We start from the raw sequence: 114852 nt of genomic DNA on the forward strand, positions 1-114852 counted from the left end.
ACCACCCACGAACCCCGCCAACCGAGCAGCCTGACCCCGCAACCCAGCAACCGACCGACCCGACACCACCCACGGCACCACCCCACCCACCAAAGCCGAACCCGCATCCCGAACGGGCTCATCCGGAGCCTGCTCGACGATCACGTGAGCGTTGGTGCCACTCACCCCGAACGCCGACACCCCCGCCCGACGCGGCCCCTCACGCTCCGGCCACTCCCGCGCACCGACCAACAACTCCACCGCTCCCGCCGACCAGTCCACGTGCGGCGACGGCTCGTCCACGTGCAACGTCCCCGGCAACACCCCGTGCCGGATCGCCTGCACCACCTTGATCACCCCGGCCACCCCCGCAGCCGCCTGCGCATGACCGATGTTCGACTTCAGCGACCCCAGCCACAACGGCCGACCAACCGACCGCCCCTGCCCGTACGTCGCCAGCAACGCCTGCGCCTCGATCGGATCACCCAGCGTCGTCCCCGTACCGTGCGCCTCGACCAGGTCCACCTCCGACCCCGACAACCCCGCGCCCGCCAGCGCCTGCCGGATCACCCGCTGCTGCGACGGGCCGTTCGGAGCGGTGAGCTGGCTGCTGCGGCCGTCCTGGTTCACCGCGCTGCCGCGTAACACGGCCAGGACCTCGTGGCCGTTGCGGCGGGCGTCGGAAAGTCGTTCGAGTGCCAGCATCCCGACGCCTTCGGCCCACGCGGTACCGTCTGCGGCCTGGGCGAACGCCTTGATCCGGCCGTCCGGGGCCAGTCCGCGCTGGCGGGAGAACTCGATGAACATCCCGGGGGCGGCGAGGACCGTGGCGCCTCCGGCGAGGGCGAAGGAGCACTCGCCCAGCCGGAGTGCCTGGGCGGCGAGGTGCAGTGCCACGAGCGACGACGAGCACGCCGTGTCGACCGTGACCGCCGGACCCTCGAACCCGAACGAGTACGCGATACGGCCCGACGCCACGCTGGTGGTGTTGCCGGTGAGTACGTAGCCGTCGGTGTTGCGCGCCGGACGGTGATGGAGGCTGGGCCCGTACTCCTGGGCGATGGCGCCGACGAACACGCCCGTGTCGCTGCCGCGCAGGGTGAGCGGGTCGACGGCGACGTCCTCCAGCGTCTCCCAGGCGGTCTCCAGCAGCAGCCGCTGCTGCGGGTCGGTCGCCAGCGCCTCACGCGGCGAGATCCCGAAGAACTCCGCGTCGAAGTCGGCGGCGTCGTACAGGAACCCGCCCTCGCGCACGTAGGAGTTACCGCTGCGGTCCGGGTCGGGATGGTAGAGGCCGTCGAGATCCCAGCCCCGGTCGGCGGGGAAGGGACCGATCACGTCCCGCCCCTCGGTCACCAGCCGCCACAGGTCCTCCGGCGAGGCGACCCCGCCGGGGAACCTGCAGGCCATCCCCACGATCGCGATCGGTTCCCTGACCGCGGACTCGACCTCGTGGAGACGCCGCCGGGTCTGCTGGAGCTGCAGGGTCACCCTGTTGAGGTAGGTACGGAGCTTCTCTTCGTCAGCCATGGGGGAGGTGCCCTTCACGAGAGGCGCAGTTCGTTGTCGATCAGCTCGAAGATCTCGTCGTTCGTGGCCGCGCCGATGCGCCCGAGATCGTCTTCCGGGGTGGGCCTCGGGCCGCCCCACCTGGTCAGGAGGCCGTTCAGCCGGGCCAGGACACGTTCGCGCGTACCGGGGTCGAGGGCCTCGCCGGTGAGGGCGGCCTCGACCCGGTCCAGTTCGGCCTCCGGCTCGGGGGTCCTGGCCGGGACGAGCCGGGTCCGCAGGTACGCGGCGAGCGCGAGCGGGGTGGGATGGTCGAAGACGAGGGTGGTGGGCAGTCGCAGCCCGGTGACCCGGTCGAGCCGGTTGCGGAGCTCGACGCTGCTGAGGGAGTCGAACTCGCCGTCGAGGAATCCCCGGTCGGGGTCGATGGCGTCGGGGGCCGGGTGGCCGAGCACGGTGGCCGCGGTGGACCGTACGACCGTGAGGAGCCTGCGCAGCTGGTCGGCCTCCGGCCGGTCGGCCAGTTCGTCGGCGAGGGAGGTCGCGGGAGAGGCCGTTCCCGCCACCGGTACGGCGATCCTGCGGGGCCGTCCGTGGGCCGCCAGCCCCCGCAGCAGCGGGGAGACGACCGCTTCGGCGTCGGACCGGTCAAGCGGGTCGAGCCTGGCCGTCACCACGACCGGGTCCGGCGCGTCCAGCGCGGCGTCGAGCAGGCCGAGCGCGTACTCGGTCGGCATGGCGGGCAGGCCGGAGCGGGCCAGCCTGGCCACGTCCGTCCGGGTGAGGTCGCGGGTCATGCCGCTGGTCTGCGCCCAGTGTCCCCAGGCGAGCGACGTGGCGGGCAGGCCGTGCGCGCGGCGGTGGTGGGCGAGGGCGTCGAGGAAGGCGTTCGCGGCGGCGTAGCCCGCCTGGCCCGCGTTGCCCAGGATGCCCGCCGCGGAGGAGAACAGCAGAAACGCCGACAGGTCGAGGTCGCGGGTCAGCTCGTGCAGGTGCCAGGCGGCGTCGGCCTTGGGACGGAACGTGCCGCGTACCTGTTCGGCGGTGAGCGAGCCGAGGACCCCGTCGTCGAGCGTCCCGGCGGCGTGCACGACGGCCGTCAGCGGGTGCCCTGCCGGTACGGAGGCGATCAGCGCGGACAGCGCGGCGCGGTCGGCGACGTCGGCCGCGGCGACGCGTACCTCGGCGCCCAGCGCGGTGAGTTCCGCGCTCAGTTCCGCGGCGCCCGGCGCGTCCGGGCCGTTCCGACCGGCGAGCAGCAGGTGGCGGACCCCGTGCCGGGTGACCAGGTGGCGTGCGGTGAGGGCGCCCAGCGTGCCGGTTCCGCCGGTGACGAGGACGGTTCCGGCCGGGTCGAGGCGGGCGGGCAGGGTGACGGCCAGCTTGCCGGTGTGCCGCGCCTGGCTGAGGTGACGCAGAGCGTGGTGGGCGTGCCGGGCGTCCCAGGCGGTGACCGGCAGCGGCAGGATCGCGCCCTCGTCGAACAGGACGGCGAGCGCGTCGAGGATCTCGGCGATCCGGTCGGGGTCCACCTCGAACAGGTCGAATGCCTCGTACGTGACACCGGGGTGGGCTGCGGTCACGTCGGCGGGGTGGCGTTTGTCGGTCTTGCCCAGCTCGACGAACCTGCCTCCGTCCGCCAGCGAGCGCAGGGACGCGTCGGTGAACTCGCGGGCGAGGGAGTTGAGGACGACGTCGACGGCGGGGAACCTCGCTTCGAAGTCGAGGGTGCGGGTGGAGGCGATGTGGTCGTCGTCGAGCCCCTGCCCGCGCAGGGTGTCCCACTTGGCCGGTGAGGCGGTGCCGTACACCTCGGCCCGCCAGTGCCGGGCGAGCTGGACGGCCGCCATGCCGACGCCGCCGGTGGCGGCGTGGACCAGCAGCCGCTCGCCGGGGCGGATGCCCGCCAGGTCGGCGAGGCCGTGGTAGGCGGTGAGGAAGGCCACCGGCACGGTGGCTGCCTGCGCGAACGACCATCCGGCCGGGACGCGCGTCAGGTAGCGCCGGTCGGTGACCGCGAGCGGGCCGACGGTCCCGTGGATCAGGCCCATGACGCGGTCGCCGGGTGCCAGGCCGGTCACGCCCGGCCCGGTCTCCACGACGACGCCCGCGCCCTCGGCGCCGATTCTGGCGCCTCCGGGGTACATGCCGAGGGCGATGAGCACGTCCCGGAAGTTCAGCCCGGCCGCCCTGAGCGCGACCCGGACCTCCCCCTCGGCCAGCGGGCGCTCCGTCTCGGGAGCGGGCAGCGCGGCGAGGTTCGCCAGCGTGCCCGGGGCGGTGACGTCCAGCCGCCAGGTCTCGTTCGGGAGGTCCAGGACGTCTCCGGCCGCCGGTCGGGCGAGCCGGGGTACGAGGATCTCGCCTCGGCGTATCGCGAGCTGGCTCTCGCCCGTGGCCAGCGCCGCCGCGACGGCCACCCGCGACTCCGGGTACGGGTCGAGGTCGAGCAGGACGACGCGGCCGGGGAACTCGGTCTGTGCTGTACGGCCCAGGCCCCAGATTCCCGCGTGCGCGAGGTCCTCGACGTCCTCTCCTGGATGGGTGGCGACGGCGCGACGGGTGACGAGGGCCAGCCGGGTCGCCGCGAACCGCTCGTCCAGCAGTGCTTCGCGCAGTAGCTCCAGCGCCGTGACCGTCCCGGCGTGCAGCGCCTCCGGCAGCGCCGTGTCGTGTTCCGTGTCGTGTCCCTTGTCCCGTCCCGTGTCCTGTCCTGCGTCGTGCCCTCTGTTAGGCGCTGTGTCCGGTGCCTTGTCGGGTGCCTTGCCGGGTACGGCGTCCGGTGCCGTGTCCCGCCGCGTGTCCCCGGCGGTCGCCGGGATGAGCAGGAGGTCCGGAACGGCCGCCCCCGCTGCCCCCAGATCAGGAAATATCGGTACATCGGGTAGATCGAGACCGGCTCCGACCACCGCCCAGCGAGCCAGCACCGACGACGGGACGGCAGGCACGGGCACGGACCCGGAGGTGAGCCCGCCCTCGCCCCGTGCCCCTGACGTGGGCGCGAACTCGGCCCTGCTCCCGACACCGGCCCCGGCCCCGGACGTGGACGTGGACGTGGACGTGAACCCGGGTACGGGTGCCCAGTCCAGCCGGTACGGTGCCGCGAGCCCCCGCGTACGGGAGGCGCCGAGCCGTTCCGGCGCGACGGGCCGGAACGTGAGGGACTCGACGGAGACGACGGGCGCGCCCGTGGCGTCGGCGGCGGTGATCCTGACCGTGCCGGGGCCGGTCGGCGTGATCCGCACGCGCAACGCGGTCGCGCCCGACGCCTCCAGTGACACCCCGTTCCATGAGAACGGCAGGTGGATGCCCTGCACGCGGTCGCCGGAGAAGGTGATCCCGACGACCGCGTGCAGGGCGGCGTCGAGGAGGGCCGGGTGCACGCCGTACCCGGCGGCCTCGGCGAGGTGCTCGTCCGGCAGCCGTACCTCGGCCAGGGTGTCGTCGCCCAGCCGCCACGCCGCCACCAGCCCCTGGAAGGCGGGACCGTACTCGTACCCCCGGCCGGAGAGCCGCTCGTACAGGCCGGTCAGGTCGACGGGGACCGCTCCCGGCGGTGGCCAGGCCCCGGCCGCCTCCTCGGACACCGGGACGGCGGCGGTCAGGGCGCCGGTGGCGTGGCGGGTCCAGCCGTCCGACGGGCCGGTCCGGGAGTGGACCGCGATCGGGCGGCGGCCTGAGCCGTCGTCGGCGCCGGTGAACAGCTGCACCTGTACCTCACCCCGCTCCGGGATGACCAGGGGGACCTCCAGCGCCAGCTCGTCGAGGCGCAGCCCGCCGTGCCGGTCGGCGGCGTGCAGGGCGAGCTCGACGAACGCCGTACCGGGAAGCAACGCGCCACCGGAGACCACGTGGTCGGCGAGCCAGGGCCGGGTGCGGGACGAGAGCCGTCCGGTCAGGAGCGAGCCCTCACCGCCCGCCAGGTCGGCCGCCGCGCCGAGCAGCGGGTGGCCCGCCGCCTCCAGCCCCGCGGCGGCGGGGCCGGAGACGGCGGAGGAGGTGTCCAGCCAGAACCGGCGTCGCTGGAAGGCGTAGGTGGGCAGGTCGACCAGCCGCGCGTCGCGGCCGCCCGGGGCCGCCCGCCAGTCGACACCCACACCGTGGACGTGCAGGCGGGCGAGCGCCGAGGTGAACGCCCGGACCTCCGTACGCCCAAAGTGGCCGGGACGGCCCTGACCTCCGGGACGATCGGGGCCGTCGGAGCGGCCGGGATGACCGGAGCGACCAGAACGATCAGGGCGATCGGCGCGGTCGGGGTGACCGGAGCGGTCGGAGCGGGACGCGGCGACGAGGGTGCGCGGCGGGGAGTCCGCGAGGCAGTCGTGGGCGAGGGCGGTCAGGACCGCGTCGGGACCGAGTTCGAGGTAGTCGGTCACGCCGAGGTCGCGCAGGGCCGCGATCCCGTCGCGGAACCGGACGGCCCGCCGGATGTGATCGACCCAGTAGCCGGGATCGCGTAGTTCGTCCGCACCGGCCGGGCGGCCGGTGACGTTGGAGATCACCGGGATGCGCGGCGCGGCGAAGTCGAGGCCCGCCGCGACGCGCCGGAAGTCGTCGAGCACCGCGTCCATGTGCGGCGAGTGGAAGGCGTGGCTGACCCGCAGCCGCCTGGCCCCGCGCCCCTCCCCCCGCCAGCGCGCCACGATCTCCGCCACCACGGTCTCGGTCCCGGAGACGACCACGGAGTCGGGGCCGTTCACGGCCGCGATGTCGACCTCGCCGCGATGACCGGCCAGGATCGCCTGGACCTCCCGTTCCGTCCCCCGCAGGGCGGCCATCGCGCCGGTGGCCGGTACCGCCTGCATGAGCCTGCCCCGGGCGGCGACGAGGGTGGCGGCGTCGGGCAGTGACAGTACGCCCGCGACGTGGGCGGCGGCGAGTTCACCGACGGAGTGGCCGATGAGGTGGTCGGGGCGCAGGCCGAAGGACTCGGCCAGCCGGTGGAGGGCGACCTCGAAGGCGAAGAGCGCGGGCTGGGTGTACGCGGTCGTGTCCAGCAGCGCGGCGTCGGCGGTGTCCGGTCCGGCGAACATGACGTCGAGGATCGGGCGGTCGAGATGGTCGTCCAGGTGCGCGACGACGGCGCCGAGCGCGTCGGCGAACACCGGGAAGGCCGAGGCGAGATCCCGTCCCATGCCGGGACGCTGGCTGCCCTGGCCGGTGAACATGAACGCGAGCCCGCCCGGCCCGGTGGCGGCGCCTCGGACGACGTCCGGGGTGGACCTCCCTTCTACGAGGGAGTCCAGCCCCTCCAGGAACCCCGTACGGCCCCCGGCGAGCACGACGGCGCGGTGGTCCAGGGCGGCGCGGGCCGTGGACAGGGTGAACCCGACGTCGGCCACGTCGAGCGCGGGGTCGGCGGCCACCCGTGCCCGCAGCCGCGCGGCCTGCTCACGAAGCGCCTCCTCGGTTCTCGCCGAGAGAAACCACGGAATGACACCGGACTCGCGGGGCTCCCCGGATCCATCGTGAACGGCCACTCCGACTAGACCACGGGGTTCACCGGGAACGGCGACCCCGACCAGGCTGCGGGACTCACCGGATCCACCGGAATCGGCGACCGCGATCAGGCCACGGGATTCACCGGATTCCCCCGATTCACCGGGAACGGCGACCCCGACCAGGCTGCGGGACTCACCGGATTCCCCCGATTCATCGGGAACGGCGATCCCGACAAGACCACGGGACTCACCGGAATCGGCCTCGGCGATCCCGACCAGACCGCCGGACTCGCCGGGAACGGCGACCGCGACCGGACCACGGGACTCATCGGAAGTGCCCGGCTGTTCGTGTGGTTCGTTTTCCTCGGGGGCCTGCTCCAGGACGAGGTGGGCGTTGGTGCCGCTGATGCCGAAGGAGGAGACGGCGGCCCGGCGGGGGCGACCTGTCTCCGGCCACGGGGTGGCCTCGGTCAGGAGCGAGACGGCGCCCGCCGTCCAGTCGACGTGCGGTGACGGCCGGTCGATGTGCAGGGTCGGCGGCAGGGTCGCGTGCCGGAGTGCCTGGACCATCGCGATGACGCCGGTGACGCCCGCGGCGGCCTGGGTGTGGCCGAGGTGTGACTTCGACGAGCCGAGCAGCAGCGGGTTTCCCTCGTGGCGGTCGCGGCCGTAGGTCGCCAGCAGTGCCCGCGCCTCGATCGGGTCGCCCAGCGCGGTCCCCGTCCCGTGCGCCTCGACGGCGTCGACGTCGGCGGGCGACAGCCCGGCACCGGCGAGGGCCTCCCGGATGACCCGCTCCTGCGAGGGGCCGTTGGGAGCGGTGAGCCCGTTGCTGGCGCCGTCCTGGTTCACCGCGCTGCCCCGGACGACGGCGAGTACCGGGTGACCGTGGCGCCGGGCGGCCGACAGCGGTTCCAGCAGGACCAGCCCGGCCGCCTCCGACCACGCGGTGCCGTCGGCGGCGGCGGCGAACGGCTTGCACCTGCCGTCGGGCGCGAGCCCGCCCTGGCGGCTGAACTCGGTGAACATGCCCGGCGCGGACATCACCGTGACGCCGCCCGCGACGGCCAGCTCGCACTCGCCCGCGCGGAGCGCCTGGACCGCCAGGTGCATGGCCACCAGAGAGGACGAGCAGGCGGTGTCGACGGTGATCGCGGGGCCTTCCAGCCCCAGCGTGTAGGCCAGCCTGCCGGAGGCGACGCTGGTCAGGGTGCCGGTGAGGGCGTGGCCTTCGTAGCCCTCCGACGTCTCGTGCAGGCGGGGGCCGTACTCCTGCGGGATCACGCCGACGAACACGCCCGTACGGCTGCCGCGCTGGCCCGAGGGGTCGATCCCGGCCCGCTCGTAGAGTTCCCACGACGATTCGAGCAGCAGCCGCTGCTGCGGGTCCATCGCCGTGGCCTCGCGCGGGCTCAGCCCGAAGAAGGCGGCGTCGAACCGGTCGGCGTCGTGCAGGAAGCCGCCCTCCCGGGTGGCGGACGTGCCGGGCCCGTCCGGGGCGAGGAGCCGGTCCACGTCCCAGCCCCTGTTGTCGGGAAAGCCGCCGATCACGTCCCGGCCGGACAGCAGCAGCCGCCACAGTTCCTCGGGCGATCCGGCGCCGCCGGGCCAGCGGCCGCTCATCGCGACGATCGCGATCGGCTCCCCTGTCGCGAGTGCCGTCCGCGCGGGCCCCTCCGGTTCCGGCGCGGTGCCGGTGACCTCGGCGTTCAGGTAGGCGGCGACGGCTCGGGGCGTCGGGCGGTCGTAGACGAGCGAGGCGGGCAGGCGCAGGCCGGTCGCCTCGGCCAGCCGGTCGCGGAACTCGACCCCCGCCGCCGAGTCGAAGCCGAGGTCCTTGAACGTGAGGTCCCCGTCGACCGCGCTCCCCGCCGCGTGGCCGAGCACGATCGCCGCGCTCGCCCGGACCAGGTCGAGGGCCGTACGCTCCCGCTCGCCGAGCCCCTCGACCCGTACGGCGAGTTCGGCGGTCTTCCCGGGAACGTCCTCGGAGGTCTCCGCCGCTGGAGCCGTGTCGATCCACATGCGGCGGCGCTGGAAGGCGTAGGTGGGCAGGTCGACCAGACCGGCCCCGGTGCCGATGACGTCCGGCCAGCGTACGGCCCCGCCGTGGGTGTGCACCCTGGCGAGCGCGGTGAGGAACTGGCGCGGGCCGCCGTGGTCGCGCCGGAGCGTGCCGGTCGCGAGCACGTCACCGGCGCTCTCCCCGATGCCCTCGGTGAGAATCGGATGCGGGCTGCTCTCGACGAAAACGCGGTGCCCGTCGGCGACGGCGGCCAGGACCGCCCGTTCGAGCTCCACGGTCTGGCGCAGGTTGCGGTACCAGTAGTCGGCCGTGAGTTCGGCGGTGTCGAGCCTGCCGCCGGTGACGGTGGAGTAGAAGGCGACGTCCGACGCCCCCGGCCGGATCCCGGCCAGCTCGTCGAGGAGACGCTGCCGCACCGGCTCCACATGGGGCGAGTGGGACGCGTAGTCGACGGGGACGTTCCGTACCCGAACGCCTTCCCGCCCGTATTCGCCGAGGAGCTCCGCGAGCGCCTCGGCGTCGCCGGAGACCACGGTGGACGCGGGGCCGTTGACGGCCGCGACACCGAGCCGCCCGTCCCAGCGGGCCAGCCGTTCGCGTACCGGCCCCACGGGAAGCAGGACGGAGGCCATCCCCCCTGTGCCCGCGATGGCGGCGATGGCCCTGCTGCGCAGGGCGACGATCGCGGCGGCGTCGTCGAGTGACAGGGCACCGGCGATGTGGGCGGCGGCGATCTCCCCCTGCGAGTGGCCGATGACGGCGTCGGGATGGACGCCCGCCGCCCCCCACAGCCGCGCGAGCGAGACCATCACCGCGAAGAGCACCGGCTGCACAACGTCCACGCGGTCCCGTGGAGGCGTACCGGGACGTCCGGTGAGCAGGTCGACCAGCGACCAGCCGACGTGCGGCGCGAGGGCGTCCGCGCACTCCCGGACGTGCCGGGCGAACACCGGTGAGGTACGCAGCAGGTCGGCGGCCATGCCCTCCCACTGGGATCCCTGCCCGGGGAAGACGAACACGGTGCCGCCGCCGGGCCTGGCCGTGCCCCGTACGAGGGAGGCCGCCTGGTCTCCCCCGGCCAGTGCCCGCAGGCCGTCGAGGAGCTCGGCGCGGTCGCCCACGAGCACCGCCCGGTGTCTGAACGCCGTCCGGGTCGCGGCGAGCGACAGCGCCACGTCCGCCGGGCCGAAGGAGTCGCGCGCGGTGAGGGAGGCGTGCAGCCGGGCGGCCTGGTCGCGCAACGCGGCCTCGCTCGCCCCCGACAGCACCCACGGGACCACCCCGGCCGCACCCGTTCCCGGCTCCACCCGCGAGAACACCCCGACCTCCGGCGCCACCGCCGAGACCGCCTCGGCCCCGCCGACCTCCGGTCTCCCCCTCGGAGCCGTCCCGGTCTCGCCGGTTCCCGGGGGCCTTTCCGGGACCACACCGCTCTCGGGAGCCGGTGGTTCGGCGAGCACGACGTGGCAGTTGGTGCCGCCCATGCCGAACGAGCTGACCCCGGCGACGAGTGGCCGGTCCTGCCTCGGCCAGGGGCCGGTGCCCGACTGCACGCGCAGGTTGAGCCGGTCGAAGGGGATGTCCGGGTTCGGTGTCTCGAAGTTGAGGCTGGCCGGGATCCGCCGGTGCGCGATGCTCAGCGCCACCTTGAGCAGGCCGACGATGCCCGAGGCGCCCTCCAGGTGCCCGACGTTCGTCTTGGCCGATCCGACCGCGAGCGCGTCGGCGGAGGTCCGGCCCGCGCCCAGCGCGGCGCCGAGCGCCTCGGCCTCGATCGGGTCGCCGACCCTCGTCCCGGTGCCGTGGAGTTCGACGTACTGGACGGCGCCGGGTGCCACGCCCGCGCGTTCGGCGGCGAGCCGGATCACCTCGGCCTGCGCGTCCGGGTTCGGCACGGTGAGACCCCCGCCCCTGCCGCCGTTCCCGCTGGTTCCCGCGCCCGGGTCGCCGTCGTTGTTGACGGCGCTGCCCCGGATGACGCAGTGGATCCGGTCGCCGTCGGCGACGGCCCTGGCCAGCGGCTTGAGGACGACGACGCCGCCTCCCTCGCCGCGTACGTAGCCGTTCGCGCGGGCGTCGAAGGTGAAGCAGCGCCCGTCCGGCGAGAGCCCGCCGAACCTCTCGGCGGCGACGGTGGCGTCGACGACGATGTTCAGGTTCACCCCGGCCGCGATCGCGAGGGTGGACTCGCCCCCGCGCAGGCTCTCGGCGGCGAGATGGACGGCCACCAGGGACGAGGACTGGGCGGAGTCGACCGTGAGGCTCGGCCCGCGAAGCCCCAGCGCGTAGGAGACCCGGTTGGCGATGAGGCCGCGGTTGAGCCCGGTCATCGTGTGGCGGGTGATGGCGTCCGTCCCCTGCCGGTGCAGGAGGGCGGCGTAGTCGGCCGCGATGGCGCCGACGAAGACGCCGGTGGGGGTGGCCGCCAGGTCGGCGGGCAGGATCCTGGCGTCCTCGAGCGCCTCCCAGGCCAGTTCCAGGACGAGGCGCTGCTGCGGGTCCATCGCCGCCGCCTCACGCGGGGAGATCGCGAAGAACTCGGGGTCGAACCGGTCGACGTCGTCGAGGAACCCTCCGAACCGGGGGACCGGCACTCCCCCGCCCCAGCGACCGGCGGGCACCTCCGTGATCGCGGAGCGTTCCTCGCGCAGCAGGTTCCAGAACGCGCCGGGGTCGGGGGCGTGCGGCAACCGGCATGCCATTCCGACGACGGCGATCGCGTCGGCCGGCCCGCTTCCCCAATCCTTCGACGTCGAATGGCCGATACTCATCTTTGCTCCATATCGTGAACCGGCGCGAAAAGCTGGCACAATTCTCGCCATTCACATCCGAATGGAGCACCCCTAGCAACCCCTAGGGGTGGTTAATCAAGGAAAGCGGGGAGATCGACCCGCCGGGAAACGCCGAGCTTCCGGTAAATATGCGTCAGATGCTGCTCGACCGTGCTCACCGTGATGTAAAGCTTTCCGGAGATCTGCCGGTTCGTATATCCCTGGGAGGCCAGGGTGGCGACCCTGCGTTCGGCGTCGCTGAGGTCCACGTCACCGGGGCCCGCGGGGGCGGGGGTCTCGGCAGGGCCCGGCAGGCTCCGTGAGAGCGCGTCGGTCAGCGACTCGGCGCCGCAGGAGTTCGCGATGTGGCGGGCCCTGCGCTGGACGGTCCTGGCCCGGTGGGACTCACCCAGACGGGAGTGGGCACAGCCGAGCTCCGCGAGCGCGAGGGCCAGCTCGAACTGGTCCTGGGAGGTCTGCAGGATCTCCACGGCCTCCTCCAGGACGGCCGGGCGCGCCTCGACGGCGAGCGTCGCCGCCCGCAGGCGTGTCGCGATGCCCCTGGTACGGGTCCTGGCGGGGCCCAGGGTGGCCAGCTGGCCGTTGATGAGCGTCCTCGCCTCCTTGGTCCGGCCCAGGTCCAGGCACGCCCGTGCGGCGCCGAGACGCCAGGCGACGATTCCCGGCAGGTCGACGCCCCAGCGTTCCATGAGGTCGCCGCAGGTCCGGAAGTCGGCGAGGGCGGCCTCCGGGGCGCCGGACGCCAGCCGGTAGCCGCCGCGCGCGAACAGGTAGTGCAGCCCGACGGGCGTCTCGAACGTGGCCTCGGGAACAGGCACGGCCAGGTAGCGGGCGGCGTCCTCGTACTTGCCCATGCCGACCTTCGCGGTCACCATGGCGGCGAGGGGGAAGCCGAGGGCCACGCCCCACGCGGCCATCGGCATGTGGGTGAGCGCCGCGTGGGCGCACCGCTCCGCCTCCTGGAGCCGTCCCTGGCGAACCGCGGTCTCGGCCCGGATCGCCGCGAACATTCCCTGCCAGTTCGGGGCACAGTGGGTCGTGGTCTGTTCGAGCAGCGGCTCGCACCACCGCCGGGCCAGGTCCGCGCGGTCGGCGTAGACCAGGGTGACGAGCGCGGCGGTGAGCGAGTCCAGCGCCGCCTCCCCCATGGGGCACAGCCGCAGGACCTGCTCGGCGCGGGTGACGGCCTTCCGGCCCTCGTGCCCGGCCAGGTAGGCGGACAGCACCCGTACCCCCTCCAGGCCGGTGGCCACCTCGACCTCGACGGCCCGGCCCGCGCCCTGGTCCGTCTCGTCCAGGCGGGCCCGCAGGCCCGGATACCAGCAGGAGACCCAGTCGATCACGTCGTGGAACGGTCCCGCGGCCTCCGTGCCGGGACCGGCGGGGCCGCCAGGTTCCCGCAGCTCCCGCAGCGTCCGCACGGCCTGGTCCACGCGGCCCCGCCAGAGCAGCCGCCGCACCGACCCCGGCGTTCCGGCCTCCTCGGTAGCGGACCTTTCCCGAAGCCACTGCCCGAACAGATCCGCGACCCGCGCCGATGTCCTCTCGTCGAGTCCCGCGTCTCCGAAGACCTCCCTGAGCAATTCCAGGGAGGAGACGAGCGGGGCGGCGGAAAGGCGCGAAAACTCATGGACCGCGATTCCTCTCCGGTGCGGCGCGTCCGCCGGTCGGTCGATTTCAACCTGAGAACCCATCAATTCCATACGACTCTCCGCCGGGAAAAGAAGCAGCGGTCATCGATGCGATTTTCGCATCCCCCACCGGCCGCAAAGAATCAACGCCTGCTGTTCGGCTCAGCCGTCACCGTCGTCCGCGAGCCGAGCCCGTGACCGCGCCTCCACGCCCCGGACCCCTATTGTCTACATTTCCTACTAAGTAACCATAAAATACCCTGAGACGTCAAGCGGGCACGGAACGATGGCCGCGAGCGCCCGTGGCGTCGAGGGTAACGGACCGCTCCCGGCCTCGACACCGCCAACACGTGTGGCGGCGGGCCCGTTCCAGGTGGGGCCCCTCACGAACGGCCCGCTCCCCACGCGAAGCCGGAAGTACGGGCCGAGGCGGCCCAGGCGCGGTTTGACGAATCGCCGCGACGATGATGGAGTCCCTGCCAGCGTCGCGGTGTACCCGGCAAAGAGATCGCCGAGGACATGGAGGCGCGCGACAGCGGGACAACCATGGAAACACCCGACGGGCGCCTGATGGCGTTCGGCAACCAGTTGATCGAAGTACACATCTGGCTCCGCGAGGAGCTCGCCGCGCTCCGCGAGGGCCTCGACGCCTATCTCGACGGCGGCGGCGTGCGGCCCCGGGAGCTGCGAGCCCACTGCCTGACCTTCTGCTCCGCCCTGGACCGGCATCACAACGGCGAGGACGACGGCGCGTTCCCCAGGCTCGCCGAGCGGTTCCCCGAGCTCCGCCCGGTGCTGGACGAGCTGCGCCGCGACCACCGGCTGGTGGACGACTCCCTCCGGCGGCTGGAGGCGCTCCTCGGCGACCTGAACGGGAAGATCGACCCCGTCACGGCGCGAAGGGAGATCGACAGTCTCGCCGCGCTGATGGAGACGCACTTCGTCTACGAGGAGAAGCGGATCGTCTCGGCACTGAACGCGCTGAACGCGCCGGGATGGGATCACTCCCGGCCCGACTTCCTGCTCACCGACGACGCGGAACGCTGACCGCCTCCCGGCCTTCCCGGTGAGGAGCCGGTGACGGCGGGCCGGTGGGACACCTCACCGGCCCGCCGCCGGGGACGCGCTCACGGATAGGCGCCCGGACGAACGATCATCAGGACGACGACGGCCGCCCACAGCAGGTTGTAGAACCCGGCGACCATGGAGAGCGAGCGCAGGCGTGCGCCGTCGTCGGGCTCGGCGAGCGCGTCGCGCTGGGCCGGATAGATCCGCAGCGCCAGCAGGCCGCCCGCGACCGCGGTGAGAACCATGGAGACGAGTATCCATACCTCACCGGTCCGCCCCTGGACGAAGGCCAGGACGATCCCGACGAAGGGTACGACGACGCCGAAGATGCCGTAGACCCGGGTGACGCGGTGCAGCACGACGGCGACGGCCCGGTTCCGCTCCCCGGAGACCTCCGGAGCCTCCGGCGGCGATCCGGCCGGGCCGCCCCCGGCGGCCGGACCTGCGGGAACGCCCGCGGCGACCGGCGCGTAGCGGGGGAACAGGCTCGTCGCGACGGCCGAGCCCCCGACGAACACGATGCCGGCGAGCACATGGATCGAGAGCAGCACGGCTTCCACGGATTCTCCCTTCCTCGCAACCTTCAGGCAGCCTGAAGCCTAACACGAAAGCTTCAGGCAACCTGAAGCTAAAGAGCGAAGGACGGCGTACGAGCGGGTCAGGGCGAAAAGGTGCCGTACGGGCGGGTCAGGGCGTGGAGGGACCCTCGAACGCGGCGCGTACGGCATCGGCGACCTGTCGCTGGATCGGGTCCGCGGCGGGCCCGAACAGCAGGTCGTCGACCTTGGCCATCACCTCCGTCGCCGCGTCGAGGAGACGCGCGCCCTCGGGCGTGAGCTCGATGGCCGACGCGGAACCGGCGCGGGCGGTGTTGTCGCGCACCAGACCGGCGCCGACGAGCACCTTCACCGCGGCGTGGACGCTCTGGACCGTCGTACCGGACATCCGTGCCAGGTCGCTGAACGACACCCCGGGCACCCCCGCGATGTGACCGAGCAGGCCGAGCCTGCTGACCGTGAGATCGAGCGACGCGAGGGCGGCGTTGAGTTCGGTCTCGATCCGGCGCGCCAGCGTGAGCAGCACGATGGAGACACTGGTCACGGGCGGACCGGGACGGCTGTTCTCGATGGTCACCTCCCCAGTCTCCCGCACCGCGGGAGTGGCGGCCCTTCAACGGGCGGCGTGCGGAGCGTCGCCGGAGAACCGGTCCGCCGCCGTGGCTTACAGCGGCCGTGGTGGTACGCGCAGGGCGAGCAGGGCCGTGTCGTCACCGGCCTCGTCACCGGTGTGGGCCAGGACCGCGTCCCTGACCCGGGTGATGACCTGCTCGGCGCTCAGGTCCGCGCAACCGGCCAGCAGCCGGGCGAGGCCCTCCTCGCCGAAGAAGTCGACGCCGCCCTTCTGGCGTGCCTCGGTGACGCCGTCGGTGTAGAACAGCAGGACGTCGCCGGGGCCCAGCTCGAAGCGCACGTTGTGCAGGTGGATGTCGTCGAATATGCCCAGCGCGGCCCCGGCGCCGAACAGCTCGTGCACGGTGCCGTCCGCGCGGCGCAGCAGGGCCGGTGGATGACCGGCGGTGCACAGCAGGCCGACGAACCTGTCGCCCTCGGGCCGGAAGATCGCGCAGACGACCGTCAGAAAGCGGCCCACCGGCACCTGCTGGGCGCGAAGGGCGTCGTTGAGCTGGTCCAGCACCCGGCTGGGCGACAGGTGCCGGGGCGCGTCGGCGCGCAGGGTGTAGCGGGCCAGCGCGGTGACCGTGGCGGCCTCCACCCCCTTGCCGCACACATCTCCCAGCACCACGCACCAGCGCGAGCCGCTGACGGGGAACAGGTCGTAGAAGTCGCCCGTCACCTCCGCCCCGCCGCTGGCCGACAGGTACAGGGCCGCGGTCTCGATGCCGGGGACCTGGGCCAGGACGGGGGGCAGCAGGCTCTGCTGCAGCGTGCGCGCCAGCGTGGTGGAGGCCAGCCAGGAGCTCTCCAGCTCGCGGACCTGCCGCTCGGCGGTGACCAGCGCGTGCCGCAGCCGGATCTCGGCGGTCACGGCCCTGGCCAGGGTGTCCAGCGTCTTGAGCTGGCGCTCGTTCCAGACGCGGGAGCGGGAGTCGACCACGCACAGCCCGCCCAGCACCTCGCCGTCCGGGCCGTGAATGGGGTATCCCGCCCAGGCGCCGATACCCAGCTTGCCCACCGCGGCCAGACTCCGTACCCGAGGGTCGGTCACCGCGTCGGAGACGACCAGCGGCCGGTCGGTGGCGACGAGGATGTGGCAGGGGCTTTCCCACGCCGCGTTCTGGCGCTCACCGGCGCTCAGCACCCCCATGCCGACGGCGCTGAGCCAGAACGAGCGCCGGTCGTCGACCAGGGTGAGGAAGGCCCGCTCGACCCCGACGGAGGTCGCCGCCAGCTCGGCCAGGTCGTCGAAGACCGCCTCCGGCTCGCCGTCCAGCAGCCCCGTGGCGCGTACCGCGGCCAGCCGCGCCTCGTCGAACACCTCGTCCGGCAGATCGGCGACCGTCGTGAGGTGGCGTCCCCCCGGCACCGGCACGGCGCCCTCGTCAAGCAACTCGCACATCCGAGACAGCGGCCCGGGAGACCCTTCTCCCCACCGGCGCTTCCCCGTGTGCTCGTCCCCGCATCCGACCCTCCTGACAAACCAACGATCTTCACCGGCCGCGATCGCGAGCGAGGCGGCCCGCCGCGGATGGGAACACGGACGGGGGCAGGGTCCGTTCCCTTCTCCGGGCACATACCCGGACTCGGACGGCGCCACCATACCCGACGATCGCATCGGTGATACCCGCCCATGCCCTGCGGGACGACCTCGCCGGCCCGGCGGGTACCCAGATCTCACCCCGGCGGTCGAAAGAAGCCTCCTACCGGCACCTACCCGCTCCGGCGAGGCCGGGTCGCGTCCGGCGGAGCGGGGCCGTGGCTATTCGTGGTCCTGCTGACGGTCAAGCTGGGTGCCCTGGCCGTGTGGGGCGCGCTGCGGGGAAGGAACGCGGCACGCGACCTCGCCGGTGCCTGCCGAGGCACGGCACGATACGGCTTCGGGCTGAGGCCGCCTCCCTCGGGGGAGGCACCACCGTCGCGGCGCGCCCGGCCATCCTCATAACCAACGGTTATCACGACGGGTCTTGGACGGCGGGAGGCCCGCGGGCGCAGAGTGGCCGTCATGCGGACACGTGAACTTGGAGACCTGAAGGTCCCGGCGATCGGCTTCGGGGCCATGGTGCTGTCGCCCGGCGTCTACGGCGACATCGACGACGCCCGCGCGGAGACGGCGCTCAGGACGGCCCTCGACGCGGGCGCCTACCATGTGGACACCAGCGACGCCTACGGCCCCGGCGGGCACAACGAGCGCCTGGTGGGCAGGGCGATCAGGGGACGCAGGGACGAGGTGGTGATCGCCACCAAGTTCGGCCTCGCCATCCCCGAGGGGGAGACGGGCAGGTCCTTCCCCGTGGGCTACGCGTTCGGCGAGCTGAGGGTGAACGGTGAGGCGCGGCTGGTCCGAGGCTACGCCGAACGGAGCCTGCGCAACCTCGGCACCGACGTGATCGACCTCTACTACGCGCACTACCCGGACCCCGGGGTGCCGATCGGGGAGACGGTCGCCGCGATGGCCGAACTGGTCAGGGACGGCCTGGTCAGGCACCTGGGCCTGTCCAACGTGACCGCCGGGCAGTTGCGCGCGGCGCACGCCGTGCACCCGGTGGCCGCCGTGCAGAACGAGTGGTCCATGTGGCGGCCCGTCGACGCCGACCTGCTGGCGACCGCCCGCGAGCTGGGGGTCGGGATCGTCGCGTGGAGCCCGCTGGGCAACGGCTTCCTGACGGGTACGGTCAGCGGCCTGGGTGAGGGGGACTTCCGGCACAACGCGCCGCGCTTCTCCGCCGGGAACCTGGCCAGGAACAACGACCGCTACGCCCCGATCAAGGACATCGCGGCCCGCCTGGGCGTCACCCCCGCCCAGCTCGCCCTGGCATGGCTGCTGCACCGGGACGAGCACGTCGTGGCGATCCCCGGCAGCCGCGCACCCGCCCACATCAGGGAGAACCTGGAGGCCGCCGACCTCACGCTGCACCCGGACACGCTCGCCCAGCTGGAACGGGCACTCGGCGCGTTCGAGGCCGAGGGCGGGACACTGCTGTGACGGTGGCCGCGGCGGCGCCCCGGACCCCGTCGGTTCGCCGTGGCCGCGGCGTGTCTCCCGGTCCCGAACTGGCTCCGAACTGGCCCCGAGCTGGCCCTGATCCGGCTCCGTTCCTCGTCCTCCGGGCCTCGTCCTCCGTCTCTCGTCCTTCGGTTCCCGTCCTCGCGGCTAGTGGGAACCGGTGTCCTCCGGGCCGCGGAAAATCTGTGGCAGGGCGGCCGGGAGCGGTGCCAGAGTTCCCGGGTGACCGTACCCCGTGTTGATCTACTGATCCGGCAACTCGACATCGCGTGGGCGCTGTTCGAGTATCACCTGAAGGATCTCGACGATCCGGCCTGCCTCTGGGAGCCCGCACCGGGTTGCTGGACCGTCCGGCCGGACGGCCGGGGCCGCTGGGTGGCCGACTGGGAGGTGCCCGAGCCGGATCCCGCGCCGGTCGTCTCGATCGGGTGGCTGACCTGGCACATCGGCTTCTGGTGGACGACCACCCTAGGGCACTGCTTCGGGTCAGGGGCCCCCGGGCGCGAGGAGATCACCTGGCCGGGCACCGCCGAGGCCGCGGCCGACTGGCTGCGCGGGCTGAAGGACGACTGGCGGGCGGGGCTGCTGCCGCTCACCGACGCCGACCTCGACTCCGCCGACAGGACCGCCGGGCTGCCGTGGGGACAGGACCAGACGCTGGTCGACATAGCGGGCTGGGTCACCGTCGAGCTGACCAAGAACGTCTCCGAGATCGGCCTCGTCCGCCACCTCCGCGAAGCACGGCGGCACGAGCCCGGCGATCCCCGGGGGTGACCACGCGGCGGCGTCGAGCCCGCCGCTTCCGAGGGCACTCTCCGGCCTGACCACCCGGTCCGCGTCCATCGGCAGCGGGGCGAGCGGCGCGCGGTCTCGGGCCGCCGACGAAGACCGGGTCTCCCGTGGCGGACCGCGCTTCCACCGGGCCGAGGACGCCGAACAGCACCCTGCGGATCCGGCGGGGTCCGGTGAGGACCCGGCGGCGGCGAGCCCGGGAGTGCGGGTCGCCGCCGACCGGTGTGCGGGCCGGAAGTGGTGCCGCCCGGCTACGACCTCCTGCCGAACGCGATCCGGGTGCGGACCCTCTCCCCGGAGGCCGCCCCCCTGGTCTCCTGGTCGACCCGGATGCTCACCTGGCCCGTCTGGCTCGTCGGCGTACACGGGCAGCCGAGGCCGACGCGCTGGATCAGCACCGGCGTGCTGCTCGGGTCGAGCTGGGCCGTACCCGGGTAGAAGGCGACGACGCGGTACACACCCGGGGGAAGGCCCGAGACCGTCAGGGTGGCGACACCGGCCACGAGCTGGGCCGTGCCCAGGGTCGACCCGTCGGTGGCGAAGGTCACCGTGCCCGTGGGGACGCTCCCGTCCGACGCCGTCACCGTCGCGGTGAAGGTGATCGGGGCGCTGTCGCTCCCCCCGGCGCACGTCGCGGTCAGCGCGGTCGTGGTGGTGGCGACCCCGCAGTCCGGGGGCGCGGGCGCGGTGACCGCGTTGGTGTCGAGGCGGACGGCTCCGTGGGTGGTGGCCAGGAGGCGGCCGTCCACGCTCGCGCCGTTGAACAGCTCGATGCTGTCGATCGCCAGGATGTTCCCGGCGAAGGTCGAACCGGCTCCGAGGTTGACCAGCCCGCCGACCTGCCAGAAGACGTTGCGCGCCGCGGCGCCGTTGACGAGGGTCACCGTGGCGGCGGGCGAGACGTCGAGCGTGTCGGACTGGAGGATGAAGACCGCGTTGGGGTCGCCGAGCCCGTCGAGCGTCAGGTTGCCGGTCACCAGGAAGGCACCGCTCGTGGAGTCGTAGACCCCGGGTGTCAGGGTGGTCCCGCCGAGCTGCGCCGCCACGGTGGCGTCGGGAGTGCGGGCGGCGGCGTCGTTGTAGGCGGCGGTCGCGTCGACCTGCGCCTGCTGGGCGACGGCGTCGGTCAGGTGGAGGGTTCCGGTGATGACTCCGGGCGGGAAGCCGCCGAACGCCGCGCCCGGCCACTCACCGACATCCCCGGTGATCACGGTGGCGCCGACGCTGCCGATGTCGTCCCAGGCCAGGACGGTGAAGTTCGCGGCGGTGCCCAGGGGTACCGTCGCCGCCGCGCTCGCCGTGCGGGGCAGGGCCACGGCCCCCATCGTGATCAGGGCCACGAGGATCCCGGTCAGCCCCGAGCGCGCCATGTTCCGTACCATCGCGCGAGATCGATTGGCATATATCATAATATTTTTCTTTTCCTATAGTATTGGGCCGCCCAGACGCATTGAGATGATGCGTCACACCTTCCGACATTACCGACCGGCGGCGCAATACTCGCCTTACGACATACGTCCAGATCCCGGCGGAGCAAGTTTATCAATCACAAATAACCACCAAACCAGCAAAGACCGACTTTATTAACAAAAGCCATATTTAATGCGTTAATCGGACCGGCGTGCCGCGCGGGTCCCTCAGCGCTTGAAGATCAGCCGCCACGGCATCAGGGCCGACTCCAGCTGCACCCGGAGGCTCATCTTCGAGCTGCCCGCCCGGCGGTCGGAGAAGTGGATGGGGATCTCGACGACCGTCATCCCCGCCCTGGTCGCCCGGTAGTGCATCTCCACCTGGAAGCTGTAGCCCCCCGAGGAGATCGTGCCGAGGTCCAGGGCGGTGAGGCTCTCCGCGCGCCAGATCTTGAACCCGGCGGTCACGTCCCGCAACCGGACGCGCAGGATGGTGCGGACGTAGAAGTTCGCCCACCTCGACAGGGCTCGCCGCCACAGGCTCCACTCGGCGGCCAGCGTCCCGCCCGGCACGTACCGGCTGCCGATCACGCACGCCGCCCCCGTCGCCAGCGCGGTCTCGAACAGGCGCGGCACGGCGTCGACGGGATGCGAGAAGTCGGCGTCCATCTGCACCACGAACTCCGCCCCGGCCGCGAGGGCGGTCTCCATGCCGTCGACATAGGCCCGCCCCAGGCCCTCCCTGACCTGCCGGTGCACCACGTCGACCCGGCCGGGATGCGCCGCGGCCAGCCCGTCGGCCACCTTCCCCGTGCCGTCGGGGGAGCCGTCGTCGACGACCAGGATCCGCAGGCCGTCGAGCGGCAACGCGAGCAGGGCCTCGGCGATCGGCGGAAGGTTGTCCACCTCGTTGAACGTCGGGATCACGACGGTGACGGTGGCCATGTTCGGGGTCAGGGCCTTCCGGGCTCGATGGTCGGTTTCTCACCGGGGAACGGCGCGGCGCTCCCGCCCGGTGGTCCTGGACACCGGAAACGGCGAAGATCACCCCATGCTAGCGGCCGACGGCCCGGCCGCGCCGCTCCCCTCCGGGATGAGGGCCACGGCCCGGCCCGCCGCGCTCTCCCCGGTACGGGCTGATAAAACCCGTTGCGTGCCCATCAGGGTGACGTATCCTAAAGAATCGTCCATTCATAATGGAACCGGACAGTGACCGATATCGCGGGGACATTATGCGGGCAGAATGCGCGTCGGCCGACCAGCCCCTGGAGATCGCCTGCGACGAGTCCGGCTCGGAGGGCGAAAAGCTCATCGGCGGAAACACCGACGTTTTCACCCATGCCAGCGTGGGCCTGAACGAGGAATCGGCGGCCGACTGCATTCAGGAGATACGCAACATAGCGCCCTCCCCGGCGGTGGAGTACAAGGCGAACCTCCTGCTCCGCGAGAAGAACAGGGCGGCCCTCGTGTGGCTGCTCGGGCCGTCGGGGCCGCTCCGCGGGAACGCCCACGTGCACCTGACCGACAAGACGTTCCTCGTCGTCGGGAAACTCGCGAGCCTGCTCACCGGGGAGACCGGCGAAGGAGACCCGCGGGGCGGCGCCCTGGCCGTCACCTTCTACCGCGAGGGCCGCCGCACGTTCGGGCGCGAACGCTGGGAGTCCTTCCTGGAGTCGTTCAACGACCTGATGCGCGCGAGGAACGGCCGGGGCGCGGGGACGTCGTCCCCCGAGGCGTTCTTCGACATGGTCGGCGCCCTGCGCCTCGCCGGGGCCGGGAGCGAGGCCGGTGAGATCATGGAGCTGCTCCTGCGGGCCAGGCCCCGGGTGGACTCCTTCCTGGCACGGCTTCTCGACGACCCGCGGGTGATCCCGGCGCTGGACCCCCTGATCCCGGCCATCGTCCGGGCCGTCGTCCACTGGGGTGAGGGCACGAGGCCCGTCTCGATCGTCCACGACCGGCAGACCGCGCTGACGGAGGAGCGCGTCGCGCGGCTCAGGGAGATGTTCGGCGAGCCGCTCCCCTGCTCGCCGGAGGGCAGGCTGGCCGGTCTGAGGTTCGTCGCCGCGCGCTCGGACGCGCGGGTCCAGGTCGCCGACCTCCTGGCCGGAACGGCGAGGAAGATAGCGTCGGACGAGCTCAACGGCCGGGGCGACGCGGAGCTCACCGCCCTGCTGCGGCCGTACGTGGACCCGTTCTCGATCTGGGGGGACGACCGGAGCCGGTCCCTGCTGGAGTCGGCGCCGGGCACCCGCTCGTGAGGTCCCCGCGTGCCCGTACGGTGGATGGTGCCGTACGGGCACGCGGCCGGTGCGCGGTCAGGTCTGCAGCTGGGTGCAGACGGACTTCACCTCGGTGTAGGCGTCGAGGGCCTGGTGGCCCATCTCGCGCCCCCAGCCCGACTGCTTGTAGCCGCCGAAGGGCAGGGCGGCGTCGAAGACGTTGTAGCAGTTGATCCAGACGGTGCCCGCGCGGATCTTACTTGCGAGGGCGTGCGCCTTGGAGATGTCGCGGGTCCAGATGCCGGCCCCCAGCCCGTAGTCGGTGGCGTTGGCCTCCGCGGCGATCTCGTCCAGGTCGGAGAACGGTGAGGCGACCACCACCGGCCCGAAGATCTCCTCGCGGACGACCCTCATCTCCGGCCGTACGTCGGTGAGCACGGTGGGCTGGACGAAGTAGCCCCGCTCCCCGTGCCGGTTGCCACCGGCCAGCGTCTGGACGCCCTCCGCGCGCCCCGAGTCCAGGTAGCCGGTCACCCGGCGCAGCTGCTCGTCGGAGACCAGGGGTCCCATCTGCGTGTCGGGCTCCATGCCGGGACCGAGCCTGATGCCCCGGGCGATATTGGCGACCCCCTCCACCACCTGGTCGAACCGGTCCCGCTGGACGAACAGCCGGGATCCGGCCACGCAGCACTGGCCGTGGTTGAAGAAGATCGCGTTCGCCGCGCCCTGGATGGCGATGTCGGGGTCGGCGTCGTCGAAGACGATGTTGGGGCTCTTGCCGCCGAGCTCCAGGGTGACCTTCTTCAGGTTGCCCGCCGCGGCGTGCACGATCAGCTTGCCCACCTCGGTGGAGCCGGTGAAGGCGACCTTGTCCACGCCGTCGTGCGCGGCCAGCGCCGCACCGGCGGTCTCGCCGTATCCGGGCAGGACGTTGACCACGCCGTCGGGCATCCCCGCCTCGGCGATCAGCTCCGCCAGCCGCAGGGCGGACAGCGGGGTCTGCTCGGCGGGCTTGAGGATCACGACGTTCCCCGTGGCCAGCGCGGGCCCGAGCTTCCAGGCCGCCATCAGCAGCGGGAAGTTCCACGGGATGATCTGGCCGACCACGCCGACCGGCTCGCGCAGAGTGTAGGCGTGGAACGCGGCGCCCGGCATGTACGGCACCGAGAGCGAGATCGTGTTGCCCTCGATCTTGGTCGCCCAGCCCGCCATGTAGTGGAACAGGTCCGCCGCCAGCGGAACGTCCGCGGCCCGTGCCACGGCCACCGGTTTGCCGTTGTCCAGCGATTCGAGCTGGGCCAGCTCCTCGGCGTGCTCCAGGATCAGGTCACCGATCCTCCAGATGATCCGTCCTCGCTCGGAGGCGGTCATCCGTGACCAGGGCCCCTGCTCGAAGGCCCTGCGGGCCGCGCGCACCGCCCGGTCGACGTCCTCGGCGTCGGCCTCGGCGACGTGCGCCAGGGTCTGCCCGGTCGCGGGGTTGGGTGTCGCGAACGTCTTGCCCGACGCCGCGTCCACCCACTGCCCGTCGATGAACAGCTTGTGGGGGGTGGTGATGAAGTCCTCGACGCTCTTTTCCAGGGTTACCGTCATCAGCGTCGGCTCCCTTCCTGTTTCAGAGACGCTCTGCCGGACCGCGCGCCCGCCCGCACCGTGGAACCGCCCGCGGTACGCGGATGCTCGGCCCGATGAATAAACCCTCTCAATCAGACTACGGACGCAGTGAGAGCACAAGGACCCCCTCTCCGCCCGGCCCTACGGGTCCCGGGGGTGCGGCCCCCCACCGGGCCTCAGCCCTCCGGGCCGAAGACGGCGAGGAGAACGCTCAGCACGACGCCCAGGGCGATCCACGCCCAGGTCCTCCCCGCCGGTCTGGGGCCGTCGCGCAGCACCCGTACGCCCAGCGGCACGAACGCGACGCACAGACCGGCCATGGCCAGCAGCGACTGCGGCTCGGTGCCCTTGAGCGTGCCGAGGGCGAGCACCCACATACAGCCCAGCGCGATGGAGCGGACCGGTCCGAGCACGCCGGACCGGTAGGCGCCGATCGCGAGCACGACCCAGCCGACGACGACGGCGAGGGCGGGGAGGCGGAACAGGTGCCAGGCCGGGTAGGAGTCGGCGACCGCCTTGGTCGCGACCTCCAGTCCCTGCACGTCGACGAGCTGGAAGGCGAGATGGTCGATGCCCCCGTGGAAGGTGCGGGTGAACAGCCCGACCGTCACCAGGATGCCGCCCCAGACCGCCCAGCCCGGCCTGGTGACGCCGATCATCCGGGCGAGCGTCGCGACGGCGGGCCACATGAGCACGTTGCCCGCGACGAAGAGGCTGTAGGCGGCGACCATCAGTGCCGGTTCCGCGTCGTAGGCCTCCAGCTGCTGGGGAAAGAAGAAGTGGTGCCTGATGCGCGTGAGCACCCCGGCGGACATCAGCAGGGGGCCCAGGATCATCGAGATCCCGCCCACCCACGGCCCGGGAAACCAGAACGGCTCGATCCGGTGGGCCTGCTCGACGGTCTGCGGCTGACTGTCATCGATCATGTCTCAACGGTCGCGGGCGGCGGCCTCGCGCACATCCGGCCCCGGTCGGAACCCGCGGGTACGACCGGGATCACACCGGCGCCCGCCACCTGTGCCCACGGGCCTATGCCCACAGACCCACACCCGCGCTCCCCTGCCAGCAGACCCGCGCCCACCCGGCCCCGTACCCATGACCCCATGCCGACAGGCGCTCCCGTGCCCCTGTCCCACGACCCCATGCCGACAGGTCCGTTCCCGCGTCCTCACCTCCACAGCCCCGCGCCCCTGTGCCCACGACCCCGTGTCCACAGGCCCGTACCCGCACCTCGTACCCGCCCGCCCCATGCCGACAGGCCCATGCCCACCCGGCCACGTACCCACCGGCCGATGTCCACGCGTCTATGTCCCAGGGTGGTCCGACCACGGGTGGATGCGTCGCCTGGCCTGCGGCGATAGCGTCGCCGCGTGGACAGCTCCCGTGGGCGTGCCTACCTGCTCCCCCTCGACGTCGCCGTGGCACCGGTGCTCGCGCTTCTGATCGTGTACGCGATCCTCGACCCTCCCGTCCAGGTGTTCACCGGGCCGCTGTGGGTGGGGTGTGCGCTGGCCGCCGTCACCGCGCTGCCCGTGGCGGTGCGGCGGCGACGGCCGCTGCCGGTGCTCGCCGTGACGGGCGTGGGCGCGGTGGTGGCGACGCTGGTCGGCGCGGTCGGCGCCGGGGTGGTCTGGGTGGTCTACGCCCCCGCCGCCCTGACGCTCTACCTCGTCGCGCTGACCACGCGGTCCCGCCGTTCCGTGGCCGCCCTGGCGGCCTGCCTGCTCGCCTCCGCCGCCGCCGTGGCGTACCTGTACTCGGTGATGCGGCCCGTCCCCCGGCCGGGGGCGACGGCCGACGAGCTCTCCGCCTGGCCGGTGGAGGCCGGGGTGATCTGGGTGATCATGTGCGGGGCCTGGGCGGCCGGGGCCGCGCTGCGGCGGCGACGGGCCGCCGCCGCCCGGCTCTCCCAGCAGGCCGTGGCCGACGAACGGCTGCACATCGCCCGCGAGCTGCACGACATCGTCGGGCACAGCATGAGCCTGATCGCGGTCAAGGCCACCGTCGCCAACCACATCGCCGCGACCCACCCGCAGGAGGCCCTGTCGGCGCTGGCCGTCATCGAGCACACCAGCAGGACCGCGCTCACCGACATCCGCCGCCTGCTGGGGGTGCTCCGCTCCGACGAGGACTCCCCCGCCGACCTGGCCCCGCCGCCGGGACCGGCCCAGCTGCCCCTGCTCGCCGAACACACCCGGGCCGCGGGCGTTCCCGTCCACCTTGAGGTACGCGGCGTCGACGAGCTGCCGGAGGCGGTGGGCCTGTCGGTGTACCGCATCGTGCAGGAGGCGCTGACCAACGTCGTCAGGCACGCCGCCCCGGCCCGCTGCGAGGTCCGCGTCGAGGCCGGAGGAGGGGCCGTACGGATCGAGGTGGTCGACGACGGCCGGGGGACCGCGGAGCCGAGGGACAGCGGGGCGCACGGGCTGGTCGGGATGAGGGAACGTGTCACGATGTACGGCGGCACGTTCAGCGCCGGTCCACGACCCGAGGGGGGCTTCCGGGTGTCAGCCCATCTGCCGTACGAACCGCTGGGAGGGACACCGTGACGGAAGCCGCCGGGACGGGCGCCGCGAACGGTTCCGCGCCGCCGATCCGGGTGCTGCTCGCCGACGACCACGTGCTGCTGCGCGACAGCTTCCGCGCCCTTGTCAACGCCACCGAGGGAATGACCACGGTCGGCGAGGCCGCCACCGGCGCCGAGGCCGTGCGGATGGCCGGGCTGGAGCGCCCGGACGTGGTGCTGATGGACGTGCGGATGCCCGAGATGGACGGCATCGAGGCCACCCGACTGATCTGCGGCTCGCCCGGGACGGCCGGTGTGCGCGTGCTGATCCTGACGACGTTCGACCTGGACGAGTACGTCTACGCGGCCCTGCGGGCGGGGGCGAGCGGCTTCCTGGTCAAGGACACCACCGCGGCGCACCTCCTGGAGGCGATCCGCGTGGTCGTCTCCGGTGAGGCCCTGCTGGCGCCCAGTGTGACGCGGCGGCTCATCACCGAGTTCGCGCGGCTGGCCGCTCCCGTCCGGCCTCCGGCCCGCGCGCTCGACGGCGTCACCGGCCGCGAGCGCGAGGTCCTCACCCTGATCGCCCGAGGGCTGTCCAACACCGAGATCGCCGAGCGGCTGCACCTCAGCGTCGGCACGGTGAAGACGCACGTGGGACACCTGCTCGACAAGCTTCACGCGCGCGACCGCGCCCAGCTGGTGATCATCGCCTACGAGACGGGCCTGGTCGCCAGCGGGAGCGCGACGCCACGAGGAGTTTGACGGCGGTACCTCGCCGACGCCGAGCCACGCCACGGGCGACAAGCCGTCCTCGCCTCACCTGATGAACCGGACAACCGGACAACCGGACCCAACCGGCCGGATGACCCGGCGGCCTGATCCCGACGCCCGCGACGCTCCGGCGTCCGGTTCGATCGGCGTGCCCCAGAGCGGCGAGCCGGTGAGTCGTCGTGAACCGCCCCGGAGCGGCCTCGCGGTTTTTGGCTTGCATCGTTGGATAGCGATAGTATCTAATACTAGATAGCACAACTATCCGACAAAAGGGGTGCGTCGATGTCCGCGTTCGTTGTTGAGATCGTTCTCGTGGTCGCCACACTGGGCTTCCGCGCGCTGGGCGCGTTCGGTGTCCGCCGGTTCGCCACCTGGTCCGCGAGCGCGGCACACGGGATGGCCGTCATGCTCGTCGTCACCGCCGCCGCGCATTTCGTCCCGGCGGGGGTGACCGTCATGCCCAACCACGCCGACATGGTGCGCATGGTGCCGCCGATCGTGCCGTTCCCCGGTGCCGCGGTCTACGCGACCGGCGTGCTGGAACTCCTCGGCGCCGCGGGACTCGTGGCCGTCGCGACGCGCCGGGCCGCCGGGATCGCCCTCGCCGCCCTCTACGTGCTGCTGCTTCCCGCCAACGTCTACGCGGCCGTCGCCGACGTCCCCTTCAGCGGCGGCGAGGCGACGCCCCTGTGGATCAGGATCCCGCAGCAGGTCCTGTACATCGCCGTCGCGCTCTGGGTGGCCAGGTCGTCCGGCACCGGCCTGGCGCTCCGGGGGTGGGCCGCACCGCGTTCCCGCGCCGGGAACCCGGAACCGGCGTCCCGCTGAGGGGTGGGCGTCCCGTGGGACGCCCACCCCTCTCACTCGTCCCGGAGTCCCTCGGGACGCAGCGTCCGGCGCAGGATCGGCCGGGCGGCCCGCGCCACCAGCGTCGCGGCCAGCACCCCGATCCCCACCATGAGCACCGCCCGGCCGACGGCGAGGGCGAACGCCTCCGGCACCTCCCGGTAGACGTCCCACACCGACAGGACGACCACCCCCACCCCGGCGACGGCGGCCACGGCGCACACCGGCAGCGCCGCGATGAGCGCCTGCCGGGTGAGGACCCGGCCCAGCGCGGGACCGGGCGCCCCGGAGGCGGCCAGGGCCGCGAACGAGTGCCGGTGGTCCAGCAGTTCCTCCGCCTGGTGCACCACGAGGGCGGCGGCCGAGGTGACCAGCGCGACCAGCAGGGCGAGATCCACGAGCAGATAGGTCACGGCCCAGGAGGAGTCGAGGCCGCCCCGGAAAAGGATGGGCCCCTGCTGGGCGCCGACCCCGGCGCCGAAGAACACGGTCAGCCCCACCACCGACAGCGCGCGGGCCCACCCCCGGGGATCGGCCCCGACGATCCGGGCGGCCAGCAGGGTCTCCGCCGTCCCGGCGCGGTCGCCGACCCGCCGGGCGGCCGCCCTGATCAGCCACGCGGCGCCGAGGACCAGGCCGAACAGCAGGAGCACCATACCGGCCGTCATGGACAGCACCGCGGCGTACGGCCCGCCGGGGAACTTCCCCTTGCCGACGAGCCCGGCGACGAGTAGCCCGGCACCCACCGCGACCAGCGCCAGGTCGAGCGCCCTGGGACCGGCCGGGGGTGTCCGCCGGACCACGCCCAGCGGGGAGGACACCACGTGCCGCCCCGCCGTCAGCCCGGACAGCGTCCCGGTGAGCGTCACCACGGCGAGGATCGCCAGGATCTGCACCGGCGGGACCAGGGGCACCTCGCCCTCCAGCGCCCCCGCCAGCGCCAGGTTCGCCACCAGGTACAGCGCGACGCCGGACACCCCGCCCAGCAGGGTCCGCCACCCGCTCTCGTACGCCCCGATCAGGCGCACCTCGCGCGGTGTGGCCCCGGCCAGCCGGAGCGCGGCCAGCCGCCGTTCCCGCGTCGCGGCGGCCAGCCGGCTCACCTGGTGGACGAAGGCCATGGTGGGTACGACAAGCAGGGCCAACGCCAGCGCGGTGATCAGCCGCGACTCCCTGCCGGAGAAGAAGCCCAGGTAGTCGATCCGCGTCTCGACGAGGTACCCCTCGGGGGCGACCGACACACGAAGCCCGAACGCCAGCAGGTTCGCCCCGGCGCACAGCAGGAAGGTCGCGAGCGCCGCCCCCGCGGTCATCAGACGCCCCCGTACCCGCTCGCGCGGCGATCCGCCCCTGGCGAGCATCCGCGTCACGGCGATCACACGGTCACCCCGGACAGCCTGCCGTCGCGCAGCACGATCTCCCGGTCGGCGTAGGCGGCCACCCGGTTGTCGTGGGTGACGACCACCAGCGTGGTGCCGTCCGCGCGCGCCGTGCCGACGAGCTCGTCCATCACCCGCTCTCCGGCCAGCGAGTCGAGAGCGCCGGTCGGCTCGTCGGCGAAGACCACCCTCGGGCCGGTGACCAGCGCGCGGGCCACGGCGACCCGCTGCAGCTGGCCGCCGGACAGCTCACCGGGCCGCCGGTCCGCGCAGTCGGCCACGTCCAGTCTCTCCAGCCGGGACCTGGCGGCCCGCAGCGACTCCTGGCGCCCGTGCCGGTTGAACAGCAGCGGCAGCGCCACGTTCTCCTCGGCGGTCAGCTCGGGGACCAGCCGGCCGGACTGGAAGACGACGCCGAAGCTCTGCCTGCGCAGTTTCGTCCGGTCGGCGTCGTCGAGGGTGTCGACGCGCCGCCCGTCGAGGTGGACCTCCCCCGACTCGGGACGGATGATCCCGGCCAGGCAGTGCAACAGGGTCGACTTGCCGGAACCGCTCGGGCCGGTGATGGCGACGATCTCCCCGTCGCCGATCTCCGCGGACACGCCGTCCAGCGCGACGGTCCTGGCGAAGGTCTTGCGTAACGTACGTGCCTCAAGCATCGATCTCCCCTTTAAGATCCGCGAGTCGTTCCATGGCCGTCTCGATCCAGCGCAGGTCGGCGTCGAGGTGCTGGAGCGCGTAGTCGGCGGCGAGCGCCTGCGCGGGGGACCCCGAGGCCCGTTCCGCGGTGAGCTCGCGCATCCGCGCCAGATGGGCGGCGCGCTGCCTGGCCAGGTAGCCGTCGGCGGCGCCTCCGGCCACGATCGCCACCACCACGCGAGCGACGAGCGTGCTGGACACGTGCGGCGCGGGCGCCTCCACCTGCTCCAGCCACCGGGTCAGCTCGGCCGCCCCCTCCTCGGTGATCGCGTACACCGTACGCTCCGGGCCGCTCTCCCGCACGGTCTCCGCCACCTCGGCGAACCCGTCCCGTTGCAGGCGCTGCAGCGTCGCGTAGACCTGCCCGTACGCGAGCGGCCTGGCGCCCGGCAGGCGCTGGTCATGCTCGCGTTTGAGTTCGTACCCGTGTTTGGGCCGCTCCGCGAGCAGCCCGAGCATCACGTGTCCGGTAGACATGATCGGGACTATACATCCGATACATACACTGAGCGAATAGATAGCCCTTCCTCGGCGAGGACGACCGCCGGGACGCGATCAGGCGCGCGGCCGGGCCCGCTCCGGCGGACCCGCGCCGACCTGCCTGATCACCGCCGCCAGGACGTCGACGGCCTCCTCCACCACCGCGTCGCTGAGGTTGCCGTAGCCGAGCATGAGCGCGGGCTCGGCCGGTCTCGGCCGGAAGCGCATCTCGTCCAGGTTGAGCATCCGCAGGTCGCGCCGCCCGGCCTCGGCGAGGATCGCGGCGGCGTCCGACCCGGCGGGCAGCTCCAGCAGCAGGTGCATCCCGGCCTCCGCCCCGCGTACCCGGCACTCGGGGAGCCTGCGCGCCAGCGCGGCGGCGAGCGCGGTCCGCCTGGCGCGCAACCGCAGCCGGGACGCGCGCAGGTGCCGGTCGTAGCCGCCCGACTCCATGAAGTGCGCCAGCGCGACCTGGTTCAGCACCGGCGGGATCAGCGGGATCTCGTGCGAGGACCGTACGGCCTGGACCCACCGGCGGGGGGACACCACCCACCCGATGCCGACGGTCGGTCCCAGTGACTTGCTCATCGAGCCGAGCAGCGCCACCCGGTCGGGGTCCGTGCCCTGCATCGTTCTCGTGGAGGGCCGGTCGTAGCTGAACTCGGCGTGGTAGTCGTCCTCGACGACCAGCCCGTCCACCCGCCGCGCCCAGTCCAGCAGCGCGGCCCGCCGGTGCGGCGCGAGCACGCAGCCGGTCGCGACCTGGTGTGTCGCGCCCACGCACACCGCGCGGAGATCCGGATGCGCGTCCAGCGCGCCGACCACCAGGCCGTCGTCGTCCACCGGCAGCTCCACCAGCTCCAGGCCCGCGGTGCGCGCGGCCTGCCGGAGCCGTTCCGAGCCGGGATCCTCCATGCCGATCCTCGTGTGACCGGCCGCGAACAGGGCGCGCGAGACCTGGAGGAGGGCCTGCGCGGCACCGGCGAAGACGGAGACCGTCCCGGCGTCCGCCGCCGCCCCCCTGCTCCGGTTGAGGTGCTCGGCGATGACGGCCCGCAGCCTCGGCTGGCCGCCCGGCTCCGAGTAGCCGAGCTGGTCGAACGGGGCGGTCTCGGCCGCGGTCCTGACCGCCTCCACCCATTTGCGCCGGGGAAAGGCCCGGAGGTCGGACAGGCACGGGTCCATGTCGTAGCGCGCGGGGGGCTGCGGGGTCGTGGCCGGGCCCGCCCGGCGTACGAGCCGGTCGTCGTCGGGCTCGGGCGACCAGCACACCCGGGTCGCGGAGCCGGTGCGCCCCTCCAGGTAGCCCTCGGTGACGAGCCTGCCGTACGCCTGTGTCACGGTCCAGCGGGAGACGCCGAGATCGGTGGCGAGCGTGCGGCTCGGCGGCAGTGCCGCGCCGAGCGGCAGCCGTCCGCTCCTGACGGCCGTACGGATCGCCGTGGCCAATTGCACGTGCAACGGCCCGCGCCCGGCGGCCGGGAGGTCGAGAAGCGTCTCCCATGCCAGGTTGGTCTGCGTTCCTGCCACCTCTGGATGGTAGTTCGCGAATTGGTCTGGTCTTTTCCGCGCGCGATCGGACCGGGAGACCGGCCCGGCCGTCCCTACCGTTGACCTGGGGTGATCGTCATCCCGCGAGGTCGAGGAAGGACCGGAATGAAAGCACAGGGAAACGGCCGGGACGCGGAGCTCATCACGCTCATGGCCGGGACGGCCGCCCGTCCGGGGATACCGGCGAGCCTGTGGGTCGGGCCTCCCGGCCCGCGGAAGGCCCGCCGCCGGACGAGCCCGGGGAGACTCCGCCGATGGCTGACCGGGCGGCCCACCTGAACGGGAGGCCGGGGCGCCGGTCGGGCGGAGGTGTCCCGCGGTGCCGCCGGGCCCGGCTACGGCGCGCGGAAGGCGTGCGCGTGCTCGGCCGCCCAGTCGCGGAAGGTGCGGGCCGCCTCCCCGGTGACCTCCCGTACGGTGGCGGTGACCGTCGCCGGACCGGCGGTCATCGCGGCCTGGGCGCGCAGGACGTCGTCCACGGCCTCGGGCGGCCAGCCGAGGGCCAGCATCCGCCGCCGCGCGTCGCCGGGGGTGTCCTCCTCCCAGCGCACCGGCCGGCCGATCACCTCGCCGATGACGCGGGCCTGCTCGGCCTGGGTGAGTGACCGGGGCCCGGTCAGCTCGTGGACGGCCTCGTGGTGCCCGTCCTCGGTGAGGGCACGCACCGCGACCGCGGCGATGTCCCGCTCGTGTACCGGTGCCATGGCCGCCCGGCCGTACGGCTCGCGCACCACGCCCTCGGCCCGGATCCGCCCGGCCCAGCGCAGCATGTTGGCGGCGAAGGCGTGCGGGCGCAGGATCGTCCAGTCCAGCCCCGACCGCTCGATCAGCCGCTCGGCCCGCCGCTCGTGGTCGCGTACGGCCGCCGACGACAGGTAGACCACGCGGCGGGCGTGCCCGGCCGCCGCCTCCAGCATCCCCTCCAGGCCGTCGGCCGAGGCGAACGGCCAGAGCAGGAACACCGCCTCGACACCGGCGAAGGCCGCGTCCGGGGAGCCGGGAACCGACAGGTCACCGCGTACCCCCTCGACTCCGGCGGGGAGGCAGGCCGGTTCGCGGGCCAGTGCGCGGACCTCCGCTCCGGCCTCCACCAGCTGGGCCGTGACCTGCCGGCCCACCGTGCCGGTCGCTCCGGTGACCAGAACCCGTGCCCGCATCGGATGTCCCCCTCCGTCGAAGATCCTCACTGCTGGCCAACCGTAGGAGGACCCGCCAAGACGGCCAATGCTCATATGTCCCTGATTTATACGTGGAAGTCTCCCGATGCCCCTTTCGTCGACTAGGAGCCCGGTCGCGCCCGGTGCCGGTGACGCTGTGTTCCTCCCGCACGGACACGGCGTTCCTCCCGCACGGGCAGGGGACACGGGGTTCTCGTGTGTGGTGACCGGGAAATGCCACATTGCCTTGATGCGTTTATGGCACTACGGTTGGGAATGTGACTGCCGGGTCGGCCTTGGGCCAACAGCGAGTAGGGCACCCGGCCGAGGCGTGAGCCCCGGGCGGGCCAGAGGCCCCCCTTTTTCTTTCTCCTTCCGCGCGTTCGGCGCGACGTTTCCCGTGGATTTCCCTTCTCAGGTCTCCACGTCTCATGTGGTCCCCGCGTGTGGTTTCCACGTTCCGCGTGACACCCACCTGTCCACATGCCCTGATGGTGCCGGTCTTCGCCGGTCACCATGGGTTTCACGCCACTCGTGAACCGGCCCCGGCGGCGAGTCACCGGTCCGGCCGGTCGTCCGGCGTGCCCTCCCTCATTTCCCACACCACGGTCGCCCCGTGGTGATTTCGCCCTGCCCGCCGAACGGTCCTTCGGGGCCCTTCGGCATGCCCGCGAACAATCGCGGGACCATCAATCCTGGAGAAGAAAACAGCGAATGCCGATCGAATTCAACCAGCAGATCATCGAGGAGTTCCGCGCCAACGGCGGGCAGGTCGGTGGCCCCTTCGAGGGCGCCCGGCTGCTCCTGCTGACCACCGTCGGGGCGCGCTCCGGCGCCCGGCACACGACCCCGCTCGGCTACCTTCACGACGGCGGCGAACGGGTCCTGGTCATCGCCTCGGCCGGTGGCGGGCCGAAGCACCCGGCCTGGTTCCACAACCTGGTGGCCAACCCTCTCGTCACGGTCGAGGACGGCATCTTCACCTACGAGGCTCAGGCCGTCGTCCTGGAGGGCGCCGAACGCGACCGCGTCTTCGCCCGCGCGGTCGAGGCCGACCCCGGGTGGGCCGACTACCAGGCCAAGACGACGCGCGTCATTCCCGTGGTCGCCCTCCAGGCCGGAGGCGGGCCGCCGAAGGCGTCCTCGGCGAGCGAGGCCCTCAGGCTGGTCCACGACATGTTCCGGCGGGAACTCTCCCTGATCCGCAAGGAGGTCGCCGAGTCGGGTCCCGGGCTGGGCGCCCAGCTGCGGGTGAACTGCCTGACCCTCTGCCAGGGGCTGCACAACCACCACACCGGTGAGGACATCGCGCTGTTCCCCTTCCTCGCCCGGCGCTATCCCGAACTCGCCCCCACCCTGGAGCGGCTGAGCCGGGAGCACGAGAAGATCGCGGTTCTCATCGAGGAGCTGCGGGAGGTCATCTCCACCGAGGGCGCGGACCCCCCGCTGGTGCTCTCCGAGGTCGAACGGCTCACGGACGAGCTCGAAAGGCACCTGACCTACGAGGAGGAGCAGCTGATCCCGGTCCTCGACACATAGAAGGCCGCCGCCCGCGTACCGGTGACGGGTTGTCGCCGGTACGCGGGTCACGCGCCCACGACCCGAACGCGAACGAACCGGGGACCTCGACCGGCCATATGGACGGGACGCGACCGCCGAACCCGGCGAGCGCACCGGACGCGACCGCCCGGAGGGACGTGGAGCCGCTCGTGGCGCACCATCCCCCGGTTTGCTGATTCAGCAAGTTATTTTGCCAAACTCCGGGGCGGGGGCGGACCATCTCCGGTGAACGGAGGTACCACAAATGACCGTACAAACGGAACAGACCGTGACCACTACCCCCACGGGTGAGGAGCGGCGCTACGACGTCGTGGTCGTCGGCGGTGGCGCCGCCGGGTTGAGCGGGGCGCTGACCCTGACCCGGGCGCGGCGCTCGGTGCTGGTGATCGACGCGGGCCGGCCGCGCAACGCCCCGGCGTCCCACGTCCACTCCTACCTGACGCGCGACGGCGTGCCCCCCTCGGAGCTGGCGGCCCTGGGCCGCGCGGAGGTGACCGGCTACGGCGGCGAGATCGTGGAGGGCGAGGTCGTGACGGCCGGGCGCCTGGACACCGGAGGCTTCCGCGTCGTCCTCGCAGACGGGTCCGCGGTCGTGGCGGACCGGCTGCTGGTGACCACCGGCCTGGTCGACGAACTGCCCGAGGTGCCGGGCCTGGCGGAGCGCTGGGGGCGCGAGGTCCTGCACTGCCCGTACTGCCACGGCTGGGAGGTACGCGACCAGGAGATCGGCATCCTCGCCACCGGGCCGCTCGCGGTCCACCACGCCCTGCTGTGGAGACAGTGGAGCAGCGACGTGACCCTCTTCTCGCACACCGTGCCCGGATTCGGCGACGAGGACCGCGAGCGGCTGGCCGCCCGCGACATCACCGTGGTGGACGGGCTGGTGACGGCCCTGGAGGTGACGGACGACCGGCTCACCGGCGTACGCCTGGCCGACGGCCGGGTGATCTCCCGCCAAGCCCTCGTGGTGGCCACGCGCCTCACCGCCCGCTCGGGCGTCCTCACCGGCCTGGGTCTTGAGACGACCGACCAGGAGATGGGCGGACACGTGATCGGCAGCTACGTCGCCGCCGACCCGGCCGGGGCGACGGCGCTGCCCGGGGTGTGGGTGGCCGGGAACGTCACCGCCCTGACCGATCAGGTCATCGGCGCCGCCGCCGCGGGCGGGCGGGCCGCCGCCGCGATCAACGCCGACCTGATCACCGAGGAGACCGGCCTGGCCGTCGCCGCCCGCCGCGCCGCCGTCTCCATCCACCACACGCACGGAGAGGCTCGGCATATGCACGGAGACACCCCGCACGACCACACGCACGAAGACACGCGACACGACTCCCGACACGACCACGCGCACGAAGACGCTCGACACGACCACACGCACGAAGACGCCCGGGAGGGTGCCCCGGAGGACGGCCCCGTCTCGGACGAGGAGTTCTGGGACCGCCGCTACGGCGGGAGCGACCGGGTCTGGAGCGGCAACCCCAACACCGTCCTGGTCCGCGAGGTCACCGGCATGGAGCCGGGCCGCGCCCTGGACCTGGGGTGCGGTGAGGGAGCAGACGCGATCTGGCTCGCGAAGCGGGGATGGCGGGTCACCGCCACCGACATCTCCGGTGTCGCCCTCGATCGCGCGGCCCGGCACGCGGCGGCGGCGGACGTCGCCGACCGGATCGACTGGCAGCGGCACGACCTGGGCACGTCCTTCCCCGACGGCACCTTCGACCTCGTCTCCGCCCATTTCCTGCACTCCCTCGGCGACATGCCACGGGAGAAGATCCTGCGGACCGCCGCCTCGGCGGTCGCGCCCGGCGGGGTGCTCCTCATCGTCGGGCACGCGGGCCTCCCCTCCTGGGAGCGGGACCCCCATCCCGGCGTACACCTCCCCACCCCGGAAGAGGTCCTCGAATCCCTTGAGCTCCCGGACGGGGAGTGGGAGGTGCTGCTCTGCGCGGAACACGAGCGGATCCAGAACGACCCCGAGGGGCGGCCCACCACCCGCACGGACAACGCCCTCAAGGTCCGGCGGCTGAGCACCTGAGCATTTCCCGGAGAATCCCACAGAGGGGTGTCGAGAACGCGGCCGTGGCTCCGACTCCTCGGTGACCGGCCGAACCGGTACCGGCGAATCCCGAGGAGACACGATTATGGAACCCGTGAAGACGAACACCCTGAAGGTGCCCGGCGCGACCCTGCACCACGAGATCCGCGGCTCGGGGCCGATCCTGTTGCTGATCTGCGGCGGGATCTACGACGCCGCGGGGTACGCGGGCCTGGCCGAGCGGCTCGCCGACCGCTACACGGTGGTGACCTACGACCGGCGCGGCAACTCGCGCAGCCCGCTGGACGGGCCGCCGGAGACCCAGAGCGTCCAGACGCACGCCGACGACGCGCACCGCCTGCTGGTGGAGGTGGGCGTCACCGCCGACGACCCCGCGTACGTCTTCGGCAACAGCTCCGGCGCGATCATCGGACTGGAGCTCGCCGCCCGCCATCCCGAGCAGGTGCGCGTCCTGGTCTCCCACGAGCCGCCCCTGTTCGAGCTGCTGCCCGACCGCGACCGCTGGCGGGCCGTCATCCGGGACGTGGAGGAGGCGTTCGCCAAGGAGGGCACCGAAGCCGCCATGGGGGTTCTCTCCGCCGCGTTCGCGACGGACGGCGACGAGCGGGAGGACGAGCAGGGGGAAGGCGAGCGGGTGGGGGGTGACACGTCCACCGGGGAGCCGGAGCGCATCCCGGGAGGCGCGCGGGCGCCGCAGGGGGAACCGGATCGGGAAACGCTGGAGATGCTGGCACGGCTGGAGGGGAACGCGGGGTTCTTCATCGGCTACGAGGTGCCGCCGTTCGCCGGGTACGTCCCCGACGTCGACGCGCTCAGGGCGTCCACGGTCCGCGTCGTGGCCGCTGTGGGCGAGGCGTCGGCGGGAGAGCCGCCGTACCGGGCCGCCTCCGCCGTGGCCGATCTGCTGGGTACGCGGCCCACGGCGTTCCCCGGCGACCACGGGGGTTTCGGCTCCGAGCCCGAGGCGTTCGCCGCCGGGCTCCACCGGGTGCTCTCGGCAACCTGAGAAGGCTCGACCGGGCAAGCTCGGCTGGGGAGACTCGACGGCGCCTTTCCGTACCCGGATCAGCCGGTCACGGCGTCGCTTTCCCGGGGGGCATCCGGCAGGTCCAGGCTGTCGCGGAGCTTGGTCGGCTTGAGGAAGAGCGCGGCGACGACACCCACCGCGGCGATCGCGGCGGAGATCAGGAAGATGTGTCCCGTGGCGTCGCCGTACGCCGCGCGCACGACGGTCCGCGCGGCTTCCGGCAGCGCCTGGAGGTTGAGGGTGCTGCCCCCGGAGCCGGAGGGCCGGATGCCCGCCTTCTGGAAGCCCTCGGCGATGCCGGTGGCCACCCTGTTGGCCAGGACCGCGCCCAGGACCGAGACCCCGATCGTGCCGCCCAGCGAGCGGAAGAAGGTGATGGCACCGCTGGCGGCACCCAGTTCCCGCAGCGGGACGACGTTCTGGATGACCAGCACCAGGTTCTGCATGGACATGCCGACGCCGATGCCGACCAGCAGCATCGCGGCCGACACGAGCAGCAGCGAGGTCTCGTGGTCGATCACGGACAGGCCGAGGAAGCCGACGGTGAGCACGACGGAACCCGCCACGATGTACGGCTTGACGCTGCCGCTCCTGGACACGAGCGCCCCGGAGACCGCCGAGGACAGCAGCACGCCGAGCATCAGCGGGATGGTCAGCAACCCGGCCTCGGTGGGGCTGTAGCCCCGGCCGATCTGGAAGTACTGCCCCAGGAAGACCGATCCGCCGAACATGGCCATGCCCACCGCGAGGCTGGCCAGGATGGCCAGGGCGGGGTCACGCATGCGGACGATGTGCAGCGGCACGATCGGCTCCTTGACCCGCGACTCCACCCACACCGCGACGGCCAGGATCACGATCCCGCCGCCGACCATGGCCGCGGTCTGCCAGGAGAGCCAGTCGAAGGAGTTGCCGACGAAGGTGATCCAGATGAGCAGGACGCTCACGCCCGCGGCGATCAGGGTGGCACCCGCGTAGTCGACCTTGGTGTCCGGCCGCCGGATCGTGACCACGTGGAGCGTCTTGTGCAGCAGGAGGAAGGCGACGGCCGTGAACGGCACGGCGATGAAGAAGCACCAGCGCCAGCCCAGCCACGAGGTGTCGGCGATCAGGCCGCCGAGCAGCGGGCCCGCCACGGTGGCCACGGCCATCACCGCGCCGAGGTAGCCGTTGTAGCGTCCCCGCTCCTTGGGGCTGATCATCGCGGCGATGACGACCTGGACCAGGACCTGCAGGGCTCCCATGCCGAGGCCCTGGATGGCGCGGAAGGCGATGAGCTGGCCGGTGTTCTGCGCGAACCCGCAGGCCAGCGAGCTGAGCATGAAAATGACGATGGAGATCTGGATGAGCAGTTTCTTGCTGAACAGGTCGGCCAGCTTGCCCCAGACCGGGGTGGACGCGGTCGCGGCGAGCAGCGACGCGGTGACCACCCAGGTGTACTGGGACTGGGTGCCGTCGAGCGCGCCGATGATCTGCGGCAGCGCCACCGACACGATCGTGGCACTGATCATCGCCACGAACAGGGCGAGAAGCAGGCCGCTCAGCGCTTCGAGGATCTCACGGTGGCTCATCGGCTCCGCGCCGGGTGGCGCGACCGCTTGGGTGCTCACGCACAACCTCCAAATACCAGCTACCAGCAATTAGGACAGACCGTGACAACATACATGCCCATTGGGCAAGTTTGCGCACCGGGCACACTTATCCGGGCAGTAGGCTGGTCACGCGATGGAGATCACAGCGGGGTTGCGCGAGCGTAAGAAGGCCGAGACGCGGCAGGCGGTCCACGAGGCCGCCCTACGGCTCACCGCCGAGCACGGCCTGGACCACGTTACCGTCGAGGCCATCGCCGACGCCGCCAACATCTCGCGGCGCACCTTCTCCAACTACTTCGCCAGCAAGGAGGACGCCCTGCTCTACGGTGACGAGCAGCGCATCCGCCTGCTGGTCGAGCGGGTCCGCACCCGCCCCGCCGAGGAGCGGGCCTGGCGGGCACTGCGGGAAGCCGTCAAGGACTTCTACCTCGAGATGGGCGGCCCGGACAAGCAGTGGGCGGTCCGCGCCAGGCTCGCCAAGAGGCATCCCACGCTCCTGGCCAGGCAGCTGGCCAACCACGCCAACCTCGAACGCGAGCTCGCCCAGGTCATCGCCGAACGCGGCGACGGCGGCCCCGGCCCGCGCCCCCAGGTGATGGCCGCGGCCTTCCTCGTCGCGCTGCGCGTCGCCACCCACATGTGGACCGAGGAGCACGAGTCCCGTCCGCTGGGCGAGATCATGGACGACGTTCTCAACGAGATGGCCCGGCCCTTCGACAGTGAGCGGCCCACCGGCCAGGACGGCTGACACCCCCGAGCCGACACGGCCGACACGGCCGACACGGCCGACACGGCCGACACGGCCGACACGGCCGACACGGCCGACACCGCCGATACGGCCGGTCATGGCAATTCGGCCGAACGGCCACCGCCGATATCCGCCGAACGGCCGATGCACCGGATTCCGCCGCCGGGACATCCTCGGGAAGCGCGCCGAACGGCGCGCCCATCCCTTGGACATCCCCTGGAGGATCCGTTGACCTCACCCATGACCCGCGTTCTGGTCTGCTGCGCGGCCACCACGCTGATCGGCGGCCTGACCGCCTGTTCGGTGAACGCCGGGAACGCGCGCCCCGAGGCGAGGACCTTCGCCTTCGACGGCAGGACGCTGAACGTGAAGTCGCACGAGATCCCGACGGACCTGGTCGCCACCGACCGCTCGGACATCAAGGTCACCCGCTGGCTCGACGCCAAGATGGGCTCGAAGCTGCTCCGGTGGGAGCTCAGGGACGGCGTGCTCGACCTGGAGGCGAGCTGCACCGGGATCGCGTTCTGCGACTCCCGCTTCAGGGTGGAGGTGCCGCGCGACGTCAGGGTGCTGCGCGACGGCCGTAAAACAGACCTCAGGGGACGCGGGTGACCGTGTCCGCACCCGCGTTCCCGGGGCCGGACATGTCCCGGACCTCCCGGGAACGCGGTCACGCGAAGATCGCCTGAGCGAGGGCGAGGCCCGCGAACACCGCCCCCAGACCCGCGACGACCGAGGCGACGACATTGACCACGGCGAAGAGAATCGCACCGCTCTCGGCCAGCCGCAGCGTCTCGTAGGAGAACGTCGAGTACGTGGTCAGCGCCCCGCAGAAACCGGTGCCGAGAAGTAGTCGCACGCCGGTGCCCACCGCGCCGGACAGCGCCGCCCCGGTCAGGACGCCCAGGATCAGCGAGCCGACCACGTTGACGGTGAAGGTGCCCCACGGGAAGACCGTGTCGTGGCGGGCCTGCACGGCCCGGTCGGTCAGATAGCGCAGCGGCGCCCCGAGGGCACCGCCGAGCAGCACCGGAAGCCAGCTCAGCATCCCGCTCATCCCGCTCACGTCGTCGGCCCGCCCCCGTGGCGAACGACCTCGACCTCGTCCAGGATGGACAGCCCTTCGGCGGGAAGGTCGTCCAGACTCGGCAGGAAGGCGCGGATCCGCTCCTCGGTGTCGATGATCGTGACGACCACCGGCAGGTGGTCGGCCATCGACAGCAGCCGGGTGGTGTGCACCGTCGAGGTGGCGCCGAAACCCTCGACACCGCGGAAGACGGACGCCCCGGCCAGCCCGGCGGCGTGGGCACGGTGCACGATCTCGGTGTACAGGGGCCGGTGGCGCCAGGTGTCGGTGTCGTCGACGAAGATCGTCAATCTCAGTGCCCGTCCGGCTGGAATCATCGCTCTCTCCTCGCCGTTCTCGTCGTTCTCTCCAGAAGTCGGCGGGTGGTCCACGTACCGGCCGTCACCGCGGCCAGGGCCGCCACGACCGTCGCCGCCAGATAGCCGAACGCCGGGCCGATCCGGCCACCGGAGATCAGCCGCTCGATGTCCAGGCAGTAGGTGGAGAAGGTGGTGAAGCCACCCAGCACCCCGGTGGCCAGGAACGGCCGCATCCAGGCGGGCGCCGTCCACGCCTCGGTGAGCGCGACCAGGAGAACACCGATCATCAGGCAACCGGCCGCGTTGACCCCCAGCGTGGTCCACGGGAAGGACCCGGCCTCGGTCGGCCACAGCAGGGCGGCGCCGTAGCGGGCACCCGTACCGATCGCGCCCCCGGCGGCGATCACCGCCAGGACACCGTGGTACGAGCGACCCGACCCACCACGCCCACGCGCACCGGCCTCGGCCTCGGCACCGGAACCGAGGCCGGGGCCGGGACTGGGGCCGGAGTCAGGACCGGGACCAGGGCCAGGAGCAGGGGTGAGGTCACGACCGGAGTCGGAGCCAGGACCAAGACTGGGACTGGGACCGGGGCCGGGAGCAGGACCGGGGCCGGGACTAAGACCAGGGTCGAGGCCGGGGTTGGGGTCGGGGTCGGGGTCGGGGCCGACGGGTTTGGTCGTCACCGTGAACCTCACCTGGTGCGGACGCATGCCTCTCCCTACGCGTGGGGGATGCCCGGCCTGGCTGCGCGGGCACGACCTGTCACGGGTAGGGACCGTTGGCGGCAGCGGGTGCCGCGGTTGGGAGCGGCGGGCCCCACCGCCGCGGGATCCCGGTATCGGCGGGATCCTCACTTCTCAGCCTAGCGCGACCGCTTCACGACCCTCCCAGCCTAGCGCGACGGCTTCACGATCACCCGTACGACCGTTCCCACGGCCCGCGGGCGCTCACCGCCAGGGGCTCTCGTGTCCCGGGTCGAGGTGCCTGACCATGATCCGGCAGATCTCCGGGCGGAGTTCGCGCCCGCCGCCGGGGTGGTGGACGACCGCCGTCGTGGCCACCTGGCCGTGGGGCCACTCGGTGTACCCCAGGCGGGCGTACAGCCGATGGGCGTCGGGGTTGTCCAGGCCCACGCCGAGGGCGACCTGTTTGTGGCCCAGGTCCCAGAGCCGTCGTTCGGCGGCCCTCAGGAGTCCGGTGCCGATTCCCTCGCCGCGCCGTCCGGCGACGACCTCCAGGTGCGTGATCAGCGCGACGTCCGGCAGGTGGGCACGCAACTCCGGCTCCTCGGCGGTCCCCAGCCAGACGTAGACGTCCCCCACCGCCACGCCGTCCTGCCAGGCGACGAGGAGCACCCCGTGGCCCCTGCTCTGCAGGCCCAGCCTGTCGCTGAAATACCCCTCCTGCCCGAGTGACCGGACCAAGGCGGGAAGATCTCCGTCAGTGGCCTGGCATATGTCGATTTTTCCCACGAACAACACATTCCCGGCTAAATATCCGGTAAATCAAGAGTTCATTTCCATCCGGCATATCCATGCAGGGGGTTCTCGCCGTCCTTGACCAACCACTTCATGGCGTCCGCGGCGTCGGGCCCGAGTACGGGAAAGCGGCGCAGGTGTTCCGCCCACCGGCGGCGGTCCTGCGCCCAGGCTTCGACGTAGGCGACGCAGAACCCGGCCTCGATCCGGCTGAGGCGGCCGAGGGCGGCCAGCAACGAGGCCTCCATCGCCCCCCGGTCCGGTTCGGAACCCGCGGGGAGCCGCCTGACCCGCCGCAACACGTTCTCGATGAACTCCTTCCTCGCGAGCAGGAAGCGGCTCCAGTGCCGTACGTCGGTCGCGCCCCGCCAGCCGGTGCCCGTCCGCTCGTCGAGGAGCCAGTAGATGCCCTCGGCGAGGACGTCACCGAGTTCCTGGTCCCGGGCGCGGGCGGGCCGGTCGAAGGGGTCGTACGGCCGCTGCCTCACCATTCCCGTCACCGCGAGGCGGCGCAGTGACGTGTCGCCCAGCAGGTAGAACCAGTCCTCGTTGTAGACGTTCGGGAAGAACGAGGGGAGACGGGTCGTCTCGACGGCGAGGGCGCCGCCGCCCACGAACGAGTCCTGATGTCCTCCGGTCTGCCGGTGCGCGTGACACACCACCGAGTTGTCGGGATAACCACCGATATGCATGCCCACCACGTCGTAGGTGTCCAGCAGCGCGGCGGCCCGCGCGACCTCCTCGTACCCCCCGACCTCGATGTCGTCGTCCAGGAAGACGATGCGTTTCCAGCCCATCAGGCGGGCGAGGAGGAGTCCCGCGTTCCGTTTCGCGCTGAGGTCGGTCGACCGGTCGAACAGCGTGCCCCTGAGCAGGGAGGTCGTCATGAGGTCGGGCAGGTTCAGCCGGTCCGCGTCGTCGATGTCGATCGCGAGGAACTCCACACCGGCCGGCATGATGGTGGCCGCGAGCCTCGCGCTGCTCCACCTGCGGCTGTGCAGGGAGACCAGGGGGCAGCGCAGCGCGACCGCCAGGCGGATCGCGTGCTCCAGCCAGCGGGGATGCCGGATCGTGGGGACCACGATGGCGTCGACCGTCCCGAGCGCCCGGGGGGCGGAGGTGGTGTCGGGTATGTCGACCAGGTGCCGGTGGGAGCCGTGGTGGTGCTCCGTCGCGACCGGCTTCGTCTCAGTCCCCATCTGCGGGCTTCGCCCACTCGTGCAGCCTGACCGTGTCGAGGTTCCAGTCGGGCGTGATGACGACCTGCCCCTGGATCCTGACCCGCGTGAGGACGCTGTACGACTTCGCGTCGCCGAACCGCGTCCGCAGGAACAGGGCGTTCCTGTCGCGGAACCGCTCGTCGGTCAGTGCCCGGACCGCCCCGTACACGCCTCGGGCGTACATCCCGTTGCAGATGGTCAGCGTGCGCCGGACGTTGTCGGGATTCACGCCGCGATAGAAGAACGCGACGTCCTCCAGCAGTTGCGGGCCCTCGTCCGACTTCCGGACGAGGGGGTGGTGCCTGCGCGTGTCGCCGCCCTCGTCGACCTCGAAGTAGGGCCCTTTCTCACCGGCCCAGTCGGGCACCTGGCGGACCGGTAACTCGATTCTCGCGAGCATGGACGCGGTGACCTTGTTCCAGTCCACACCGCCCAGCAGCACCAGGTGGGTGGTGAGGTCGTCCGACTTCAGGTCCTCGGTCACGCGGATGGTCACCAGGCTCCGGGGGTTCGCGGCCCGGAGATGCCCGTGCAGTTCGAACAGCGCGTCCAGGTCCGAGTATTTGTAGAGCTCGATGTAGTCGGCACTGCTGGGATTCGCGTACGGGATCCTGGCCCGGTCCGATTCGGGGACCTGCGAGCAGATGATCGTGATCGGCCGGCCGTCCGCGAAGTGCCAGGGGCCTTCGCGGAAGGCGTCCGCCGGGACGGCCTTCTCCCCGGCGGGTGTGAGGGCGACCTGTGACCGCAGTGCCTCGTTGCGCAGGCGGGTCAGCTCGTCCAGCAGCGCGGTGCGCCGGTCGTGCTCCTCGGCGGTCAGGTCGGACAGCGGGAGCACGCGGGCCGTTCCCTCCGCGACCGACCGCCTGGTCGCGAAGAACGTCGCGTATCCCTCGATCCTGGACAGGGGCGGGATCTTGGGCGTGTGAACGGACTCCCACGACGAGATCAGCGGAGCGCTGACTCCGAGCGCCTCGCGTAGCTGTGCCTGCGTGATCCGCGTGTCAGGCCATCGGCTGTCACGAAGCTCGCGTAACCGGAGCGCCAGCGCGGTCGGCGCGGAGTTGTCGTCCCTCATCTCAGCCTCATTCATCTGAACTTCAGTCATCCCACTAAACACCAATCCGGGCGCGGGGTCGATGAAGAATCCGCAGCTGAGGCATTACGAAACAGCATGACATGCGAAGACGCGTGCGCGAGAAGACGTCATTCTAGTCAGATTTCTGTGGCCACCGGGAGAGCATCGAGAGATTCAGCGAGGGAATCACTGAATGGAGACAACTTCTCATTAATTAGCTGAAGTTAACTGAAGTCAATCCAAGGAAGCCCGAAGGAGGTGGCCGATGCCGGGTGACTGAGACGGCCCCCGACGTGGCGGCGAGTGGCACCCGACAGGAAATACCGCGAACACCTCCCGGCGAGCCCGATCGCTCATTCACCGGTTCACCGGCTCATCGGTGGAGGTGTCCGCACGGCAAGGTTTCTCACCGAGCGTATCTTCGTACCAGGGAACCCCGATGACAACACTGACGCTTCATCTCACCTCGGCGATGCCGAATCCCGTCGACGGCGGGAACCTGACCCTTCTCATCCTCGCGACCACGATCACGCTGGTGATCGCGGCGATTCGCTGGACGGCCCGGCGGACGCGCGTCGTTCTCGTGATCAGCGGTACGGGCGTCCTGCTCGTGTTCCTCGTCATCCTGGTCATGGCCTATCTGGCCGCTGTCAAAATATTCTGAGGTGGCGAACGCGCGACGGTCCGCGCGTGGCCACACCGGAGTACCGGGCGGGCCGAAGCGCCGGGAACCCCACCGGCCCGGCCCACCGGTTTCGGGCTCCACGGTCCGTGATCCTCCCATCCCGGCAGACCCACCCCGGCGGACCCGGCCGGGCACTATCGGGGGGCGTCGCCGACGGGGTGGAACCTGATGTCGTGGCCGTCGGCGTCCGGGGCCGCGAAGCGCAGCAGGCGGGCGCCCTCCTCGGTCACCGCGCTCTCGTCCTCTCCCGACAGGGGTTCGAAGAGCCTGACCACCAGCGTCGCCGTACCCCTGTCCCGTTTGACGTTCCAGAGCCCGTGGACGAAACCGTCGACGGTCATCGCCGCCTCGACGATGACGTGCCCGCGCCGGTCGTCGGATACCAGGCGGGTCCGGTCGGCGTGGGCGAGCACCACGTTGTCGAGTGCGGCCAGGAAGCGGACGGGAGCCGGAACGCCGGGATCCGGGCGCGGCGCCTCGGGGAGGTCGAACAGCTCCCGCCCGGCCTCGTTACCGAACACCCGCAACCGGGGCCTGAGCCGCTCGACCACCTCTTTCAGCCGGGTCATGCCGCTCCACGCCTGGATGTCCCCGACCGTGGCCGGGCCGAAGGCGGCGAGGTAGCGCACGACCAGTTCCCGTGCCGAGGGCTCGGCGGCGAGCGGCCGTCCGAGCCAGTGCTCGGCGAGGACGAAGGGCGTCGTGCCCCGCCGCCCCCAGGTTCCGTCGGGCGGCGGGTGCACCACCGGCAGCAGGCCCTGTACCGACCTGGCCAGCGCGACGGGGTCGCGTCCCGGCCACCGTCCGGCCAGCGCCCTGCCGAGTTCCGGCCTGGTCAGCGTGTCCCGGCCGAGGATCGTCCGCGCGGCGGCGGCCAGCTCCCCGAGGTCCAGCCCGGCGGTGAACCTGCCGAACCCGCCCTTCTGCCAGCGATCCAGCATCGGCTGCAGCAGTGGCCGGAGCCACAGGTAGTCCTCGGCGGTGACCAGGTGCTGGGTCCCCCGGAACAGCGTCGCGCGCACCACCTCCCGCCGGTGCAGCGCCCCGGTCAGGTCGTCGAGCCGGAAGCCGTCGACCCGGCTCCACAGCCCGATGTACGGCGGGTCGGGATCCTGGGCCTGCAGGCCGACGAGGCGCTCGATCACGGTGAGCGCGGGCACGTCGGCGCGGCGCAGCAGCAGTTGCCGCTCCAGGGTCGCCCGGTTGAGGTCTCGCCGGGTGAGGGTCTCCACGGTGTCCTTCCATCGCTCACGGGGGTGCTCGCCGGTGTTCACGGCACACGACACGAACACCGGCGAGCGACCCGGCACCGCCTGGTTCTCTGGACCGGTGCCGCTTTCAGGCCGTCCACGGCGCGGGACGCCGACGGGCGGCCCGGGTCCCGGCACCGCCGTCCGGCTCCCCGGGCCGGTGCCACTTTCCGGCCGTCCTGCCCGTAGCGCCGTCCGGCCCGGCACCGCCGTCAGGCGCGGAAGGCGGCGGCGTTCTCCCGTACCCACTCCACGAAGGTCCTGGCCGGTTTCCCGGTGACCTTCTCCACGGTGGGGAGTACGGTGTAGCCCGCCTCGGGCGGGTTGGTGCGCATGGTGAGGAAGAACTCGATGTCCTCGTCGGAGTAACCGGTCCGGCGCCACCCCTCGACGACCTCGTCCCTGGTGAGCTCGACGTAGCGCACGTCGCGGCCGAGGACGGCGCCGATCGTGCGCACCTTCTCCGGCGGGGTCAGCGCCTGCGGCCCGGTCAGCCAGTACTCCTGACCGGCGTGGCCGTCGGTGGTCAGCGCGGTCGCGGCGACCGCGGCGATGTCCGCCTCGTGGATCATGGCGCTCCTGGCGTCGGCGAACGCCTCGCGGACGACGCCCTCGTCCCGTACGGACTCCGCCCACTCCAGGGCGTTGGACATGAACTCCACCGGCGACAGGTGCGTCCACTCCAGGCCACCGGCCTCGACGGCCTCCTCCAGCGGGCTCTTCGTCACGTCTCCCTTGAGCACCGTCACCCTGCGCACCCCGGCCTTCCTCGCCAGGTCCACGATCTCCACACCGTTGGTCAGCGGCGCGAAGTCGTCCCCGCCGAAGCTGATCAGGTGCGCGGCGTCGACACCGGAGAAGGCCCCGGACAGGCTCGCGGTGTCGGCCAGGTTGCCCGCCACCACCTCGGCGCCCGCGGGGAGGTTCGCCTTCGCCGGGTTCCGGGTGAGGGCGCGGACCCGGTGTCCCTCGGCCAGCAGCTGCTCGACGAGGGGGCGGCCGACGTTGCCGGTGGCACCGGAGACGAGAACGGTTGTGGGGTTTTCTGTTGTCATGGCGCAGACGCTAGAAGGATTCGCGGTCAACTCCTGTCCGCGATAACTGGAAAAATCGTCTTATGTTGGAGACTTCGGCTCGGCTGCTCCGCCTGCTGGCGTTGCTGCAGGCCCATCGCGACTGGTCGGGTACGGAACTGGCCGGACGGCTGAAGGTGAGCCCGCGGACCGTGCGCCGCGACGTCGACAAGCTGCGGACCCTGGGGTATCCGATCAACGCGACCGGCGGCGTCGGCGGCGGCTACCAGCTGGCCGCGGGCGCCTCGCTGCCTCCGCTGCTGCTCGACGACGAGGAGGCGGTCGCGGTGGCGGTCGGGCTGCGGACGGCGACCTCGGGCGCGGTCACCGGCATCGCCGAGACCTCCGTACGCGCGCTGGCCAAGCTGGACCAGGTGCTGCCCCCGAGGTTGCGCTACCGGGTCAACACGCTGAGCGCGGCCCTGGTGACCATGCCGATGCCCGGCCCCACCGTCGACCCGTCGACGCTGACCGCGATCGCCTCGGCGGTACGCGACCACCGGCGGCTGCGGTTCGACTACGTCTCGCACGAGGGCGCGGAGAGCGTACGGGACGTGGAACCCTACCGTCTGATCAGCGACGGGCGGCGCTGGTATCTCTTCGCCTGGGACACGGAGAGGTCGGACTGGCGCAGGTTCCGCGTCGACAGGTTGTCCCCGCGCGTTCCCACCGGACCCCGCTTCGCGCCCAGGCCGCTTCCCGCCGACGACCTGGCCGGGTATTTCGCCAGGGGCATGACCACGGACCGCCACCGCTACCGGGCGGTGCTCCTCATGCACGGTTCGGCCGGGGCGGTGGCCGACGAGGTTCCCTCCACCATCGGCGTGGTGGAACCCGTGGACGACGACACCTGTGTCCTGCGCATCGGCTCCGACAGCCTCGACCATCTCGCGGTCTGGGTGGCCGCGTTCGGCTTCGAGTTCGAGGTCCGGGAGCCGCCCGAGCTGGTGGAGCACCTGCGGACGCTGACCGCCCGCCTGCGTCGGGCCGCCTGGCGGGATCAAGACGAACCGGCACCGGCATCCGTACCGGACAGGCGCGACGCCGCGCGGTGACCGGGATCCGTCACCGGCCTCACATCGCCGGGGACCCGCGGTGCGAGCTCGCACCACGGCGTCCGCGCAACTACTATTTGTAAACTTTCCTATTGACAAGCCTTCTTGCCGAGTGTTTGATCCGAGTTAATTTTAGAGGTGAAGTTACCGGGGCGCTCCTCCGAGCCGATGGACCGGGGCTCCGGGTCATCACCTCGCCGTACGCACCGGCGGTCCGCGGCGTCAGGAGCGCGCGCACCGCGGCACTCGAAGAGAACCCCAGAGAGAAGAGCCACCGTGACCCCGCAGCACCCCCCACCGCCGCTCCCGAGCACGGTCGCCGCGCAGTCCCCGCAGTCCCCGGCCATCCGGATCCGCCGAGGTACCGGCCGGTCCGGCCGGTTCAGCGGGCCCGGCCGGGAACGACGTGTCACGACGGGATTCCAGGAGGGGCGGATGAGGCACATCCTCATGGCGCTCGCCGTGGTCGCGTCGTTCCTGGTCGTGCTGCCCGGCACCGCGCAGGCCGCCCCGCCGACCGGGCTCACCACCGTGATCAGCCGCAACAGCGGCAAGTGCGTGGACGCGCGGGCCGCCGCGACCGCCAACGGCACCGTCGTCCAGCAGTACGCGTGCAACGGCTCGACCGCCCAGCTCTGGCAGTTCCAGCCGACCAGCGGCGGGTTCTACCGGGTCAACAACGGCAACAACGCCGCCCAGGCGTGGGACGTCGTGAACGTCTCCACCGCCGACAGCGCCCCGATCCAGCTCTGGTCGTACTCTGGCGGCAACAACCAGCAGTGGCAGGCCGTGGAGGAACCCGGCGGCTTCTACCACTTCGTCAACCGGCACAGCGGCAAGTGCCTCGACGTGCCGGGCGCCTCGATCGGGGACAGTGTGCAGTTCCAGCAGTACACGTGCAACGGCACGACCGCCCAGTCCTTCAGCCTGGGCAACCCGCCGCCGACCGGGAACAACCCCGACCTCGGCCCGAACGTGAGCATCTTCGACCCGTCGACGCCCACGGCGACCATCCAGGCCAGGCTCAACTCGGTCTTCGGCCAGCAGCAGACCAACCAGTTCGGCGGCAACCGCTTCGCCCTGCTGTTCAAGCCCGGCTCGTACTCGGTGGACGCCAACATCGGCTTCTACACGCAGGTCGCCGGGCTCGGCCTGTCGCCCGACAACGTCACCATCAACGGCACCGTGCACGCCGAGGCCGACTGGTTCCAGGGCAACGCGACCCACAACTTCTGGCGCGGCGCCGAGAACCTGTCGGTCACCCCGCCCTCCGGCACCGACCGCTGGGCGGTCTCGCAGGCCGCCTCGTACCGGCGGATGCACCTGCGCGGCAACCTGCAGCTCGACGACGGCGGCTGGTCGAGCGGCGGCTTCATCGCCGACTCGAAGATCGACGGCCAGGTCAGGTCGGGCTCGCAGCAGCAGTGGCTGTCGCGCAATGCCGAGTGGGGCAGCTGGACCGGTTCCAACTGGAACATGGTGTTCGTGGGCGTCAACAACCCGCCCGCGGGCAACTTCCCGAACCCGCCGTACACCAGGGTCGCGACCACGCCGGTCGTGCGGGAGAAGCCGTTCCTGTACGTCGACCAGGCCGGCGCCTACCAGGTGTTCGTACCGGCGCTGCGGACCAACTCCTCCGGCACGACGTGGTCCGGCGGCAACCCGGCGGGCACCTCGATCCCGATCGACCAGTTCTTCATCGTCAAGCCCGGCCACACCGCGGCGAACATCAACGCGGCGCTCGCCCAGGGGCTGAACCTGCTGTTCACCCCGGCCGTCTACCACCTCAACGACACGATCAGGGTGACCCGGGCCAACACCGTCGTGCTCGGCCTGGGCCTGGCCACGGTGATCCCCGACAACGGCGTGACCGCCATGACCGTCGCCGACGTGGACGGCGTCAAGGTCGCCGGGCTGCTGATCGACGCGGGCACGACCAACTCGGCCACGCTGATGCAGGTCGGCCCCTCCGGATCGTCGGCGAGCCACGCCGCCAACCCGACGTCGCTGCACGACGTGTACTTCCGGGTCGGCGGCGCGGCCGTCGGCAAGGCCACCCAGAGCCTCGTCGTCAACAGCAACAACGTGATCGGCGACCACCTGTGGATCTGGCGCGGCGACCACGGCAGCGGCATCGGATGGAACACCAACACCGCCGCCAACGGGCTCACCGTCAACGGCAACGACGTCACGATGTACGGCCTGTTCGTCGAGCACTACCAGCAGCACCAGACCGTCTGGAACGGCAACGGCGGCCGGACGTACTTCTACCAGAACGAGATGCCCTACGACCCGCCCAACCAGGCCGCCTGGATGAACGGGAGCACGCAGGGCTACGCCGCGTACAAGGTGGCCAACACGGTCACCACACACGAGGCGTGGGGCCTGGGCAGCTACTGCTACTTCAACGTCAACCCGGGGGTCGTGGCGGCCCGCGCGTTCGAGGTGCCGAACACACCGGGGGTCCGCTTCCACAACATGGTGACGGTCTCGCTCGGCGGTGTCGGCACGATCCGCAACATCATCAACACCACGGGCGGCCCGTCCAACTCAAGCACCAACGTGGCCAACCTGGTCAACTACCCCTGATCACCTCTCCCGCCGCGTTCCGGAACCGCTTCCAGGATCTGGAACGCGGCGTCCGGCCCCGCGCGAGGACCGCGTGGTGGCGTACGGGCGATCGGGAGACCAGCCGGAGCGGTCATGGATGAGAGCCGCTCCCGGCCAGGAGGCGGGCGCTCCCGTAGGGACGGCGGGACGCCCGGCTCCTGGCTTTTCAGCTTCCGGCTTTTCGGCTTCGGGCTTGCGGCTCTGGCTTCTGGCTTCGGGTTCCCGCTCGAGTTTCCGGCTGCCGTAAGGGCGCGGAACGGAAAACGAGCCCCTCCCCGGGTGGGGAGGGGCTCGTTGACGATCAACGATTACGGCGTGCCGGGGCCGTAGTAGCCGCCCAGCTTGTCGCGGTAGTCGGGCTCCTTGTAGGTCGCCTCGTCGTACTCCGGCGCATCCTTGATCTCCTGCTTGGTGCGCGAGACGTAGATCTTGCGCTCCTGCGGGTCGATCTGGTGCACGGTACCGGCCGGCAGAACCACCTTCTTGCCGAAAATCCAGAAACCGGTGTCGACGACGATGTAGCTGTCACCTACCGCGTTGCTCTCCTCGTCCACCGAACCGATCTTGCCGTCGGTGGCCTCCACGTCGAACCCCACGAGATCCAGCGTCTGCTCGCCGCTGTAGGCCTCGGGGCGGTAACTCCACACGTTCTCCGTCATGGCGTTTCTCCTCGTCAGCGAAGGTTGGGACTCTCCTCTACTGCCCGCCGCGCCCGCGCTAAACAAACCGTGGGAAATCCTGGGCCGCCCCGGGGGAGTCTTTGACGGTCGCGCCGCCCCTCCCCCCGAGGTCGGAGACCGGATCCACCGCCGCCGACGACCGCCGTAATCAGCTCGCGGCGAAGTACTCCGCCACGATCCGGGTGTGCAGCGGGAACGCCAGCTCTCGCGGCCCGTCGATCAGCAGCCACTCCGTCGTCTCGGCCGTCGGCACGACCGGCGGGAGGTCCGCCGCGCCGACCTTCGGCCCCAGGGCGAAGACCAGCACGGTGCCGTCGGGGGCGCTGAGCACGTCGAGGAGCCGCACACCGTCCGCGTCGACGACGACACCCGTCTCCTCACGCAACTCCCGGACGGCCGCCTGCTGCCAGGACTCGCCCACGTCGACGAAACCACCGGGCAGGGCGAGACCGCCCCGGTGCGGTTCGACGTCACGACGGACCACCAGCAGGCCGTCGTCCACCGGCAGCACCATCACCGCGACCGGCAGCGGGTTGAGATAGGAGGTGTTCCCGCAGCTGGAGCAGGTACGCGGCCATGCCTGGCCGGGGGCGAAGGCTCCGCCGCAGAAGGAGCAGTGCGAGTTCCTGGTCGTCACGATCGCGAGATTAGACCAGAACGAGGTCCTGGCTCCCGCTTTCCCGTCCTTAACCGGGAATCCACCCGGTACGAGCCGGTACGAGGCAGTGCCTCGCGCTTTCACCCGGAGATCCGGACCGGGACGAGGCGGTGGCCGGTGTTCTCACCCGGGGATCCGGACCGGGGCGATGGGCCGCGCTTTCACCCGGAGGTCCGGGACGAGGCGGTGACCTGTTTTTCATCCGGGGATCCGCCAGGAGATCCAGACCGGGGCGATGGGCCGCGCTTTCATCCGGAGATCCGGGACGAGGTGGTGGCCCGTGTTTTTGGTGGCCGTCGCCGGGGATCGCGTCAAGGTGGCGCCCGGCGCGACGTGCCCTTCACCCGGAGGGCAGACTTTCCCGCGTGAAGCGAATCCTCATCATCGGCATCGGCGCGGGAAACCCCGATCACCTCACCCTCCAGGCGGTCAAGGCCATCTCGGCGACCGACGTGTTCTTCGTCCTCGACAAGGGAGAGGCCAAGCACGACCTCGTCCAGCTCCGGCAGGACCTCGTCGACGCGCACGCCCGCCCTTCGTACCGGCTGGTCGAGGCCCGCGACCCCGAGCGCGACCGGACCACCCCCGCCTACGCGGGCGCGGTGGAGGACTGGCGGTCGCGCCGCGCCGACATCTACGAGCGGCTCGTCCGCGACGAGCTGGGCGACGACGAGACCGGCGCGTTCCTCGTCTGGGGCGACCCCTCCCTCTACGACAGCACGCTGGCCATCGTCGAGGAGGTCCTCGGCCGGGGCACGGTCCGGTTCGAGTACGACGTCGTACCGGGTATCAGCAGCGTGTCCGCGCTGGCCGCCCGGCACCGTACCAGCCTGACCCAGGTCGCACGGCCCCTGCACATCACCACCGGCCGCCGCCTGTCCGAGGAGGGCCCCGGCGAGTCCGACGACATCGTCGTCATGCTCGACGCCCGCCACGCCTTCGCCTCCCTGCCCGACACCGCCGACTTCGAGATCTACTGGGGCGCCTACCTGGGCACCCCCGACGAGATCCTGGTGGCCGGGCCGGTCGAGGAGGTCGCCGACCGGATCCGCGACGTCCGTACCGAGGCCAGGGAGCGCAAGGGCTGGATCATGGACACCTACCTGCTGAGGCGGCTTCCGCACGTGGAGCGTCCCGGATCTCCCTCCTGACCGGTCGTCGCGGACGCGAGGGTGTCCGGCCCGGCCGTCGCGAGCCGGGAGCGGACACCCCCGCCCCGGCTCCACAGCTCCACAGCTCCACGGCTTCCCGGCTCACGGCTCACGGCTCACGGCTCACGGCTCCATAGTCTCGGCGGTACGGCCGAGGCGCGGGCCGGTCCTTCCCTTCGGCAGGAGCCGGGGAGGTCGCCTCGCCATAAGGTGTTTGTGCGGGAGGTCGGCTCGGGTAGTGTTGCCCTCCAGCAATGGACGTGATCGAGGAGGTGAGACCCATTACCGCTGTGTCAGGTCGGGTGCTCCCATCTCACGGTCGCGCGGTTCTTCCGACGTAGGTGACCGAGGGAGCCCCATCGGCATCCCGAAAGGCTCCAATGTCGGCTTTACCGTCATTTCTCCCCCAATCCGTCATCGTCACCAGGCTCCGGGCCGCCGGTTGTGTCTTCGCCGAGGACGAGGCGCGGTTGCTCGTCTCCACGGCGCGGACGCCGTCCGACCTCGTCGCCATGGTCGACCGGCGGGTCTCCGGTCTGCCCCTCGAACACGTTCTCGGCTGGGCGGAGTTCTGCGGGCTGCGGATAGCCGTGGACACCGGGGTCTTCGTTCCCCGCCGCCGCACCGAGCTCCTCGTCCACCAGGCCGTCGCCCTCGCCCGCCGGACCACCGGGCCCGCCACGCCCGCCGCCCTCCCCCGCCCGGTCACCGTTCCCGCCGTTCCCGTCGGTATCACTGTTCCCGGAGACCTCTCCGGTCCCACCGGTCAGGCCCTCGATCGGCCGTGGATCGTCGTCGATCTGTGCTGCGGTTCCGGCGCGGTGGGTGCCGCGCTGGTCGCGGCCCTGGACCGGGTCGAGTTGCACGCCGTCGACATCGACCCCGCCGCGGTGCGCTGTGCCCGGCGCAACGTCACCGATGGCCGGGTGTACGAGGGCGATCTCTACGAGCCGCTGCCCGCCACCCTGCGGGGCCGCGTCGACATCATGACCGCCAACGCGCCCTACGTGCCCACGGGGGCGATCGAGCTGCTGCCCCCGGAGGCCCGTGTCCACGAACCGCGAGTGGCGCTCGACGGTGGCGCGGACGGGCTGGAGATCCAGCGCCGGGTGACCGCCGAGGCGGCGCGGTGGCTGGCACCGGGCGGCCACCTGCTGATCGAGACAAGCGAACGCCAGGCGCCACAGACCGCCGAGGCCTTCGCCCGCAACGGGCTGATCCCGCGCGTGGTCGATTCCGAGGAGCTGGACGCCACCGTGGTCGTCGGGACCATGCCCGCCCTCCATCCGCCGCGCGGTCCCGTCCGTGATCAGGAGATGGGCGGGGTCGGGTAGGGTTCACTGGTGAAATCGCTGTTCACAGCCATTTTCGATGGCTGTGAACAGCACGTCCGCCCCCGTACAGGAGATCCCGCACAGTGTCCGAGAGCCGCGAAAAAGCAGCCCCCTCCCCGGGGGGAGATCGCGCCGATCTGCGCGCCGACTGCGCGAGCTGCTTCGCGCTGTGCTGTGTGGTGCCCGCCTTCTCGGCCTCCTCGGACTTCGCGATCGACAAGAAGGCCGGGCAGGCCTGTCCCAACCTGCGGACGGACTTCCGCTGCGGCATCCACACGCGCCTCAGGGAGAAGGGCTTCCGGGGCTGCACCGTCTACGACTGCTTCGGCGCCGGGCAGAAGGTCTCCCAGGTCACCTTCGGCGGGCAGGACTGGCGACGGGCGCCTCGGACCGCGAAGCAGATGTTCGGGGTGTTCCCGGTCATGCGGGACCTCCACGAATTGCTCTGGTATTTGACCGAGGCGCTGACACTGCGGCCCGCCCTGCCTATCCACGGTGAGCTCGGCCTCGCGCTGGAGAGGACCGAACGCCTCACCCGCGACAGCCCCGACGCTCTCGTACGGCTGGACGTGGCGGCGCACCGGCGGGAGGTCAACGCCCTGCTGCTGCGGACGAGCGAGCTCGTGCGCGCCGGAGCCGGGCGCGGGAAGAAGGATCGCAGGGGCGCCGACCTCATCGGGGCCAAGCTCAAGGGTGCCGACCTGAGAGGGGCCAACCTGAGGGGTGCCTATCTCATCGGGGCCGACCTCAGAGGCGCCGACCTGAGGACGGCCGACCTCATCGGGGCCGACCTCAGGGGTGCCGACCTCTCGGGCGCCGACCTCACCGGGAGCCTCTTCCTGATCCAGTCCCAGCTGGACGCGGCGAAAGGCGACGCCAGGACCATCCTGCCACCGTCACTCACCCGACCGGCCCACTGGTAGCCACCGCCCCCACCCACCCGACGCCCCGGCCGCCCGCTCACCGGCGGCCCCGACGGCCCGGCTCATCCAACCGGCTCCGGCCCGCCGGTGGTCACCGCCGCTCACCGCCCACCCGACGCCCCGGTCGCCCGGCCGCCCGCTCAGCCGACCGGCTCACCGGTGACCGCTCGCGCTCTCCCGCCCGGCTCGGCGGCGGCGCGCCTGCCGCCTCCGGGGAACCACCAGTTGCGGTCGCCGAGCAGTTCCATCGCCGACGGCACCAGAAGCAGACGGACCACGGTGGCGTCGATGAGGACGGCCGCCGCCAGGCCGACGCCCAGGATCCGGAGCGGCCTGTCGTCGAACGTGCCGAACGCGGCGAACACACAGAACATGATCGCGGCAGCCGCGGTGATCACCCGCGCCGTCGCCGCCAGGCCCTCGGTGACCGCGCGGCTGTTGTCGCGGGTACGGACGTATTCCTCCTGGATCCTGGAGAGCAGGAACACCTCGTAGTCCATGGTCAGCCCGAACGTCACCACGAACAGCATCATCGGCACCCACGCGTCGATCGGGCCGCCGGTGCCGAGGCCGAGCACGTCCCACTGGAAGATCGCGACGACCACGCCGTAGGAGGCGCCGATCGACAGCAGGTTCACCACGATGGCCTTCAGCGGCACCACCAGGCTGCGGAAAACCGGCACCAGCAGCGCGAACGAGGCGAGCAGCACCGCGCCGACCACCCAGGGCAGCCGGTCGAAGGAGTGCTCGGCGAAGTCGATGCCCGCCGCCGTACCGCCGGTGACCAGGACGGGGCCGGACAACGCGGCGCGCAGCGTGTGGATCAGGTCGGTGGTGGCCTCCTCCTGCGGGCCCGTCTTCGGTACGACCAGGGCGGTCCGCTCGTCCAGCGCGGTCACCCCGGCCACGCCCGGCGTGCTGGCGGCCTGGGCGACCGCCCGGCCCAGGGGTTCGGCGGAGACCAGTACGAGCGGGCCCTCCGTACCGGGGCCGAAACCGTTGGCGAGCAGTTCGTGGGCGCGGCGGGTGGTGTCGGAGACCGGCCGGTTGCCCGCGTCCGACCAGCCGAAACGCAGGCTCGCCGCGGGCAGCGCGAGCCCGAGGAGCAGTCCGAGCGCGAGGACACCGGCCACGAGGGGACGGCGCTGCACGCCCCTGCTCCACCTGCGGGCCGACGAGCCGGTGGCCCCGCGGCGGTGCGGCAGGGAGAAGCGGTCGACGCGGGTGCCGAGGAGGCCGAGCAGGGCGGGCAGCAGGGTGAGGGCGGTGAGCATCACCATGAGTACGCCGCACCCGGCGGCCAGGGCGATGCCGCCGCCCAGCGAGGGTCCGAGGAACAGGATGCCCGCGCCGGTGATGATCACCGTGATTCCGGCGAACAGCACCGACCTGCCCGCGGTGGTCATCGCCCGCACCACGGCGTCCTCGACGGTGAGGCCCTCCCCCAGCGAGGTACGGAAGCGGGTGACGACGAGCAGCGCGTAGTCGATGCCCACGCCGAGGCCGAGCATGATGGTCACGTACACGGCGAATCCCGGCGTGGAGACGACGTTCCCCAGCAGCGAGAGCAGGGAGACGGCGCAGACCACCCCGGTCACGCCCGTCAGCAGCGGCAGTGCCGTCGCGATCAGCGACCTGAACGCGATGAGCAGGATCACCGCGGCGGCCAGCAGTCCGATGCCCTCGGTGAGACCGCCGGGGGTGAAGTCGGCGAAGTCGTCACCGGCCAGCTCGGCCGTGAGAACGGGGGTGCCGGGACTGCCGGGAAGCGTGGGAGGACGGAAGGCGTCGCGCACCTCCTTGAGCTTCGTGGCGCTCTCCTGGCCGGTGTGACGGATCGGGACGGTGGCGACGGTGCCGTCCGGGGACACCTGCTCGTAGGGGGCTTCCGAAGGCTGCTGGGGTCGCGAGCCCCCGGCAGGTGTCCGGGCGGCGACCGTCACGCCGGGGACGGTGTTCATACGGGTGATCAGGGCGGTGACCGCCTGCCGTACCTCGGGGGCGCGCACGCCCGCCGGTGCGGACACCACGAGCCTGCCCTGGGGCTCGGCGGGACGGTCACCGAGCAGGTCCGCGGCCCGCTGGCTCTCCGAACCGGGGAGCGTGAAGTCGTCGGCCGTGGCGCCGGGCGCGCGGGCGGCGCCCACGACGAGGGCCGCGGCCAGGGCCAGCCAGGCGAGCAGCACCAGCCATCCGTGGCGGGCGCAGAAGCGGGCCAGGGAGTTGAGGGATGTCATGGCCCCGACGCTAGGAACGGGCACCGCCCGCGGTCGTCCACCCGGCGCGGGCGACGTCCTACCGCACCGGCGGTAGGACACGGACCCCCGGGGATTCGCTCATTCCGCTCATGGGACCGCGCCGCCGCCCTGGCCAACCTTCGGCCGACGCCTTGACCGACACCACCCCGGCCTAACGACACCTCGATCTACGCCACCCCAACCGGCCGACGTCATGCCCCAGGCCACCCCACCTGGCCGACACCTCGGCCACCGGCACCTCGACCGGCCGACACCTTGGCTCGTCGGCACCCGGCCTACCGGCACCTCCACCAGCGCCACCCCAACCGACCTGCCGACCTCTTGAGCTGCCGACATCTCGACCAAAACCACCCCGGCCTACCAACACCTCCACCAACGCCACCCGGCCTACCGGCACCCCGACCCATCGGCACCCTGGTTTACCGGTGTTTCGGCAGGCCGGGGCGGACCAGGCCGCTTTCGTAGCCCAGGACGACGAGCTGTGCCCTGTCGTGCACGGCCAGCTTCGCCATCATGCGGTTGACGTGCGTCTTCACCGTGGCGGGGCTCATGTGCAGACGCTCGGCGATCTGGAGGTTGCTCAGCCCCCCGGCGACCCCGGCCAGCACCTCGCGCTCGCGATCGGTCAGCGGCGCCAGCCTGGCCCGGCCGGGCGCGGGATCGGGCCTGGCCGAGAACTCCTCGATGAGCCGCCGGGTGACGCCCGGCGACAGCAGCGCGTCTCCCCTGGCGGCGACGCGTACGGCGTGGCGCAGCTCGGCCGGTTCCGCGTCCTTGACCAGGAAACCGCTGGCCCCAGAACGGAGCGCCTCGTAGACGTACTCGTCGAGGTCGAAGGTGGTGACCACGACCACCTTGGCGCCGCCCGCCGCCACGATCCTGCGGGTGGCCTCCAGCCCGTCGATCTCCGGCATGCGGATGTCCATCAGCACGACGTCGGGGCGGAGTTCGGCAGCCAGCCGCACGGCTTCGCGGCCGTTGGCGGCCTCACCGAGCACGGTGAGATCCTCCTCCGCGTCGAGCAGGGCGCGCAGGCCCGCGCGGACCAGCGGCTGGTCGTCGGCGAGCAGGACGGTGATCACGCCGGGAGCCACGCGGCGACCTGGAAACCGCCCTCGGGCCGGTCTCCGACGACGAGCCGCCCGCCGACCGCGGCCACCCGCTCCGCCATCCCCGCCAGCCCGTGCCCCCCGCGGATCCCGGCGTCGCCACCCCGCTCGTATCCGGTCTCGTACCCGGCGCGGATCCCGTCGCCGCCGACCGGTCCGTATCCGGCGCCCGGCGCGCGCGGACCGACCGGCTGGGGCATGCCGCTCCCCTGGCCGTCGTCGTCCACCTGGATGGTCACGCCGCCGGTCTCGAAGCTCAACCGGACCCGCGCCGTGCTCGCCTTCGCGTGACGCATGGTGTTGGTGAGCGCCTCCTGCACGATCCGGTACGCGGTCAGGTCCACCACGGGGGCCAGCGCCCGCCGCTCCCCCGCGACCTCGAACTCCACCGGCAGGCCCGCGGCGGCGACCAGCTCCTCCAGCTGCCCGGCGCCCGGCATCGGCCACCTTCCCTCGGGCCCGTCCTCGCGCAGGACCCCGAGGACGCCCTTCATCTCCGCCAGGGCCTCACGGCTGGCCGTACGGATCACCGACAGCGCCTCCCTGGCCGCCTCGGGGCCACCGGAGCGGTCGATCGCCTCCACGGCGACGGCGGCGTGCAGCGCGATCAGCGACACGGTGTGGGAGGTGACGTCGTGCAGTTCCCTGGCGACCTTGAGCCGCTCCTCCCGCCCCCGCCCGCGCGCCATCTCCTCACGGGTGCGTTCGGCCTCGACCATCCGCCGCTCCACCTCGGCGGCGTGCTCGTGGCGGGTCCTGGACACCTCGGCGAGCTGCCCGACCACCACCGCGATGAGCGCCCACAGCAGCAGGCCGGTGAGGTTGTCGAGGGTCCTGTCGACGAGCACGGCGCCCGAGGGGACCGCGACGAGGAAACCCGCGCCCGCCCAGCCCAGTGCCCGGCGGCCCGAGGAGATCGTCGCGAACACGGCGATCAGCGCGGGGACCGGCCACAGCGCGTAGGCGTAGCCGAGGGTGAAGACGGCCGCCGCCGAGGCCGCGCAGACCGCCAGGCTGAACCCGGGCCGCTCGCCCAGCCTGACCAGGCCGAGCACCGTCAGGGCCAGCAGCGCGCAGCCGAGGACGTCGAGCGGCCGGGCATCGGGCTGGTTGCCGTAGGCCATGACCGAGGAGAACCCGACGACCACGGCCATCGCGGCCACCAGCGCGAACCTGTTCACCCCCGCACCCTAGTTCCGCCCGGCGGGCCGGGACATCCCCCCGTGGCGGTAGCCGCCTACCGCCGGGGGTGCACGCCCGGACGGCCGGGCCCTCGTCGCGACCCGCCGCCTGCCCCCGCCTCCACGGGGCGGGTCAGGGCGCGGTACAGGCACGCGGTCGCCACCAGCGACGCGACCCCCGCCAGCGCCATCGCCGTGGAGACCGGTACGAACTCGGCCAGCGTCCCCGTTCCCGAGGCCGCCAGCGCCTGGCCCGCCAGTGTGCCGCTGCCCGCCAGCCCGAGCGCCTGCCCCCTGATGCGCTCGGGCACCGCCGCCACGTAACGCTCCTGCGTGCCCAGGTGCCCGGCGAACCCGAAGGAGGCCACCGCCACCAGCGCCGTCGCGGCCCACGTGCCCGGTGACAGCACGAAGAAGAGGTACGGCACCGCCAGCAGCGTGAACAGCGGCACCGCCAGCCTGACCCGCCGCTCGGGCGTGGTCCACCGGCCGACCACGAGGTCACCCGCGAGCATGCCCCCGGCCGCCGCGATGAACAGCGCCCCCGCCGCCGAGCCGCCCGCGTACGGCACGTAGAGCGCCTCCGCCCCGACGATCAGTCCGTTCGGCACCCACTGCACGAGCAGCAGCCCGCGGAGCCGCCGGTCGCCCAGCAGTTCCCCGTTCACCGCCCGGATCTGCCGCCAGGTCTGCCGCCCCGACACCCTCGGCGGCCTGGCCCGCAGTCCCAGCCGCTGCGTGAGCGCGACCAGGGCGCCCAGCGCCGCGCCCGACCACAGCGCCGCGTACGGCCCGGCCGCGGCCATCAGCGTCCCGCCGAGGGCAAATCCGGCGATCTGCGTGGCGCCGACCGCGATGTTCAGCGCCGAACGGCCCAGCACGTAGCCGTTGCCCGGCAGCAGGTCGGCCAGCAGCGCCTGGCGCGCGCCGTTCGCGACGGCGTCGAACAGCCCGCACGCCATGACCAGCGCCAGCATCCCCCACACCGGCAGCACCCCGAGGGCGAGCGTCGCGACCGCGACCGCCCTGGCCAGCGCCCACGAGACCAGGAGCGCGCGGGGCGGCAGCCTGTCGGCCAGCCCGCCGAGCGTCAGTGCGCCGACGGCCTGCGGCAGGAAACCCGCGAGGTAGGCCAGCGCGGCCAGGAACGGCGAGCCGGTGTGGGCGTACACGAGCGTGGACAGCGCCAGGCTCTCCATGGTCTTGCCCACGACGCTCACGGCCTGCGCGGCGAACAGCGTCCTGAACTGGCCGACGGCGAAGATCTCCCGATAGGTGTTCACGTACCGGAGCATGCGGGCCGGTCCGCACCGGAGGCTATTGTTTCGTCAGGAGGCGAAACCTTGTCCTATCTGGAGTGCACCCCCGAGGATCTGGCGCGTACCCGCTTCGCGATGTCGCCGATGACGCAGGTGGTCACCGCCCTGCCCCTGCTCGCCGGTGTCCGGCTTCCGGCGGGCATGTCGCGCTGGACGGCCGGGGTACGCGACCGCTACGAGGCGCTGGTCGCCGCCGACCCCGTCCTGCGGGCCCTGGCCGACCTGCTGGCGGTCACCGACTACGTGCCCGACTTCTTCTGTGTGCCGCCGCCGAGGGTGGACGCCACGTTCTCCGAGGAGGCGCTGGCCGTGCGGCGTACGCCGTACCGGAAGGCGCGTGCCGACCTGGAGCTGAGCTACCGGGGCCGGCCGATGGCCACGGCGCTGGAGGTGCCCGACGTCGCCGAGCGGGTGGCCGCGAGCCTGACCGCGGTGTGGAGCGAGCTGATCGAGCCCGACTGGCCGAGGATACGCGCGCTGCTGGAGCGCGACATCGTACGGCGGGCGGGACGGCTGGCGGTGTACGGCTGGGCCGAGGTGTTCGACGAGCTGGACGCGCACATCTCGCTGGAGGGCGAACGGATCCTGCTCGGCCGGGTGACCGGCACCTCACACCGGCTGGGCGGCGTCGGCCTGGTCCTGATGCCCAACGCGTTCGGCGGGAAGATCGTCTACCTCGACCCGCCGCGCGCCTTCGGGCTCACCTACCCCGCGCGGGGGGTGGCCGCGCTGTGGGAGAGCCGGGTGCCCGCGCCGGACGGCCTGGCCGCGCTGCTCGGCGGGGGCAGGGCCTCGGTGCTGCTGGAGCTGGCGGAGCCCGCGAGCACCAGCCAGCTCGTCGCCAGGCTGGGCATGACGCTCGGCGGCGTCGGCGACCACCTCGCGGTGCTCAGGCGGTCGGGACTGGTCTCGCGCGGCCGGAGCGGGCGGTCGGTGCTCTACACGCGCACCCCGATGGGCGACGCCCTGACGGAGTGGAACGCGTGAGCCCCTCGTGAGCCCCCGGGAGCCCACGCGGCACCGCGCGGGAAGCGCACGCGGCACCGCGCGGGCGGGCCGGGCCACGATGTCGCGACCGGCCTCGGCGAACGCCGTGGTCACGTACGGTCCGGCGTGACCGGTGGCGGCGACGACCAGGGGCTTCGTGCCGGGCGGGCTCCTTGGGGGTTAGGGGGCGAGTGCCTGGCGGGCGCCGGTGCGCGAGGCGTTCTCGATCGCGGCGAGCACCCGGTGCTGGCGTACGGCGGTGTGGAAGGAGGGGTACGCCTCGCGGCCCTCGGTGATCGCGCGGGCGACCTCCCGGTAGAGGGCGGCGACGTTCGCGGGCGGCCCCGGGGGGACGCCCGCGACTGAACCCTCGAAGACGCCCTCGGGCAAACCCGTGGAAACGCTCCCGGACGAACCCGTGGAAACGCTTCCGGAGGCGCTTCCGGGAGCGGGAGCAGGTGAACCCGCGGGGGTGTGCGGGCGCGGGTGGCGGCCCGTGACGAACGGCTCGGCACGGGTGCCGTCGGCGGCCGAGCGGGTGACCGTCCAGTCGGCCCAGTGCGGGTACATCCCGGGCTCGGTGGGAGTGACGGTCAGCGCTCCCTCGCTGCCGGTGATCCTGAGGTGGAACCCGTCGGGCCCCGGCGCGTTGCCCCCGGGCACGCTCACCACGACCACGGCCCCGCTCTCCAGGCATCCGTGGACGCTCACGTGGCCGGGCACCCCGTTGGGGATCGACCGGCCCGTCTCGGCCACGACGACCTCGCGATAGGGGTGGGCGAGCGAGGCGGAGACCTCCGTCAGCGGGCCCACCAGATGCTCGACCGTCGCCAGGACGTGCCCGGCCATGATGGTCAGGAGGTTCATCCCCGCGGCGGGGTCGGTGCTCCAGGCGAGGTCGCGCGGGATGCGGCTCCCGCCGAGCGGGGCGCCGTCGGCCACCACGGTGATCGACTCCAGCCGCCCGATCCCGCCCCCGGCGATCAGGTCTTTCACGAAGCCGGCCGCCGGGGACCGCAGGCCCTGGAGGACGACCGCGTGGACGACCCCCGCGGCGGTCGCCGCCTCGGCCAGCTCGACGGCCTCGGCCAGGTCCACGCCCAGCGGCCACTCCGACACGACGTGCTTGCCGTGCTCCAGCGCGGCCCGTATCACCTTGGCGTGGTCGGGCGCCTTGACCGCCACGGCGACCACGTCCACGTCCGGGTGGGCGGCCAGCTCGGCGGCGTCGGCGAAGGCGTGCGGGACGCCGAACGCGGCGGCGGTGCGGCGGGCGCTGTCCTGCCTGGTGGTCGCGACCGCGGTGACGGCGTACTCCTCCAGGTTGAGGAGGGCCGGTAGGTGGGCGGCCGTTCCCCAGCCCCGGTCGGGGCTGGCACCGACGACGCCGACACGGATCGGACCTGCGGATGTCCTGCTCATGGTCCCCCTTCACGAGTTAAGTATCGAGCGGTAAGAAACTAGCCCGCAGCGGACGACACCGTCAACGGGGTAACGTATCGATTGGTAAGAAACTTGGGAGGCGTACATGCCAGGAGGGCGCCCGCGCGCGTTCGACCCCGAGGACGCGCTGGACCGCGCGCTCGAGGTCTTCTGGAGCCAGGGCTACGAGGGAACGGCCATATCGGATCTCACCGCGGCGATGGGCATCAACCGCCCCAGCCTCTACGGCACCTTCGGCAACAAGGAGGAGCTGTTCCGCAAGGTGTTCGACCGCTACGTCGACGGCCCGGGGGGATACGTCGCCCGCGCCCTGGAGGCACCCCGGGCGCGGGAGGTGGCCGAACGCCTGGTGTACGGCGCGATCGAGCTGACCACCGGCCCCGACACCCCCCTCGGATGCCTCAGCGTCCGCTGCGTGCAGGCGTGCGCGCCGGAAGCAGAGCCGATCAGGAGCGAGGTGGTGGCACGCAGGAAGGCCGGGGAGGAGGCGCTGCGCGCCCGCCTGTCACGGGCGAGGGACGAGGGCGACCTGCCCGCCGACTGCGACCCGGCCGACCTGGCCCGGCTCGTCACCACCCTCACCGACGGCATCGCGGTCCAGGCCGCCGCGGGCTGCCCCAGGGAGGACCTGATCCGGATCGCCGAGACGGCACTGCGCGCCTGGCCCACCGAAGAATGAAAGAGGGCCGCGCACGTGTCCCGGGCGACAGGCGCCGCCCTGTTCCGGTATCCAGGCAGGGGCGGGCCGGGGCCGCGAGGCGACCGGCCGCTCCCGCAGACCCGTCGCGCCCATCGGAGACACCACCGTGAGCATCCTTCTGCCCGGCTCGTTCGCCCACCACGTGATCGACGCCGACGGCGTGCGCGTCAACACCTACGTCTCGGGCGACGGCCCCCCGGTCCTGCTGCTGCACGGCTACCCGCAGACACATCTCATCTGGCACCGGGTGGCACCCGTGCTCGCCCGCGAGCACACCGTGGTCCTCACCGACCTGCGCGGGTACGGAGACAGCGACAAACCCCCCTCCGCGCCGGACCACGGCCCCTACTCAAAGCGGGCGATGGCCCACGACCAGCTGCTGGTCATGCGCTCACTCGGCTTCGACCGCTTCGCGGTGGCGGGCCACGACCGCGGAGCGCGGGTCGGCCACCGCCTGGCCCTGGACGAGCCCCGGGCGGTGACCAGGCTCGCCGTGCTGGACATCGTGCCCACCCGCCACGCGTTCCGGCACGCCGACGCCGCGTTCGCGCTCGGCTACTACCACTGGTTCTTCCTCGCCTCGGGCGACGGCGTCCCCGAACGCATGATCGGCGCCGACCCCGGCTACTGGGTCCGCGCCCACATGAAGACGCAGCACGGCGGCCCCTCGTTCGACCCGGTCGCCCAGGACGAGTACATCCGCTGCTTCTCCGACCCGGCGGCCGTCCACGCCTCCTGCGAGGACTACCGGGCCGCCGCGAGCATCGACCTGCGTCACGACGACACCGACGCCGACGCGAACCGGCGCCTGACCTGCCCCGTACTGGCCCTGTGGGGCGAACGCGGTTTCGTCGGGCGCACCTACGACGTCCTGGACGTCTGGCGGCGGTACGCGGACGACGTGCGCGGCCAGGCCGTGCCCAGCGGCCACTACCTCCCCGAGGAGGTACCCGAGACGACGGCGGAGCTGCTCGGCGCGTTCCTCTCCGAGAGCCCCGCCGCGACGACGCGGACCGATCAGACGTAGTAGCCCTCGACGGGAACACGCGCCTCGTCGAACAGTGCGGGACCCTCCTGGGCCACGCGCGGCCACCCGCCCCCCGGCTTGAGGGTCGCGAACTGCTCGTTGGAGAGCGCGAACACGACGCGGCCGAGACCGGATCGCTCGATGGCGCCCGTGCACATCGGGCAGGGCTGGCAGCTGGTGTACATCGTCGTGGCCGCCGCGACACCGGGGTCGAGCTCACGGGCCGCCCACCTGGCCAGCTTCAGCTCGGGGTGAGCACTGATGTCACCGTCACTGAGGACCGTGTTGTGGTCCTCGGCGAGAACCGTGCCCTCCGGCCCCACCAGCAGCGACCCGAACGGCGCGTCCCCGGCCGCCCGCGCCCCGGCCGCCAGCTCGATGGCCCGGCGGAGATACTTCTCGTCATCGTTCGTCATGACTGTCCTGTTCGTGGTTGATGAGTACGCAGATCCCAGTGGGCGGCCACGGTCGCGAGCGCCTGCCAGGCCGCCTCCGGGTGACGCGTCTCCTGCGGATCACCGTTGAACGGATCGAGCACGACGTTGTCGGCGCCGAGCAGGCGCAGCCGTTCGAGGTCGTCGAGGACCTGGTCGATCGTGCCCTCACCGGCGAGCCGCCCGGGGTCGGTGATCGGGGAACCGGTGAGCCGCAGGGCGATACGGGGCGCGAAACCGGGCATCGGCCGCCCTTCCTCGTCCGCGATGACCTTCAGCCGCTCCAGCGCCTCGCTCATCCGGCCGAGGGTGAGACGCAGCGGATGCCAGGCCTCGCCGAGGCGCACCGCCCGGCGCAGCCCGGCGTCACTGTTGCCGCCGACCCAGACCGGTATCCCCCCGGCCTGGTAGTCCGCCTCGTCCTCCCACGCGGCGCGCATCACCCGGAGATGGTCGTCGGTCAGCGCCCCGCGCCGCTCGAACGCGACCCCCAGCGCCTCGAACTCCCGCCGCGCCCAGCCGACACCCACACCCAGGACGAGCCGCCCGCCGCTGAGCCGGTTGAGGTTGGCCGCCATCCGGGCGACGAGCAGCGGATGACGGTACGGCACGATGAGCACCGTGGTCCCGAGCCCGATCTCACCGGTGACACCCGCCAGCCAGGCCAGGGTGGTGAAGGGCTCGTAGAACGGCGCCGGATACTGCTCGGCGACGTCGGGGGTTATCACGACGTGGTCCGAGACCATGAGCTGGTGGAAACCCAGCCCCTCCACCGTCTGCGCCCAGCCCCGCAGCACACCGGGATCGGTGCCGGGCCCGAAATTCAGCACGTTAACGCCTATTCTCACCACTTCAGGCTATCGAGCGATCATCCGCGACCGGAAGAGGATCATCCCGGCGTACGACGCCAAGCACCGTTGATCTGCCGGTATCTTGGCCCGATGACCGAGAATCTCGACGCGACCGACTGGTCGATCCTGGTCGAGGTCCAGCGGGACGGCCGCATCCCGATCACCGAGCTGGGACGGCGGGTGAGCCTCAGCGCCTCCGCCACGACCGAGCGGGTCAGGCGGCTGGAGGCGGCGGGCGTCATCACTGGCTACCACGCGGACGTCGACCTGGAGAAGGCCGGTTTCCCCGTGCTGGCCGTCGTACGCCTGAAGTATCCGGGCAGCAGGCACCAGCCGCTGCACCGGCTGCTCGACGAGCGCCCCGAGATCCTGGAGTGCCTGCGGACCACCGGCGACGACTGCTACCTGCTGAAGGTGGCCGCGACCTCCATGGGCCACCTCGAAGAACTCGTCAACGAGCTGGCCCAGCTGGGCAGCACCACCACCAACCTCGTCTACAGCCACACCCTGCCCTACCGAGGCCCCCGGGGACCCCGGACCTGATCGCGGTTCCGGGCCTCTTCCACGGCGGGTCCAACCAGGAAGAGGCCCGCAACCGCGCACCGGCTAGGAGCGACGGCCGCAACCGGCGGTGACCCGGGTCCGGACCTTCCCCTCCGACGCGGGACCGGCGTGCTCGTCGCTTCTCACCGAGGTCGTCCCCAGGCAGGGGCACCCGAGGTCCACACGCTGGACCAGCACCGGCGAGCTGCTGGGATCGAGCCGGGCCGAGCCCTCGTAGGTGGCGACGACGCGATCCACCCCCGCGGGCAGGGTCGAGACGGTCAGGGTGGCGACGCCGCCCGGACCGACCGGGACGGTACCCAGCGTCGCCCCGTCGGTGGCGAAGACGACCTGCCCGATGGGCACACTCGCGTCCGAGGCCGTCACCGTCGCGGTGAAGGTGATCGGGCCACCGTCTCCCAGCGGGCACGCGGAGGTCAGCGTGGTCGTGGTCGTCGCCGACCCGCAGGTCGGGGGCGGCAACGTGACGGTGTCCGTGTCCAGGGTGATCGCGTTGCCACGGCTCAGCAGACGGCCGACCACGGTCACGCCGGTGGTCGCGGTTATGGCGTCCAGCGCGAGGATGTTGCCGGAGAAGAAGGAAACGGTTCCCAGGGTGGCCGCGCTGCCGACCTGCCAGAAGACGTTGGCGGCCTGGGCGCCGTTGATGAGGGTCACCGTGCTGGCGGACGCGGTGACGAGGGTGGTGGCGGTCTTGAAGATGAAGACGGCGTTCGGGTCGCCCTGCGCGTCGAGGGTCAGGTTACCGGTGATCTGGAAGGTTCCCGAGGCGGAGTCGTAGACGCCGGGCGTCACGGTGGTCCCGCCGAGCTGCGTCGGGATGGTGGCGTCGACAGGCTGGCCCGCGGCGTTGTTGTAGGCGGTGGTCAGATCCGCCTGGGCCTGCTGGGCGACGGCGTCGGCCGGGTGAACGGTCCCGACCACGACGCCGGGCGGGAAACCGGTCAGCGCGGCGCCCGGCCATATCCCGAGATTCCCGGTGACGACGGTGGTGCCGGTGTTCGTGACGACGTCGCGGCCCAGGACCGCGAAATTCGCGGCCGTGCCGAGCGGCACCGGCGTCGCCACACTCACGGTCGCCGATTTCACGGTCGCGGCGCCCGCGGTCGCCGGGGCCACGACCACGGCCCCCAGCGCGACCACGGCCGCGAGGACTCCCGCCAGCCGGGAACGGACGATATTTCGCGGCACCTCACGAGGTCGAACGGCCTCAATCATGATGTTTCCCTTTTCTATGAACATTGCCTCATTGAGGCACATTTACAGCGATGCACCATTCCTTCCGACCTTACCAATTGACAACGCCATACTCGTTATACGACATACACGCAAATCCCACCGGCACCGTTTCGCTTTCCGCCGGAAATGACAGTATTTAACTTATCTATATCGACTTATATATTTAAATAGCCTTCCACGACCTCCACCCCGTCGCACGACATCGCACGACATCGAACGATGAAGGGCACCGGCGCGTATCTCCGGCCATGCGCCCCCCTCGCCCCGGCCTTCTCCACGCGCCACCCGGCTGACAGGATGTCCCGCGTGACCTCAACGGCGCTGCGCGTGCCACGGGCCATCGTCTTCGCGACGCTGTGCGCCGTGGTCTCCGCGAGCGGCCACGCCCTGGCCGGGGGCGGCCTGATCCCGCCACACCTGGCCGCCCTGGGCGCGCTGATCGCCTTCTGCGTGGCGTACGCGCTCAACGGACACGAACGCGGCCCCGAGGTCGTGCTCGCCACCACCACCGGCACACAGATCCTGCTGCACGAACTGTTCGACGGCGCCGCGCCCACGTCACACCTGACGGCCTCCACCCACGGCCACCCCGGCCCCGGCATGACGCTGACACACCTCGCGGTGGCGCTGGGCACCGGATGGTGGCTGCACCGCGGCGAGAACGCGCTGTGGCTGATGATCCACCTGCACGGCGGGCGACCACCGCTGATCCGGCCACTCCTCACCGCTCCCGCCGAGGTGACGCCCCCGGCGCCACAGCCGGTCCCGGCCACCGGCGTCCGGCCGTACGGCGGCTGGGAGATCCTCCCCACACTGCGGCGGCGCGGCCCGCCCGCACCGCGCCACATCGGCTGAGGGACCGGGAAGGTCCGGCGGCCGGTGTGCCCCGCGACCACACACGCCTCCCCACCCCGAGGCGTCCTCCCGCTTTCCCGGCTCCCGCCGGGAGTCTCTCCTGGAGCAGACATTGGCGTCCCTGCCGCGATTCGCCCGTACGACCCTTGTGACCGCGCTGCTCTGCGCCGTCTTCCTCACCCTCGGCACCCCCGCCGCGCTCGCCCACGACCGCCTGAAGAGCAGCTCCCCCGCCAAGGGGGCCAAGGTCACCACCATCGAGCGGATCAAACTGGTGTTCACCACCCGGGTCCGCTTCCCCGCCGTCGCACTGCGCGAGGTGGGCGGCGCGGCCTTGGACCTCGGCAAGCCCAAGGTCGACGGCGACACCGTCACCTCCGGCGTCCCCGAGGCGCTGGCCTCGGGCAAATACGTGATCGCCTGGCGGGTGGTCTCCACCGACGGCCACCCGATCGAGGGGGAGATCCCCTTCACCGTGACCGCTCCCGCGAAGCCGTCCGCCACCCCGGCGGAACCCACCCCCGAGCTCTCCCCCGAACCCGCCCCGGCGCCGGAAACCACCTCACCCACCCCCGACCCCGGCCTGGTCTCCGCGGCCAAGGACGCCGAGGACGCTCAGGGCGCCGAGGACAGGGAGAGTGACGGTCAGGGGCTGCCCGGCTGGATCTGGATCGCGCTCCTCGCCCTCGTCGTGATCGGCGCGGGCGTGTGGTTCCGTACTTCCCGCCGGGACGAGCCCGGTGGCGCGGAGTAATTCACCGGCCACATCCCTTTACATTGTAGATCAATAAAAAGGGGCATAAAGACGGAGATTTTAGCCGACGGAGCCTCACCGGCGAGCGGGCGCGACGCGGTCCCCGGCGGAAGTGTGTGCAATGGGTCCATGGCTGCCGTACCGATATGGACCGACCTGCTCAAGACCCGATCCGCCCTCTGCCTGGGAATCGCCCCCTCCCCCAAGTGGCTGGAGGCCTGGAGGATGGGCGACGACCTGGACGGTGCCCGGCGGATGTGCTCGACGGTGCTGGAGGCCGCGGGCGAACGGGTGTCCGTCTACCGCATCCAGGTGCCGTTCTTCGCCCGCTTCGGCACCGCGGGCACGGACCTGCTGCGCGAGGTCGTCGACGGCGTCCACGAGCGGGGCTCGCTCGCCGTGCTGGACGCGAAGGTGTGCGACGCCGACGACACGATGGACTCCTACGCCGACCTCTACCTGGGATCCGGCAGCGTGCTGGGCGGGGACGCGGTGACGGCGACCCCGTTCATGGGCTTCGCCGCCCTCGGCCCGCTGCTGCACCGGGCCCGTGACAGCGGAACCCTGGTCATGGTGCTCGTACGCACCTCCAACCACGCGGCAGGCGGGGTGCAGAGCGCCGTGACCGGAACGCGCACCGTCGCGCAGCGCACCGCCGACGAGGTGCGGGAGTGGAACGACGAGCACGGCGTGGCGGCCGCGGCCGTGGTCGGGGCCGCCCGCGAGGAGGCCCTCGACCTGGTGGCCCGCATGCCGTCGGCGGTCGTCGAGCTGCCGGGGCTCGGCAGGGCCGGGCGCGAGACCCGCGACCTCGTCGCCGTCGCCGCAGAGGCCCCGGGACGGGCCGTCCTGCCGGTCACGACCGGGGTGCTGCGGCACGGGCCCGGCGTCGCCGCGCTGAGCGCGAGCATCGCGGCCTGGCGGGAGGAGATCGGCGCGGAGGTTCCGGCGTGCTGATCGAGCTGCGGCCCGGCACCCCCGCCGAGGTCGCCGAGGAGGTGGCCGCGCTGGCCGGGACACACGAGGACGTCACCGCCTGGCCGATCACCCTGGCCGGGAGGGTCTTCGTGGTGGTGAGCGGCGACGAGTCCCTCGCCCGCGTGCCCGCCTCACCCGCCGTACTGGCCCGCCGCCCGACCCCCGACGGCCACTGGCTGGTACGGCGGGACAGCGGCGTGGCACCGCGCGAGGTGACGATCGGCCCCCCTCCCCGGTCCGGGCCTTCCGGGTCTTCGTGGTCCTCGCGGTCCTCGCGGTCCGAGTCCCGGGCCGCCGGGCAGGCCGTCGACGGCGGGGTGGTCGGAGGGCCGCGACTGTGGTGGGCGGCGGGGCCGTGCGCGCTGGAGTCGGCCGAGGACGCGGTCGAGACGGCCCTGGCGGTCAAGGCGCAGGGGGCGCACGCCCTGCGGGCCGGGCTGTCCAAGACGCGCAGCAGCCCCTACCACTTCCCCGGCAAGGGCGGGCGGGGCCTGGAGGCGCTCGCGGAGGTCCGGCGGGCGGCGGCCATCCCCGTGATCACCGAGGTGTGCGACCCGCGCGAGGTGGAGGCGGTCGCCGAGGTGGCCGACTGCCTCCAGGTGGACGGGCGGCAGTTGGACAACCGCCCGCTCCTGGCCGAGCTGGGCGCCCAGCCCAGGCCGGTACTGCTGATGCGGGGGCCCCGGGCGAGCCTGGACGACTGGCTGCGGGCGGCGGAGTTCGTCCTCACCCGGGGCAACGGCGCCGTGGTGCTCTGCGCGGGCGCCTCGGGGACCCCGCCGCAGCCCGGGTTCGGGGCGATCGCCGCGCTGCGCGCCCGTACCGACCTGCCGGTGGTCTTCGACCCCAGCCACAGCACCGGCTCGGCCGCGCTGGTGGCTCCGGCCTCGCTGGCGGCCTCCGCGTACGGCGCGGACGGGCTGCTCATCGAGTCGTGCCTGAAGCCCGGGAGGATGTACCGGCCGGGCGACGCGGCGCACATGTTCCCTCCCGAGTCCCTGGCGGACCTGGTCTCCGCCTGCGAGCGGGCCCGGGACTCCGCACGATCCCTGGCGGTTCCGCGATGACTGTTTCCCCGACCTCCGTAACCTCTACGGCCTCTGCGGCTCCCGCGAGCTGGCTGGTGCCGCTGCACCGGCCGGAACGGCCCCGCGCGCGGCTGGTCTGCGTGCCCAACGCGGGAGGCGGCGCCACGACGTTCCGCGGCTGGGCCGACCTGCTCCCCGGTGACGTGGAGCTGTGGGCGGTGCGCTCGCCGGGCAGGGAGACCCGCATCTCGGAGAAGCCCCGGCACAAGCTGTCGATGATCGTCGATCCGGTGATCGACGGGCTGTCGCGCCTGGATCCGCTGCCGTTCGCCCTGTTCGGGCACAGCATGGGCGCGCTGGTGTCGTTCACGGTGACGCGGCGGCTGCGCTCGCGCGGCCTGCCCGGTCCGGGACGGCTGTTCGTGTCGGGCTGGAACGCCCCCCAGGTCCGCGACGGCATGCCACGACTCGGGCAGCTCGGTGACGAGGACCTGATGCGGGTCCTGCACCGGCTGGACGGCATCCCGCCGGAGGTGATCGGCAACACGGAGCTGATGAGCCTCATCATGCCGGTGCTGCGGGCGGACCTGAACGCGGCGGAGTCGTACGTGCACGAGGACGAGCCCCCGCTGGCCTGCCCGATCTCGGTGTTCGGCGGGAACGGGGACCCGACCACGACGGCGGCCGGGCTGGGCGCGTGGAGCGCGCAGACGGGCTCGGCGTTCCGGCTGCGGCTGCTGCCGGGCGGGCACTTCTTCATCCACACCCAGCGCCGGACACTGCTGCGCGCGATACGGGGAGATCTCGGCACCTGCCGCGAGAGACACTGAGGCCGGACGGGTGAGCCCGAGCCGGGCGGGTCTAAGCCTGAGCCGGGCGGGTCGGACCGCGAGCGGGGTCCTGCCCGGGCGGCGCGAGGTCGTGAACGAAAGCACCGGCCGGACGGGAACCGGGCGGGGAGCCCGGTGTCCGCCGGTGGGCGGGGGTCCCGTTCACGGGCTCCCCCACCCGAACGTGCCCACCGACCGTCGGGCGTCCCGAGATCCCCGATGTCCCAGAAGAAGGGTCAGCGCTTCTTGCCGGTGAGCTTGCCCATGGACAGGGTGGCCTCGGCGCCGTAGAAGCGGCCGACGCGCTCGACCTCCCGTTCCAGCTCCTTGCTCTGGTCCGAGTCAAGCTTGACGAACGACTCCAGCTTGATCTCGACCTTGCCGCCCCTCTCCTTCCGTTCCCACATCCCGGAGACGACCCCGTCGACCAGCATGATCTGGTGGGCGACCGCGCCCTCGTACCTGCCCCGGCCGTGCTCGAAGACGCGGGCGGCGGTGTCCTTGGGCACGACGACCTCCTTGGGACCGCTGCCGAGGACGTACGCCTCGTACTGCGGCAACAGCCGCACACAGCTCGGGTCGGACGGCCACCGGTCCTCGTCGGCGGCCAGGACGTACGCCTTGCGCCCCTCGACCTCGACCTGGGCGACCTCGTCGCCGAGCGACTCCAGCGCCTCGCGCGCCTCGGGCGGCCTGAGCGCGAACCAGCGGGCCAGGTCCTGGTGGGTGGCGGGGCCGTACGCGCGCAGGTAGCGGCGCACGATCTCCATCGCCGACTCCTCGGGGTCGGGCTGGTCCTTGACCTCGGTCTTCAGCCCCGCCCACCGGTCGGGCCTGACGTAGGTGACCTTGGCGCCCCGTACCGGCCCGAAGCAGAGCACGCCGAGGTAGGCGACGGGACGCAGCAGCTCGCCCCAGTTGGAGGCGAGCTTGTCCTTGGCCCACGCGCCGACGCGCCCGGAGACCTCCCCGGCCAGCTCCTCGCGGGTCAGGCACTCGCCGTCCAGCGCCTCGCGGACCGCGTCGACGAACGCCTCGCCCTGCTTGGCGGTGAGCCCGTGGTGGGCGTGCCAGCTGTCCTTGGCCCGCCAGTAGGGCTTCCAGCGCATGGCCGCCATCCACAGCGCCAGCTCGTCGGCGGCGTGCACGTGCAGGGTGCCGCGCAGGCTGTACGTCTTGACGAGGCGCTTCTTGTCGTACAGCTCCGCGCGGACCTGCTCCTGCGTGGCGCCCTTCACCCGTGACCCGATGGCCAGCTCGGCCGCGGCGGCGACCTGCGACTGCACCCCGCACACGTCGCGCACGGGTTTGCGCAGGTCGCCGGAGACGGGTTTCACGAGGTGATGGCGGGCCAGCCGCCGCGCGTGGACCTGATCCCAGGTGAGTGAGTTCATGGTCGACGCTTCTACCCCATGGGATGGAGCCGAACCCGGACGTGCTTGACGCCGTTGATGACGGGAGAGCGCAGGTAGTCGGGCGGCCCGAGCAGCTCCGCCCCCGACACCGAACCGGCCAGCTCGTCCAGGAAGACGGTGAGCTCCAGCTCGGCGAGGGCGGCTCCCAGGCAGAAGTGCGGGCCCGAGCCGAACGCGACGTGCCCGCTGCGGGAGCTGCGCGGGCGCCCGACGTCGAACACCTCCGGGGCGTCGAACACGCGCTCGTCCCGGTTGGCGGAGGTGTGCCAGATGACGACGTCCTGGCCCGGGTGGATGGTCTTGCCGTGCAGCTCGGTCTCGCGGGCCGCGCGGCGCAGCACGTGGCGGCTGGGCGAGGTCCAGCGCAGCAGCTCGCCCACCGCGTTGGGCACCAGCTCGGGTTCCTTGCGCAGCCGGTCCCACTGGTCGGGGTGCTCCATGAAGGCGAGCAGCCCGCCGACGGCGGCGTGCCGGGTGGTCTCGTTGCCGCCGAGCATCAGCACGTCGAAGAAGAGCAGGCACTCCTCCTCGCTCAGCACCCCCGCGTCCTGGGAGCGGGCGAGCAGGCTGACGATGTCGTCGCCGGGTGACTTCCTGCGCTTCTCCACCAGGTTCTGGCAGTACAGCAGGAGCTGGCCGTGCGCCTGGGCGGCGTTGGCGCGCACGTCGGAGGTCATCTGGTACTCGCTGTCGTGCGAGCCGAACGCCGTGGAGGTGAGCCTGAGCATCAGGTCCCAGTCCTGGCGCGGCACGTCCAGCAGCGCGGAGATGCCCGCGACGGGCAGGGCCGCCACCACGGTGGCGAAGTCGCACTCCCCCTGCTCCAGCGCGTCGGCGAACACGTCCTTGACGACCGAGCGCAGGTACGGCTCCAGGGCGGCGATCGCCCGGGGGGTGAAGCACTTGTTGACCAGTTTGCGCAGCTCGGTGTGCCGGGGCGGGTCCGTCGTGTTGATCATCTTTCCGGAGCCCTGGTCACCGGTGTTGCGGTGCGGGCCGAGGGTGTTCGTCTGGTTGGAACTGAAGGTCCGCGGGTCCTTCTGGACGTTCACGCAGTCCTCGTAGCGGGTGACCGACCAGAAGCCGGGCTCCTTGCCGTCGGGGTTCCAGTGGAGCGGGTCGTTGTCTCGCAGATGGCGGAAGACCTCGTGGGGTCTGTCGCCGACGTGCAGATCGGCATCGGCCAGATCGACATCAGTCATTTAGGAACTTCCCATTCCTCGGATGGTTTTCCGGCAGAAGTCATCTCGCCGGCGGGATGGCTCGATTACCGGTGGGCCCGATTACCTGCGGGGCGGCCCTGATTAACCCGCGTGCCGCCCCGATTAAGGCGAGGGCGGGATTATAGGCCGCCCGCCGGAGACCCGTCCGGGCGTTTTTCCGCGTTTCCGGTGACATGGTTATCGTCCTCCCATGGTTCTACGTGTCAAGCTCGTCCTGTCACTGCTCACGGCCGCCGCCCTGGTGGGAGGCGCTTCACCACCTGCTTCCCCCTCCTCGGGGCGACCCGCCGCGGCGAGTGCCGCGCGGCCGTTCGCGATGCAGGACTTCATGACCACGAAGAAACTCGGCCAGGTCGTCCCGTCCCCCGACGGTAAATCGGTGGCGGCGGTCGTGAAACGCGGGCCGAGCGAGTCGAGCAGATATGGCGCGTCATTTGTCGACGGAAACGAGCGCGCGGACATCTGGATAGCGGACGGCCAGGGCCCGGCCCGTGACGTGACGCACGGCGTGAAGGACGGCACCGGTCACTACAACCCGGTGTGGTCGCCCGACGGGCGCATGCTGGCCTTCGCCTCCACCCGGGGCGGCGACGACGTGTTCCTGCACGTGTGGGACCGCGAGACGGGCGAGATCCGCAAGCTCACCCCGCGCGGGGTGCAGACGATGACGAACGCCTCGGGCTACCTGATCCAGTGGCTGGACGCCCGGCGGGTGATCGCCCCGATGGTGAACGCGGGCCGCTGGGCACTGGAGTACGGGCAGTGGCTGGAGGCCCAGCGCACGGCCCCGAAGCAGTGGGCCAAGGTCGAACGGGGCAAGGAGACCACCGCCTCCGTCCTCGACAGCTCCGCCACCCAGGGCCAGGACAAACTGGACGAGGAGATCGCCGTCATCGACGCCGTCACCGGCAAGATCACCTCGGCGGGCCCGGCCCGCACCTACACGGCGGGCAACCTGGTGGCCGACCCGACCGGGCGGAACATCGCCAGGGTGGACGACCTCGGCCCCACCCCGGCGGTCGCCGGGCAGCTCAAGCGCGTCCTGGAGCGGCGCACCCAGCTGGCGCTCGCCTCCGCCTCCGGCGGGCAGCCGCGCGTGGTCGGCGACGTGCCGAGCCCCTCGGTCACCGTGCAGCCCCGCTGGTCCGCCGACGGCGCCAGCCTGCTGATCGTCGGCAAGGCCACCCCCGAGACGCCCGACCCGTTCACCGCCTACCTCGTCCCCGCCGCCGGGGGGAAGGCCGCGCCGCTGGCCGCCGACCGGCTGGTGGCCACCGGCCTGCTGTGGGGCGCGGGAACCCCGCTGGTACGCGGCGCGAAGGTCAAGGACGCCGCGAACCCGGCGGCCCGCCAGGACTGGTGGGCGTTCGACCCCGCCGACCCGGCCGCCGCGCCGCGCGACCTGACCTCGCGGTTCAAGGTCCCGCCGCTGGAGCTGGTACCGGTGGCCGGTGGCGTGCTGGGCGTGGCCGACGGGCGCGCCTGGCTGATCGACCCGCGCAGCGGGCAGGCGCGCGACCTGAACGCCACCGGCGCCGCCCCGCTGGCGGAGCTGGCCTGGCCGCTGGACGACGGCGTCAGGCGCAACGGCGTGCGGCCCACCGACCGGGGCGGCGCCGAACCGGCCAACCCCCGCCTCGACCGCGACTTCCCCCTGGTGCTGGCGCGCGACGCCAAGGGCGGCCTGTACGAGCTGGCGCCCGGCGCCTCCCCCTCGCTGACGCCGCTTCCCCTGCCGCACCCCGACGCGGGCGTCGCCGGGTACTCCCCCGCGAACCGCACCGCGATCTTCGGGGCGGGCGGTGACCAGGGCACCGCGCTGTGGACCTCCCACGCGGGCCGCCACACCCAGCGGCTCTCGCTGAACGGCCACCTCGCCCAGGTGACCCCGCCGAAGCGCGAGCTGGTCACGTACAAGGGGGCGAACGGGGAGAAGCTGACCGGCGCGCTGCTGCTGCCGCCGGGCCACCGCGACGGGCAGCGCCACCCGCTCGTGGTCAACGTGTACGGCACCCGGATCGTCTCCACCCTGGAGGACGTGCCGGAGTTCCAGGTGAACAACCCGAGCTACCTCACCCTGCAGTTCCTCGCGGCCCGCGGCTACGCCGTGCTCGTCCCCTCCATCCCCCGCCCCGAGGGCAAGGCCGCGGCCGAGCCGATGACGTGGCCCACCAAGCCGATCATGAACGCGGTGGACGCCGCGATCGACGAGGGCGTGGCCGACCCGAAGCGGCTGGCGGTGCTGGGGCACTCCTTCGGCTCCTACAACGTGCACAGCCTGGTGACGCAGACCGACCGGTTCAAGGCGGCGATCGCGATCTCCGGCTTCTCCGACGTGATCAGCAGCTACGGCGTGTTCGACTCCCGCTTCCGCTACACGCCGCGCGCGCAGGAGTGGTTCGCGCCCGCCTACATCGAGGACCCGGCGTTCGAGTTCGGGCTGGGCAAGCCGCCGTGGGAGGACCCGCAGCGGTACGTGCGCAACAGCCCGCTCCTGCACGCTGGCAAGATCAAGACACCGGTGCTCATGCTGCACGGCGAGCGTGACTACCTGACCCACACCGGCTCGGAGGAGATGTACACCGCGCTGGCCAGGCAGGCCAAGAAGGTACGGCTGGTCAGCTACTGGGGCGAGGCGCACATGCCGTACTCGATGGTCTCCCCCGCGAACTTCCAGAGCATGATCGAGCAGGAGCTGGAGTGGCTCCGCCTGAACCTGCCCGGAGGCACCCAGTGAGACTTTTCTCGCCCGCCCAGGAACGGGCCTGGCTGGAACACCGGATCCGCGGCGACGCCGGACCGGACGGGATCTCCCTGCGGCTGCGGCTGACCGGCCCCCTCGACGAGAAGGCGCTGGGCGCGGCGCTCGGCGACCTGGCCGCGCGGCACGAGGTGCTGCGCTGGACGCTGCCCACCCGCGGTGACGGGCCCCGCCCGGTGGTCGCGGCCGGGGCGCTGCCCGCGCCGCGGGCGGTGCCGGTCGAGCCGGACAGGCTCGGCGCGGCGCTGACCGAGGTGGAGGGACGGCCGTTCGACCCGGTGACGGGACCGCTGGCACGCGTCTCCCTGCTGGAACTCGGCCCGGAAGAGCACGTGCTGGTGCTGCGCATGCACCCGTGCGTCGCGGACGAGGGCTCGGTCGCCGTGCTCGCCGCCGACCTGGCCGAGCTGTACCGGGCCCGGACCGAGGACGGCTCCCCACGCCTGCCCGGCACGCCCCGCGTACCCGCCGAGGACGACTTCCCCCGCCTGCCCCACCCGGCCGCGACACCCCCCGGCGCCCTGGACGCGTCGGCTCCCAACGGCCAGGGCGCGTCACCCGCCGACAACCTGGACACGCCACCTGCTGACAGCTCGGACAAAACACCCGACGCCAGCCGGGACACATCGCCTGCTGACAGCTCAGGCAGAGCGCCGGCCGACAACCGGGGCACGTCACCCGGCGCCTCCGTACCGGTTCCGGGCACCGGCCCCGGGGTGACGGGCGGGGACCGGCGGGAGTTCTGGCGCGAGGCGCTGCGGGATGTGCCGCCGCTGGAACCGGCCACCGACCGCCCCCGTCCCGGGCGCCGTTCCGGCGCGGGCGGGGCGCACCGTTTCGAGGTGACCATGCCGCCCGGGCTGGGCGATCCCTCCCTCGCGGTGCTCGCGGCGTTCGCCGTCCTGCTGTCGCGCTGCTCGGGCCAGGAGCGCTTCACGATCGGCGCGCACGCCCCCGGCCGCGTCTCGGGGCTGCTCGGCGGGGAGCCGAACGAGTTCGCCGGGACGGCCGGGCCGCTGGACGACCTCGTCCCCCTGCCCGTGGACCTGTCCGGCGACCCGGACCTCGCCACGTTCTCCGCCCGCCTGGGACGGGTCGCGAGCGACGCCTGGCGGCACCGGCTGCCCCTGCAGGACCTGGCCTCCGCCGTCGCCCCGCCCCGCGACCCCAGCCGGGGCGCGCTGTTCGACGTGGCGTACGGCGTCGTGCCCCGTCCCGTCGCGCACGAGGCGGCGGGCCTGCGCCTCGAACCGCTCGGCGACGCGGAACCCCTCGCCCGGCGGACGGCCTGCGACCTGGACCTGCGCCTCACCACCGGAGCACCGTACGAAACCGGGAACGGGGAGGGCGATCGGTTCCAGGGGATCCTGACGTACGCAACCGACGTCTTCGACCACGCCACGATCGAGCTGATGGCCGCCCGCCTGACCCGGCTGCTCGGCGAGATGGCCCGCTCCCCCGCGCGGCCGGTGCTCGACCTGCCGCTCGACGACCGCTCGGGCCCGATCGCGGGCCCGCCCCCGGCGGTGGACCTGGACGCCCCGGGGTCCACCCTGGCCGCGCTGATCGCCGCCCAGGCCGGGCGTACCCCCGACGCGACGGCCGTGGACGGGGACGACGGGCGGCTCACCTATCGCGAGCTGGACGAGCGCGCCCGTGAGCTGGCCGGATGGCTGGCCGCCGAGGGGGTGGGCCCCGGCACCGTGGCCGCGATCTGCCTGCCACGATCGGCCCGGCTGGTCACGGTCGTGGCCGGGGTGCTGTACGCGGGCGGCGCGTTCCTGGCGCTCGACCCGTCGCAACCGGCCCCCCGGCTGGAGTACCTGCTGTCCGACGCGGCGGCGACCGTCCTGGTGAGCACCGGGGAGATCCTCGGCGGCCTGCCGGAGGGCGGGGGGCGCCGCCTCGACCTCGACCGGCGCGACCCCGCCACGACCGCCGCGCCCAGCCCGGCCGGGCCGCGCGACCTGGCGTACATGATCTACACCTCGGGCTCGACCGGCCTGCCCAAGGGGGTGCTGCTCGAGCACTCCGGCGCGTGCAACCTGGTCATGGCCCTCGCCCCCGAGCTGGGCATCGGCCCCGGGGTGCGGCTGCTGCAGTTCGCGCCGCCGACCTTCGACGCCTGGGTGTGGGAGGTGTTCACCACGCTGGTCTCCGGGGGCACCCTGTGCGTGCCGGAGGCGGGGAACATCCTCGTCGGCCGGGCGCTGAGCAGGTGCCTGTCGGAGCGCGAGGTGAACGCCGTCCTGCTGCCCCCCTCGGTGATCGCGACGCTGCCCGGCGACGACCCGCTGCCCGGCCTGCGGGTGCTGGTGACCGGCGGCGAGGCGTGCACCCCCGAGCTGGTGGAGCGCTGGGGCACCGGGCGGCGCATGGTCAACGCCTACGGGCCGACCGAGGCGACCGTCATCGCGACCCTGGCCGACTGCTCACCCGGCGAGGGTGTGCCGCCGATCGGGCTGCCCATGGCGGGGGCGTACGCGCTGGTGCTGGACGCCGCCGGGCGTGTCGCGCCGTGGGGGGTGCCCGGCGAGCTGCACGTGGGCGGCGCGGGCGTGGCTCGCGGCTACCACCGGCGGCCCGCGCTGACCGCCGAACGGTTCGTCCCCCTCGCCGGACCGCCGCCCACGGCACCGGGCGGGCCACCGTCTCCGGTGCCCGGCGGGCGGCTCTACCGGACCGGTGACCTGGTACGGCAGCGCCCCGACGGCCGGCTCGACTTCATCGGCCGGGTGGACCACCAGGTCAAGCATCGCGGCTACCGGATCGAGCTGGGCGAGATCGAGCAGACGCTGCGGGCCTGTCCCGGCGTGGACGACGCGGCGGTGGCACTGGAGGACGAGCAGCTGGTGGCCTACGTCGCCGCCCCAGCCGCTCCCGCCCCCGCTTCGGAATCCCAGGCGAAATCCGAGGCGGAACCCGTCTCAGAAGCCGCCGTTCCCGCGACCTCCCCGGTGACGACAAAGGCAACGGCGACGGTGACGGCGAAGGACGCCAGGACGTGGACGGCCGGGCGGCTGCCCGGCTACATGGTGCCGGGGACCGTGCACGTGCTGGACGAGCTGCCGCTGACCACCGCGGGCAAGATAGACCGCCGCCGCCTGGCCTCCTCGGCCGCCCGCGCCGGAAGCCGGTCGGACGAGCCGCGCGACCGGCTGGAGCTGGAGGTGCTGGAGGCCTTCCGGCGGGTGCTGGAGGAGCCGAGGATCGGCCCGCACGACGCCTTCTTCGAGTCGGGCGGCGACTCCCGGCTCGCGGTGACGCTGCTCGGCCGCCTGCGTGGCGGCCTGCGCAGGCCGGTGGCGGCCCGCCTGCTCTGGGAGCGCCCCACGGCCGCGGGCCTGGCCTCGGCACTGCGCGAACTCGGGTAGACCGGCACCCCGCGACCTCGTACCCCAGCGGCCACGGGGTGCGCGGGGGGTCACCGGCTCATGGAGATGGTGATCTGGTCCGGTGCCGCGTCCAGGAGGATCAGGAATCCCGCTATCCCGACGATCCAGCGCAGTGTCGTGCGGGATCCCGAGGAGAGCTTCTTCTGCCACCGTTCGGACCGTTCGCGCATCCGTTCGCCCAGGGCGGCCCACGCGGCGTAGAGCAGGATGCCCGGGGCCACCATGATGAGCACGTACACGCCGAGGAGCGGCGACCACTGGGCGACGGACAGACCGGCCGAGGTCATGACGCCGATCGCGGCGAAGTACGGGACGGCGGTGGCGAACTCGAACAGCCAGGTCCCCAGCCCCAGCAGCAGCATCGAGCCCGCGGTGAAGGAGCGGGCCGGGATGGACGCGCGTTCGGGGTCCTTGTCGGGGATGAAGTAACTCCCCACCATGAGCGCCACGCCGAGGACGGCCTGTCCCCAGGCCCACACGCTGTCGTCGATGATCGGCACGACGGCGCCCAGGCCGAGCATGAGCAGCACGCCCAGCGCGAAGTAGGCGATCGCGACCGACCCGAAGTACACGCCGAGCAGCACGCCCACGCGGTGCGGCCTGGCCAGCAGCAGATAGAGGGTTATCCCGATCACGGTGGGGCTCAGCGTGTCGAGCAGGGCCAGTGCGAGCACCGCCCCGATCGTCTCGATCGACAACCCTGTCCTCCTTGCGGGAGCCAACAAATCGTAATAATACGCCCGTGTCACTTAAAATAACACGTGCGTGTTAACATGCGAGCGTGCCGCGACTTGTTGATCATGACCGGCGGCGGGCCGAGCTCGGCGAGGCCGCCATCCGGGTGATCCTGCGCGAAGGTCTCACCGGCGTGAGCGTCCGCGGGGTCGCCGCCGAGGCAGGCTGGTCCACCGGGTCCCTGCGGCACTACTTCGGCAACCAGCACGAACTCCAGGCCTACGTCGTGCGGGCCACCACCGACGCCCTCCGCCGACGGGTCCTCCCGCGCGTCCAGCGGCCCCGCGCCCAGACCTCGGTGGTCGAGCGGATCGCCTCGATCGTGGAGGAGATGCTGCCGCTCGACGCCGAGCGGCGCGAGGAGTACGCGCTGTGGTCGGCGGTCGTGGAGTGGGAACGTCAGCACCCTCCGGAGGGAGGCTCCGTGACGTGGAACGATCAGCGGGCGTTATATCGCCGATGCGTCGCCTCCGTACGCGGACACGAGCGGGCCCTCGAACCGGGCCAGGCCAGGCTCCCGCATCCCGACGCCCAGGTCGAGCTGTGGGCGGCGCTCCTGCACACGTTCGTCGACGGGCTCGCCGCCCAGATCGTGAACACCCCCGGCGAGGTGTCCGCCGGCACCGCCGCGCGACTGCTGCGCTCACTGCTGGAGGCCGTACCTCGCGTACGGCCGTGAGCCGTAAGCCCTCGCTCGCGAAGGAGCGGGTGAGGGCCGTGGTGACCTTTCGCGGGTCACCACGATCCCTCGCCTCACATGGAGGGTTCCGCGCCCGGTGCCGGGGTGACGGCCTTGGGCTCGCGGCGCAGCATCGCCCGCAGCCTCTTCTCGATCGGATACTCGTACAGCCGGTACAGCCCCCACGACAGCAGCACGCTGACGACCAGGCCCGCCAGCGCGTACGGCAGGTGCGCCCAGGTGGGCTGCGGGAAGTCGTAGAGCGACTGCCGCCCGAACGCGTGCTTGGCGATGGGGAAGAGCACCAGGAAGTGGACCAGGTAGAAGGCGTAGGACCACTGGCCGAGCGCCACCAGCGGGCGGGAGCTCAGCAGGCTGCGCCGTCCGGCCAGGTCGTTGGTCGCCGCCGCCGCGATGAGCAGCGCGAACACCACGATGCTGCCCCGGTTGGCGGTCTCGGCCAGCGCGGTCTGCCACACACCGGACCAGGACCACGCCCACAGCAGCGCGAAGTAGCCGACCGTGATCGCGGTCGCCGTGCGCAGCCCGATCGGGCTGCGCCAGCCCCGGCGCACGGCGGCGGCGATCACGATGCCCAGCACGAACTCGCTGACCCGGGAGATCGGCGAGTGGGTGGCGAAGTAGTACAGGTCGGAGGTGAACCAGTTCTCCCCGGTGAGCTGCGGGTTGGCCAGCCAGAGCCACACGCGCGTGCCGATGCTGATCGCGATGAGCGCGGCGGCGATCATCACCATCTGGCGCAGGGTGCGCCGCACGATCGGGCGCACCACGAGCGGGAAGACCGCGTAGAAGAACGCCTCGCACGACAGCGACCAGGAGACGGTGTGCGGCACCGTGTCGCTCTGGAACGACGCCGGGAACCACGCCTGCACCATGAGCAGCGTCGCGAGCGTCCACCAGACCAGCGACGTGCCGCCCTCGGTCGGCCAGAGCTGGCCGCCGACGAGCAGCGCGACCGCCGCGACGGTGGTGATGAGCAGCGACGGCCAGATCCTGGCGAAGCGGCGCCAGTAGAACTTCGGCGCGGTGTCCCTGTCGAAAAACGTCCAGGTCAGGACGTAGCCGGACAGGACGAAGAAGAACGTCACCCCGGCCGTGCCGAGGACGAACAGCTCGTTGAGGTAGGGCAGCGGCAGCAGGATCGCGACGTGGCTGAAGAACACGCCGAACGCGGCGAACCACCGCAGTCCGGTCAGCGACTCCAGCCGCGTCCTCGGCGGTCCCTCGATCGTGCCCGGTGACGGCTTGGCGGCTACCGAGGTCATGACGCCGCCTCCTCTCCCGCTCCCGCGAGACCGGCTTGCGCGCGGCGCTCGTCGATGAGCACCGCCTGCTCGCGGACGGTCGCGTGGCGCAGCAGGTCGGGCAACTCCACCTCGACACCGAACGCCACCTCGTAGCGCAGGCTCAGCCTGGCCAGGGTGAGCGAGTGGCCGCCGAGGTCGAGGAAGCCGTCGGAGGCCCCGATCTCCTCCACGCCGAGCAGCTCGCGCCAGATCCCGGCGACGGCCTCCTCGGTGCCTCCCTGGACCGGCACGTGCCCGCCCTCGTCGGCGGGGGCGTCGGGGCTGGGCAGCTCCTCGTGGGCGACGTGGCCCCCGGCGGTCCTGGGCAGGGCGTCGAGGACGGTGACGGAGCCGGGTACCTGGTACTCGGGCAGGTGGGCGGTGAGCTCCTTGGGGTCGATCCCCTCCCCCGCCACGTAGGCGGCGAGCCGGTCGTGGCGCACGTCCACGGCGGCCTCGGCCACACCGGGGCGACCGGCCAGGGAGCGGGCCAGCTCGTCGGTGTCCACCCGGAACCCGCCGACGGTGAACATCCGGTCGAAGCGGCCGAGCAGCTCCAGCGAGCCGTCGGGAAGGGTACGTCCGCGGTCGCCGGTGGCGGCGGCGCCGACGTGGATCTCACCGGGCACGCCGACGGCGCCGGGGCGCCCGGCCCGGTCGGTGACCTCGATCGGCGTACCGGCCAGGGGCTCTCCGAGGAGGACGCCCCTGCGGGGTTCCGCGAGCGGGTCCACCCGGCGGGCCGCGGCCCACCGCTCCCCGTACAGGGTCCAGGTGGGGACGGCGGCGGCCAGCTCCCGCGCGAGGCCGGGCGGGGTGGTGGCCGCGTCGCAGAGCGCGGTGAACGGGCGGTCGGCGGGCAGGCCGTCCTGGAGCAGCAGCCGCCACGCGGCGGGCGGGGCGTGCACGACGGTGGCGTCGGCGACCAGGGCCCTCAGCCGTCCGGCGTCGCGGGCGGCCTCGGGGGGCGCGGTCACCAGGTGCGCGCCGTGCAGGAGGGCGAGCAGCATGGCGTCGGCGAACGCGCCGGACGCGGGCGGGGCGAAGGTGAGCACGGTGTCGGCGCGTTCACCGCTGCCCAGGCCGATCCGCGAGGCCAGGTCCGCGACCGGCGCCGCGCTCGCCGTACGGCCGTCGAGGACGTCCGCCTTGAGGTGGGCGTAGCGCCAGACGGCGGGGTCGGGGCTGTCGGCGGACGGGGGCTCGGCGCCCCTGCGCACCGCGGGCGCGAGGTTCTCCGCACGCGTGTCGAGCTCGGCGTACGTCAGCGTGACGGCGGAGGCCCCCGTGCCCGTGCCCGCGTGGGTGGTGACGGCGGGCGAGTCCGGGGCGAGCCGGACCCGTTCGGCCAGGATCGCGGCCGGTCCCTCGCCGCCGCCGGTCTCCGGCTCCGGGAGCCGGGGGGCGGGCGGAAGGGCGAGGTCGCCGACCGGCAGGTCCGGGTGGCCGCAGGCCCTGGCGACCAGGAGCGCGAACTGCTCGGCGAGGACCTCGACGGTCGCCGGGTCGAACAGGTCGTCGTTGTAGCCCCACAGGCCCGCCATGCCGTCGCCGTCGACGCTGAAGTCCACCATCAGGTCGAAGTGCGATACCTCGACGTCGGGGACGAACTCCGAGGCCCGCACGCCCGGCAGGTTCAGGAAGACCCCGTCGTTGTCGCGTACCCCGAGCCCGGCCTGGAACAGCGGCGTGTGGCTCTGGGGCCGCTGCGGGTGCAGCTCGCGCACCAGCTCCTCGAAGGGCATCTCCTCGTGGTCGTGTCCCTCGACGGAGGCGTGGCGCACGCGGCGCAGCAGTTCGCGGAAGGTGGGCTCCCCGCGCAGGTCGAGGCGGAGGCAGATGATGTTGATGAAGCACCCGACGAGCGCTTCGAGCTCGGGCCGGATGCGCCCGGCGGCGGGTACGGCGGTGACGATGTCGGCCTGGCCCGCGTAGCGCGACAGCAGCACGCCGTAGGCGGCCAGCAGCACGGTGAACGGGGTGGTGCCCTCGTCGCGCGCCACCGCGCGCACGGCGGCGACGACGTCGCCCGGCAGCCGGGAGCGGTGGAAGCGGCCCGCGCGGCGCCGGTGCGGCGGCCGGGGCCGGTCGGAGGGCAGGTCGAGCAGGCGGGGAACGCCGTCCAGGGTCCGCCGCCAGTAGTCGACCAGGCGCGAGCGCACGTCCTCGGTGCGCAGCCGCTCGCGCTGCCACACGGAGAAGTCGGTGTACTGCAGGTCCAGGTCCTGCGGGGTCGCCGACCCGGTGTAGAGGGCCTCGACCTCGCGCCCGACGATGCCGAAGGACGGGTCGTCGAAGACGATGTGGTGGAAGGTGAGCACGAGGACGTGGTCGTCGGGCCCCAGCCGGAGCAGCAGTGCCCGCCAGAGCGGCCCGTGGCGCAGGTCGAACGGGGCCAGGATGTCGTCGGCGGCCATCCGCGCGGCCTCGGCCTCGGCGTCGGGCTCGTCCGCCAGGTCGACGGAGCGCAGCACGCTCGCGGGCGCGTCGCCGACGCGCTGCACGGGCATGCCGTCGACCTCCTCGACGGTGGAGCGCAGGATCTCGTGCCGCCTGATCACCTCGCACAGCGCCCGGTCGAGGGCTCCGGCGTCAAGGGGTCCGCGCAGCCGTAGCGTGGCGGGCACGTGGTAGAACCCGAAACCCGGATTGAACATCTCGCCGAACCAGATGCGTTCCTGGGTGGAGGAGACCGGCACCCCCGAATCGGGCACGTCGTGTCGCGGGATGCGATCTCGCTCGCGCCTGCGGCGGGCGATCAGGTCGTGCACATTGTCCGCGCTCTTGGAAATCGTCATGTGAATGGTTCCTCACGTCTGTGGGGTGCAGCGTGAATGCAGAATTTTGCGTCAGGATATGTCTTGATAAGCGAGAGCATTTACCCTCTATTGCGAAAAGGCGGCGAAACGGATATGGAGCTGCAGGGTGTGACGGCGCTGGTCTCGGGGGGCGGCGGGGGGCTGGGCGCCGCCACCGCGCGCGAGCTCGCCAAGGCCGGCGCGCACGTGGTCGTGGCCGACCTGGACGCCGGTACGGGAGGCCCGGTGGCCGACGAGGTGGGCGGCACGTTCGTGGAGACCGACGTGACCGACGCGGCGTCGGTCGGGCGCGCGGTGGAGGTGGCCGCCGGGGTCGCGGGACCGCTGCGCGTGGCGGTGAGCTGCGCGGGGATCGCGCCCGCCGCCCGTACGGTCGGGCTCGACGGCAGGCCGCACGACCTGGGGACCTTCGAGCGGGCGCTCGCGGTCAACGTGGTGGGCACCTTCAACGTGATGCGCCTGGCCGCCGCCGCGATGGCCGCGACCGAGCCGCTGGAGGACGGCGAGCGCGGCGTGGTCGTCAACACCTCCTCGGCCGCCGCCGAGGACGGCCAGGCGGGCCAGGTCGCCTACGCCGCCTCCAAGGGCGCGGTCGCGGCGCTCACCCTGCCCGCCGCCCGCGACCTCGCCTCGGTCGGCGTGCGGGTGTGCGCGCTGTCACCCGGCCTGTTCGACACCCCGCTGCTCGCGGCGATCCCGCCGGAGTTCCGGCGCCCGCTGGTACGGCAGATCGTCTTCCCGCCCCGCCCCGGCACGCCCGAGGAGTTCGCGCGGGCGGTCCGCGCGATGTGCGAGCTGGGCTATCTCAACGCGGCGGTCGTCCGCCTGGACGGCGGGCTGCGCCTGCCGAACACCTGAAGTTTGAGTGCCGGATGTGCGAGCAGAACACCTAACCCGTGAACGCCGGGACGTCTCGCCGGCGGGATGCGGGGTAGCGTTCCCGTACGTTTCCATGGTCACCGATCGAGGGAGATGAAGAAATTGCGCACCCCACCCGACGGAATGCCGAGAATCACCCCCGTCATCTTCTACTCCGACGTCGAGAAAGCCATCGAATGGCTCGTCGAGGCGTACGGATTCGAAAAGCGCAAGGTGCTGAACGACGACGACGGCTCGGTCGTCCACGCGGAGCTGTCGTTCGGTGAGGGTGTCGTGCAGCTCGCCGGGACGGGCGACGGCCGCAAGCACGAGCCGCAGGGCGAGGGCGAGCTGCGCCAGAGCCTGTACGTCTTCGTGGACGACGTGGACGAGCACTACGAGCGCGCGAAGGCGGCCGGAGCCGTGATCCGCGACAAGCCGGACACGCGCTTCTACGGTGACCGCAACTACACCAGCGAGGACCTGGAGGGGCACCACTGGGTCTTCGCCCGCCGGGTCGAGGAGATCCCGTACGAGGAGATCGACACCCCATGAGCGCCGTCGAGCAGGTCAGGGAGCTGTACGAACGCTACCCGTGCCCGTCGCTGACCGTCGGCGACGACCTGATCCTGGACCTGGCGCTCGGCATCGGCATGGTCGCCAGGGACAAGACCCTGGCGGGCAAGCGGGTGCTGGACGCCGGGTGCGGCACCGGGCACCAGCTGCTCGGGCTCGCCTCGCAGTACCCCAAAGCGCACTTCACCGGCATGGACCTGTCGCAGTCGTCGCTCGACGTGGCCGAAGAGCTGCGCGAGCGCAACGGGCTGACCAACGTGGAGCTGGTGCGCGGCGCCATCGGCGGGGAGGGCTTCGAGGGCCCCTACGACCTGATCGTGATGACCGGGGTGCTGCACTGCCTCGACGACCCCCGCGCGGGCCTGGCCTGGCTCGCCGAGCGGCTCTCGCCCGGCGGGCTGATGTACCTGTGGCTGTTCCACAGCTTCGGCGAGCACCAGCGGCTGATCGACCGCGAGCTGGTACGGCTGCTGTCGGGCGGCGACACCGGCGAGGAGGGTTTGTCGGTGGTGCACCGGCTGGGGTTCGGCCGCTCGGCGGGCCGCTACGGCACGGGCACCGCGCCCGGCGCCGACCCGCGCGACCAGGACGTGCTGGACGCCGACGCCTACCTGCACCCGGTCATGCGGACCCACCGCTTCGGCGACGCGGCCCGCCTGTTCGAGGACCTCGACGGGATCGGCTGGGTCGCGCTGAACGGCGTCAACTGGGACGGCGGCGGCAAGATCCTGGACCTGGGCCGCCGTCACCCCGCCTCACCGGTGTTCCTGTCGGACGCCGACCTGTTCGACGACGAGGAGCTGCTGGCGCGCTACGCCGGGCTGCCCGTCGCCGAGCGGGCGGCGGTGATGGAGCTGCGGCTCGCGCCGACCGGCTTCACCGTCGTGGCCGGTGCCCCGGAGGCGGAGAGCTTGTGCGAGTCCAGGATCTCGGGCAACGTGCTCCTGCGGAACCCGGCGGCCGCCCCCGGCGGAACCGGCGGGTGACCGGCCCGCGGCTGCCACTCCCGGAAGGGAAGGAGGGGCGCCCGCCCCGCTGAACGAGCGGGTGTCCCCGGTCCGTCACCCGGCTGAGGTCAGGCACCGCCACGGGCGCGCCCCGGCGTCGACGGCGAACGTACGGAGGTCATGGCCGCGCGCCCCGGTGGGAACGACGGGAACCGGATCCGGCCGAGGGCCTTCCGCCGAGCCGGAGCAGGATCACGCCGAGCACCCGGTCCGTCCGGACGGTACCGAAGTGCCGGGAGTCCCTGCTCGCCTCGGCGTTGTCGCCGAGGAGCACGAGGTGCCGGGGCGGGACGACACCGGCGGGACTCCGTGCCCAGGAGGGCAGGCAGGCCGGTTCCGGATCGCCCGGCACCGCGACGACCCGCTTGACCATCCACCGGGGGCCTCCGGCCGGATCTCCCGGCCGGCAGGGTCCCGGCTCCTCGACGACCACGATGTCACCGTTGCGTGGCCGCTCCCCCGGCCTCCGGCGGACCAGCACCCGGTCCCCGGGGCGTAGCGCCGGTGCCATGCTCAGCCCGCTGACCGACAGCACGACCAGGCGCCCGCGGAGCAGGACGGCCGCGGCCACGACGGTGAGCACGGGCACCAGCACCGCGCCCGCGCCGGTCAGCGTGGCGGCCAGTGCGGCGCTCACCCGACCCCCTCCGGCGCCGAGGGGCGGTAACCGGCCGCCTGCAGCTCGAAGAGCCGGGCGTACGCGCCGCCGCGCGCCAGCAGCTCGTCGTGCGTGCCCCGTTCGGCGATCCGCCCGCCGGACAGCACGACGATCAGATCGGCCTCGCGGACGACGCCCAGCCGGTGGGAGACCAGCAGGCCGGTCAGCCCGCGCCGGTGCTCGCGGAGCCGGGCGTGCACCTCGTGCTCGGCCTCGGCGTCCAGGGCGGAGCTCGGCTCGTCGAGGACGAGCAGATCGGGCCGATCGAGGATCAGGCCCCGGGCTATCGACAGCCGCTGCCACTGCCCGCCGGAGAGGACCACCCCGGTGTCGGGGTCGGCGCGGTCGGCCTCGGAGAAGAAGATCCGGGTCAGCAGGGTCTCGTACCCGCGCGGGAGGGCGGCCAGGACGTCGTGCACGCCCGCGCGGCCCGCCGCGTCCTCGATCCGGCCGGTGTCCTCCAGGGCGGTCAGGTCGCCGATGGCGATGTTCTCCCGCGCCGTGAGGTCGTAGCAGGTCGCGTCCTGGAAGACGGCCCGGATCCGGCGTCTCAGCTCCGCCGGGTCGAGGTCGCGCAGGTCGGTGCCGTCCCAGAGCACCGCCCCGCGCGTCGGGTCGTAGAGCCGGCACAGCAGCTTCACCAGCGTGCTCTTCCCGGCTCCGTTGAGCCCGACCAGGGCGGTCGAGCGCCCGGCGGGGAGTGTCAGGTTCACCCCGCGCAGCACCCACGGCTGGTCGTCGGCGTACCGGAACCACACGTCGCGCAGCTCGATCCCGCCCCGCAGGGGTGCCGTCGGCAGGGGCCTGTCGCGGACGGGCAGCTCCGGCCCGGCGTCGGCGACGGCCAGGTAGTGGCCGAAGAGCAGCAGCGCCTGGTGCACGGACACGACCTCGGTCACCAGGGCGGCGAGGGCGCCCTGTACCGAACCGGCCGCGGCGACGACGAGCACCACGTCACCGACGGTGAGGGTGCCCTCGGCCGCGGCGCGTACCGCCCACAGCAGCAGACCGGCCGCCACCGCGGCGCCGAGCACCGCCAGCCCGCCCTGGAGCCTCAGCTCCCGCCGGTCGATCCGGCGGTGCGCGCCCTGGATCGCGCGGATCTCCGTGGCCATCCGTCCCCACAGGTACGGCCCGGCGCCGAACAGGCGCAGCTCCTTGGCCGCCTGCGGGCTGGTCAGCAGGCCGGAGTAGAACAGCTCCCGCCGCTCGGCCTGCCCGGTCTCGACCATCATCGCCGCCCGGCGCCTGCTCAGCGCCAGCTCGGCCAGCAGGGCCGGTACGGCGGCGAGCAGGACCGCCACCGCCACCCAGGGTCCCAGCAGGAGCAGGGATCCGGCGAAACCGATGATCGTGAGCAGTGCCTGGACGCCCCCCAGCCCGCCGTCCACCACCATTCCCGGGCTGCTCACCCCGCTGGACCTGGCGATCTGGAGGCGGTCCAGGAAGACCGGGTCCTCGAAGCGGCGCAGCCCCACGAAGCGGTCCACCGAGGCGTACAGCCGCGAGGTGGCGAGCAGGTACACCCGCCGGTCGCTCTCGGCCCGCAGGTAGCGGACGGCGTGCGGCATCAGCGCGGCGGCCACCCCGACGGCACCCAGCGCGGCGGCCGGTCCCAGCAGGTCGGGCCACCGTAGCGACCCGGCCGCCAGCCGGTCGATCACGATTTTGGTCAGCCAGGCGGCCGAGGGCGGCGCGAGCCCGCCCAGCAGCGTCACCGCCAGATACATGGCGATCTGCGCCGGGGCGGCCTGCCGGGCCAGCGCGAGCGCCCGCCCGGCCGCACGGAACGACATCGGCGCGGCGGGTCAGCCGCTGGCCGGGAGGGCCACGGCGTCGCGGTCGAGGACGGGGGCGAGGTCGAAGCCGGACGCGGACACCACGCCCTCCTCGACGAGGACGAACGCCGGGAAGCCGCTCACCCCGAACGCCCGCTGCACCGGGCCCTGGTCGGGTTCGACCACGACGGTGGCCACCGGCCGCAGAAGCTCGACCAGCGCCGTGGTCTCCTCCGGGGTGCCGATGGTCACGGCCAGCACGGCGTCGGGCCCTCCGGGCCGGGTCGCGGCGTACTCGACGAAGGAGGGCAGCTTCTCCTTGCACGGCTGGCAGCTCGGGGAGAAGAAGCCGACCAGCGGGCGCTCGCCGAGCGTGGCGAGGCCGACCGGCAGGTCCGCCACGCTGGTGGCGTCGAACCCGCCCACCGGCGACCCCGCCGGCATCGCGACCTCGACGTCGACGCCGCCGGAACCGCCGCCGCCGCGCAGGCTGGCCAGTTCGGCGGTGTGCTCACGGAGTCGGCGTACGACGCCGACGGTGAGTATCAGGTTGGTCACGAGCAGCAGTCCGAGCAGGACCGCCGCCGCGGCTAGGTACGCCATCAGGTCTCCTCAGGGGGGTGGGGGTGGGTGCGAAGAGCGCGACGAGGTCGTCCAGCAGGGTGACCAGCAGGCCCGCGAGACCTCCCGCCAGCAGGACGGCGATCGACCACGGTGACGGGTACCGGTCGTCGGGCCCCGCGAGCCCGGCCAGCGCGACGGCCGTGAGCAGGAGGTTGCGGACCAGGTGCCGGCCGGACAGCGGGGTGGCCGAGACGCCGAAGCAGCGGCACGGCTCGGTGCCGCCCCGGGCGAGCACCACCGCCACCCCCGAGGTGAGGACGACGAGCAGCGCGACGGCCGCGGCGAAACCGGCGTCGCGGGTGGGCGGGACCACCAGCAGCACCACCACGGCCGCCTCCGCCGTGGTGAGCGCGACCGCGACCGGCAGGGCACGGTCCCCGCGGACCAGGCGCATCGACGCCAGGGAGGTCGCGAAGGCGCGCAGGGCCCGCCCGCCACGCAGCTTGCCCGTCGCGGAGACGAGGAAGACCACCACGAGCAGGCCCTGACATGCCGGTACCAGATGCGTCATTCAGCACGAACGGCTGTGGTACCTGCAAGGACCACAGGCCTCGAAGTCGCAGCAGGTCTGCTTGTAGAGCTCGATCCCCCTGCAGTAGCAGGAGATGGTGTAGCAGGCCGAGGCGGCGTGCGCGGTCATCTTGGGAACGAGGCCGTCGACCATCCGGTCGGCGAGGGCGGTGAGCGTACGGGTCATGGCTCCTCCTCCGTGCCGGCCGCCGTATGCGGACCGACAAATACATCGAAACCCGGACTTAACCGACCTACCAGGATCTTGTACCGGACGTTGCACCGGACGTCCGGTACGCTGCCGGTGGGATCAGGGGGGCCGGTCTTGGGGAACGCGTTCGGAATGCTGCTCCGTCGCCATCGACTACACCGTCAGCTCACCCAGGAGACGCTCGCCGAACGGTCCGGTGTCAGCTCCCGCTCGATCCGCGAGATGGAACGCGACCCCGGGCGGAGCCCCAGGTCACAGACGGTCGAGCGGCTCGCGACGGCGCTGGAGCTGACCGGAGACGAGCGGGCGGAGTTCGTCGGCGCCGGGCACGCGCTCTTCTGGGCCAGCCGCCCCGGCCGCTCCGGCCCGCCGGACGGAAGCGTCCGCGCCGTCGATCCGCCGCCCTGGCGACTGCCCGCCGACCTCCCCGACTTCGTCGGCCGAGGCGAGGAGCTCGCCCTGGTCCACAAGGTGCTCGACCCGGCCGCCGGCGGCGCGAGGCTGGTGGTGGCCTCCGGTCCGCCGGGGGTCGGCAAGACGGCACTGGCGCTGCACGCCGGTCACCGGCTCGCGCCGCTGTTTCCCGACGGGCAGCTGTACGCGAGGCTGCGCGGCGCCACCGGCGACCCCGCCGATCCGGCCGAGACACTGGCCCAGCTGCTGCGGATGCTCGGCGTGGACGGATCGGCCCTGCCCGCCGGGGCGGACGCCCGCGCGGGCCTGCTCAGGATCCGGCTGGCGGGACGGCGGGTGCTCATCGTCCTCGACGACGCCGGTGGATACCGCCAGGTGGAACCGCTGCTGCCCGCCGAGGGCGTCGCGATGATCGTGACGAGCCGGTTACCGCTCACCGGGCTTCCCGGGGTGACGGCGATCGACCTGCGCCCGCTGCCCGACACGGCGGCCGTCGACCTGCTCGCCCGGGTGGCCGGCGCGGAACGCGTGCGCGCCGAGCCCTCGGCCGCCACCGAACTGGTCACGGTGTGCGGCGGGCTGCCGCTGGCGGTCCGCATCGTCGCGGCCCGGCTGGCCGCACGGCCCCACTGGGCGATCGGCGCGCTCACCGAACGGCTGACCGACGAGCGCCACCGGCTCGACGAGCTGCGGCACGGCGACCTCGCGGTGCGTCCCGGGCTGCAGCTCGCCTACCGGGGGCTCAGCCCGGCGACCGCCCGGGTGTTCGCGCTGCTCGGCGGGCTGGACGTCCCCTCGTTTCCCGAATGGCCGGTGGCCGCCCTGCTGGACGCCGGACCGGCCGCGGGGGCCGCCGCGCTGGAGGAGCTGCTCGACGCCCGGCTGCTGGACGACCTCGGCCCCGACCGGGCGGGCCAGGCGCGTTACCGGTTCCACGCGGTCACCCAGCTGTACGCGCGCGAGCGCCGGGAGGCCGAGATCGGCCGTTCCGAATGGGTCGCCGCGCTGGCCAGGACCGCGGGCGGCTGGCTGGCCCTCGCCCGGCGAGCCCAGGACCTCCTGCACAGCGACCGGTTCTACCTCGACGACAGAAACGTGCCCTCGCCCGCCGCCGACCCGCGCGCGGCCACCGTCGCCGACCGCCACCCCCTCGAATGGTTCGAGGCCGAACGGGAGAGCATCGCGACGCTGGTCCGGGCGTGCGCCGAGACGGGCCTGGCGGCGACGGCGCGCGGCCTGGCCGGCTGCAGCGCCGACTTCCACGACTTCCAGGGCTACTACGACGACCTGCGGCGGATCCTGGAGACGGCGCTGGCCGCCTGCCGCCAGGCCGGTGACCGCCCCGGCGAGGCGACGATGCTCCGGGGGCTCGGCAACTGCCTGGTCGAGCTCGACGACATGGACGAGGGCCTGTCCACGCTGCACGCCGCCCACGCGCTGGCGGAACGGGTCGGCGACCTCGCCGGGGCCGCGCTGGCCCGCCGGTACATCGGTTTCACCCTGGGGCTGATCGGCCGGCTCGACGAGGCCGAGGCGGAGATACGCGCCGCGGTGCGGGAACTACGGCTCACCGGGCAGCGGCCCGCCGAGGCCGTCGCCCTCGGCAACCTCGGGTTCGTGCTGCGGCAGCGCGGCGACGGCGCCGGGGCCGTCGACGTCCTGCGCGCGGCGTCGCTCGTCGCCCGGTCGTGCGGTGACCTGTTCGCCCAGGCCTGCACCTCGCGAGGCATCGCCGGGGCGTTCCTGGCCCAGGGACAGGTCCAGGAGGCGCAGCGGGCGGCCCGGCGGTCCGTCACGCTCTTCGGCCAGATCGGCGATGTGATCGGCACCGCGCAGAGCATGCGGGTGCTCGGCGAGACACTCTCGCGTGAGCCGTACGGACGGGCCGAAGCCGAACGGGTGCTGGGCGGCGCGGTGGCGCTGTTCCGTGAGCGGGGGCACAGCTGGGGGGTCGCCCTCGCCGAGCTGAGCCTCGGCGAGGTGGAGCTCCACCGCGACGCCGAGGGGGCCACCGGGCGCCTCCACCGCTCCCTGCGCTACTGGACCGACAACCAGGTTCCGGCCCTGCGGGCGCGGGCGTTCGTCGCGCTCGCGGCCGCGGCCGAACGGGCGGGCGCCCCTGACGCGCGGGAGCTGCTGGCGAGTGCCCATCGGATCTACCGGGAGCTGGGGATGCCGGCCGCGGACGAGCTCGCGACGCGCCTCGGGCCCCTCGACGACACCGCGCCGCCCTGAGCACAACCGACACCCGGAAGGGATGTCGGTGCGGGGCACCGGCGTCGTCCTCCAAGACGGGAACGTCCGGGCCTGCCCCGCGAGGCAGGCCCGGACGCCGTGATCAGACGCGATCAAATAAGGTCAGACGAGGTCGAACCGGTCGAGGTTCATCACCTTGTCCCACGCGGCGACGAAGTCCTTCACGAACTTCTCCTTCGCGTCGTCGCTCGCGTAGACCTCCGCGAGCGCGCGCAGCTCGGAGTTCGAGCCGAAGACGAGGTCGGCGCGGGTGCCGGTCCACCTGACCTCGCCCGTGGCGAGGTCGTGGCCCTCGAACGTGTTCGCGTCCTCGGACGTCTCCTTCCACCTCGTGCCCAGGTCGAGCAGGTTGACGAAGAAGTCGTTGGTCAGCGTCCCGGGGGTCGCGGTGAGGACGCCGTGCCGCGACTGCCCGTGGTTCGCGCCCAGGACGCGAAGGCCACCGACGAGGACCGTCAGCTCGGGGGCGCTCAGGGTCAGCAGGTTCGCCCGGTCGATCAGCAGGTACTCGGCAGGCAGCCGGTTGCCCTTCCCGAGGTAGTTGCGGAACCCGTCGGCGGCCGGTTCGAGCGCGGCGAACGACTCCACGTCCGTCTGCTCCTGCGACGCGTCCACGCGACCCGGAGTGAAGGGGACCTCGACGTCGAAACCGGCGTCCTTGGCGGCCTTCTCGACGGCCGAGGCACCGGCGAGCACGATCAGGTCGGCGAGCGAGACCTGCTTGCCGCCGGTCTGGGCGGCGTTGAAGGCCCCCTGGATCTCCTCCAGGACCCGCAGCACCGTGGCCAGCTGGTCGGGGTCGTTGACCTCCCACCCGCTCTGCGGTTCGAGGCGGACGCGCGCGCCGTTGGCGCCGCCGCGCTTGTCGCTGCCCCGGAAGGACGAGGCCGACGCCCAGGCGGCGGACACGAGCTGGGACACCGGCAGGCCCGAGGCGAGGACGCGGCTCTTGAGGAAGGCGACGTCCTCGGCGTCGACGAGCTCGTACGTCACCGCGGGGAGGGGGTCCTGCCACAGCAGCGTCTCGGCCGGGACCTCCGGGCCGAGGTAGCGGACGACCGGGCCCATGTCACGGTGGGTCAGCTTGAACCACGCGCGGGCGAAGGCGTCCGCGAACTCGGCGGGGTTCTCCAGGAAGCGCCGCGAGATCTGGTTGTAGACCGCGTCCGCGCGGAGCGCGAGGTCGGTCGTCAGCATCGTCGGGGCGTGGCTCGTCAGCGGGTCGTGGGCGTCGGGGACGGTCCCGGCGCCCGCGCCGTCCTTCGGCTTCCACTGGTGCGCGCCCGCGGGGCTCTTGCTCAGCTCCCACTCGTAGCCGTACAGGATCTCGAAGAAGCTGTTGTCCCACGTCACCGGAGTGTTCGTCCACGCACCCTCAAGACCGCTGGTGATCGTGTCGCCACCCTTGCCGGTGCCGTAGGTGTTGTTCCAGCCGAGGCCCTGCTCCTCAAGTGAGGCGGCCTCGGGGTCGGCGCCGACGTGGTCGGCCGGGCCCGCGCCGTGGGTCTTGCCGAAGGTGTGACCGCCCGCGATCAGGGCGACGGTCTCCTCGTCGTTCATCGCCATCCGGCGGAACGTCTCACGGATGTCGCGGGCCGCGGCGAGCGGGTCCGGGTTGCCGTTCGGGCCCTCGGGGTTGACGTAGATGAGACCCATCTGGACCGCGCCGAGGGGGCTCTCGAGCTCCCGGTCGCCGGTGTAGCGCTGGTCGTCGAGCCAGGTGGTCTCCGGACCCCAGTAGACGTCCTCCTCGGGCTCCCAGACGTCCTCGCGCCCGCCCGCGTAGCCGAAGGTCCTGAAGCCCATCGACTCCAGGGCGACGTTACCGGCGAGGATCATGAGGTCGGCCCACGAGAGCGCCTGGCCGTACTTCTTCTTGACCGGCCACAGCAGGCGGCGGGCCTTGTCGAGGTTGGCGTTGTCCGGCCAGCTGTTGAGGGGGGCGAAGCGCTGCTGACCGGCCCCGGCGCCGCCGCGGCCGTCGCTGATGCGGTACGTGCCCGCGCTGTGCCACGCCATCCGGATGATGAACGGGCCGTAGTGGCCGTAGTCGGCGGGCCACCAGTCCTGCGAGGTCGTCAGCACCTCCGCGAGGTCCCGCTTCACGGCCGCGAGGTCAAGGGCCTTGAACGCCTCGGCGTAGTCGAAGCCCTCGCCGAGGGGGTTGGCCACGGCGGGGTTCTTGGCGAGGATCTTCAGGTTGAGCCGCTCCGACCACCACTGGCGGTTTCCGCCGCCCTGGGTCGGGTGCGGGGCGCGCTCGTGCGCGACCGGGCAGCCGCCTTCGCCCTCCGCCTTCGCGTCGGTGACGATTGCATCATGGTTCTCTGACATGGAAATCCTTCGGGATCTTCTTGTTAGGGGATCACGCTCAAGAACTGCGAGGGGTGGAACAGCCGGGGCACAGGCCCCAGTAGATGACCTCGGCCTCGTCGATCGAGAAGCCGTGGTCGTCGGACGCGGTCAGGCAGGGTGCCTCGCCCGCCACGCAGTCGACGTCGGCGACGACGCCGCACGACCGGCAGACGATGTGGTGATGGTTGTCTCCGACGCGTCCCTCGAACCGGGCCGGGCTGCCGGCCGGTTCGATGCGGCGTACGAGCCCGGCGGCGGTGAGCGCCTGGAGAGCCTCGTACACGGCCTGGAGGGAGACGTGGCCCACGCGATCACGCACCCCGGAGGCGATCGCCTCGACGCCGAGATGGTTGCCGTCCCGGACGGTGTCGAGCAGTGCCACACGGGCGGCCGTCACCCGCAGTCCTGCCCCGCGCAACTCCTCGGCGGTGGCCGAAGTCTTGGGTGCGGTCATGGCGCCACACCCTAACGCCATAAACACGAACTACTCAAGACAATGAACGGTGCAAATATAGCGCCGCACCTGGCGGCGCCCGCCGCGCCCGCTCCGGCGGGAAACCGGCGAGATCCTCGCCTTCAGGTGGGGAGGATCGAGAGGCCGGACTGGGCGACGATGGCCTGGAGCGCGGCGACGTGGCCGGCGTAGGCCGCGCGCCCCTCGCGGGTGAGGCCGAACCACGTCCTCGGGCGCTTGCCGACGTACCCCTTGCGGATCCTCACGTAACCGGCCGCCTCCAGGGCGCTCGCGTGCTTGGACAGCACCGAGTCGCTGATGCCCAGGTTGTCGCGGACGAAGGCGAACTCGGCCTCGTCGGCGGCGGCCAGCAGCGAGACGATCTGCAGCCGGGTCGGCGCGTGGATCGCCGGGTCGAGTCGCGGCGTCATCGCTTCGCCGTCTCCGCCCGCCTCGCGGTCCGCCCGGACATCCACCGGGCCACCAGGGGCGAGGTGATCGCCACGATCACAGTCATGATCACACCCATGAGGGTACGCGGGTAGGCGAGGCCCAGCCCCTCGAACCACAACACCATCAGGGTGGCCACGGCACCGGTGACGACCAGCCAGCCGGTGAAGCCGATCCACGCCCACGGGTCCATCACGGAGGGGTGCGGGCGCAGGCTCGCGTTCCTGACGTCCCGCACGAACTTGAGGACCGCGGCGACGAGACCGGCCAGCAGGACCGGCACGGCGATCCAGAGCCACCAGGGGGGCGAGATCTCGGTGACGAACTGCATGCCGGTGACGAAGATCCAGACCGCCACCGGATACCAGGCGGGGAACATCGGCGGCGCGGCGCGCAGGATCCTGCGCTGCGTCTCGTGGACCTGGGCCAGCGTCCGCGCGGCCTCTTCGGGGGTGATGTCCATGGTCGGCTCCTTTGGTCTTTCCAATCTGGAAAGTACTTTCTTCTTTCCGGGTCGTCAAGTACTTTCCAAGCCCGGAACGGATCACTCCTCCGCCCACGGGATCGCGGACTCCCCCGCGCCGCACGTCCGGCCCCCCCGGAAGGTCCTTCCACGACCTGCACCGGCCCCGGCCCCGGCCCCGGAAGGACTTCCGCGCCTTTCCCGCGGGGCGGTGCAACAGTTCGCCGGGCGATTCCATCTGAGAGGTGACAGGGACGACGAAAGGCGAAGACAGTTGGAAGCAGATCCCCGGTTCGCCGGGTTCGTCGCCGAGCGTGGCGACGCGCTGTTGCGCTACGGCTACGTCCTGGCCGGGAACCCGCACGACGCGGCCGACCTGGTCCAGGAGGCGCTCCTGAAATTGCGCGCCTCCTGGCCGGGGCTGCGCGCCAAGGACAATCCCGAAGGTTACGTACGTACCACCATGGCCAGGCTGCACACGGCGGCCTGGCGGTTGCGGCGGCGCGAACTGCTCGCCTGGGACCCACCGGAGCGCGGGTACCACGACACGCCGCCCGGCGAGGACGAGCAGGCGATGAGTGAGGCGCTGGCCGGGCTGCCCCGCAGGCAGCGGGTGGTGCTGGTGTTGCGCTACTACGAGGGGCTGAGCGACGAGGAGATCGCGACGGCTCTGAAGATCTCTCGCGGAACCGTGCGGAGCCAGGCGTCGCGGGCGCTCGGCAAGCTCCGTTCCGCGGCGGGCGAGCACATCGAGGAAGGCGTCATGTCGGATCAGGGGAAGCGGCGATGACCGGTATCGAAGAGCGGTTGACCAAGACCCTGGGACACATGGCCGAGCGGGCGCCGCGGCTGGCCGCCTCCACGGCGGAACGGCTGGAAACCGGCTACCGGCGGCGTAGGAACAGGTCCCAGGCGCTGCTCGCGGCGGCGGCCGTGGTGGTGGTCGCGGGCGGGGTGGCCGTGGGCCTGCGGGGGGTCGGCGACGGGAGGGCGCTGCCCGCGGCCGGCCCGTCGGAAGTGCCGTCCGCGACGATCGGCGTCACCGCGAAACCCGTCGAGCAGGTGTGGCCGCAGGCCGTGTGGAAGATGCCCGTCAAGGACTCCGAGGGCAGGGAACTGCACCCGGTCTCGCTGACCGGCGACGGAACCCTGCTGGTCAAGGCGTGGCGCGAGGTCGAGCGGCCCGAGGTTCTCTACCTCTACGACCTGGCCGGAGGGGAACTACGGAAGATCACGGACCTGCCCCGGCCGAGGAAGGCCACGGGGAGCGCCGCGAACTTCGGCGTGGGTGAGGGCGTGGTGGCGTGGTGGACCTCGACGAAGACCTCCGCACGCCTCTGGGCCGTGCCGCTGACCGGCGGCGAGGCCAGGCAGGTGGCCGAGCACGAGACCGGGGGCGACATGATCGACAACCTCGCCGTGGCGAACGGCACGATCGTGTTCTCCGTGCTGAAGGGCGGGGTGTTCGGCGTTCCCGTGGACGGGGGCCAGGTGACACCGATCAGCCGTGGGACCGGCCTGAACCTGCTGTCCTGGCCGTGGGCGGGCTCGCCGGGCGCCTGGAGCCCCCAGGACGGGGCACCGTTCACGCACCTGGTCAACCTGGAGACCGGGCAGACCAGCGACGCGGCCCCGGCCCGTCAGGGAGAGCAGTTGCTCGCCTGTGGCGTCCAGTCCTGCCTCGCGACGACGCCCGGCGGCGCCAGGGCGTTCACCCGGCCGCGTGACGGCTCGGAACAGCTGGAGGTGCCGACCGGCTTCCAGATCCCGGAACCGCCCGGTCAGAGCCGCTTCTACGTGCGCACCCTTGAGAGTGACATGCCGGGTCTCGGGCTCTACGACCTGAAGACCGGCACACTGGTGGACCTGGGCATCCGGGAGGAGGCCACGCAGGGCGAGGTCCCGGTCGCCGACCGGGCCGGGCGGATAATGACGTACCAGATCAAAAGCGGCAGGTACGTGATCGACCTGTCCAAGATTCCCTGACCGGGGGCCGGGCGCGGAGCGCGCCCGGCCGACGTATCCGGGATGTGACGTCCTGGGGCGTTCTCAGGCCCGCTCGGGCTCGGGGTGGGCGGCGGGGAAGCGGGCGTGCGGCACCACCATCGGGGTGCGGGTCCGCGGGTCGGGCACCACGTCGCAGGCCAGCCCGAACACCTCCTCGACGAGCCGCGCGGTCAGGACCTCCGGCGGCGGGCCCTGCGCGACCACCCGCCCGTCCTTCATCACGACCAGGTGGGAGGCGAAGCGGGCGGCCTGGTTGAGGTCGTGGAGCACGGCGACGACGGTCCGGCCGTCCCGGTGCAGCTCGTGGCAGAGCTCCAGCAGCTCGTACTGGTGGGCGATGTCGAGGAAGGTGGTCGGCTCGTCGAGCAGCAGCGTGCCCGTCCGCTGGGCGAGCACCATGGCGATCCAGGCCCGCTGCCGCTGGCCGCCGGACAGCTCGCTCACCCGCGCCTCCGCGAGGTCGAGCAGGCCGGTGCGTTCGAGGGCGAGGCCGATCTCGACGTCGTCCTCCGGCGACCACTGGCGAAGCAGCGTGTGGTGCGGGTAGCGGCCACGCCGTACGAGACCCCGCACGCTGATCCCCTCGGGCGCGATCGGGTTCTGCGGCAGGAAGGCCACGTGGCGGGCGGCCTCCCTGCCCCGGTACGCCCGGAGGTCGCGCCCGTGCAGCAGCACGGTCCCGCTGTCGGGCCTCAGCGTCCGGGCCAGCGCCTTGACCAGGGTCGACTTGCCGCACCCGTTCGGACCGATGATCATGGTGAGCCCGCCGGGCGGGATGTCGAGGCTGACGTCGCGTACGACGGGGGCGCCGCCGTAGGAGAGCGTCACGTCCCGCGCGCTCAGCCCTGTCTCACGTGGTGTCGCCCGGGTGCTCACAGGCTTCCCCTTCTCCATTCGCGGACCAGCAGGTATCCGAGGTAGAGGCCGCCGAGGGCCAGGGTGTGGACGCCGACGGGCAGGCTGACGGGCACCGGCGCCTGCTGCGCGGCGAGATCGGCGAGCACCAGCAGCAGCGCGCCCATCAGGGCGGCCAGGGTCAGGTGCGGGCCGGGACCGCCGGTGACCCGCCTGGCGATCTGCGGGGCGGTCAGGGCGATGAACGCGACGGGACCCGCGACGGCGACGGCTCCCGCGGACAGGACGATCGACAGCGTCACGGCACCGGCCCTCGTCCCCCGGGGACCGGCGCCGAGCCCGCCGGAGATCTCGTCACCCATCTCGGCGACGACGAGGCGCCGGGAGAGGAGCGCGACGAGCGGTACCACGGCGAGCAGGACCGTCCAGATCGTGGCGGCGTGCTCCCACGACCGTGCCGACAGGCTGCCGTTGAGGTAGGCGGTCAGGACGGTGGCCTTCTCCCGTTCGACGGCGTACACGACGTACTGGGTGAAGGCCGTGGCGATCGCGGAGACGCCGATCCCGGCGACGATGAGGCGCCCGGGGTCGCGGAACCCGGTCCCGGTCGAGACGTACACCAGCGCCATGGCGAGCGCGGCGCCCCCGAGGGCGCCGGCGGGGGCCGGTAGTACCCCGGGCAGGAGCAGCGCGACGGCCGCGGCGCCCGAACCGGCACCGGCGGCGAGCCCGATCACGTCCGGGCTGCCGAGCGGGTTGCGGGTGACGGTCTGGAACAGCGCGCCCGACAGGCCGAGCGCGGCTCCGGTACCGGCGGCCACGACCAGGCGGGGCCCGCGCAGGCGCTCCAGCACGAACTCCTGCCTGCCGTCGGCCTCCCCGGTGAGCGCGCCCGCGAGGTCGGCGAGGGGGATGCCGAGCCGGCCGAGCGACAGGGTGGCGACGGCGGCCACCGCGATGAGCGCGACCGTGACGACCGCGGTGACGAGGGAGGCGCGCGCGACCGGGATCGCCACCGCGGGCCCGAGCGTGACGAAGCCACGCGGGGAGACGGCACGTGCCCGTGTCATACGGCACCCCGCGTCACGCGTACGGCACGTGCCCGTGTCATACGGCACCTCTCATCACGCGTACGGCACGTGCCCGTGTCATACGGCACCCCGCGTCACACGTACGGCACGTGCCCGTGTCATACGGCACCCCACGTCACACGTACGGCACGGGCCCGTGTCATACGGCGCCTCTCATCACGCGTACGGCGACCAGCAGTGCCGGTGCCCCGAGGAACGCGGTCACGACGCCGACCATCAGCTCCTGCGGGCGCAGGACCAGGCGTCCGGCGACGTCCGCCAGGAGCAGCAGGGCGGGACCGGCCAGGGCCGAGAAGGCGATCTGCGCGCGGAAGTCGACGCCGACGAGCGCCCTGACGATGTGCGGCACGGCCAGGCCGACGAAGGCAATGGGACCGGCCGCCGCGGTCGCCGCGGTGCTCAGCAGCACCGCGGCGAGGAGCCCGCTCGAACGCGTCAGGGCGGGGTTCGCGCCGAGCGCCGAGGCGGACTCGTCGCCGAGCGCGAGCGTGTTGAGGCCCGAACCCAGCGCCGCCGCGAGGAGGAGGCCGAGCACGGCCGGTGGGAGGACCGAGACGAGGACGTCGAAGTCCCTTCCCCCCAGCGCGCCGACCACCCAGTAGCGGTAGCTGTCGAAGACCCGCGGCATGCTCAGGGTCACCGCCTGGACGTACGCCATCAGCACCGCCGAGACGACCGCACCCGCGAGGACGAGCCGCACGAGGCCGCCTCCCGAGCCCGCCGACCCGAGGACGTGGACGACGAGCCCGGCCAGGAGCGCCCCGGGCAACGCCCACCACACGGCGGCCGAGTGGCCCGACGCCCCGAGGAAGGCCATGGCGGTGACGATCGCGGCGGCCGCCCCGCCGGTGATCCCGAACAGCCCGGGATCGGCGAGGGGGTTGCGGGTGACACCCTGCAGGAGCGTGCCCGCGACGGCCAGGCAGAGCCCGGCGAGCAGGCCGAGGGCGGTACGCGGGTAGCGGCTCTCGACGACCGCGGTGGTGTTGGGGTCCGCGACGCCGGAGAGGACGTCCAGGACGTCCGCGAGGGAGTTGGGGTGACTGCCGAACGCGATGCTCGCGAACACGGCCAGCGCGAGCACGGCGAGGGTGACGATCAGGAGGTACACCCGCCGGGCGGCGCCGGTGCCCGGCAGGGCGCGGATGCCGATGGTCATCGGAGCGGCCGGGCTTACTTGCCGAGGGCGGCGACGGCCTTGTCGATCAGCGGCAGGTAGCGGTCGATCACCCACGGCACGGTGAGCGGGTTGACGAGCGAGGACCCGGTGACGAAGGAGGTGTCGTCGCTCGCCACGACGGAGCCGCGCCTGATGGCCGGGATCGCCCCGTACAGCTTCTGCGCCTCGATCTCCTTGCGGGTCTTCTCGTCCGAGTAGAACGTGAAGATCAGGTCGCTGCCGGCGAGCTTCTGGGCGTTCTCCAGGCCGATGAGGGAGGAGTCGGTGCCCTCGGTCTCCTTGAAGGTGTTCACCACCGGGTCGACGGTGAGCCCGAGGGAGGAGACCATCGCGACCCGCTGCTCGCCGGGCTTGAACACGCCGAGGGTGCCGGGACCCGAGGTGTAGGTGTAGGAGAAGGTGACGTCCTTGTACCGGGGCCGGCTCGCGACGGCGTCGGCGAACCGCTGCTTGATCTGCGCGATCAGCTTCTCGCCCTCGTCGGGCTTGCCCAGTGCCCGGGAGATGATGTCGATCTGCTGGTCCCAGTCCGTGCTCCACGGCAGGTCCGGGTAGGCCACGGTCGGGGCGATGTCCGCGAGGATGTCGTACTGCTCCTGTGTGACTCCCGACCACGGGGCCAGGATCACGTCGGGGTCGAGCTCGACGATCGTGTCGAAGTCGAGGTTGTCGGCGCCGGTGAACTGCTTCGGCAGCGTGCCGCCCGCCTTGGTCACCGCCTCGTGGATCCAGGGGAGGTAGCCGGTCTTGTCGCTGCCCCACGGGTAGCTCTCGATTCCCACCGGCGGGTGGCCGAGCGCGATCGCGGTCTCGGTGGACCCCTGCCCGAGGGTGACGACGCGCTCGGGCCGCTTGGTGATCCTCGCCTGACCGAGCGCGCTGTCGATCGTCACCGGGAACGCTCCGGCGCCGCTCGCCGCCGGTGCGGCGGCGGGCTCCTCCTTCGCCTCCCTCGCCTCGTTCGCCGCCGAACAGGCGCCGAGCGCGAGGACGACCGCCGTGGCGGCGGAGAGGGTGAGCGCGTGGCGGCGCGCGCGGGTGAGCGTGAACGGCATGGGTGTTCCTTGTGTTTCATGGACCGCGGGGTCGCGTCCCGCCCTCTCGGGGAGGAACGAGACCCGATATCGAGCCAGAGCGAAAGGCTGCTTAGGTCACAGCAGTAACTACGGTAACTTAGGTAAGCCTAAGCTAATCATTGCTCAACTTTCAACCGCCCCTCACGTCGCGGCCCTCGTCCCGGAGGTCGTCGCACCTGCGCGTTCCTCGTCCACCGGCCCCGGCGCGCGCCGCCCGGTCCGCGACGGGCGACGCCCCTCGTCGTCGCCGAGCTCCCGCAGGCACCCGTACTGGCCCCGGCCGGTCCGGCTCGGGCGCACACCGGCCGGGCCGGGACCGACCCGTTCGGCCGGACCGGCCCGGACGCGCATCGATCCGGCCGGAGCCGAGCGGTTCGGGCGGTCCGGCTCGGGCGCACACCGGCCCGGCCGAGACCGACCTGTTCGGCCGGTCCGCTCCACACCGGGATCCCTCGGTCCGCTCCACGCCGGGATCCCTCCTGGTCTCCGCCGGTGGGCGGCGTGTGGCCGGGGTCGTGGGGCGTGTACGGGGCTGTACGGATAGTTCCGATCCCCCTTTCCGACGGCCCGTACGGCTCGTGATTGTGAGCTCACCGCCACCGGCACAGGGCCTGGCGGCACCACGGAAAGGAACCCGATGTCCAAGCTTTTCGGGACCGGGAGGATCAAGCCCACCCTGACGGCTCTCGCCGTCGCGCTCACCTTGACGGGGACGGCCGTCGGCGCCGTCGCCAGCTCCCAGAACGGCACCCAGACCAGCGCCCAGTTCTTCACCGGGGAGAACACCCCGTGGACCATCAACACGGTCGCCACGTGGTCGAACGTCCCGACCGCCGTGACGAGCGTCACGGTGCCCGCGGGCACCACCCGGTTCGTCGACGCCCGGTTCACCGCCGAGTCCGTCTGTGTCGGTGACCCGGCCGGCTGGTGTTCGGTGCGGATCGTGGCCGTCAACTCGGCGGGAACGACCACAGAGCTCAACCCCGTCGCGAGCACCGACTACAGGTTCGACACACCCGGCGGGGCCGAGGAGGCGCACTCCCTGGAGCGGTTCTCCCCGTCGCTGGGCCCCGGCACCTACACCGTACGGGCGCAGGCGCTGCGGATGACCGGCATCAGCCAGTTCACCCTGGACGACCTCTCCTTCGCCGTGGAACTGGTCAACCCCTGACCCCCGCCGCCGGGTCGGACGGCCGCCGGAGGCGGCGCCCGGCCCGGCGGCCCCGCACCCGGCCCCGCGTCTGGCTCCGTGCTCGGCTCCGTGTCTGGCTCCGTGTCCGGCTCCGTGTCTGGCTCCGTGTCCGGCTCCGCACGCGCCCCCGCGCCCGGCTTCGTGCCCGGCTCCGCACGTGGCCCGGCGATCCCGCGCGTGGTCCGGGGCAGGCGCGGGACCGGCCGGAGGTCAGCGGCACGGTGGCCGGTGGTCCAGGTCCGGCAGGTAGCGCCTCCACTCCGCCTCGGCGATGGGCTCACCTGCGAGCGAGCAGACCCACCGGGCGACCCTGCCGGTGTCGGTCTCCCAGAGGCGGGCGGTGGCGTCGTTGCCGCCGGTGGCGAGGGTGTGCCCGTCGGAGCCGAACGCGACGGCCAGCACGCCGTCGGTGTGGGCGGTCAGCGTCGCGCTCCAGGCGGCCCGCCGGGGGTCGGTGGTGTCCCACAGCCGCACGGTGTGGTCGGTGCCCGCGGTGGCGAGGGTCCGCCCGTCCGGGCCGAACGCGACCGCGTTGACGCGGCTGGTGTGACCGTTCAGCGTGGTCAGGGCGGCGGGCCGGCGCGGGTCCCGTACGTCCCACAGGCGGGTGGTGTGGTCGTCTCCGGCGGTGGCGAGGATCCGCCCGCCGGGGCCGAACGCGACCGCGTTGACGCTGTTGGAATGGGCTCCGATCGTCGCGAGCGGGACCGGTCGGCGCGGGTCGCGCAGATCCCACAGGCGGGTGGTGCGGTCGTCTCCGGCGGTGGCGAGGATCCGCCCGCCGGGGCCGAACGCGGCCGCGTTGACCAGGTCGGTGTGCCCGCGCAGGGTGGCGGCGTGCCGGGGCCGGCGGACGTCGGTGACGTCCCACACCCCGACGTCCGAGTCCTCGCCGACGGTGGCGAGGGTCGTGCCGTCCGGGCTGACCGCCAGGCCGTACAGGTCACCGGCCTTCAGGTTCAGGGCCGACAGCGGGGCCGGACGGCCGGGCCGGGTGACGTCCCACAGCCGCAGGGTGTCGTCGAGGCCGACGGTGGCCAGCACGGGCGCCCCCGGCAGGAACGCCACCCCGGTCACCCCGTCGGCGTATCCGGTCAGGGTCGCCGACAGCCGGGGCCGGTGCGGGTCCGCGACGTCCCACAGATAGGCGGTGAGGTGGCTGCCGGTGGCCAGCAGGCGCCGGTCGGAGGTGAACGCCACCGCGCTGACCTGGCCGTAGTGCCCGGTCAGGATCGGCTGCCGCAGGTCCCACAGCCGTACGCTGGTGTCCGCCCCGCCGCTGACGACGGTGCCTCCACGCGGGTCGACGGCCACCGTGTAGACGACGCCCGCGTGACCCGCCAGCGTCACCGGCGCGCTGACCCGGCGCGGGTCGCGGACGTCCCAGCTTCGTACGCTCAGGTCGTAGCCGCCGCTGACGAGGGTGTGCCCGTCGCGGTCGAAGGCCAGCGCGACGACGCCGCCGCCGTGGCCGGTCAGCGTGGACAGCGGGCGTACCGCTTCCGGGTCGCGCAGGTCCCACAGGCGGACGGTGTTGTCGAAGCCGCCGGTGGCCAGCACCCGGCCGCCGGGATCGAACACCACGGAGAGCACCCGGTCGGTGTGGCCGCGCAGGTCGGGCAGGCGCCGCGGGCGGGCGGGGTCGGTGACGTCCCACAACCGGACCGGGTTGTCGAAGCCCGTGGCGGCCAGGATCCGGCCGTCCGGGCTGAACGCCACGTCGGACGCGCCCTTCGGAAAACCCCGCAGGACGGCGGCCGGTACGGGCCCGCGGGGGTCGGAGACGTCCCACAGCCGGACGGTGTCGTCGTAGCTCGCCGTGGCCAGGACCCGCCCGCCCGCGCCGAACGCCGCGCCGATGATCCCCTCGGCGTGGCCGGTGAGCGTCGCCAGCGCCACCGGACGCCGGGGGTCGGCGACGTCCCACAGCCGGGCGGTGTGGTCGTCACCGGCGGTCGCCAGGATCCGCCCGTCCGGGCCGAACACCGCCGAGGTGACGCCCGCGGCGTGGCCGGTCAGCGTCGCCAGGGGTACGGGGCGCCGCGCGTCGCCGGTCCGCCACAGCCGGACCGTCCGGTCCATTCCCGCGGTGACCAGCAGGCTCCCGTCCGGGCTGAACCCGGCGGCGTAGACCGCGCTGGTGTGCGCGGTCAGCCGGGTGGCGTACGGGGCGGCGTAGGTGCTCAGCAACGCGCCGCGCGACTCGGGGATGGGTGTCAGACGGTACGCGGCCAGGCTCAGCTGCGCCGAGAGCGCCGGGTCGGCCGGGCGCAGCGCGGTGGCCTCGTTGGCGACCTTCCCGGCCAGGGCGGTGTCGCGCTGCGTCCGCAGGGTCTGCTCGCCGCGGACCGCGACGACGACGGCCACGGTCGTGAGCAGCAGCAACGCGGTCAGGCCCGCGACGAGCCGCCGCAGGCCGCGGGCGCGGCGCCGGGCGGCCCGCCGCTCGGCGAGCTCGCGCGCGAGGGAGGCCTCCAGGAACTCCCTGGCCACCGGGCCGGGGGCGGTGTGCGGACCGGCGGTCTGCTCCCACTCCCGTGCGACCGCGAGCCGGGTACCCCGGTACAGCGCGCCCGCGTCGCGGTGCTCGCGATCCCAGGCCACGGCCGCCTCGTTGAGCCGGCGCCCGGTGAGCAGGCCGGCGCGGTCGACCTCCAGCCAGCCGCGCAGCAGCGGCCACGCGGTGAGCAGCGCCTCGTGGCTGATGCCGACCGTCTCGGCGTCGCGGGTGACCAGCCGCTGCTCGACGAAGCGCCCGATGACGTCGTCCACCTGCCCGGCCGGGCCGCCGCACTCGGCGAGCAGGTCGGCGGCGGGCACCCGGCGCCGGGTGTCCACCGTGTCGGGTGAGACGTGCACCAGGGCGAGGAACAGCCGCCGCGCCAGGTGGCGCCGGGGCTCGTCGAGGGCGTCGTAGACCGCTTCCGCGCTGGTCGCCACCGCGCGGTCGACCCCTCCGACGGCGCGGTAGTCGGCGATCGTCAGCCGCCGGTCCCGGCTGTGCTGCCAGGTGGCGTACAGCGCGTGGGACAGCAGCGGAAGCGCGCCGGCCGCGTGCTCGGGGGCGTCCCGGTCGTCTCCGCCGCGCGGGGCGACCTCGCCGACCAGCAACTCGACCAGGCCCTCCTCGACCTCGACCCCCGCTTTGCGCGCGGGTTCGACGATCGCGCGGCGCAGCTCCGCCGCGCTCATCGGCCCCACGGTGAGCTGGTCGGCCCGCACCGCCGCGACCAGTTCGGGGTGGCGCAGCGCCGGGGCGTAGAAGTCCGCGCGCAGCCCGATGACGACGCGTGCCGCGCCCTGCCCGGCCACCGCGCCCTGTCCGGCCGTCGCGCCCTGTCCGGCCGTCGCGCCCTGTCCGGCCGTCGCGCACAGCGCGGCCACGAACGCGCGCCGCTCCGCGTCGTCGGCGCACGTGGTGAACAGCTCCTCGAACTGGTCCACGACCAGCAGCAGGCGAGATCGCCCCCCGGCCCCGGCGTACGCGGCGGCGTGTGCCGGATCGGCGCGCATCCGGGCGGCCACGTCGCCCGCGGGCAGTCCGGCCGCGGCGGCCAGCCGGTCGGCGAGCTCGTCGCACGGGCGCGCGCCGGGGGTGAACAGCTCCACCGACCAGCCGGGGCCGAGAAGCCCGTCGTGACGTACCGCGTGGACCAGCCCGGCGCGCAGCAGCGACGACTTGCCCGATCCGGAGACCCCGACGACGACCTGGACGCCCGCGGCCTCCGCGTCCGCGGCGGCCAGGCGATCGACCAGGTCGCGGGTGAGCGCCTCGCGCCCGAAGAACCACTCCGCGTGCTCGGGCTCGAAACCGGCCAGGCCCCGGTACGGCTCCGGGTCCCGCGGCCGTCGGCCCGGTGTGCGCCTGACCCGCTGCCAGGCCGACAGCCACCGCGTGACCAGTTCCGGATCGTCGACCCCGCAGGCCGTCAGGACCCGCACCAGCAGTTCGCGCGACGAGGTGGAGGGCAGTCCCCGCCCGGCGAACCAGTCGCCGATCGTGCTGTGGTTGCGGAAGGTGTCGGATCTGGCCGCGACCTGCCGGACCGTCAGCCCGGCCCGCAGCCGCAGCAGCGTCAGCTCACGGGCGAAATCCTCCCGCACCCCGATCCGTTCCGGGTTCGGCGCCTCCGCTTCCGGCGAACCTGACACGGGCACGGCGGCGTCCTCTCACGGTCTCGCCCGGATGCCCCCGACGGCATGTCACACAGAAACGCGCCCTAAATGTAAACACCACCCGATGCTCGCGCAATCACCCCACCGCCAAGCGAGGTGAGGCGGTCTCCCCGTGGGGAGACCGCCTCGTCGAAGGATGGTCAGCCGAGTAGGTCCGAGATCCTGGTCTCCGGTTCCGCCACGGCGCGGGTTAGTAGTGCCGCCACCCGGTCCAGGCGGTCCTCGATCTCCTTGCGGTCCCACAGTTCGACGGCGTACTCCAGGTCGAGCACGACCCGCTCCCCCGACATCCCGGCGTACATCTCCAGCTCGTAGCGGTTGGCCCGGGTGTGCACGTAGTCGAACCCGACCTCGCACCCGGCCAGTTCCGGGATCGCGGGACCGTCGCCCGCCCAGTCGGACGTCACCTGGAACAGTGGCATCCGGCGCGGATCCGGGTGGATCCTCAACGCCCGCACCACCTCGTTGAACGGGGTGCTCTGGTGGGCGTACCCCTCCAGCACGGTCCTGCGGACCCGGCCCGTCAGCTCGGCGAAGGTCGGGTCGCCGCCGCAGTCGACGCGCAGCGCCACCATGTTGACGAAGCAGCCGACCACGCCCTCCAGACCGGGCAGCGGCCGGTTGTCGGCGGTGGTGCCGATCACCACGTCGTCCTGGCCGCTCCACTGTGCCAGCATCGCCGCGAACGCGGCCGTCACCAGCATGTAGGGCGTCGCCCTGCTCTGCCGGGCCAGGGCGAGCAGCCGCCGTGACTCCGCGTGCGGCAGCCGGTGGGCGATCATCTCGGTGTCGCGGCCCTCGCGCCGCCCGTCGCGCGTCCTGGGCAGGACCAGCTCGGGCGCGTCGCGCAGCCGCTCGCGCCAGAACCGCTCCGAGGCCGCGGCCTCGGGCCCGCCGAGCCAGGCCTGCTCCCAGGCCACGTAGTCGGCGAAGCGCAGGTGCGGCGCGGCGGGGGCGGCGTCGCGCTCGGAGTACAGGCGGCCCAGTTCGCCGACGAGCAGCCCGATGGACACGCCGTCGGTGACCAGGTGGTGCTGGACGAGCGCGAGGACGTGGTCGTCCTCGCCGAGCCGGTAGAGGGTGGCCCGTACGAGCGGGGCGGTGGACAGGTCGAAGCCGTCGTCGGCGTCGCTCGCGGTGCGGCGGGCC

The 114852-nt window shown here is 72.6% G+C and carries 92 protein-coding genes (1 of these 92 only partly in view); 37 read left to right on the top strand and 55 right to left on the bottom strand.

All coding sequences use genetic code 11. The features are described 5' to 3' along the window. From ACW9TB_RS21320 to ACW9TB_RS21330, 3 genes are all read right to left on the bottom strand, one after another. Window positions 1-1509: type I polyketide synthase (locus tag ACW9TB_RS21320; protein ID WP_472749787.1), on the bottom strand; the 1509-nt coding region annotated here is incomplete at its 3' end. Between the two features lie 14 nt (window positions 1510-1523). Next, window positions 1524-11726, bottom strand: a complete 10203-nt coding sequence (locus ACW9TB_RS21325; RefSeq protein WP_472749788.1) for a type I polyketide synthase — start codon at window positions 11724-11726, stop codon at window positions 1524-1526. A 92-nt stretch (window positions 11727-11818) separates the two neighbouring features. After that, window positions 11819-13330, bottom strand: coding sequence for a helix-turn-helix transcriptional regulator (locus tag ACW9TB_RS21330; RefSeq protein ID WP_472749789.1), 1512 nt, complete (start codon window positions 13328-13330; stop codon window positions 11819-11821). Between the two features lie 594 nt (window positions 13331-13924). On the opposite strand from ACW9TB_RS21330, the gene ACW9TB_RS21335 reads away from it, so the two are divergent. Continuing rightward, entirely contained in the window at window positions 13925-14425 is a 501-nt protein-coding gene (locus ACW9TB_RS21335) for a hemerythrin domain-containing protein (RefSeq protein WP_472749790.1), read from the top strand. Between the two features lie 80 nt (window positions 14426-14505). On the opposite strand, the gene ACW9TB_RS21340 is transcribed toward ACW9TB_RS21335, so the two are convergent. The 3 genes from ACW9TB_RS21340 to ACW9TB_RS21350 form a co-directional block, all read right to left on the bottom strand. Continuing rightward, entirely contained in the window at window positions 14506-15006 is a 501-nt protein-coding gene (locus ACW9TB_RS21340) for a hypothetical protein (RefSeq protein WP_472749791.1), read from the bottom strand. Window positions 15007-15133: 127 nt separating this feature from the next. Then, window positions 15134-15580 carry a MarR family winged helix-turn-helix transcriptional regulator gene (locus ACW9TB_RS21345; RefSeq protein ID WP_472749792.1) on the bottom strand — a complete coding sequence of 149 codons (447 nt, stop codon included), beginning with the start codon at window positions 15578-15580 and terminating at the stop codon, window positions 15134-15136. 87 nt (window positions 15581-15667) lie between these two features. Then, the gene (locus ACW9TB_RS21350; protein ID WP_472749793.1) at window positions 15668-17023 is read right to left on the bottom strand and encodes a PP2C family protein-serine/threonine phosphatase; all 1356 of its coding nucleotides are present in this window, start codon (window positions 17021-17023) and stop codon (window positions 15668-15670) included. Between the two features lie 603 nt (window positions 17024-17626). Between ACW9TB_RS21350 and ACW9TB_RS21355 the strand changes: the two genes are divergently transcribed. Next, a complete protein-coding gene (locus ACW9TB_RS21355; RefSeq protein WP_472749794.1) occupies window positions 17627-18607 on the top strand; it encodes an aldo/keto reductase in 981 nt (326 codons plus the stop codon). A 243-nt stretch (window positions 18608-18850) separates the two neighbouring features. Then, window positions 18851-19402, top strand: coding sequence for a DinB family protein (locus ACW9TB_RS21360; RefSeq protein WP_472749795.1), 552 nt, complete (start codon window positions 18851-18853; stop codon window positions 19400-19402). A gap of 269 nt (window positions 19403-19671) precedes the next feature. Here ACW9TB_RS21360 and ACW9TB_RS21365 read toward each other — a convergent pair whose 3' ends face one another. Next, window positions 19672-20790, bottom strand: a complete 1119-nt coding sequence (locus ACW9TB_RS21365; RefSeq protein ID WP_472749796.1) for an ice-binding family protein — start codon at window positions 20788-20790, stop codon at window positions 19672-19674. Between the two features lie 267 nt (window positions 20791-21057). Beyond that, complete coding sequence (locus ACW9TB_RS21370; protein WP_472749797.1) at window positions 21058-21774, bottom strand: polyprenol monophosphomannose synthase; 717 nt, start codon at window positions 21772-21774, stop codon at window positions 21058-21060. Between the two features lie 287 nt (window positions 21775-22061). Here ACW9TB_RS21370 and ACW9TB_RS21375 point away from each other — a divergent pair, with 287 nt between their 5' ends. Then, the gene (locus ACW9TB_RS21375; RefSeq protein WP_472749798.1) at window positions 22062-23090 is read left to right on the top strand and encodes a hypothetical protein; all 1029 of its coding nucleotides are present in this window, start codon (window positions 22062-22064) and stop codon (window positions 23088-23090) included. 57 nt (window positions 23091-23147) lie between these two features. Here ACW9TB_RS21375 and ACW9TB_RS21380 read toward each other — a convergent pair whose 3' ends face one another. Together ACW9TB_RS21380 and ACW9TB_RS21385 are read right to left on the bottom strand one after the other, a co-directional pair. Continuing rightward, entirely contained in the window at window positions 23148-24644 is a 1497-nt protein-coding gene (locus tag ACW9TB_RS21380) for an aldehyde dehydrogenase family protein (protein ID WP_472749799.1), read from the bottom strand. A gap of 197 nt (window positions 24645-24841) precedes the next feature. After that, a complete protein-coding gene (locus ACW9TB_RS21385; protein ID WP_472749800.1) occupies window positions 24842-25591 on the bottom strand; it encodes a hypothetical protein in 750 nt (249 codons plus the stop codon). Between the two features lie 444 nt (window positions 25592-26035). Here ACW9TB_RS21385 and ACW9TB_RS21390 point away from each other — a divergent pair, with 444 nt between their 5' ends. The 3 genes from ACW9TB_RS21390 (at window position 26036) to ACW9TB_RS21400 (ending at window position 28773) form a co-directional block, all read left to right on the top strand. Then, on the top strand, window positions 26036-27214 hold the full coding sequence (locus tag ACW9TB_RS21390; RefSeq protein WP_472749801.1) for a sensor histidine kinase: 1179 nt from the start codon (window positions 26036-26038) through the stop codon (window positions 27212-27214). Beyond that, entirely contained in the window at window positions 27211-27936 is a 726-nt protein-coding gene (locus ACW9TB_RS21395) for a response regulator (RefSeq protein ID WP_472749802.1), read from the top strand. Before ACW9TB_RS21390 ends, ACW9TB_RS21395 begins: the two co-directional genes overlap by 4 nt. 291 nt (window positions 27937-28227) lie before the next feature. After that, window positions 28228-28773, top strand: a complete 546-nt coding sequence (locus ACW9TB_RS21400) for a DoxX family protein (RefSeq protein ID WP_472749803.1) — start codon at window positions 28228-28230, stop codon at window positions 28771-28773. 32 nt (window positions 28774-28805) lie between these two features. On the opposite strand, the gene ACW9TB_RS21405 is transcribed toward ACW9TB_RS21400, so the two are convergent. The 5 genes from ACW9TB_RS21405 to ACW9TB_RS21425 form a co-directional block, all read right to left on the bottom strand. After that, window positions 28806-30170 carry an FtsX-like permease family protein gene (locus ACW9TB_RS21405; protein WP_472749804.1) on the bottom strand — a complete coding sequence of 455 codons (1365 nt, stop codon included), beginning with the start codon at window positions 30168-30170 and terminating at the stop codon, window positions 28806-28808. Then, window positions 30167-30829: an ABC transporter ATP-binding protein gene (locus tag ACW9TB_RS21410; RefSeq protein WP_472749805.1), complete on the bottom strand. Its 663-nt coding sequence runs from the start codon at window positions 30827-30829 to the stop codon at window positions 30167-30169. Before ACW9TB_RS21410 ends, ACW9TB_RS21405 begins: the two co-directional genes overlap by 4 nt. Beyond that, a complete protein-coding gene (locus ACW9TB_RS21415; protein ID WP_472749806.1) occupies window positions 30822-31346 on the bottom strand; it encodes a PadR family transcriptional regulator in 525 nt (174 codons plus the stop codon). Before ACW9TB_RS21415 ends, ACW9TB_RS21410 begins: the two co-directional genes overlap by 8 nt. A 78-nt stretch (window positions 31347-31424) precedes the next feature. Then, window positions 31425-32879, bottom strand: coding sequence for a MocR-like pyridoxine biosynthesis transcription factor PdxR (pdxR, locus tag ACW9TB_RS21420; RefSeq protein WP_472749807.1), 1455 nt, complete (start codon window positions 32877-32879; stop codon window positions 31425-31427). A 356-nt stretch (window positions 32880-33235) separates the two neighbouring features. Next, window positions 33236-34057 carry an NAD(P)H-binding protein gene (locus ACW9TB_RS21425; protein WP_472749808.1) on the bottom strand — a complete coding sequence of 274 codons (822 nt, stop codon included), beginning with the start codon at window positions 34055-34057 and terminating at the stop codon, window positions 33236-33238. A 714-nt stretch (window positions 34058-34771) separates the two neighbouring features. Here ACW9TB_RS21425 and ACW9TB_RS21430 point away from each other — a divergent pair. The 3 genes from ACW9TB_RS21430 (at window position 34772) to ACW9TB_RS21440 (ending at window position 38679) form a co-directional block, all read left to right on the top strand. Further along, window positions 34772-35596, top strand: a complete 825-nt coding sequence (locus ACW9TB_RS21430; RefSeq protein WP_472749809.1) for a nitroreductase/quinone reductase family protein — start codon at window positions 34772-34774, stop codon at window positions 35594-35596. A 289-nt stretch (window positions 35597-35885) separates the two neighbouring features. Beyond that, complete coding sequence (locus ACW9TB_RS21435) at window positions 35886-37652, top strand: methyltransferase domain-containing protein (protein ID WP_472749810.1); 1767 nt, start codon at window positions 35886-35888, stop codon at window positions 37650-37652. Window positions 37653-37767: 115 nt separating this feature from the next. Continuing rightward, window positions 37768-38679, top strand: coding sequence for an alpha/beta fold hydrolase (locus ACW9TB_RS21440; protein WP_472749811.1), 912 nt, complete (start codon window positions 37768-37770; stop codon window positions 38677-38679). A gap of 59 nt (window positions 38680-38738) precedes the next feature. Here ACW9TB_RS21440 and ACW9TB_RS21445 read toward each other — a convergent pair whose 3' ends face one another. Further along, window positions 38739-40268 (bottom strand): MDR family MFS transporter, encoded by a 1530-nt coding sequence (locus ACW9TB_RS21445; protein WP_472749918.1) that lies wholly within the window; start codon window positions 40266-40268, stop codon window positions 38739-38741. Between the two features lie 154 nt (window positions 40269-40422). On the opposite strand from ACW9TB_RS21445, the gene ACW9TB_RS21450 reads away from it, so the two are divergent. Beyond that, window positions 40423-41037, top strand: a complete 615-nt coding sequence (locus ACW9TB_RS21450; RefSeq protein WP_472749812.1) for a TetR/AcrR family transcriptional regulator — start codon at window positions 40423-40425, stop codon at window positions 41035-41037. Between the two features lie 240 nt (window positions 41038-41277). Further along, window positions 41278-41649 carry a hypothetical protein gene (locus ACW9TB_RS21455; RefSeq protein WP_472749813.1) on the top strand — a complete coding sequence of 124 codons (372 nt, stop codon included), beginning with the start codon at window positions 41278-41280 and terminating at the stop codon, window positions 41647-41649. A gap of 58 nt (window positions 41650-41707) precedes the next feature. On the opposite strand, the gene crcB is transcribed toward ACW9TB_RS21455, so the two are convergent. From crcB to ACW9TB_RS21485, 6 genes are all read right to left on the bottom strand, one after another. Next, window positions 41708-42082, bottom strand: coding sequence for a fluoride efflux transporter CrcB (gene crcB / locus ACW9TB_RS21460; RefSeq protein WP_472749919.1), 375 nt, complete (start codon window positions 42080-42082; stop codon window positions 41708-41710). Window positions 42083-42099: 17 nt separating this feature from the next. Then, window positions 42100-42441: a DUF190 domain-containing protein gene (locus ACW9TB_RS21465; protein ID WP_472749814.1), complete on the bottom strand. Its 342-nt coding sequence runs from the start codon at window positions 42439-42441 to the stop codon at window positions 42100-42102. Further along, window positions 42438-43136, bottom strand: a complete 699-nt coding sequence (locus tag ACW9TB_RS21470; RefSeq protein WP_472749815.1) for a fluoride efflux transporter FluC — start codon at window positions 43134-43136, stop codon at window positions 42438-42440. The genes ACW9TB_RS21465 and ACW9TB_RS21470 overlap by 4 nt, the downstream gene beginning before the upstream one ends. Window positions 43137-43373: 237 nt before the next feature. Then, window positions 43374-43850: a GNAT family N-acetyltransferase gene (locus ACW9TB_RS21475; protein WP_472749816.1), complete on the bottom strand. Its 477-nt coding sequence runs from the start codon at window positions 43848-43850 to the stop codon at window positions 43374-43376. Between the two features lie 89 nt (window positions 43851-43939). Further along, window positions 43940-45103 (bottom strand): hypothetical protein, encoded by a 1164-nt coding sequence (locus ACW9TB_RS21480; RefSeq protein ID WP_472749817.1) that lies wholly within the window; start codon window positions 45101-45103, stop codon window positions 43940-43942. Further along, complete coding sequence (locus ACW9TB_RS21485) at window positions 45093-46202, bottom strand: helix-turn-helix domain-containing protein (RefSeq protein ID WP_472749818.1); 1110 nt, start codon at window positions 46200-46202, stop codon at window positions 45093-45095. Before ACW9TB_RS21485 ends, ACW9TB_RS21480 begins: the two co-directional genes overlap by 11 nt. Before the next feature lie 439 nt (window positions 46203-46641). Between ACW9TB_RS21485 and ACW9TB_RS21490 the strand changes: the two genes are divergently transcribed. Beyond that, window positions 46642-46866 (top strand): hypothetical protein, encoded by a 225-nt coding sequence (locus ACW9TB_RS21490; protein ID WP_472749819.1) that lies wholly within the window; start codon window positions 46642-46644, stop codon window positions 46864-46866. Between the two features lie 155 nt (window positions 46867-47021). Here the strand turns inward: ACW9TB_RS21490 and ACW9TB_RS21495 are convergent, their stop codons facing one another. Both ACW9TB_RS21495 and ACW9TB_RS21500 read right to left on the bottom strand, forming a co-directional pair. Further along, window positions 47022-48119, bottom strand: a complete 1098-nt coding sequence (locus tag ACW9TB_RS21495; protein ID WP_472749820.1) for a winged helix DNA-binding domain-containing protein — start codon at window positions 48117-48119, stop codon at window positions 47022-47024. A 230-nt stretch (window positions 48120-48349) separates the two neighbouring features. After that, window positions 48350-49192 (bottom strand): SDR family oxidoreductase, encoded by an 843-nt coding sequence (locus ACW9TB_RS21500; RefSeq protein ID WP_472749821.1) that lies wholly within the window; start codon window positions 49190-49192, stop codon window positions 48350-48352. A gap of 62 nt (window positions 49193-49254) precedes the next feature. On the opposite strand from ACW9TB_RS21500, the gene ACW9TB_RS21505 reads away from it, so the two are divergent. Together ACW9TB_RS21505 and ACW9TB_RS21510 are read left to right on the top strand one after the other, a co-directional pair. Then, the gene (locus tag ACW9TB_RS21505; RefSeq protein ID WP_472749822.1) at window positions 49255-50265 is read left to right on the top strand and encodes a helix-turn-helix transcriptional regulator; all 1011 of its coding nucleotides are present in this window, start codon (window positions 49255-49257) and stop codon (window positions 50263-50265) included. A gap of 435 nt (window positions 50266-50700) precedes the next feature. Continuing rightward, window positions 50701-52854, top strand: a complete 2154-nt coding sequence (locus ACW9TB_RS21510) for an RICIN domain-containing protein (protein ID WP_472749823.1) — start codon at window positions 50701-50703, stop codon at window positions 52852-52854. 329 nt (window positions 52855-53183) lie between these two features. On the opposite strand, the gene ACW9TB_RS21515 is transcribed toward ACW9TB_RS21510, so the two are convergent. Continuing rightward, on the bottom strand, window positions 53184-53534 hold the full coding sequence (locus tag ACW9TB_RS21515; RefSeq protein ID WP_472749824.1) for a PRC-barrel domain-containing protein: 351 nt from the start codon (window positions 53532-53534) through the stop codon (window positions 53184-53186). Between the two features lie 169 nt (window positions 53535-53703). Next, window positions 53704-54192, bottom strand: coding sequence for an NUDIX domain-containing protein (locus ACW9TB_RS21520; protein ID WP_472749825.1), 489 nt, complete (start codon window positions 54190-54192; stop codon window positions 53704-53706). 386 nt (window positions 54193-54578) lie between these two features. On the opposite strand from ACW9TB_RS21520, the gene cobF reads away from it, so the two are divergent. From cobF to ACW9TB_RS21535, 3 genes are all read left to right on the top strand, one after another. Then, on the top strand, window positions 54579-55364 hold the full coding sequence (gene cobF, locus ACW9TB_RS21525) for a precorrin-6A synthase (deacetylating) (RefSeq protein ID WP_472749826.1): 786 nt from the start codon (window positions 54579-54581) through the stop codon (window positions 55362-55364). A 380-nt stretch (window positions 55365-55744) separates the two neighbouring features. Continuing rightward, window positions 55745-56698: a putative protein N(5)-glutamine methyltransferase gene (locus tag ACW9TB_RS21530; protein WP_472749827.1), complete on the top strand. Its 954-nt coding sequence runs from the start codon at window positions 55745-55747 to the stop codon at window positions 56696-56698. A gap of 83 nt (window positions 56699-56781) precedes the next feature. Next, a complete protein-coding gene (locus ACW9TB_RS21535) occupies window positions 56782-57621 on the top strand; it encodes a pentapeptide repeat-containing protein (protein ID WP_472749828.1) in 840 nt (279 codons plus the stop codon). Between the two features lie 140 nt (window positions 57622-57761). Here ACW9TB_RS21535 and ACW9TB_RS21540 read toward each other — a convergent pair whose 3' ends face one another. From ACW9TB_RS21540 to ACW9TB_RS21555, 4 genes are all read right to left on the bottom strand, one after another. Continuing rightward, on the bottom strand, window positions 57762-59858 hold the full coding sequence (locus tag ACW9TB_RS21540; RefSeq protein ID WP_472749829.1) for an MMPL family transporter: 2097 nt from the start codon (window positions 59856-59858) through the stop codon (window positions 57762-57764). Window positions 59859-60298: 440 nt separating this feature from the next. Then, entirely contained in the window at window positions 60299-60961 is a 663-nt protein-coding gene (locus ACW9TB_RS21545; RefSeq protein ID WP_472749920.1) for a response regulator, read from the bottom strand. Then, window positions 60958-62169, bottom strand: coding sequence for a sensor histidine kinase (locus ACW9TB_RS21550; RefSeq protein WP_472749830.1), 1212 nt, complete (start codon window positions 62167-62169; stop codon window positions 60958-60960). Before ACW9TB_RS21550 ends, ACW9TB_RS21545 begins: the two co-directional genes overlap by 4 nt. A gap of 56 nt (window positions 62170-62225) precedes the next feature. Next, window positions 62226-63452: an MFS transporter gene (locus ACW9TB_RS21555; protein ID WP_472749831.1), complete on the bottom strand. Its 1227-nt coding sequence runs from the start codon at window positions 63450-63452 to the stop codon at window positions 62226-62228. Between the two features lie 60 nt (window positions 63453-63512). On the opposite strand from ACW9TB_RS21555, the gene ACW9TB_RS21560 reads away from it, so the two are divergent. Further along, complete coding sequence (locus ACW9TB_RS21560) at window positions 63513-64475, top strand: ArsR/SmtB family transcription factor (RefSeq protein WP_472749832.1); 963 nt, start codon at window positions 63513-63515, stop codon at window positions 64473-64475. Window positions 64476-64655: 180 nt separating this feature from the next. Here the strand turns inward: ACW9TB_RS21560 and ACW9TB_RS21565 are convergent, their stop codons facing one another. Then, a complete protein-coding gene (locus tag ACW9TB_RS21565; RefSeq protein WP_472749833.1) occupies window positions 64656-65897 on the bottom strand; it encodes a Gfo/Idh/MocA family protein in 1242 nt (413 codons plus the stop codon). Between the two features lie 106 nt (window positions 65898-66003). Between ACW9TB_RS21565 and ACW9TB_RS21570 the strand changes: the two genes are divergently transcribed. Continuing rightward, on the top strand, window positions 66004-66597 hold the full coding sequence (locus ACW9TB_RS21570) for a TetR/AcrR family transcriptional regulator (RefSeq protein ID WP_472749834.1): 594 nt from the start codon (window positions 66004-66006) through the stop codon (window positions 66595-66597). A 127-nt stretch (window positions 66598-66724) separates the two neighbouring features. Further along, the gene (locus ACW9TB_RS21575) at window positions 66725-67645 is read left to right on the top strand and encodes an alpha/beta fold hydrolase (protein WP_472749835.1); all 921 of its coding nucleotides are present in this window, start codon (window positions 66725-66727) and stop codon (window positions 67643-67645) included. Here the strand turns inward: ACW9TB_RS21575 and ACW9TB_RS21580 are convergent. Both ACW9TB_RS21580 and ACW9TB_RS21585 read right to left on the bottom strand, forming a co-directional pair. After that, complete coding sequence (locus ACW9TB_RS21580; protein WP_472749836.1) at window positions 67636-68061, bottom strand: nucleoside deaminase; 426 nt, start codon at window positions 68059-68061, stop codon at window positions 67636-67638. The genes ACW9TB_RS21575 and ACW9TB_RS21580 overlap by 10 nt on opposite strands. Then, entirely contained in the window at window positions 68058-68927 is an 870-nt protein-coding gene (locus tag ACW9TB_RS21585; RefSeq protein WP_472749837.1) for an LLM class flavin-dependent oxidoreductase, read from the bottom strand. Before ACW9TB_RS21585 ends, ACW9TB_RS21580 begins: the two co-directional genes overlap by 4 nt. Window positions 68928-69020: 93 nt before the next feature. On the opposite strand from ACW9TB_RS21585, the gene ACW9TB_RS21590 reads away from it, so the two are divergent. Then, window positions 69021-69473 (top strand): Lrp/AsnC family transcriptional regulator, encoded by a 453-nt coding sequence (locus ACW9TB_RS21590; protein ID WP_472749838.1) that lies wholly within the window; start codon window positions 69021-69023, stop codon window positions 69471-69473. A 63-nt stretch (window positions 69474-69536) separates the two neighbouring features. Here the strand turns inward: ACW9TB_RS21590 and ACW9TB_RS21595 are convergent, their stop codons facing one another. After that, window positions 69537-70712 (bottom strand): ice-binding family protein, encoded by a 1176-nt coding sequence (locus tag ACW9TB_RS21595; protein ID WP_472749839.1) that lies wholly within the window; start codon window positions 70710-70712, stop codon window positions 69537-69539. Window positions 70713-71039: 327 nt separating this feature from the next. Between ACW9TB_RS21595 and ACW9TB_RS21600 the strand changes: the two genes are divergently transcribed. From ACW9TB_RS21600 to ACW9TB_RS21620, 5 genes are all read left to right on the top strand, one after another. Continuing rightward, window positions 71040-71588, top strand: coding sequence for a hypothetical protein (locus ACW9TB_RS21600; RefSeq protein ID WP_472749840.1), 549 nt, complete (start codon window positions 71040-71042; stop codon window positions 71586-71588). Between the two features lie 112 nt (window positions 71589-71700). Then, on the top strand, window positions 71701-72342 hold the full coding sequence (locus ACW9TB_RS21605; protein WP_472749841.1) for a copper resistance CopC family protein: 642 nt from the start codon (window positions 71701-71703) through the stop codon (window positions 72340-72342). Between the two features lie 129 nt (window positions 72343-72471). Then, entirely contained in the window at window positions 72472-73299 is an 828-nt protein-coding gene (gene pyrF / locus ACW9TB_RS21610) for an orotidine-5'-phosphate decarboxylase (protein WP_472749842.1), read from the top strand. Continuing rightward, window positions 73293-74387, top strand: a complete 1095-nt coding sequence (locus tag ACW9TB_RS21615) for a hypothetical protein (protein WP_472749843.1) — start codon at window positions 73293-73295, stop codon at window positions 74385-74387. The genes pyrF and ACW9TB_RS21615 overlap by 7 nt, the downstream gene beginning before the upstream one ends. Continuing rightward, window positions 74384-75178 carry a thioesterase II family protein gene (locus ACW9TB_RS21620; protein ID WP_472749844.1) on the top strand — a complete coding sequence of 265 codons (795 nt, stop codon included), beginning with the start codon at window positions 74384-74386 and terminating at the stop codon, window positions 75176-75178. Before ACW9TB_RS21615 ends, ACW9TB_RS21620 begins: the two co-directional genes overlap by 4 nt. 236 nt (window positions 75179-75414) lie before the next feature. On the opposite strand, the gene ACW9TB_RS21625 is transcribed toward ACW9TB_RS21620, so the two are convergent. Together ACW9TB_RS21625 and ACW9TB_RS21630 are read right to left on the bottom strand one after the other, a co-directional pair. After that, a complete protein-coding gene (locus ACW9TB_RS21625) occupies window positions 75415-76572 on the bottom strand; it encodes a winged helix DNA-binding domain-containing protein (protein WP_472749845.1) in 1158 nt (385 codons plus the stop codon). A gap of 11 nt (window positions 76573-76583) precedes the next feature. After that, the gene (locus tag ACW9TB_RS21630) at window positions 76584-77795 is read right to left on the bottom strand and encodes a cytochrome P450 (protein WP_472749846.1); all 1212 of its coding nucleotides are present in this window, start codon (window positions 77793-77795) and stop codon (window positions 76584-76586) included. A gap of 211 nt (window positions 77796-78006) precedes the next feature. Between ACW9TB_RS21630 and ACW9TB_RS21635 the strand changes: the two genes are divergently transcribed. Together ACW9TB_RS21635 and ACW9TB_RS21640 are read left to right on the top strand one after the other, a co-directional pair. After that, on the top strand, window positions 78007-80553 hold the full coding sequence (locus ACW9TB_RS21635; protein WP_472749847.1) for a S9 family peptidase: 2547 nt from the start codon (window positions 78007-78009) through the stop codon (window positions 80551-80553). After that, window positions 80550-83951: a non-ribosomal peptide synthetase gene (locus ACW9TB_RS21640; protein WP_472749848.1), complete on the top strand. Its 3402-nt coding sequence runs from the start codon at window positions 80550-80552 to the stop codon at window positions 83949-83951. Before ACW9TB_RS21635 ends, ACW9TB_RS21640 begins: the two co-directional genes overlap by 4 nt. A 50-nt stretch (window positions 83952-84001) precedes the next feature. Here ACW9TB_RS21640 and ACW9TB_RS21645 read toward each other — a convergent pair whose 3' ends face one another. After that, window positions 84002-84670, bottom strand: coding sequence for a GAP family protein (locus tag ACW9TB_RS21645; protein WP_472749849.1), 669 nt, complete (start codon window positions 84668-84670; stop codon window positions 84002-84004). Between the two features lie 83 nt (window positions 84671-84753). Between ACW9TB_RS21645 and ACW9TB_RS21650 the strand changes: the two genes are divergently transcribed. Continuing rightward, window positions 84754-85386 carry a TetR/AcrR family transcriptional regulator gene (locus tag ACW9TB_RS21650; protein ID WP_472749850.1) on the top strand — a complete coding sequence of 211 codons (633 nt, stop codon included), beginning with the start codon at window positions 84754-84756 and terminating at the stop codon, window positions 85384-85386. Window positions 85387-85460: 74 nt separating this feature from the next. Here the strand turns inward: ACW9TB_RS21650 and ACW9TB_RS21655 are convergent, their stop codons facing one another. Together ACW9TB_RS21655 and ACW9TB_RS21660 are read right to left on the bottom strand one after the other, a co-directional pair. Continuing rightward, a complete protein-coding gene (locus tag ACW9TB_RS21655; RefSeq protein ID WP_472749851.1) occupies window positions 85461-86672 on the bottom strand; it encodes an acyltransferase family protein in 1212 nt (403 codons plus the stop codon). After that, window positions 86669-89491: a condensation domain-containing protein gene (locus ACW9TB_RS21660; protein WP_472749852.1), complete on the bottom strand. Its 2823-nt coding sequence runs from the start codon at window positions 89489-89491 to the stop codon at window positions 86669-86671. Before ACW9TB_RS21660 ends, ACW9TB_RS21655 begins: the two co-directional genes overlap by 4 nt. A 114-nt stretch (window positions 89492-89605) precedes the next feature. Between ACW9TB_RS21660 and ACW9TB_RS21665 the strand changes: the two genes are divergently transcribed. The 3 genes from ACW9TB_RS21665 (at window position 89606) to ACW9TB_RS21675 (ending at window position 91932) form a co-directional block, all read left to right on the top strand. Continuing rightward, window positions 89606-90370 (top strand): SDR family NAD(P)-dependent oxidoreductase, encoded by a 765-nt coding sequence (locus ACW9TB_RS21665; protein WP_472749853.1) that lies wholly within the window; start codon window positions 89606-89608, stop codon window positions 90368-90370. A gap of 123 nt (window positions 90371-90493) precedes the next feature. Beyond that, window positions 90494-90925 (top strand): VOC family protein, encoded by a 432-nt coding sequence (locus ACW9TB_RS21670; RefSeq protein ID WP_472749854.1) that lies wholly within the window; start codon window positions 90494-90496, stop codon window positions 90923-90925. Continuing rightward, window positions 90922-91932: a class I SAM-dependent methyltransferase gene (locus ACW9TB_RS21675; RefSeq protein WP_472749855.1), complete on the top strand. Its 1011-nt coding sequence runs from the start codon at window positions 90922-90924 to the stop codon at window positions 91930-91932. The genes ACW9TB_RS21670 and ACW9TB_RS21675 overlap by 4 nt, the downstream gene beginning before the upstream one ends. A gap of 139 nt (window positions 91933-92071) precedes the next feature. Here the strand turns inward: ACW9TB_RS21675 and ACW9TB_RS21680 are convergent, their stop codons facing one another. Genes ACW9TB_RS21680 through ACW9TB_RS21700 form a run of 5 tightly spaced genes read right to left on the bottom strand, consistent with a single transcriptional unit; the run spans window position 92072 to window position 95710 of the window. Continuing rightward, on the bottom strand, window positions 92072-92590 hold the full coding sequence (locus tag ACW9TB_RS21680; RefSeq protein ID WP_472749856.1) for a S26 family signal peptidase: 519 nt from the start codon (window positions 92588-92590) through the stop codon (window positions 92072-92074). Further along, window positions 92587-94407 carry an ABC transporter ATP-binding protein gene (locus ACW9TB_RS21685; protein ID WP_472749857.1) on the bottom strand — a complete coding sequence of 607 codons (1821 nt, stop codon included), beginning with the start codon at window positions 94405-94407 and terminating at the stop codon, window positions 92587-92589. The genes ACW9TB_RS21680 and ACW9TB_RS21685 overlap by 4 nt, the downstream gene beginning before the upstream one ends. 12 nt (window positions 94408-94419) lie before the next feature. After that, on the bottom strand, window positions 94420-94992 hold the full coding sequence (locus ACW9TB_RS21690) for a thioredoxin domain-containing protein (RefSeq protein WP_472749858.1): 573 nt from the start codon (window positions 94990-94992) through the stop codon (window positions 94420-94422). Then, window positions 94901-95524, bottom strand: coding sequence for a MauE/DoxX family redox-associated membrane protein (locus ACW9TB_RS21695; protein ID WP_472749859.1), 624 nt, complete (start codon window positions 95522-95524; stop codon window positions 94901-94903). Before ACW9TB_RS21695 ends, ACW9TB_RS21690 begins: the two co-directional genes overlap by 92 nt. After that, window positions 95525-95710: a hypothetical protein gene (locus ACW9TB_RS21700; RefSeq protein WP_472749860.1), complete on the bottom strand. Its 186-nt coding sequence runs from the start codon at window positions 95708-95710 to the stop codon at window positions 95525-95527. It lies immediately after the preceding gene. Window positions 95711-95866: 156 nt separating this feature from the next. On the opposite strand from ACW9TB_RS21700, the gene ACW9TB_RS21705 reads away from it, so the two are divergent. Next, window positions 95867-98383, top strand: coding sequence for an ATP-binding protein (locus ACW9TB_RS21705; protein ID WP_472749861.1), 2517 nt, complete (start codon window positions 95867-95869; stop codon window positions 98381-98383). Window positions 98384-98506: 123 nt separating this feature from the next. Here ACW9TB_RS21705 and katG read toward each other — a convergent pair whose 3' ends face one another. The 4 genes from katG to ACW9TB_RS21725 form a co-directional block, all read right to left on the bottom strand. Next, window positions 98507-100738: a catalase/peroxidase HPI gene (katG, locus tag ACW9TB_RS21710; RefSeq protein WP_472749862.1), complete on the bottom strand. Its 2232-nt coding sequence runs from the start codon at window positions 100736-100738 to the stop codon at window positions 98507-98509. 37 nt (window positions 100739-100775) lie between these two features. Further along, window positions 100776-101213, bottom strand: coding sequence for a Fur family transcriptional regulator (locus ACW9TB_RS21715; RefSeq protein ID WP_472749863.1), 438 nt, complete (start codon window positions 101211-101213; stop codon window positions 100776-100778). 122 nt (window positions 101214-101335) lie between these two features. Continuing rightward, window positions 101336-101644, bottom strand: coding sequence for a transcriptional regulator (locus ACW9TB_RS21720; RefSeq protein ID WP_472749864.1), 309 nt, complete (start codon window positions 101642-101644; stop codon window positions 101336-101338). Beyond that, window positions 101641-102126, bottom strand: coding sequence for a hypothetical protein (locus tag ACW9TB_RS21725; RefSeq protein WP_472749865.1), 486 nt, complete (start codon window positions 102124-102126; stop codon window positions 101641-101643). Before ACW9TB_RS21725 ends, ACW9TB_RS21720 begins: the two co-directional genes overlap by 4 nt. A 274-nt stretch (window positions 102127-102400) precedes the next feature. Here ACW9TB_RS21725 and ACW9TB_RS21730 point away from each other — a divergent pair, with 274 nt between their 5' ends. Together ACW9TB_RS21730 and ACW9TB_RS21735 are read left to right on the top strand one after the other, a co-directional pair. Beyond that, on the top strand, window positions 102401-102916 hold the full coding sequence (locus ACW9TB_RS21730) for a SigE family RNA polymerase sigma factor (protein WP_472749866.1): 516 nt from the start codon (window positions 102401-102403) through the stop codon (window positions 102914-102916). Further along, window positions 102913-104112: a TolB family protein gene (locus ACW9TB_RS21735; RefSeq protein WP_472749867.1), complete on the top strand. Its 1200-nt coding sequence runs from the start codon at window positions 102913-102915 to the stop codon at window positions 104110-104112. Before ACW9TB_RS21730 ends, ACW9TB_RS21735 begins: the two co-directional genes overlap by 4 nt. A 63-nt stretch (window positions 104113-104175) precedes the next feature. On the opposite strand, the gene ACW9TB_RS21740 is transcribed toward ACW9TB_RS21735, so the two are convergent. The 5 genes from ACW9TB_RS21740 to ACW9TB_RS21760 all read right to left on the bottom strand — a co-directional run bounded on the left by ACW9TB_RS21740 (window position 104176) and on the right by ACW9TB_RS21760 (window position 108686). Next, on the bottom strand, window positions 104176-105027 hold the full coding sequence (locus tag ACW9TB_RS21740) for an ABC transporter ATP-binding protein (protein WP_472749868.1): 852 nt from the start codon (window positions 105025-105027) through the stop codon (window positions 104176-104178). Further along, the gene (locus tag ACW9TB_RS21745; protein WP_472749869.1) at window positions 105006-106058 is read right to left on the bottom strand and encodes a FecCD family ABC transporter permease; all 1053 of its coding nucleotides are present in this window, start codon (window positions 106056-106058) and stop codon (window positions 105006-105008) included. Before ACW9TB_RS21745 ends, ACW9TB_RS21740 begins: the two co-directional genes overlap by 22 nt. A gap of 160 nt (window positions 106059-106218) precedes the next feature. Continuing rightward, complete coding sequence (locus tag ACW9TB_RS21750) at window positions 106219-107238, bottom strand: FecCD family ABC transporter permease (protein WP_472749870.1); 1020 nt, start codon at window positions 107236-107238, stop codon at window positions 106219-106221. 14 nt (window positions 107239-107252) lie between these two features. Then, on the bottom strand, window positions 107253-108314 hold the full coding sequence (locus ACW9TB_RS21755) for an iron-siderophore ABC transporter substrate-binding protein (RefSeq protein WP_472749871.1): 1062 nt from the start codon (window positions 108312-108314) through the stop codon (window positions 107253-107255). A gap of 162 nt (window positions 108315-108476) precedes the next feature. Continuing rightward, window positions 108477-108686, bottom strand: a complete 210-nt coding sequence (locus ACW9TB_RS21760) for a hypothetical protein (protein WP_472749872.1) — start codon at window positions 108684-108686, stop codon at window positions 108477-108479. Between the two features lie 286 nt (window positions 108687-108972). On the opposite strand from ACW9TB_RS21760, the gene ACW9TB_RS21765 reads away from it, so the two are divergent. Beyond that, entirely contained in the window at window positions 108973-109506 is a 534-nt protein-coding gene (locus ACW9TB_RS21765; protein ID WP_472749873.1) for a hypothetical protein, read from the top strand. Window positions 109507-109737: 231 nt separating this feature from the next. Here the strand turns inward: ACW9TB_RS21765 and ACW9TB_RS21770 are convergent, their stop codons facing one another. Beyond that, window positions 109738-113685 (bottom strand): nSTAND1 domain-containing NTPase, encoded by a 3948-nt coding sequence (locus ACW9TB_RS21770; RefSeq protein ID WP_472749874.1) that lies wholly within the window; start codon window positions 113683-113685, stop codon window positions 109738-109740. Between the two features lie 158 nt (window positions 113686-113843). After that, window positions 113844-114852: the end of a condensation domain-containing protein gene (locus ACW9TB_RS21775; RefSeq protein ID WP_472749875.1), read on the bottom strand. 2483 nt of this gene lie beyond the right edge of the window; the window shows 1009 of its 3492 coding nt (coding positions 2484-3492); the start codon falls outside the window, past its right edge; its stop codon occupies window positions 113844-113846.

Source organism: Streptosporangium sp. H13245 (assembly GCF_055690525.1).

What these genes read in the sequence shown, in the direction of transcription:
- ACW9TB_RS21325 (WP_472749788.1), bottom strand. Translation starts at nt 11,726, where the DNA reads ATGAGTATCGGCCATTCGACGTCGAAGGATTGGGGAAGCGGGCCGGCC.
- ACW9TB_RS21335 (WP_472749790.1), top strand. Translation starts at nt 13,925, where the DNA reads ATGGAAACACCCGACGGGCGCCTGATGGCGTTCGGCAACCAGTTGATC.
- ACW9TB_RS21350 (WP_472749793.1), bottom strand. Translation starts at nt 17,023, where the DNA reads ATGTGCGAGTTGCTTGACGAGGGCGCCGTGCCGGTGCCGGGGGGACGC.
- ACW9TB_RS21355 (WP_472749794.1), top strand. Translation starts at nt 17,627, where the DNA reads ATGCGGACACGTGAACTTGGAGACCTGAAGGTCCCGGCGATCGGCTTC.
- ACW9TB_RS21365 (WP_472749796.1), bottom strand. Translation starts at nt 20,790, where the DNA reads ATGGCGCGCTCGGGGCTGACCGGGATCCTCGTGGCCCTGATCACGATG.
- ACW9TB_RS21370 (WP_472749797.1), bottom strand. Translation starts at nt 21,774, where the DNA reads ATGGCCACCGTCACCGTCGTGATCCCGACGTTCAACGAGGTGGACAAC.
- ACW9TB_RS21375 (WP_472749798.1), top strand. Translation starts at nt 22,062, where the DNA reads ATGCGGGCAGAATGCGCGTCGGCCGACCAGCCCCTGGAGATCGCCTGC.
- ACW9TB_RS21380 (WP_472749799.1), bottom strand. Translation starts at nt 24,644, where the DNA reads ATGACGGTAACCCTGGAAAAGAGCGTCGAGGACTTCATCACCACCCCC.
- ACW9TB_RS21385 (WP_472749800.1), bottom strand. Translation starts at nt 25,591, where the DNA reads ATGATCGATGACAGTCAGCCGCAGACCGTCGAGCAGGCCCACCGGATC.
- ACW9TB_RS21400 (WP_472749803.1), top strand. Translation starts at nt 28,228, where the DNA reads ATGTCCGCGTTCGTTGTTGAGATCGTTCTCGTGGTCGCCACACTGGGC.
- ACW9TB_RS21410 (WP_472749805.1), bottom strand. Translation starts at nt 30,829, where the DNA reads ATGCTTGAGGCACGTACGTTACGCAAGACCTTCGCCAGGACCGTCGCG.
- ACW9TB_RS21415 (WP_472749806.1), bottom strand. Translation starts at nt 31,346, where the DNA reads ATGTCTACCGGACACGTGATGCTCGGGCTGCTCGCGGAGCGGCCCAAA.
- ACW9TB_RS21425 (WP_472749808.1), bottom strand. Translation starts at nt 34,057, where the DNA reads ATGCGGGCACGGGTTCTGGTCACCGGAGCGACCGGCACGGTGGGCCGG.
- ACW9TB_RS21430 (WP_472749809.1), top strand. Translation starts at nt 34,772, where the DNA reads ATGCCGATCGAATTCAACCAGCAGATCATCGAGGAGTTCCGCGCCAAC.
- ACW9TB_RS21445 (WP_472749918.1), bottom strand. Translation starts at nt 40,268, where the DNA reads ATGAGCCACCGTGAGATCCTCGAAGCGCTGAGCGGCCTGCTTCTCGCC.
- ACW9TB_RS21450 (WP_472749812.1), top strand. Translation starts at nt 40,423, where the DNA reads ATGGAGATCACAGCGGGGTTGCGCGAGCGTAAGAAGGCCGAGACGCGG.
- ACW9TB_RS21455 (WP_472749813.1), top strand. Translation starts at nt 41,278, where the DNA reads ATGACCCGCGTTCTGGTCTGCTGCGCGGCCACCACGCTGATCGGCGGC.
- ACW9TB_RS21465 (WP_472749814.1), bottom strand. Translation starts at nt 42,441, where the DNA reads ATGATTCCAGCCGGACGGGCACTGAGATTGACGATCTTCGTCGACGAC.
- ACW9TB_RS21470 (WP_472749815.1), bottom strand. Translation starts at nt 43,136, where the DNA reads ATGCGTCCGCACCAGGTGAGGTTCACGGTGACGACCAAACCCGTCGGC.
- ACW9TB_RS21480 (WP_472749817.1), bottom strand. Translation starts at nt 45,103, where the DNA reads ATGGGGACTGAGACGAAGCCGGTCGCGACGGAGCACCACCACGGCTCC.
- ACW9TB_RS21485 (WP_472749818.1), bottom strand. Translation starts at nt 46,202, where the DNA reads ATGAGGGACGACAACTCCGCGCCGACCGCGCTGGCGCTCCGGTTACGC.
- ACW9TB_RS21490 (WP_472749819.1), top strand. Translation starts at nt 46,642, where the DNA reads ATGACAACACTGACGCTTCATCTCACCTCGGCGATGCCGAATCCCGTC.
- ACW9TB_RS21500 (WP_472749821.1), bottom strand. Translation starts at nt 49,192, where the DNA reads ATGACAACAGAAAACCCCACAACCGTTCTCGTCTCCGGTGCCACCGGC.
- ACW9TB_RS21505 (WP_472749822.1), top strand. Translation starts at nt 49,255, where the DNA reads ATGTTGGAGACTTCGGCTCGGCTGCTCCGCCTGCTGGCGTTGCTGCAG.
- ACW9TB_RS21510 (WP_472749823.1), top strand. Translation starts at nt 50,701, where the DNA reads ATGAGGCACATCCTCATGGCGCTCGCCGTGGTCGCGTCGTTCCTGGTC.
- ACW9TB_RS21515 (WP_472749824.1), bottom strand. Translation starts at nt 53,534, where the DNA reads ATGACGGAGAACGTGTGGAGTTACCGCCCCGAGGCCTACAGCGGCGAG.
- ACW9TB_RS21530 (WP_472749827.1), top strand. Translation starts at nt 55,745, where the DNA reads ATGTCGGCTTTACCGTCATTTCTCCCCCAATCCGTCATCGTCACCAGG.
- ACW9TB_RS21540 (WP_472749829.1), bottom strand. Translation starts at nt 59,858, where the DNA reads ATGACATCCCTCAACTCCCTGGCCCGCTTCTGCGCCCGCCACGGATGG.
- ACW9TB_RS21565 (WP_472749833.1), bottom strand. Translation starts at nt 65,897, where the DNA reads ATGAGCAGGACATCCGCAGGTCCGATCCGTGTCGGCGTCGTCGGTGCC.
- ACW9TB_RS21570 (WP_472749834.1), top strand. Translation starts at nt 66,004, where the DNA reads ATGCCAGGAGGGCGCCCGCGCGCGTTCGACCCCGAGGACGCGCTGGAC.
- ACW9TB_RS21580 (WP_472749836.1), bottom strand. Translation starts at nt 68,061, where the DNA reads ATGACGAACGATGACGAGAAGTATCTCCGCCGGGCCATCGAGCTGGCG.
- ACW9TB_RS21590 (WP_472749838.1), top strand. Translation starts at nt 69,021, where the DNA reads ATGACCGAGAATCTCGACGCGACCGACTGGTCGATCCTGGTCGAGGTC.
- ACW9TB_RS21595 (WP_472749839.1), bottom strand. Translation starts at nt 70,712, where the DNA reads ATGATTGAGGCCGTTCGACCTCGTGAGGTGCCGCGAAATATCGTCCGT.
- pyrF (WP_472749842.1), top strand. Translation starts at nt 72,472, where the DNA reads ATGGCTGCCGTACCGATATGGACCGACCTGCTCAAGACCCGATCCGCC.
- ACW9TB_RS21620 (WP_472749844.1), top strand. Translation starts at nt 74,384, where the DNA reads ATGACTGTTTCCCCGACCTCCGTAACCTCTACGGCCTCTGCGGCTCCC.
- ACW9TB_RS21625 (WP_472749845.1), bottom strand. Translation starts at nt 76,572, where the DNA reads ATGAACTCACTCACCTGGGATCAGGTCCACGCGCGGCGGCTGGCCCGC.
- ACW9TB_RS21630 (WP_472749846.1), bottom strand. Translation starts at nt 77,795, where the DNA reads ATGACTGATGTCGATCTGGCCGATGCCGATCTGCACGTCGGCGACAGA.
- ACW9TB_RS21635 (WP_472749847.1), top strand. Translation starts at nt 78,007, where the DNA reads ATGGTTCTACGTGTCAAGCTCGTCCTGTCACTGCTCACGGCCGCCGCC.
- ACW9TB_RS21655 (WP_472749851.1), bottom strand. Translation starts at nt 86,672, where the DNA reads ATGACCTCGGTAGCCGCCAAGCCGTCACCGGGCACGATCGAGGGACCG.
- ACW9TB_RS21660 (WP_472749852.1), bottom strand. Translation starts at nt 89,491, where the DNA reads ATGACGATTTCCAAGAGCGCGGACAATGTGCACGACCTGATCGCCCGC.
- ACW9TB_RS21665 (WP_472749853.1), top strand. Translation starts at nt 89,606, where the DNA reads ATGGAGCTGCAGGGTGTGACGGCGCTGGTCTCGGGGGGCGGCGGGGGG.
- ACW9TB_RS21675 (WP_472749855.1), top strand. Translation starts at nt 90,922, where the DNA reads ATGAGCGCCGTCGAGCAGGTCAGGGAGCTGTACGAACGCTACCCGTGC.
- ACW9TB_RS21685 (WP_472749857.1), bottom strand. Translation starts at nt 94,407, where the DNA reads ATGTCGTTCCGTGCGGCCGGGCGGGCGCTCGCGCTGGCCCGGCAGGCC.
- ACW9TB_RS21690 (WP_472749858.1), bottom strand. Translation starts at nt 94,992, where the DNA reads ATGGCGTACCTAGCCGCGGCGGCGGTCCTGCTCGGACTGCTGCTCGTG.
- ACW9TB_RS21695 (WP_472749859.1), bottom strand. Translation starts at nt 95,524, where the DNA reads ATGACGCATCTGGTACCGGCATGTCAGGGCCTGCTCGTGGTGGTCTTC.
- ACW9TB_RS21700 (WP_472749860.1), bottom strand. Translation starts at nt 95,710, where the DNA reads ATGACCCGTACGCTCACCGCCCTCGCCGACCGGATGGTCGACGGCCTC.
- ACW9TB_RS21705 (WP_472749861.1), top strand. Translation starts at nt 95,867, where the DNA reads ATGCTGCTCCGTCGCCATCGACTACACCGTCAGCTCACCCAGGAGACG.
- katG (WP_472749862.1), bottom strand. Translation starts at nt 100,738, where the DNA reads ATGTCAGAGAACCATGATGCAATCGTCACCGACGCGAAGGCGGAGGGC.
- ACW9TB_RS21715 (WP_472749863.1), bottom strand. Translation starts at nt 101,213, where the DNA reads ATGACCGCACCCAAGACTTCGGCCACCGCCGAGGAGTTGCGCGGGGCA.
- ACW9TB_RS21720 (WP_472749864.1), bottom strand. Translation starts at nt 101,644, where the DNA reads ATGACGCCGCGACTCGACCCGGCGATCCACGCGCCGACCCGGCTGCAG.
- ACW9TB_RS21725 (WP_472749865.1), bottom strand. Translation starts at nt 102,126, where the DNA reads ATGGACATCACCCCCGAAGAGGCCGCGCGGACGCTGGCCCAGGTCCAC.
- ACW9TB_RS21735 (WP_472749867.1), top strand. Translation starts at nt 102,913, where the DNA reads ATGACCGGTATCGAAGAGCGGTTGACCAAGACCCTGGGACACATGGCC.
- ACW9TB_RS21740 (WP_472749868.1), bottom strand. Translation starts at nt 105,027, where the DNA reads ATGGAGAAGGGGAAGCCTGTGAGCACCCGGGCGACACCACGTGAGACA.
- ACW9TB_RS21745 (WP_472749869.1), bottom strand. Translation starts at nt 106,058, where the DNA reads ATGACACGGGCACGTGCCGTCTCCCCGCGTGGCTTCGTCACGCTCGGG.
- ACW9TB_RS21750 (WP_472749870.1), bottom strand. Translation starts at nt 107,238, where the DNA reads ATGACCATCGGCATCCGCGCCCTGCCGGGCACCGGCGCCGCCCGGCGG.
- ACW9TB_RS21755 (WP_472749871.1), bottom strand. Translation starts at nt 108,314, where the DNA reads ATGCCGTTCACGCTCACCCGCGCGCGCCGCCACGCGCTCACCCTCTCC.
- ACW9TB_RS21760 (WP_472749872.1), bottom strand. Translation starts at nt 108,686, where the DNA reads ATGCGCGTCCGGGCCGGTCCGGCCGAACGGGTCGGTCCCGGCCCGGCC.
- ACW9TB_RS21765 (WP_472749873.1), top strand. Translation starts at nt 108,973, where the DNA reads ATGTCCAAGCTTTTCGGGACCGGGAGGATCAAGCCCACCCTGACGGCT.